Below are 115,343 nucleotides of genomic sequence, written 5' to 3' on the forward strand. Positions count from 1 at the left end.
GGGGGCGGCCTCCGCCAGCGGGCGGCGCGGCCCCGGCCGGCGGCTCGCCGCCGAACGGTCCGCAAGGGGGTGGCGGCGCGGCGTCTTCGACTCGTGCGTCGTCGACACCTCCGCCGCCGCCGTCGTCTGGCGGGGCAGGCGGGCAGGGTGGTCCCCGCGCCGCGAACGCCCCGGCCGGCCGGGGCGATGCGAGCGAGCAACCCGCCTGGGCCCGCGATCTCGAACGCCGCCAATCCATGACCCATGGCGCGGCCATGGCCGTCCACGCCGCCGGCAGCGGCGACGATCACAGCGCCGGCGCGGCGCCCAGCCTTTCGGAGGATAGATCATGACCCTGCTCAAGGGATCGGCGCGCTATGGCGCGACCCCCGCGCCGGAGACCGCCCACCAGCGGGCCGGTCAGGCTTGGGACCAGCGGCTCGGGGCCGCGCGCGTCCAGGCGTTCAACTGGCGGCTGATGGCGCTGGGCCTCCTGACGCTCAGTGGGGGCCTGTCGGCCGGCCTCGTCACGCTCGCCTTGCGCGGCGGCGTCACGCCCTGGGTGATCGAGGTCGACCGCCTGGGTGAGCCGCGCGTCGTCGCCCCGGCCGTTCAGGGCGCACGGCCGACCGACGCCATGATCGCCTGGACCCTGGCGCGGTTCATCACCGACGTGCGCACCCTCTCCACTGACCCGGTGCTGATGCGCCAGGCCTGGCTGCGGGCTTACGACTTCACCTCGACCGACGGCGCGGCGGCCCTGTCCGACCATGCCCGGCGCGCCGACCCCTTCAGCCAGGTCGGCAAGGCCCAGGCGACGGTGGCGGTGACCAGCGTGGTGCGCGCCTCGCCCGACAGCTTCCGTCTGGCCTGGACCGAACAGCGTTTCGAGGGCGGCCAGCTCGTCGCCACCGAGCGCTGGACGGCGATCCTCACTGTGACCATCCGGCCGCCCCGCACCGCCGAGGGCCTTCGGGTCAATCCGCTTGGCGTCTTCGTCACGGCCTTGTCCTGGTCGAAGGAGTTCGGCGCATGATCCGTCTGACCCTGTCCGCGGGTCTCGCCTGCGTCCTGCTGTCGCCTTCTGCCTGGGCTGGGCCGCCAGGCGGCGATCCGCGCCTGGCCACGCCAGCGGGCATGCATCGCTCGGCCTGGGTCGACACCAGCGTATACCCAGTGATCGCCATGCCGGGCCGCATCACCGACATCGTGCTGGAGCCAGGGGAGGCTCTGGTCGAGGCCGGTGGGATCGCGGCGGGCGACACCGCCCGTTGGTTGATCGGCGCCACCAGCAGCGGCGTCGGGCCCGGGCGTCGTGTGCATGTGCTGGTCAAGCCGACCGCGCCGGACCTGGCGACCAATCTCGTGATCAACACCGACCGACGCACCTACTACCTGGAGCTTCGCGCCTCGGCCCGAACCTGGCAGGCGCAGCTGTCGTGGCGCTATCCGACGGCGGAGGCCGTGCTGGTCGAGGCGCCGCTGGCTGTGCCGGAGGTGGACCCGTCACGAGTCGATCGCCGCTACCGGATTGAGGGCGACCATCCCCTCTGGCGGCCCGTGGCGGTATTCGACGATGGACGGCGCGTCTACGTCGAGTTCGGGCCGGATGTCGTTCTGGACGACCTGCCGCCGCTTTACCGTGTGGGCGTCGATAGCAAGTCCGCCGAGATCATCAACTACCGGGTTGAAGGACGGCGGATCGTCGTAGAGCGCCTCTTCGACCGCGCCGAACTGCGTCTCGGGATCAAGCGTCAGGCCCAGCGCGTAAGGCTGATCAGGCTGATGGGCGCCCCGGAGGCGGGCCGATGAGCGAAGACGCCGAGGCTAAGGAAGCTATCGCCAAGACCTTGCGGCTGCGCGGATCGCCCGCGCCGGTGGCCCGCCTGTCGCGCCGAGCCCTGATCATCGCCAGCACCGCCATCGCGCTGGCCCTGTTCAGCGCCGTCGGCTGGTCGATGCTGGAGCATCGGCGTGCGGCGCCTCAGAAGGTGGAGCCGTCCGCGACCGCGACGCCGCCGGAGCGGGTGACGGCCTTGCCGCGCGGCTATGCCGGTCCGGCCGGCGTGCCGGCGCTCGGTCCGCCGCTGCCCGGCGATCTGGGCCGCCCCATCCTGGCCGCCCAGCGGGCGGGCGCCAGGCCCATGGAAAGCGCTGGGCTGCAGCAGGCCGCGGCGGCGGCGGCCCCCGGGCCGAGACAGCCTGCCGTCGACCCCGAGCGCGAGGCCCAGGCCGCCGTGCGCCGCGCGGCCCAGCAGAGCGGCCTCTTCGTGGCCGCGCCGGCCGATAGGCGCGTCGACGCCCCGTCGCCGGCGACGGTCGAGGGGGCTGGGCAGGATCCCCGGACGACCAGCGTGGAGCGTCTTCAGGCGCCGGCTTCGCCCTATGTGCTTCAGGCGGGCGCGGTGATCCCGGCGGCCCTGGTCACGGGCCTGCGCTCGGACGCGCCGGGCTTGGCCATCGCCCAGGTTACCCAGGACGTCTATGACAGCCTGGGCGGCGGTTTCCTGCTGATCCCGGCCGGGGCGCGTCTGATTGGCGACTATGAGGCCGAGATCCAGGTCGGACAGAGCCGCCTGCGCGTGGCCTGGACCCGGCTGATCATGCCGTCGGGCCGCTCCATCGTCCTCGACAAGTTGCCGGCCGCCGATGTGCAGGGCATGGCCGGGCTGCAGGACGGCGTTGATCGCCACAGTGGCCGCGTCCTGGCGGCGGCGGGTCTTTCGACCGTGCTCGCCATCGGCGCCGAGACGGGCTCATCGCGCGAGGCGTCCGATCTTGTCCGAGCCATCCGGCGGGGCGGCGCCGACGCGGTCAGTGACGTGGGCCGGCAGATCGTTGGCCGCAGCCTCGACCGTGCCCCGACCTTGACCATCCGTCCCGGCGCGCTACTGCGCGTCCTGCTGACCAAGGACCTCGTCCTAGAGCCCTACCGCGTGGGAGTGCGCCGATGAACAAGCTGAAGCTGCGTCCGCTGGAGGACGAAGCGAGCGTCAAGATGACCCTCGACGTGCCGCCCAGCACCTATCGCAATCTCGTGGCCTACGCCCAGGCCCATGCGGCCCAGACCGGCGGCAAGGTTGCCGAGCCCGTGCGGTTGGTCGTGCCGATGCTCGACCAGTTCATGGCGACGGATCGGGCGTTCGTGCGGGGGCGTCGTCGGCGCGAGGCGTGAATGGAACGTCCTTGGCGGCCTTTGGTCGTGCGCTGTGCCGGGGCCTGCGACCGCCGCTGACGTTGGCGAACGTCACGATGTCATGCGCCCGTCCCGTGAGGAAAATATGCGAAAGTCTGAAGCCGAACCGGCCATCCGTCATCTATGCCACGCTTGGAGACGCGATGAGGGCCATCTCGAGACGCCGGCAGGGTCTCTGAGCTTTGGCGAATTTTGGAGCTGGCTGCAGGCCAGCTCTCCGAATTATCTGAACTTCCGATCCAGCATCTCGGTGCGCTACGACGTCGAGCTCTGGTTTGACCAGGAATTTGGCCAAGCGGGTCTTCGTTAGCCTGGGCCTTATGCGGCGTCGCGGACCTTGGTGTCCCTACGATCTAAAGCACAGGTCCGTGCTTTCAGAACACGCTAGGCGCGGGGCAGGACCTGGATAAGCGTGAAGACCATGCCGGCGGCCAGCACGGCGAGGGCGGCAAGGCCGGCCCAGCCGGCGGGGGTCAGCAGGCGGGCGGTCGGACGGGAGCGAGCGGGCATGGCGCCATGATATGGCGCCGCTCGTTGCGGCGCTAGGCGCGCTCGAGCTTGGCCCACCAGTCGCCATAGGGTGTGTTGCGGGCCATATGGCGGTTGAGGTCCGGCGCGCCGTCGTCCCACCACACGGGGCCGCGTTCACCCAGGCCGACCTTGGCCGTGTTGACCCTGCTTCGCGCCTTCGCGAGCGCTTGGGGGTCGCCCTTGGCCAGCGCCGTGAGAACCGCGCGGCGGGCGTCCATCAAGGCGTCGACCAGGGTCTGGCGGTGCTCTGGCGACAGATCGGGATTGCTCCGTCGCCAGAGCCGGCCGCGCACCACGAGGTAGCGGCCGTCCGGCGTGATGGGCGGCGGGGCCTTCATCGGGAGAGTTCGATCCAGGCCGGGGCGTGGTCGCTGGCGCCATCCAGACCCCGGACCCAGCGATCGACGCCAGAGTCCGTCAGCTGACTGGCCAGGTCGGGCGAAAGCAACAGATGATCGATCCGCAGGCCTTTGTCCTTGGGCCATCGCTCGTGCAGGTACGACCAATAGGTCCAGGGCGCGGCGTACGGGTGGATGGCGCGCAGGGCGTCGGTCCAGCCCTGGTCCAGAAGGCGCTGGAAGGCCGCGCGACTTTCAGGGCGCAGCAAGGCGTCGCCGCTATACGAGTGGTTGGGATAAATGTCGGCCTCGGTCGGTACGACATTATAGTCGCCGGCCAGGATGACGGGCGCGCCGGTGGCGAGGAGGCCGTGGGCATGGGCCAGCAGCGCCTCGAACCAGGCCAGCTTGTAGTCGAACTTGGGACCCGGGACCGGGTTGCCGTTGGGCAGGTAAAGGCAGCCGATCAGCACGCCGTTCACCGCCGCCTCGATATAGCGCGACTGGGTCAGGTCTGGATCGCCAGGTAGGGCGGTCCGGGTCAGGACCGGGGTCATGCCCTTGGCCAGGATCGCCACGCCGTTCCAGGTCCGCTGGCCTTTCCAGACCGCGCCATAGCCCATCTGCTCCAGCGCCTCGGCGGGAAAGCGGCCCTGTTCGGCCTTCAACTCTTGCAGGCAGACGACGTCGGGCTGGGCGTCGTCCAGCCATTCGATCAGGCTGTCGAAGCGGCTGATCACATTATTGATGTTGAGGGTGGCGATGCGCACGGAGGGAAAGCGCGGCCGTGGAACGCACGTTCCCAGGGCTGTTCTGCTGCCGGCGCCTAGCGCCGTACCGTCCGGAAGGTCACCGAATAGCGCAGCGCTTCGAGGGCGGGGATGCTGTGCTGCCAGTCGCTGCGCGCCGCCCCGGCCATGAGGTAGGCCGAGCGTGGCGCGGCGATGATCGAGGCGCGGTCCCAACGGTCTCCGGTCTTGCGCCGCAGGCGGAAATGACATGGCGACAACAGGGAGACCCCGGCGATCGCCACGGCCGGCGGTCGATCGCGATGCCAGCCGATCCCCGCGCCGGGCGAGTATTCGGTGACAAGGGCGTGGCGGAAGCTCTCCGGCGCCAGGCCGGTGAAGGCCGCGACCCTGTCCAGCAAGGGGAGCAGCAGATCCGGGATCGGCTCGCCGGTCTCGACCATGCGGCCGGCCTCGTCCTGACGCCAGCCAAAGCCGGCGATCCGGCGATTGCCGAAATAGCCCAGATGCTCATAGGCCTTGAACGGCAGGCCCTGAAAGCTGGCGACGAGGTCGCGCTCCTCGGCGGCGCTGATCAGTTCGGCCTGATAGCGGAAGCCATCGGGCAGAGGCTTCTTGGGGGCCAGCGGTAGGTCGAACAGCGAGGGCTGGTTGTCGATCATCGGCGTCTCAACAGAAATTTCGGCCGCGGCGCGTCCAGGACATGTCGCCGTTGTGCGCGTGCGCCCCTGGACCTTTCGCTAGACGAGGAGGGCGGTGTGGTCGGCGGCCTCGGCTGACTTGGTCTCCAGGTTGGAGACCGTGACGCCCAGCAGCCGCACCCCCGCCCGGAGAGGATAGACCGCGCGCACCAGGTCCTGGGCGAGCAGGCGCAAGGTGTCGGCGTCGGCGATGGGGGCCGAGAGCGAGCGGCGGCGCGTGACCTGCTCGAAGTCGGCGTACTTGACCTTGATCGTCGCGGTGCGTCCGAACTTCTGGGCCTTCTCACACCAGCCGAAGACCTGGTCGGCCAGGGCCGCGATCTCGGTCTCGATGCGGGCGGTGTCGAAAAGGTCGGTCTCGAAGGTGGTCTCCGAGCCCGAGGATTTGCGCTCACGGTCTGGGATGACAAGGCGCTCATCGACGCCGCGGGCGATATCGTGGAACCAGGGTCCGGACCGACCGAAGTGATGGATCAGGAACTCCAGCGACTGGCGGTGCAGGTCTTCGCCCGTTTCAATCTTCAGCGCCCTCATCTTGCGCTCGGTCACATCGCCCACGCCGTAGAATCTGCTGATAGGCAGGGTCCGCGCAAAAGCCTCGCCCTGGCCAGGCGCGACCAGGAATTGGCCGTTGGGCTTGTTCTGGTCGCTGGCCATCTTGGCCAGGAACTTGTTGTAGGAGATGCCCGCCGAGGCGGTCAGGCCCGTCTCTTCCTGGATCCGCGCCCGGATCATCCGGGCCGTCTGGGTGGCGGTGTCGATCCCGGCCTTGTTGGCGGTGACGTCGAGAAAGGCCTCGTCCAGCGACAGCGGTTCGACCAGATCGCTGTAGTCGGCGAAGATCGCCTGGATCTGCTGAGAGGCGGCCTTATAGACCTCCATGCGGCGCGGCACGAAAACAAGGCCAGGGCATTTGCGCAGGGCCGTGCTGGACGGCATGGCCGAGCGCACGCCAAACTTTCGGGCCTCGTAGGTCGCCGCCACGATCACCCCGCGCGCGGCCGGCGAGCCGACCACCACCGGCTTGCCCGCGAGGCTGGGATCGTCGCGCAGTTCGATGGACGCGAAGAAGGCGTCCATGTCGATGTGGATGATCTTGCGAGGCGGCGACTCCATGTCCCCAGTTAACTAGCATTCTGTGAACGAAACGGGAACTTTCTCCTTGAGCGGGCGGCCAGGATCGGGTGAAACCGGGGTCTTGCGACGCCGCGTCGCAGCGCGAAGGGCCGTCTGGCTGGTCCATCGTGGGGGCCTTGGGGAGTGTTGTAGCGTGTCGCGTATCGAAGGGGAGTTCCTGACCCTGGCCTTGGAGATCGGCCTGGCGCAAGCCGTCGCCGAGACCCTGAAGGACATAGACCGATCGATCGCCCAATTGCCGGAGACGTTCGGCGCCACGCGCTATCGCCGTCGGCTTGAGGAGCAGCGCACGGCCCTGCGTAACCCGACCTTGCGCAACAGCGCCGCCCTCGTGGTCTCGATGTGCGTCAAGAACCCTGCGCTCACCCCACGTATCCGCCGCGCTTTCGCCGATCTGGTCGAGCGCCACCCCGAGCTGGCGTGGTTCTACGTGCAGCTGCCGGCCGATCCATCGGTCGCGGACCTGCGGCGGGTCGGCTAGGCTTCAACGAACATGCGCCCCTCGCAGCCACTCTTCTGTCGATAACCCTGGGGATCTGCGTGGCCTTAACCGCATCCGGCGGTCGACTCGGCTAAGCGCGGGATCATGAAGCGCGACGAGATCGACCACCTGCTGGATTTCATGGCCGAAGAGGCCAAGGCCAAAGGGGACGATCAGTTCCTGCCTGGCGCCATCACCTTCAATTCCGACACCTGGGTGAAGATGTCGGGCGCGGATCTGCCGACGACCTGCCTCAGCACCATCGTCGGTATCCGCTATCGCGGTATTCGGGTTGTGATCAGCCGCGATCACGAAAACAAGGTCCTCAACCGCGCGGAGGCGGGCGACGAGGGAAAGGCCTTCATGGATCTTGAGCCAAGAGGCTAGAGGTCTGGGTGTTTGCCGGCGTCGGAAAGGCGTGATGGGCGCTCCGTCACCCTCGATCCGAGAAGCGTTCGAATGCGGTGATGCGCCTTGGCGAGAGCCCCGGGTCGTAGCCGTAGATCTCGCGCGCGAGGTAGGCCAGCTCAGCGTCGCGATCCTCCTCAGTGACGTCGGCGTACCAGGCCCTTGGTCCAGCGGCCTCGTCGCCATTCCAGCGGTAACCGCGCTCTTTCAGCCGATCCTTCATCTCGAAGGGGGAGCGGTCGGCGACTATGCGCCAGGTCGGCGCGCGGGCGACTTCCAGGAGATGGGACAGGGCCGTGCGGCCGCTTGTCAGGGGCCGCGCCAGGATCTCCAGACCTGCCAGGCAGTCGTTCTCGGCGCGATGGCCGTCGAAGAAGAAGCCACACTGACTGGCGAGGTAGGAGAGCTTGGTTCCTTCAAAGCCTTCCCCGGCCCAGTCGACCTGGCGCATTGAGCAGGCCCAGCCCTTGAACTTGAAGCTGTCGGAAAGGCGCTCGACGAAGGGGCGGTCGAAGGCGGCGTTGTGGGCCACCACGATCACCGCCGAGGCGATGAAGGCGGCGACCTCGTCCGGATCGATCGCCTGCCCCTCGACCATGGCGTCGGTGATGCCGGTGATCCGGATGATCTCGGCCGGGATGGGATTGGCGGGCTGGCGCAGGGCGACGAACGGTTCGCCGACCGCGCAGAGGCGCCCCTCGGGATCGTAGTCGAACGGCAGCATCGCCAGTTCGATGATCTCGTGCCGGCGCGGATCAACGCCCGTGGTCTCGGTGTCGAGATAGACGCCGCGCTTCAGCGTCGCTGGATCGGCCCCCGTGAACAGGGTGCAGCCCTCGAACCGCCGCAGCAGGCGATAGCGGCCACTGGCGGCAAGCTGGGCGGCCATGGCTTCCAGGGACTCAAGGTCGAGGGCGTCGGTCACAGGCTCTCAGTTGCCGCCTTTGACGAAGATCGCAAGGTCCAGGCGTTGCCGATATTGGACGTCGACACCGGTTCAGGCCCTAAGCTTGGACCAAGTCTGAGCCGCGGCTTTTTGAGGCCGCGGCTCGTCCTATTTGAGGGACGGGGAAGGTCGGGCCACTAATGATGCGCAATGGCGTCGCCGAGGGCGGCGTATCGGCGCAGCGCCGTGGCGGCTAGGTCAGCATGTCCCTGACCAGCGGGATCACCTGCTCGCCATAGAGGCCGATGCTGTCCAGCAGCTTGTCGTGCGCCAGGGCGCCGGCGCTGTACTTCATCTGGAAGCGCGAGGCGCCTAGGGCCCTGACCGTCGCGGCGATCTTGCGGGCGACCGTCTCGGGCGAGCCCACATAGAGCGAGCCATGGGCGGCTTCCTGCTCGAACTCGGCCCGGCTCATGGGCGGCCAGCCGCGTTCGGCCCCGATACGGTCGCGCATGGCCTTGTAGTCGGGCCAAAGGTCCTCACGCGCCTGTTCATCGGTCTTGGCGACATAGCCAGGCGAGTGGACGCCGATCGGCTGGACCGGTTTGTCCAGCTCACCGAAGGCGCGCTTGTAGAGATCCGCGTAGGGGAGGAAGCGCTTGGGATCGCCGCCGATGATCGCCAGCATCATGGGCAATTCGTAGCGCGCCGCGCGCACCACCGATTCCGGGCTGCCGCCGACGCCGATCCAGGTCTTGAAGGGCTGGTCGCCCTGGCGCGGGAAGACTTCCTGATTGACCAGGGGCGGGCGGGTTCGGCCCTGCCAGGTGACGGCCCGTTCGCGGAGCAGGGCCGCGAAGAGGTCGAGCTTCTCTTCGAAAAGCTGATTGTACTGCGACAGCTCAAAGCCAAAGAGCGGGAAGGACTCGGTGAATGAACCGCGGCCCAGGATCACCTCGGCCCGGCCGCTCGAGGCCGCATTGAGTGTCGAATAGCGCTGGAAGACGCGGATGGGATCGTCCGAGCTCAGCACCGTGACGGCCGAGCCGAGCTTGATGCGCGAGGTCTGGCCCGCGATCGTGGCCAGCACCATCTCGGGTGAGGAGACGGCGAAGTCGGCGCGGTGGTGTTCGCCGATCCCGAAGAAGTCGACACCGGCGGCCTCGGCGCGCACACCCTCGGCGACGACGTTTCGGATGACCTGGTCGTGGGGCAGCAGCGTCCCATCCGGCTCGGTCGTCACGTCGCCGAAAGTATCCAGTCCAAGTTCGACAACGCTCATGGGGTGCACTCTGTCCTTTTCGGAGCCGTCGGGCGCGGCTGGACCGTTAGATAGGCGCGCAATTCGCCACCGGAAGAGGTGCAGTTTCTTCTCGGTCTGGCGTCAGCGCCTGCCAGGCGCCTGTGCGTGATGGGCTGCCCGGTTAGGCGGGGAGGGGACCGTCATAGGCCGCGCGAGGGCGGAACAGGGCGTGGTCCTGGTATTGCTCCAGGGCGTGGGCGATCCAGCCGACCATCCGGCCGACGGTCGAGACCGCCAGCTCCTCGCCCTTGAGGCCCAGCACCTTGCCCAGGAAGATCGTCGGCACGATGAAGTCGGGGGCAGCGCCCGTCAGGTCGTCGATGGTCTCGATCACCAGGCGTAGCGGCGCGAACACGGCCTCGGGGATCTGGCGTTCCAGCGCGGCGAGCAGCGCCTGGGCGCGAGGGTCCTTGTCGGCGTAGAGGTGGCCGCCGAAACCGGGCAGGGCTTCGCCGACCCGGAAGCGCGAGAGCACCGCTTCTTTCGGGGCGCCAGTCATGACCTCGTCCAGGAAGCGCGACACCGTCTCCGCGCGACCCAGGTGCAGGCGGCGGCCACGCCCGGCGACGAGGCCCGCCATCGCCGCCCCGTAGGGCGTGACCCCGGTATTGGCGGCGGCCCGCACGGCGTAGGTTGTCGGATCCAGCTCGTGGTCGGCGGCCAGGACGATGCAGCGCCGGATCAGATCCTCATAGCCGGCCGGCGCGTTCAGCGAGCGGGCCAGGACCTCATGAAGCAGGCCCGGTTCCATCGGGTCGCCGTCGCAGGCGATGGCCGCGAAGCAGCGGATCACCCCGGCCCCGGCGCGGGCGTAGCCGGCCGGCGTGAGGTCGTGGGCGCGCGGGTTGGCGTGCTCGATCAGGCCCAGGAGGCCGATGGCGCGAGGGATGCGGGGGAGGACGGCGAACGCTTGTCTCGCCGCCTCGTAGCCATCGGGCAGCGTCAGCGAGATGTCGGCGAAGGCGTCGGGCGCGTTCCACAAGCGGCACGCCACCTCTTCGAGGGTCGCGGTCTCGGCCAGGTCGATCGCCGAGACGCCGCGATAGAACGGCCCCTTAGCGGTCATCAGGGTGACGGAGGTCGACTTGATCAGGCCGGCGGAGGGATCAGCCGGACGGCCGCGACCGCGCGCCTGTTCGATGTCGGCGCGCCAGTAGCGGCGGCTCTTGGAGCCGGGCTGCTTTTCCGAGCGAATGCCCTTGCGGCTGACATAGGCGTACAGGGTCTGCAGGCTGACGCCGAGGGTGTCGGCGGCTTCGTCCGCGGACATGAACAGGTCGTCGCTCTTCATATTGACGAAATCCGTACAGATTGACGCGGCCAATTACAGGTGGCTCGTATGATCTCAAGCGCATCAAGAAAATACGCATTGATGAGAATCGTCAATGTGAAAGCGCAACGGAGGGAATGACCATGAATGCTCGCTACGGCTTGCTGGGATCGGCCTGTGTCCTGGCGCTTTGCTCCGGATCCTTGGCGATGGCTCAGACCGCGTCCCCGGCGTCTTCGGCGGTTCAGCTGGATGAGGTGGTGGTGACCGCCCAGAAGCGTTCGGAGAACCTGCAGGACGTGCCGCTGACCCTGTCGGTGTTTGGCGCCAAGCAGATCGAGGCCGCCCGCATTGTCCAGGTGCAGGATGTGGCCAACCGCACGCCGGGCCTGGCCTTCGACAACTTCCCGTCCAGCCAGCCACGTCCGGTCCTGCGCGGCATCGGCTCGTCCGATCGCGGCGCGGCCGGCGACCCGTCGGTCTCGGTCTTTGTCGACGAGGTCTATTACGGCCGGCCTTCGGCGGTGGCCTTCGACGCCTTCGACGTCGACCGGATCGAGGTCCTGAAAGGACCGCAAGGCACGCTGCTGGGCAAGAACGTGGTCGGCGGCGCGGTCAGCGTCTTCAACAAGCGCCCCGTGCTGGACGCCTTTGACGCCGGCGCGGCGGTCACGGTCGGAAACTATTCGCGGCGGGAAGGGGCGGGCTTCATCAATGCCCCGGTCGGCGACAAGGCGGCCGTGCGTCTGAGCCTCAGCAAGCGCACCCACGACGGCTATACCAAGAACGCCTTCGCTGGCGGCGCGGCTGAGGACCAGGACACCACCAGCGGCCGCGCGCAGCTGCTGCTTAAGCCGACGGAGACCTTCACGGCCCTGCTGGCCATCGACGGCACGCGCGATCGCGGCGCCGGCGACGCCCGCCACAGCTTCGAGCTGGACCCGACCGCCCCGGCCAGCGCCCTGTGGCGCGTCAACCGCCAGCGCGACCAGTTTTACGCCGAGAGCAACGGCCGCAACGATCGCGACACCTGGGGCGCGCGCGCCAACCTGACCTGGGACCTGCCAGTGGCGACGCTGACCTATATCGGCTCGTACCGGCATCTGGCCTACCACTACGCCGAGGACTTCGATGGCGGCAACCCGACGATCTATGCCCTCAACTTCCGCGGCGCCCAGGATGAGAAGAGCCATTTCCAGAGCCAGGAGCTGCGGCTGTCGGCCCTGCCTAGCTCGAAGCTGCGCTGGGTGGTCGGCGGCTACTCCTACAGCGGCGACACCGACCGGATCGACACGCTGTGGGGCGACATCAAGTCCCGCCCGACACCGCCAGCGACCTACGCCGCTCGCGACCGCTTCATCCAGGCCGCGAGGACCAAAAGCTACGCGGTGTTTGGCGACGCCACCTGGCCGCTGACCGACCAGATCAACGTCTTCGGCGGCCTGCGCTACTCCAAGGACGACAAGGACTATGCGCTGAGCAACCAGGACTCCACGGCCCTGCTGCGCGCCTCTGCCAAGTACGCCATCACCGCCAGCCACGACTGGGACAAGCTGACCTGGCGGCTGGGCGGCGACTATTCGCCGAGCGAGAACGTCATGCTGTACGGCGTGATCTCGACCGGCTTCAAGAGCGGCGGCTTCCAAGACACCCCGTCGACGGCGACCTCGGCGGCCACGCCGTTCAATCCGGAGACGGCGAGACTCTACGAACTGGGGGCCAAGACCACGCTGCTGGATCGCCGCCTGACCTGGAACACCTCGATCTACCAGACCGACTACCAGGACCTGCAGGTGCGCAGCACCCGGGGCTTCGACACCATCACCAACAACGCCGGCAAGGCGCGCATCCGGGGCGTGGAGACCTCGTTCGACGCGCGGGTCGACGAGCATCTGCGCCTGTCGGCGACCTACGCCTACACCGACGGCAAGTTCCTCAGCCTGTTCGATCGCGGGGCCGACCGTTCCGGCAATCGCATGACCCGCAGCCCGCGCCACAAGCTGACCCTGTCGCCCAGCTTCACCCAGCCGCTGGCGTCCGGCGCGCGGCTCGAGGCGGCGATCGACGCCACCTTCGAGAGCAAGGTCTATGACGATCTCGACAACAACCAGATCATCACCCGCAAGCCGAGGTCGCTGGTCGATGGGCGCCTCGTCTACGACAGCGCCGAGGGCCACTGGAGCCTGTCGGTCTGGGGCAAGAACCTGACCAACGACATCTACAAGACCCACCAGGTGGTGTTCCAGGGGACCAACCTGGCGATCTACGCACCGCCGCGTACGGTCGGCGCCACGCTGCGCTGGAAGTACTGACGTGACGGCGATCGGTACGGGGAGGGGACGATGACGCTGGCGGTGCTGGGTTTCCTGATGGTGATCAGCTTCATGACGCTGATCATGACCAATCGCCTGTCGGCGATCACGGCCCTGATCGTCGTGCCGATCGCGTTCGGCCTCCTGGCCGGGGCCGGACCGCAGCTCGGCGTGATGATGGTCAAGGGCGTCACCCAGCTGGCGCCCACCGCCCTGATGCTGGCCTTCGCGGTCCTCTACTTCGGGATCATGATCGATGCGGGGCTGTTTGACCCGCTGGTGCGCTGGGTGCTGTCGATGGTCGGCGATGATCCGGCGCGGGTGACCTTGGGCACGGCGCTGCTGGCCATGGTCGTCTCGCTGGACGGCGATGGGGCCACCACGGCCCTGGTGACCATTTCGGCCCTGCTGCCGGTCTATCGGCGGTTGCGCCTCAATCCGCTGATCCTGGCTTTGCTGCTGGGGCTCAGCAACACGATCGTCAATCTGGTGCCCTGGGGCGGACCGACCGCGCGGGCGGCCAGCGCCTTGCACCTGGAGCCGAGCGCGGTGTTCCTGCCGATGATCCCGGCCATGGTCGCGGGCCTAGCCGGCGTCCTGGCCCTGGCCTGGTGGCTGGGCCTGGGCGAGCGCCGGCGTCTGGGGCGCCTGTCCCTGGAACCGCTCGACCCCGTGTCCGCCGACGCGCCGCTGGTCGAGACCGGGGAGGCGCAGGCCAAGCGCCCGAAGCTGATCTGGTTCAACCTCGCCTTGACCCTCGCCCTGGTCGGCGGCCTCGTCACCGGCGCGGCCCCGCTACCGGCCTTGATGATGGGCGCGTTCGCGATCGCGGTGATCGTCAACTATCCCGACATCGCCACCCAGCGCACGCGGGTGGCCGCCCACGCCAAGAACGTGCTGGGCGTGGTGCTGCTGATCTTCGCGGCCGGGGCCTTCACCGGCATCCTGTCGGGAACCGGCATGGTCAAGGCGATGGCCGACGCCACCCTGATGGCGATCCCGCCGCAGCTCGGACCCTATCTGGCGCCGATCACCGCCCTGATCAGCATGCCCATGACCTTCTTCATGTCCAACGACGCCTTCTATTTCGGCGTCCTGCCGGTGATCGCCGAGACCGCCGCCAAGTTCGGCGTGCCGGCCGAGGCCATCGCCCGCGCCTCGATCGTCGGCCAGCCGGTCCACGGTCTCAGCCCGCTGATCGCGGCCATTTACCTCGTCACCGGCCTCCTGAAGGTCGAGGTCGGCGCGGCCCAGCGCTTCTCGCTGAAATGGGCGATCGCCGCTTCCCTGTTGCTGCTGATCGCCGCCCTGGCGACCGGCGCCTTCCCCCTGCGGGCGGCCTGATGACCGCCTCTGTTCCGAAAGAGTCTTCGATGCACGACGGCAAGCTCCCCGACGGTGGGGTCAAGGTCCTGGTGCCCTGCGGGGCCCTGGGTGGGGGCGTGCGACCCGATGAGGTCGAGGCCGGTCTCGCCGCCGGGGCCCACGCCATCGCCCTCGACGCCGGCTCGACCGACAGCGGTCCGGCCTATCTGGGCACCGGCAAGTCCAAGTACAGCCGAGCGGCGGTCAAGCGCGACCTCACCATCCTGATGGACGCCCGCGACCGGGCGGGCATCCCGCTGCTGATCGGCTCGTGCGGCACCTCCGGCTGCGACGAGGCCGTCGACTGGACCCTGGAGATCGTCCAGGAGGTCGCCGAAGAACTGGGCCAGCGGCCGCGTATCGCCTTGCTCTATTCCGAACAGGACAAGGCGACCCTGAAGGCCAAGAACGCCGGGGGGCAAATCCGACCGCTGCCGCCATTGGGTCCGCTGGACGACGCCACGGTCGACGCCTGCGCCCACATCGTCGCCTTACTAGGCCCCGAGCCCTACATCTCGGCTCTGCAGGGCGGGGCCGAGATCGTCCTGGGCGGGCGCACCACCGACACCGCCGTTCTGGCCGCCGTGCCGCTGATGCTGGGCGCGGCCGCAGGGCCCGCCTGGCACGGCGCCAAGGTCGCCGAATGCGGCGGCCAGTGCACGGTCAATCCGATGAACCCCGGCATCATGTTCTGCGTCGACGCCGAGGGCTTCGAGGTCGTACCGCTGTCGCCCGACAATCGCTGCGAGCCGCACACCGTGGCCGCCCATATGCTCTACGAAAACAGCGACCCGTTCCGCCTGATCGAGCCGGGCGGCGTGCTGGATGTGACCGCCTCGGAATATCAGGCGCTGGACGCACGCATCGTGCGCGTCACCGGCTCGCGCTGGGAGCCGGGCCCCTACACCATGAAACTGGAAGGCGCGGGCGGCGGGCCATTCCAGACCATGATGATGGTCGGCATCGAAGACCGCGCGGTGCTGGCCGATCTCGACGGCTTCATGGCCCGCATGGACGAGGCGCTGCGCGAGCGCGTGCGCCGCTCGATCGGCGAGGCCGCCGGCGATTTCGACATCTCGCTGCGGGCCTATGGCTGGAACGCCGTCTCCGGGATCACCCGACCGCCAGGTACGCCGCCACCGCTGGAGGTGGGTCTGCTGTTCGTCGCCACCGCGCAGAACCAAGCCCTGGCCACCCAGATCGCCAAGGCCTGCAACCCATACTTCTTCCATTTCCCTGTGCGCAGGGACATCGAGCTTCCGAGCTACGCCTTCCCGTTCTCGCCGGCCGAGGTCGAGCGCGGCCAAGTCTTCGAGTTCAAGCTCAATCACGTCGTCGAGACGGCCGATCCGTTCGAGCTGGTCCGCATCCGCTGGGTCGACGCCCCTTCGGAAAAATCTGGCGTTCAAGATAAGGAGGTCCGCGATGGTCAAGCTGCATGAGGTCTGCCACCAGGTGCGGTCCAAGAACGCCGGGCCGTTCTGGGTGACGGTCGACCTGTTCTTCGACGGCCCGGAGAACTACGTGCGCTACAAGGACGCGCCGGCGCTATCCCAGGAGGCCATCGGCGAGGCGTTCGACACCGATCCGGCGCTGATCAAGCGCTTCGCGGTCGACAGCTTGGCGGTGGTGAAGATCTCCTATCCCCGCAAGACGCCGCAAGGCGGCGTGGTCGAGCGCGACATGCACAGCGGCCAGCAATATGTTCGGCTGCTGGACACGGTCGTGGGTTGACCAGGCTCTCGTCTGCGTCACGCCGACAAGCCGGAGCGCCTTTCTGCCGTAGCTTGGCCGCTAAGCCGAATGGCCTTCACGTGAACCGATACCCGTCGGTGTCGCTATCTCAGGGAGGCGACGACCGGGCAATGGTCGGAAGGGTGGCCATCGGCCGGAGCGTAGGTCTGCTCCTCGAACCCAGCCAGGTCCCGCGCCGCGCGGACGTCCAGCACGATGTGGTCGATGAATTCCTTGAAGCGCGGGTCGCACTTGGGCGTGGCGGCGCCCTCGGCGAGCGAAAGGTCGGCGTTGGCGGGCTGGCCGTCGTCAAGCTCGGCCCAGAGCGTGTCGTCCTTGCGGGCGAGGCGACGGTTGAAGTCGCCGAGCACGGCGAAGCGGATGGGCTCGGCGGCGCGGGCGTCGATCCATTTTTCGAGAACCGGGATTTGCCGTTGAAGGGTCTCGCAGGCATCGCCCTTTAGCCCGTTGAAACAGCCCGACTTCAGATGGACGGCGAGAAGACGAAGCGGCGCGCGTCCTCGCGCTCGGACGGTGATGTCGACGCCCGAGCGTAGATCCGGATTGCCGAGCGCCAGATCGGCAAGATCAGGCGCGCGCTCGAAGCGCACGCCTTTGCGGATGGCGAAGCCCACGGCCTGGCGTGTCAGCCTGCGATTCGCCTGGCCGCCGCATGGGAAGTGGTTGCCCGCAGGTCGCTCCTCGATAATCAGTTGGTACTTGGCCGGATCGAACACCCGGGCGGCGGCCTTGATCGACTCCACTTCCTCGAAGGCGATGACGTCGGCGTTCATGCGCTCGGCGTAGGCCCGCATCAGCGCGAAGTCCGCGTCCGTACGCGCCTTGCAGCCCTGGGCGCCGTCCTCGGAGAGGTGCTCCATGTTCCAGGTAGCGATGCGAAGGGGAGGCGGCGGCATGGCCGGCGTGGTGGCGCAGGCCCCGAGCGATAGGACAAGGGCGAGGGCGGCGAGCGGCTTGAGCATCCGGAGTTCCAGAACGGAGGAGGCCCGCTTTAGAGCGCAAGTGTTATAGAATAACAATGTGGTCGCCCAAGCCGCTTGTGGGCGACGGCTAAATTCAACTGAGATGCGCCCGGCAACGGGACGAAATGGCGCCAGGTCGCTGGCCGGACCGTGGGTAGGAGCGGGGGTAGAATGCGAAGGGTGGGCGCTTTAAGTGCAGGAAAAATAAAGAAAATTTGTTCGCCTTGGCGGACTCCGTCTCCGCCATCACTTCCGACAACTTGGTTTTAGCGGGCTGTGGTCGCGGATTTGCGCGTTCGCATGGGCGTCTGGATCTATCGGCAACGAAAAGTGGACGCGGGGTCAATGACCGCGCATGGGCGACGGTTCAGAACGGCCCCGACAAGTATTTGGAACGCCGCGCTCACAGATCTGTCGCACTTCGCGCTAAGCGCGAGAGACCTTTGCGCGGAGGAGAAAGGCGTCGGTGTGCATTTAGTTACAGGCCGGACGGGAAACATCGCAGAATTAGTATGAAACCGGCTATCATGGTTCGTGCAGGCGCCTCTCAATAGGGCGCGTGATGTGTCTTGAATGCGCAGGAAACGCTGCGTTGTGAAAAAAGGTTGGTTAACAACCACGACGAGCGGTTGTTTACGGAACGCTGATTTAGTAAAGGCTTCCTAAATCATCGGGCAAAGACCCGGACACATACACTGGTGGGGACCACGTGCTGATTGTATCTAATCCGTCAGCGGAACAGCGAACCTGTGTCGTGAAAGCGTCGCCGGTCGCTGAAAATCCGATGAAGCGAGCGATGGATATTCTGGTGGCGAGCGGCGCACTGCTGTTCTTCGCGCCCCTCCTCGTTCTGGTTGCCGCTCTGATCAAACTGGGATCGCCAGGTCCGGTGCTGTTCCGACAGTCTCGCGGCGGTCTGAATGGTCAGGCGTTCACGATCTTCAAATTTCGATCAATGCGATGTCAGGAGAACGGCTCCAAGGTCGTCCAGGCCAAGCGCGACGATGATCGAATCACCATGATCGGACGCATCATCCGCAAGACCAGCATCGACGAACTGCCCCAGCTCTTGAACGTGCTGCGCGGCGATATGTCGATCATCGGGCCCCGTCCCCACGCCCTGGCCCACGACGAGCAATATGGCGCGCTGATCGCCAACTACCACCTACGCTTCCGTGCGCGCCCCGGCCTGACGGGCCTAGCCCAGATCAAGGGGCTGCGTGGTGGCACTGGTGCGATCGAGGCGATGGCTGCGCGGATAGACGCGGATAATGAATATATCGAGCGTTGGACGTTTGGCGGTGACGTCAAGATTCTGCTGCTGACCGTGCCTCATCTGCTCCTCGCGGAAAATGCATACTAGTTAGTGGTGGAGTTCACGGCCTTGAGCCGCTGAACTCTGCGTCGGGGATATCTATGCAAACCGTTCTGGTAGTCGGTGGGGCCGGATATGTGGGCTCGCACACCTGCTTGGCGTTGGCCGAGGCGGGATTCCGGCCCGTCGTCTTCGATGATCTGTCCAACGGCCATCGCGAACACGTCCAGTGGGGGGCGCTGGAGGTCGGCGACATCCGTGACGCTGCGCGTCTGGACGCTGCCTTCGCCGAGCACTCGCCGGTCGCCGTGCTGCACTTCGCCGCACGTATCGAGGTCGGAGAGTCGGTCAAGGATCCTGGCGCGTTCTTCGAGAACAATGTTGGCGGCACGATCACCTTGATTGAGGCCGCGCGCCGAGCCGGGGTTAACGCCCTGGTGTTCTCGTCGACCTGCGCCACGTTCGGTGACCCTGTAAGCCTGCCTATGGACGAGAGCCATCCGCAGGCGCCGCTGAATCCATATGGTCGCAGTAAGCTGATGGTCGAGCAGGCGTTGGCCGACTACGACCGCTATGTGGGCTTCAAGAGCGCGGTGATGCGCTATTTCAATGCCGCAGGCGCGGATCCGGAAGGCCGTATCGGCGAGTGGCACGAACCCGAGACCCATGCCATCCCGCTGGCCATTCAGGTGGGCATGGGGCAGCGGCCGCATTTCACGATCTTCGGCGACGACTACGACACCCGCGACGGCACGGCCGTGCGCGACTACGTCCACGTACTGGACTTAGCCGACGCCCACGTCTCAGCCCTTCGCCGCCTTCTGGCAGGCGGCTCGTCGGAAACCTACAATCTGGGCACTGGTACGGGCACGACCGTGCGCGAGCTGGTCGACGGTGTAGGCCGGGCGGCCGGTGCGCCGCTGCGGGTCCAGATGGCCGCGCGCAGGCCGGGAGACGCCCCTATCCTCGTTGGCGACAACGCCAAGGCCCGTGAGCAATTGGGCTGGGCGCCGTCGCGGGATCTCGACGCGATCTTGTCGAGCGCCTGGCGCTGGCACCGGACGCAGGCGGGCAAAGTCCAATGACGGCCAGAACTAGAAATTCAGACTTTCACTTCAACAACACGAACAGCAGCGCTTTCGGGCGCTGTCAGCAGATCGGGATGCTTCGATGCGCGTAGCGATGATTGGCACGGGTTATGTGGGCCTGGTGTCGGGGGCGTGTTTCGCCGACTTCGGTCACGTGGTGACGTGCATCGACAAGGACCCGAGCAAGATCGAGCGCCTGGAGCGCGGCGAGATCCCGATCTTCGAGCCGGGCCTGGATGACCTGGTCGCCCGTAACGTCCGTGAAGGCCGCCTGTCCTTCACGCTGGAAGGCGCGCAAGCCATCAAGGACGCCGACGCGGTGTTCATCGCCGTCGGCACGCCGACCCGTCGCGGCGACGGCCACGCGGACCTGTCGTACGTCTACGCCGCCGCCGAGGAAATCGCCGGCCTGATCGACGGCTTCACCGTCGTGGTTACCAAGTCCACCGTGCCGGTCGGCACCGGTGACGAGGTCGAGGCGATCATCAAGAACGTGCGTCCTGACGCTCAGTTCGCCGTCGTCTCCAACCCTGAGTTCCTGCGCGAAGGCGCGGCAATCGAGGATTTCAAGCGTCCCGATCGCGTGGTCGTCGGCACCGACGACGAGCGCGCCCAGGCCGTGATGCGCGACCTCTATCGTCCGTTGTCGCTGAACGAGACCCCGATCGTCTTTACTGGTCGTCGCACCAGCGAGCTGATCAAATATGCCGCCAACGCCTTCCTGGCGATGAAGATCACCTTCATCAACGAGATGGCCGACCTGTGTGAAAAGGTCGGCGCGGACGTCCAGCAGGTCGCCAAGGGCATCGGCCTGGACAAGCGCATCGGTGGCAAGTTCCTCAACGCCGGCCCCGGCTACGGCGGTTCGTGTTTCCCGAAGGACACGATCGCCCTGGTCCGCACGGCCCAGCAGTACGGCGCGCCGACGCGCCTGATCGAGACAACGGTCGAGGTCAATAACTCGCGCAAGAAGGCGATGGCCACCAAGGTCGCCGACGCTATCGGCTCGACCGACCTGTCGGGTAAGACGATCGGCGTGCTGGGCGTGACCTTCAAGCCGAACACCGACGACATGCGCGACGCGCCCAGCCTCGACATCCTGCCGGCCCTGCAAGCCATGGGCGCCAAGGTCCAGGCCTTCGATCCGGAAGGCGCCAAGGAAGCCGCCCACATGCTGGCCGGTGTCGACTTCAAGGCCGGCGCCTATGACGTGGCCGAGGGCGCCGACGCCCTGGTCATCCTGACCGAGTGGGATCAGTTCCGGGCGCTCGACCTGGATCGCGTCAAGGGCCTGCTCAAGGCTCCGATCGTCGTCGACCTGCGCAACGTCTACAAGCCGGCGGAGATGGTCCGCCACGGCTTTACCTACGCCTCGATCGGCCGGGGTTGAGGCATGACGACCCCGATCATTGTAACGGGCGCTGCCGGCTTCATCGGCATGCATGTAGCCCAGCGCCTGCTGGACCGTGGTACGGCGGTGATCGGGGTCGATGTCTTCAACGCGTACTATGATCCGGCCCTCAAGGCCGCCCGGGCCGCGCGGCTGGAAGGCCGCGACGGTTTCCGAATGGTCCGGATGGACATCGCCGAGCACGAAGCCTTCGCCGAGCTGGTGAAGGTCTCGGGCGCCCGGCGAGTGATCCACCTGGCAGCCCAGGCCGGGGTCCGCTACTCGATCGAAAACCCTTTCGCCTATGAGCGCAGCAACCTGGCCGGCCACCTGTCGGTGCTGGAGGCCTGCCGCTACGCTGGCGTCGAACACCTGGTCTATGCCAGCTCGTCGTCTGTCTATGGCGACCGGTCGCTGAATGGTGACGGGTTCAAGGAGAGCGATCCGGCAGAAAGCCCGGTGTCGCTGTACGCCGCCACCAAGCGCTCGTGCGAGCTGTTGAGCCAGAGCTACGCCAAGCTTTACGGCTTTCCGCTGTCTGGCCTGCGGTTCTTCACCGTCTATGGCCCGTGGGGACGGCCGGACATGGCCTACTACGGTTTCACCGAGAAGATGCTGAAGGGGGAGCCGATCGAGGTGTTCGGCGAGGGCAGGATGGCTCGCGACTTCACCTATATCGACGACATCGTCGACGGCGTCCTGGGCGTGCTCGACCACCCGCCGGCCAAGGGAGGGCACGAGGTCTACAACATTGGCGACAACGATCCCGTCGGGTTGATGGACATGATCATCGCGCTCGAGGCGGCGCTGGGCGTGGAGGCCAACAAGATCTTCCGCCCAATGCAGCCCGGCGACGTCACCGCCACCTACGCCAATATCAACAAGCTCCAGGCCCTCTGCGGCTACCAGCCCAAGGTCGAGCTGGCCGAAGGCCTCCGGCGCTTCGTCGAATGGCGTAGCGCCTATACCGGTTAGGTCGCCAGTTGGCCGACTAGCGCTAGGCCATCTCATCAGAAGCAAGGACGCCGGCGTGAAGATCCTGTTCGCGACGACCAACTTCCCGCCTCAGACCGGGGGGCCTTCGCGGCAGTCCCTGGAGATCGTCGAGCAAATGCGGGCGCTCGGGCACGAGGTGGAAATCTGCCTGCCGCGCAACGCGCCCGACGAATCGAAGGTCTATCCTGGGGTTTGGCGGCTCGGCGACGATGCGCCGGGCGGTGGCGGCAAGCTGCTGCGGTGGCGCGACGACTGGCGCAAGGTCAGGCAACGGATCCGCGATTTCCAGCCGGACGTCGTTCACTTCCAGGTCTTCGGCGGAGTGCTCTGCCTGATGTTCGGCGCGGCGGCCAAGCTGGAAGGCGTTCCGAGCATCGTCAAGCTGACCGGAGAGCGCAGTTTCGAGAGCTCGGCCGAGGCGGCCCTTAAGGGCAGCGGCTGGCGCTCGGCCTTGCGATCGCGCCTCACTCTGGTGTTCCACAGCGTGCTGGACGCGCTGATCCTGAAGACGTTCAGCCAGCTCTGGGTGACGTCACCGGAATTCCACCAACGACTCTCCCGCCGTCGGTTCGCGCCGGCCTCGATGGTCATGATCCCAAACTTCATCGACCTCGCGCCGTTCGAGAAGATCGCCGACGCGCGGCAGGCCGAAGAGAACAAGGCCCAGGTCCCGGTGATCCTGACCCTCTGCCGCTTCCGGCCGTGGAAGGGCCTGTCGACGGTGATCCGCGCCGCAGCTTTGCTGAAGGCGAGGGGGATGGAGTTCGACTGGCGGATCCACGGCGACGGGCCGGAGTCCTACTGTCAACAGCTCGTCGCGGAAACCCAGGCGCTGGGCGTGGCCGATCGTATCCACTTCGGCGACGCGATCTCGCCCACGGAGGTCGCTGAAGCCTATCGGCAGGCCGAACTCTTCGTCTTGCTGAGCGACTACGAGCCGTTCGGGATCGTACTCGTCGAGGCGATGGCGAGCGGCGTTCCAATCGTCGCGACCTCGACGGGCGGCATTCCGTTCGTGATGGGCGAGGCGCTGCAGGAAAATCTGGTCGCCCCGGGCGACGCCGAGGCGGCGGCCACACTCATCGGCTGCCTGATCACGGATCGCGAACGTCGGACCCAGGCCGCCCTGGACGGGGCGCGTCGCGGGCGGGACTTCGGCCTCAAGGCGGGCATCGCCGCGCTTGAGGCCGCCTATCGCGATCTAGCTCGCTAGAGCCTTTCCCATCAGGAGCGGGGGACTGTCGCGCAGGCGTTCTGCTGCGACGTGGCCGCGAAGACCGGCGCGAAGGTTGGCGAGACATAGTCCGAGCCGAACAGGCTGAGGTGGTCGTCGTCGAAATAGAGCGGTTGACCACGCACCGACGTCAGGCAGCGACCATCGCGGCACAGCATCCGGGACGGGTAGAGCCGGTTCACGCCGTACTTGGCGGTTTCGGCGTCGAACACGTCCACGACCGACTGAGCGCGGGTCTCGAAGGTGCGCTGGTCGAGGGTAAAGGCAGCCGGATCGCGTCCCGCCCAGGCCATGCGCGCCAGGGTGTCGGGTGTTTTGTAGCCCACCTCGGGGATCGGATAGACCAGGAACACCTTCTTGCCCTGTTGGCACAGGGTCCGGAACGTCCTGTCGAAGGCCTCCTTGGCGAATGCCGTGGCTTCGGCCTCGGAAAGCTGGACGCCCGCTCGGTTTGACAGGGTAGTGGGTTCGTACTCTTCGGCGGGGCCCAGCAGAGGGGTCTTGCCGTGAAGCATGATGTTCCAGCGCGCGATGAGAACCACCCGATCGATCTCGGGGTGGTTACCCAGATACTTGATCACGGCGTTGTTGAAGTCGAAACAGCGCGGCTTCGGTGAACGCGCGTCGTTCGCCCCGAGCATTGGCCGGCAGGCGGGATAGCCGAAGAACACCGCGGACTGATTGTATTTCTTAGCTTGCTCACCGATGCCGGTGACGTAGGCGTTGGCGTGGCTGTCACCCCAGACCGCCACGGTCGGCGGAACGGCTGCGCCAAAGCGACAGGCTTTCTCAGGCTTCACGAACGGCTTTGGGCCATCGAAGCACTTATCCTGCATAGGGTTCTTGGAGTCGCTGAACGCCGCCAGGCGGACGACTTCCGACGGCAGTCGGCTTGCCCAGCCGTGCGAGAGGACCAGAGCGCCCGAAAGACCGAACACGGCCAGGATGCTGCCGCCGGCCGCCGTGAATACGGCCCGGCGGCTGATTGGGGAGGCCGAACCTCGGAAGGGTTGTTCGACATAGCGCCAGGAAAGGTAGGCTGCCGCGACGCTGGCAAGCAGCAGCACGATGCGTTGGAGCGGCGTGACGCGTTCGATCGACCAGTGCTCGAATAACACCAGCAACGGCCAGTGCCACAGATACAGGGAGAACGAGATCAGGCCGAAGAACACAAAGAAGCGGGTGGCCAGGACGCGCGAGACCCAAGGCTGTCCGTTGGCGCCGGCCCAGATGACCAGGCCGGTGCCGACACAGGCGGGCAGAGCCGCCCAGCCCGGAAAGGGTGTCGACTTGTGCAGCAGGGCGATGCTGCCGACGATCAGGGCCAGGCCTATGGTCGAAAAGACTTCGCGCGCTATGCGGCCCGAAATCGGGGGGAACACCTTGAGCGCCAGCAACGAGCCGATCAGCAGCTCCCAGCCGCGCGGCGGCAGCAGGAAGAAGCCCGCAGCGGAACCCCGATCGACCAGATAGACGGCTAGGGCGAAGGAGGCGAGGGCCGCCGCGGTCAGGATGGTCTTCATCCAGCGGCGCGCGAACTTGTTTAGGAGCCAGAGAAGGGGCGGAAAGACGACGTAGTACTGCTCCTCGACAGCCAAGCTCCAGGTGTGCAGCAGCGGCTTGAGGTCGGAAGCTTCGTCGAAGTAGCCAGTCTGTTTCCAGAACATGATGTTGGACACCGAGGCCGTGGCGGCGGCGGCCGACTTGGCGAAGCTGCTCAGTGCATCGGGTGTCAGGATGAAGATCGCGGCGATGAAGCAGCCGATCATCATTGCAAAGAAGGCCGGCAGGATCCGCCGCGCCCGCCGTTCATAGAATTTGATGATGTCGAATTTGCCGGCGTTCATCTCCTCATGAATGAGCGAGGTGATCAGGTATCCGGAGATGACAAAGAATATATCGACCCCGACAAAGCCGCCGTTTACGCCCGCGAGGTGAGCGTGGAACAAGATCACGGGCAAGATCGCCAGAGACCTCAGCCCATCGATGTCAGCACGATATTTCATCTATCCCCCCCTCGGGATAACAGCGGCGCCGGCGTAGTCGGATCAGGTGTTTGGGAGAGACGTAGGGCCAGCGGCCATACGCGACTTGAATTTGGCCCTGGCCCACTCCAGTCCACGCCGCATGCCGAAAACAAGCGTGACGCCCGGACCGCGGCCTGTGAGCCAGGCGATAGCCAGGATCAGCCCGCCGGTCGCGGCGAGCGCGGCGGCGTACACAGCTAGAAACAGGTGAGGGTGATCCGGCGGTAGGCGGACGGATTTCAGGACGAAAAGGTTGAGGCCGAGGATGGCGATCGTGACCACGGTGGTTTCGAGCACCGGGCGGATCGATAGGCCCACCAGCTTTCGCAGACGCCACAGGACCACCGGAGCCGCGGCCAGTTGACCACAGAACACGGCCGCGGCCGCGCCCTCGATCCCCCAGCGGGTAGTGAACGGCCAAAGCAGGCAGGCCATCACACCGACGCTGACCAGTCCGGTCATGAATTCCTGGCGCGACAGGCCCTTGGAGCGGATCACGTTTAGAATGACCAGATTGGTCGATTGCAGGGCGAAGCCCACCATCAGCCATTGCATAAGCGGCGCGGCCGAGAGCCAGCGCGGGCCGAGGACGAGCCCGACGAAGGCCTCGCCGAACGAGAAGACCGCCAGCAGGAGCGGAAGATAGGTGAGCTGGACGACGTTGAGCGAATGCGTCAGCAACCGCTGGGTTTTCTGTTGGTCCTCCTGCACCGAGGAGAACATCGGGAAGAAAATCCGGCTCACGACCAGCATGATCTGGCTGTGAGGCATGGACGAAAGGGCGAAACCCCGGTTGTAAAGGCCCAGGCTGGCCGCGTTAGAGACCATGCCGACGACGGTCGAGTCGAAGTTGCGGCTCATCCACACCAGGATGTTGTTGGCCTGGACCCAACCCGAGAACTTGTAGAGCTCGATGAACTTCTGCCGGTCCCAGTTCAGGCGGACCCGATAGGGGCCGACGAGGTAGGAGACAGTGATCTCGGCGACGACGCCCAGCACGTAGGCGGCGGCCAGGGCCCAGGCATTCTTCAGCCATAGCGCGAAGACGACGGCGCCCAGATAGCGGAAGACCGGGCGCTGGATGAGGATGAGGAACATCCGCCGCATTTCCATCTCGCGCTGGAACACGAGCGACTTGGGGCTGATGGCGCCGGAGAGCAGGATGCTGAGCAGCAGCAGCCAGGTGACGCCGATCGCGTCAGGCTGCTTGAAGAGGTAGATGCAGACGATCGGCGTGGCGAGCCCGAGAAGCAGGGTCGATATCGCGCCGATGGTCAGATTGGCTGTCCAGGCGACGTCCAGGAAGTCTTCGACCGGTCCCTTGCGCTGGATGATCGACGGGCCAAGGCCGAACCGGAAGACGGTCTCACCCAGGCCGACGATCATGAAGCCGATCGCAGTCAGGCCGAAGTCCTCGGGTTTCAGCAGGCGAGCGAGCGCGATGAGGCCGATGAACTGGGCGGCGAACTGGATGCCGTAGGCGCCGTAGGTCCACGCGAAGGCGGAGACGACCTTGTTGCCCAAGTTCTGGGAGTCACCCCTGGACATCGGATTTCCCAGTGGCGCTGGACGAGGGGATGAAGGCGGCGATTTCGCCCTTGGTGATGAATCGCAGGGCTCCACCGGGCGTGCAGTCGATCAGTTCGACGCCCATGTCCTCGAAATAGATCTGCAGGAGCACGAACATCGGCTCCATGGTCATGCGAATGTTCTGAGGAATGTTGCGATGGGCGAAGCGGGGCTCCTTCGAGAGGCCCGCGAAGTACTCCTGGCCGGGTTTGAACGAGGCGTCCACGCCGGTCAGCAGGATGCGCTTGTAGCCTTGGCCGACGGCGTGCTGGATCATGCTGAACACGACCGACCCACCGAAGCGATAGCCGTCCTCGGGATCGAAAGAGACCTCGTCCTTGTTGACGATATGGCCATTCAGCCAGGAGCGGATGCGCAGCTTCTTCAACGCCAACAGGAACTTGGCGCGACGGTTCACCAGCTGGCGCAGTGGCGTGAAATCGCGTCCGACCTGAGCGCGGATCAGCTCGACCGGCGGGTCAATGTACCGGAAGTCGCCGATGAAGAGCTGGCCCCTGTAGTCGCGCAGGTCGGCGCCGATCTCGGCCAGGCGAAACGGATCGGTGATGAAGATCGCCTGGGTCTCGCGGTTCCAGTGCGGGAACTTCATGTAGATCTGGTTCGAGCCCCAGACCGGCATGTGGTCGAACACCACCGGGTCCAGCTTGTCGATGGACGGCCCGTTGCCGAGGATCAGAATGGTCGAGTCGGTCAAGGCTTCAGGTTTCCTGGTGTTCGCGAAGCGCGTCGTGGACGCCTGCGGCCTGGGTGGTTGCCACGGTCCACGGGGCGATGAGTGGATTGAGCCGGAACAGCCTCATCTCATGCGACGGGGGCGGAAGGCGCGGAACGAGACCATTCCGGTCAGCACCAGCAGCGGCATGAGCAAGAACATGTCACGCGTCATGCTGACGACCTCCTTCGAGGTGCCGCCGAACTGGACGATGGCGTAGATGAGCAGGGGCCAGACGAGCGGTATGTCGGCGTTGCGTCTGGCGATCTCCACTAGAAATCGGTGGAATAGCCCAAACAAGCTCGCGACGATCAGTACGCCGAGAATATGGAAGTTCCAGTAGGACTCGACGACGCGGCCGATCGGGATGCCCCAGAAGCCGCGAGCCGGGAAGGGATCGCCGATCTCGTGGCCCGCATAGTTGATCCACATGTTGTAGGTGTCGGCCGCGCGGGGCTTGGTCGGCCAGACCGCGCGAGGAATCCAGGCGGACATGGCGTAGACATAGGTGCGTCCGAGAAGCAGGCCCTTTTGGTTGGCCCCCGCGAACGCCGCGAGATCCGTGTCCTCGGCGTTACGGCGTCCCGCTTCCTGGAGCGTGTTCTCGAACCACTTGCCGGCGTTGGCGGGATTCAGCAGAGACCAGTCGACGCTCTGGCTGGAATAGTCCTGTCGAACGGCCCCGAACCCGCCTAGCACGGCATAGGCCAGGACGGCGGCGCCGAGGGTCGGCAGGATCAGCACCTGGCGGCGCTTGCGCCACCACAGGACGAGCATGCTGACCGCCGGCGCCACGACCGAGCTGCGCGAGCCGGTCGTCAGCAGGGACGACGCGAAGGCTACGACCATGCCGATGATAAAGAGCGGATTGCGGAAGGGCACCTTCTCGTAGGCGAGCCAGACGGTGACCACGAGGGTGGAGAAGCTGGCGACTTCGAGCAGCGCTCCGATGTCAGCGAAGGCCGTGGTTCGGCCCGAACGCATGGCGACGAGATAGTGAGACAAGCCGCCAGCGGACTGGAACAGATACAGCGCCACGAGAGCCGAGACGCCGATCATGAGCGTGGCGATCAGGTTCATGTTGCGTGGCTGGGCGACGGCCAGTCGAGGCACCTTCATACCTCGACTTGCGAAGAACACCCAGTAGTAGACACCCAACGCCAGGCAGTAGGTCAGCGTCAGGCACAGCCTCGTCTGGTCCAGCTCCATCGTGGTGAGCCGAAGGCTCTGGGCGGCGCTCGCCGTGCTGGCGCTCAGATCCACCATGGGCTGCTGCAGGGGCGCGATGAGCGAGAAGGGATTTTTCACCGTCTCCTTGGCGATCGACATGATCGTCGGCAAGAAAAGCGGGTTCAGCCAGCCCGCGTCGCGCTTCACGAACGCGAATGGCAGGATCATGAGGAACGTCTCCAGCGCCTCGGCGAGGAAGCGCAGGACGATCAGCGGGCCCGCGGAACTGTCGATGACGACGACAACGGTCGGGAACAAAAGCCTGTAGAGCAGGAGATAGGCGACAACCAAAATGCGAGTGCCGACTCCAATATCGAGAAAGATATTGAAGGGGCGCGTCGCGACAGGCGATGCGTGACGTTCAGCCGGGACGTATCGTTCAGGATTCAAGGTTGTCACAACGTAACTCCGTTGGGCGTCCAAGCATGGGGCCCTAGGTCTTATGCTTAGTGTTCCTATCGCTAGGAAAGCGCCCGTTCATAACGGTCCGCGATCGGCCCGGTGCTGTACTCAAGTGCGCGTTTCTTCTGCGTCTCTTTTTTGACCGGCTCGTCCAGCGCCTGCATGATCGCGACGCTGAGCGCGGTGGGATCGCCGACCGGGGTCAGATGCCCGAACTGGCCATCCGCCAGAACCTCCGAAGGCCCGTAGGGACAGTCGGTGCTCACGACCGGCAGGCCGCACCATAGGGCCTCGACGAGAACGTTGGCCAAGCCTTCCCAGCGCGACGACAACACGAACAGGTCGGCGCCTGCCAACCAGTCGAGCGGCTTCTGTTGGAAACCGGCGAAATGAATCTTCTGGGTAAGGCCCAAGGTTTCGATCTGGGCGACGAGATCGGCCTTCAGCTCGCCTTCGCCCAGAATGACCAGCCCCAATGAGCGCTGGCGCGAGGCCTCGGCGAAGGCGCTCAGCAGCGTCGGGTAGTCCTTTTGCTTGGTCAAGCGACCACTGGCGATCAGGATCTTGTCGACTGGCGGCGTGAAAAGGCTCCGGAGGTCCTGCGCGACGGGTTCTGGCGCGCGGGGATCCACGATCGGGTTGGGGATCACGTGCAGGCTGTCGCGCCGCAGGCCGAAGAAGGCGGTCGCATCATCGGCGACGCCCTGGGAGATCGCGAAGAAGAGGTCGGCGGATTTGGCGATGCGCTTGTAGAGCGCTAGCTGTACCCGCTCGGCCATGGCGGCGCTTTGTGCGGCCACCACCGAAGGAGTGTTCTGGAAGCAGATCGCGACCTTGGCCTTGCGCCGCCAGAAGGGACGCGAAAGCAGCGCGTAGAGATCCAGGTGGAACAGCGCTGAGAACAGTATGTCGATCTCGTGCTCTTCCACGGCCTTGGACAACACCAGCGGCGTTTTCCAGGCGCTGGCGAGGTTGAGATTGACCAGGTTGACCGCCGGATGGAGCGTCGCCTCGTAGGCGCCGCCGCTGCGCAAGGTCAGGACCGTGACCTTCTGGCCGCGCGCCGCCAGTTCGCTGGCGAGATTCGCCATGGCGCGCTCGGCACCTCCGCCGCCCAGCGTGGTCGTCAAGAAGGCAATGTGCGGTTTAGGCATGGTTCTGATCTTTCAGACTGCGCAGATAGAGCAGGGCGCTCTTCTTCTGCTCCGCCAGCTTCGCCGGGGCGAACCGCTGCGCCTTCTCCCAGTTGGTCGTGGCGTCGCGCGCCATGGCCTCGGCAGGCTGGGTCGCGATCGTGACGATCCGGCGCGCCAGGGTCTCGACGTCGCCAGGCTTGTGCAGCCGTTCGGCGGGAAGCAACTCGGGATTGCCGCCCACGGTGCTGGCGATGGCCGGGCAGCCACGGCTCAGGGCTTCGACCAGGGCCCGCGGAAGGCCTTCCTGATAGCTGGGCTGCAGGTAGACGTCGATTTGGTCGAGCCAGCCGGAGACGGCGGCGCCGTTCGGTAGGACACCGTCGAAATGCACCTTGTCTTCCAGGCCCAGATCGCGGGCGAGGGTCTTGTAGGGCGACGGATCGCCTTCGCCCAGGACACGGTAGACGAACGGCGGCAGGTTCGGGGCGGCTTCCTTCAGCGCTGAGAGCGCGATATGGACGCCCTTCATGCGCGAAACCAGGGAGCCGATCGTGCCGAACACCAGCGGGCGCTGGCCATGGCCCTCGATCCGCCGCAGGCGAGCCTGCAGAACGTCGGGGCCGAAGGGCTGCAGGTTGACGTCCGAGGCCGCGACCGCGTGGCCTTTGGTCGGATAAGAGGTCTGCAGGAAGCGCTCGGTCACGTAGTGCGCGGCCGGGGCCCGTCCGACGGCCGAGGCCGTGCGGCGCTCGAGGACGGGAGCGTATAGCCGTGCGGCCAGGGAGCCGTGGTTCCACAGCCCATCGTGGGCGCTCGCGACGACCTCTGTTAGGTAGGGCTTGCCGTAGGCTCGGGCGGCCGCGCAGGCCGCGAGGCCGATCTCGCTGGGCAGACGGGCGATGACGACATCGGCCTTGGCGACCTCTTCGCGGACCTTCGCAGGCGTGGCGATGACTTCTCCAAGCCTGCGCACGCCGCGGCGATTGCCCATGAGCACGTGTCGCACGTTGGGACCGGCCGACAAGACCAGTTTGCCGTGGTCGGACGTCAGATTGCCGCCCCGGCCGAGCACCACCAGTTCGTCGAAGACTTCCAGGTACTGCTGCCAGAGTGAATAGGGGTACTTCCCGCCGAGCGTGAAGATTTGATCTTCATGGACCTCGAAGCGGTGGTCCATGGCGAAGAGAAGTTTCATCGATCGGCGCCCGCCAGTTCGGGTTTGCGCTCCAGGATCGCGCTGTAGATCTGCTCGAGATGGCGCCCCATCGAGCCGACGCTCCACGCCGAGAGGTCCTGCGCGCTGGCGTTGCGGCTCAGGCGCTCGGCGAGGGCGGCGTCCGTGAGGATGTTGACGATCGGCGCGGTCATGGCTGACAGGTCGTCGAGCGGGACGAGGTAGGCGGTCTGGTCGTGCTTCGCCACGTCTTCCACGCCGGGCAGATGCGTGACCACGATGGGGCGGGCGCAGAGCGCATACTGGACCACAACCCGCGGCAAGCCTTCGCGCTCGGAAGAGAGCGCGCAGACGTCGGCGCGCTTCATCCAGCGCTGAGGATCCTTGCGATAGCCGATCAGGTGAACCTTGTCGCTCAGGCCCAGCTGCTCGGCGCGCCGCGTGATGCGATCGCGATCATGTCCTTCGCCGAGCAGGACGAAGCGAGCGTTCGGGACGCGCTTGGCGACCTCGGCGGCGACATCGAGGAACTCGTATTGCCGCTTGCGCGGCTCCAGCGCCGCGACCATCAGCACGATTTTCATGTCGCGGGCCTGAGCGACCGTGACGCCCAGGGTCGCCGCGACCTCTTCGTCGGGAACCGGATCGGCTTCGGCGAAGAGTTGGGTGTCCATGCCGCTGGGCACCACGTGGTGCCGACCCACGCCCAGGCCGCGCTCGACGCAGGCGGTCTGCATGCCGTGGCTGACATTCACGAAGGCGTCCGTCGAGCTGTCGACCGCTTTCTCCGCACCGAGATAGATGAATTCCTCGAACGGACCGACATTGAGAAAGGGGAGGATGTGAACGCCGTGAACGACGGCCCGCGCCCCGACCATTCTTGCGGCGGCGCGGCCCAGAATGCCCGCCTTGCTGGTGTGGGTGTGAACCACATCCGGCTTTTCCCGACGGATGATCGCGGCCATCTCAAAGAAGGCGCGGATGTCGTTGATCGGGCTGACGCGGCGCACCAGCGACCGCGAGAGAACCGGCTTGGCGTCTGGGTGCAGACGGTCGAGCATCTCCTTGGAGTACTCGGCGCCATAGACCAGGATCACCTCGTGTCCTGCTTCCGCCTGGGCGTTGCACGACAGCAAGGTGTTCTCATCGGCTCCGCCACGAACCAAGCGCGTAATGACGTGTAAGATCTTCATGGTGCTATTCAATCGGTCCGCAGAGAATGTTCTCTATCGTCATACGAGCCGTCTCCTCCCCCTGGAGCCATTCCTTCCAAGTTCTTCGGCGCTGCTTTGCGGATAAGACCTGAAGCAGCGCCGGCTCGGACAGCGATGTAAGATCTATCTACAAGATGGACTTGAAGTATCCGATAGCTTTCGTCAGTCCCTCTTTGAGGGGAATCGTCGGTTCCCAATTCAAGTCGGCCTTCGCGAGGCTGATGTTGGGGCGTCGTTGCTTGGGGTCATCCGACGGAAGCGGCAGGAAGACCAATTCGGACTTGCTGTCCGTGAGCTCGATCACGAGCTGGGCCAGTTGCAACATGGTGAATTCGCCGGGATTGCCCAGGTTGATGGGGCCGGTGACGCCCTTGGGTGTTTCCATCAGGCTGATCAGGCCGTTTACCAGGTCGTCGACATAGCAGAAGGAGCGCGTCTGCGTGCCGGCGCCGAAGATAGTGATCGACTCGCCCTTCAATGCCTGGACGATGAAGTTGGAAACTACGCGCCCGTCATTGGGGTGCATGCGCGGGCCATAGGTATTAAAGATCCGCGCGACCTTGATCTCGATGTCGTGCTGGCGCCAGTAGTCGAAGAACAGCGTCTCGGCGCAGCGCTTGCCTTCATCGTAGCAGGACCGGATGCCGATTGGGTTCACGTTGCCCCAATAGCTTTCCACCTGAGGGTGGATTTCCGGGTCGCCATAGACTTCCGACGTGGAGGCCTGAAGGATCTTCGCCTTGGTCCGGCGCGCGAGACCCAACATATTGATCGCGCCGTGCACGCTCGTCTTGGTCGTCTGGACCGGGTCGAACTGATAGTGAACGGGGGAGGCCGGGCAGGCAAGATTGTAGATCTTGTCCACCTCGACGAAGAGCGGAACCGTCACGTCGTGCCGGAGCAACTCGAACCGAGGATTGCTCAGAAGGTGCGAGATGTTACTTCTGCGACCGGTGAAGAAGTTGTCCACGCACAGCACTTCGCTGCCTCTTGCGAGCAACGTTTCACAGAGATGCGATCCGATGAAACCGGCCCCACCGGTAACCAATACCCGCTCATCCAGGTGCATTAGTAAGGTTCTCCGTTTGCGACCAGGCGTCTATCGTTGGTTCTTGCTTGGTCGCAACAGTGTTGATGTTGTCGTCGTTGATGTTGGTGTCGGACTTCTGGTTAATTCCTCGCGGCCTTCCGACGAAGACGGTCGGCGAGGTTTTGATTGCCTGAGAACTCTGGGTGATCAGGCTGGTTCAGGGACGGCGTTCACGATGTCCTCGAGGTAGACCTGATAGAGCGCTTTCGCGATCCGGTAATCCTCGATGTAATCGATGTCGATGCCGGCGATCTTTGAGAGCTTTTCCTTGAAGGGGTTGGGGCCAAGAAAGTACCCAAGCTCCATGATGTCCTTCTTGTTCATCATGTAGATGCTGTTGGTCACCCGATACAGGTCGGGAAGGTCCTGCGAAATCGTATGGTTTCTATCGGCGCGATAGTTCAGCGGGCCATCCTTGCCCCAAAGATACTCGCGCATTTCATTGACGCCGACGAGCGAGTCGTTGTCGCCCTCGATGACGTGCTGCTTATAGTTGGCGAAGGCCTTGCCGTACTCGGTGGGCGACATCAGCGGGCAGACCACGGTGCACCAGGCCACGTGCTCGTGCGGAATGTCCTTTACGATGCCGGTGATGATTTCGCTGAAGGGCAGGACGTGGTCGCGCGAGAGGATGGGTTCGCGTTCGTGGATCGAAACTCCCAACTGCTGGGCGATCTCGAGGAAATTCGCATCTTCGGAACTGAAGTAAATGTTCTTGGCTGGAACGACCTTTTTGAGCTGATTTAGCTTCCAGGCGATCAGGTTGTCGCTATTTCCGAAAGGTAGCATGCTCTTATTCTTGATCCTGGAGCTTCCCTTGCGGGCCGGGACCACAATTGCCAGGTCATAGTCGAGTTCGAACATTTCCTTGCTCCTGCTGTATTTTGTCTGTTTTTATAGACTTATTTTGATTTCTTATCGGTCGAAATGCGGAGCGAGAGCAGGGCCTGCGAGGCAGGCGCGCCAAAAGCTGTCGGGGCTTCCACGGAGCCTCGATGCTCACACGCCTGGCGTGTGCCGGTTGGTGTATTCATGTTTATAACCTCGCCTTCGCGCTCATGGCGTCAGCGATCCCCACGCTCCGCATCAGGCCCCGTACGTCCGGCCGTTCCTGGGATCAGTACAGCTGATCTCCTAAGAAGCTGTGCCAAAGCGCCCCCGTCATCGATAACGAGGTTGCCCAATGCGTCTTCAAGTGTCCCTTTAGCTCAGGGTTACGCTGCGGGCGATATCTTTATCGCTTTGGAAAGTCGTTTTTGTCCGCTGGTGTGAAATCAGGCACTTGTCCCGTTAAGCGAACAGGGGGCGGCTTGATTACGGGTCGTGGTTAATTATGACGTCACTGGTCAATATATGCGTACTATTTTTGAAGCTCCCTTGACCTAAAGCATCAGAGAGAGCGTCTGGTGTCTTCGGCGCGCTAAGCGCGCTCGTTGCTACAACAATCCCAGGTCCGTCGCGGTTTGCTGCGGGAAGACAGTGTTGAGCGCCGATGGGGAAAGCCCGTACAGGCGCTTGGCGACGCCGCCGATCAGTGCGCGATAATCCGTCAGTACAGGGAGGTCGCGGTCCTGATTGAGCGTGGAAGCGGTCAATGCCACCTGCTGTCCGACCATGCGACCGCCACTGACCGAGCCGCCGAGCACCCAGTAGACGCTGCCATGGCCGTGGTCCGTGCCCTTGTCGCCATTCTCCCGGAAGGTGCGGCCGAACTCGGAGACGACGACGATCGTCGTGTCTGCCCAGGTGTCCGGACCCAATTGATCGATCAGCGCGGTGAGGCCTCGGCCAAATTGCCTGGCGCGATCGGCCAAGGCGCCGGTCGCGCCGCCTTGGTTGACGTGCGTGTCCCAGCCGCCGACGTCCAGGAAGGCCAGGTTGTAGTCTTGCCGAAGCATCTGGCCGACGCGGCGCATGGAGAGTTCGAAGGCGCTGGGCGTCGGGGTGATCATGTTGGCCCCGATCGAGCGGTAGGCCTGGTCTCTCACCTTGAAGCCTTCGCCGATCGGCGCGGCCAGCGCATGATCTTGGTACATCCGCATGATCTCCGCCGTTTGGCGGGCGTCGAGGGCGGGTTTGCCCGCCGTAACGACGGCGACGTTTGGGACCGCCTCCAGGCCTTGGAAGGCCAGGGGGGGCTGAGTGGTGAAGGCGATCGGCCGTGGGCCGTTGAGCTGCTCGGCCAGCCGGGCCAGGAAGCCCGATCGGTAGTTGCGCAGGCCGTTCGCCGGCTGGCCCATCTCGATGGTGTCCTGGGTTTCGAAATGGCTGCGGGTGAGGTCGTCGGAGCCGGCGAAGGGGACGAAGGCGATCTGCCGCTTCTGCCAAAGCGGCAGGAGGCTGTCCTTTAGCGCAGGATGTAGTCCCCATTCGCCGTCGAGTGCGACCGCCGCATTCGGATCCGTGGCGTTGGGCCTGGCGATTGCGATGGTTGGGCGCGCTTCGTAGTAGAAGTCGCTGCCGGTCGGGACGATCAGGCTGAGGGCGTCGTAGCCGCCCCGCAGGAAAATGGTCAGGAAGCGCGGCGCGTCGACGCCGGCGCTCCAGGCGCGCCCGCTCACGAGCGTGGCCGAGGCGGCGAGGCTGGCGGTCAGGAATGCGCGTCGATGCATGGGCGTTACCGGAACAGGAACTCGGGGGACGAAAGGAAGATAGCGTTCCATTCGTCGGGTGTGCGCGCCTGGGTGAGTGCGGCCTTGGTGTTGGCGCTCAGCGGCCGATACTGGTCGCCAAGGATCGACGTTTCGAGCTGTGGCGGTGACGGTCGAGCGCCATCGGGAGTGTTGGACTTCTTGAACAGGCTGGGTGTGTTCGCGCCGATCTGGCGCGCCACATCAAACAGTGTTGCTAACTGACCAGGGCCGGACCAGGCGGTGTTTTCCAGGGCGTAGCCATCGGGAGTGTCGCGCCCGTAAACGCTCTGGCCCAGCGCATCGGTCCAAGTCTTCAACGGCACCGGATCGGTGATGATTCGATCATTACACGTCAAGCGAACGGCGGAGACGACGTAATGGACAGGATCTTTTATCTTTCGGCCGAGGGATGTGTCGAATTCCCTGGAGTGGAAGAGCTCCGCCAGAACCTCGGCGATGTCGCCGTCCGTTCGGAGGAAGGTCGAGGCCATGCGGTCCACCACGCTCTGAGGCGCGGAATCCATAAAGTAGAGCGCCAGCTTCCTCGAGATGTGCCGGGCGGTCGCTGGCTGCGTGGCCAGGATGTCGAGCACCTGGTCGAGCTCGGAGGGGCCCGCGCCGGAAATCCGGTGATTGAGTAAGGTCTTGTCGCCGAAGTCATGGTTGTCGGGATTGAACTCCATCAGATTGGCGCGGACGTAGAGCGCGCGATGATCCGGCTTCAGCGAGGGCGGACCCGGAGCCACGCTGAGGCCGAAGCCGGTAAGTATGCGCGCCATTTCCTCCACGTCCTTTTGGGTGTAGCCGGATCCGACCCCGAGGGTGTGCAGCTCGAGGATTTCCCGCGCGTAGTTCTCGTTGATGCGGCCGACCGCGTTCTTGTCATTGTCGAGGTAGCGAAGCATAGCTGGGTGTAGCGCGACGGCCCGCAGTATATCCCGGAACTTGCCAAGGGCCCGGGGGCGGATAGCCTTGTCCTCGAAATCGCCGACCGTGACGCGGATGTCGCCCTTTTCAGCCTCGACGTTGAAGTGGTTGAACCAGAACCAGGTCATCTGTTCTTGCAACTGGTTCTGCGAATAGACGGCGCGCAGGAGCGATCGGGTGATGGCTTCCTGTTTCAGGTCCGCCATCGCCTTCTGATGCGCGCGCTGGGCGGTCAGGCGCTCGGCCGGGTCTTGAACTTTCTGCGCGGCCTTGCCTTGGGCTCGCGTCGCGATGGCGATCTCGAGCGGCGTTTCGCGTGAAATGCGCATGGCGTCGATCTGCGCCTGGATCGGTGCGGGGAGCGGGGCGGCGGGATCGGGATGGAGCTGCTGCTTGAGCCAGCGGCGCGGACCGAGCCGTTCGACATCTTCCATTGCCCGAGCAGTGCGCCCCCAGGTGATCCTGTCCACCAGCGCTCCGACATCGGCCGGCGCAGCGGCGGCGCGCTCGCCGCCGAGGACGAGCAAGAAGGCGAAGGTAAGCGAGATCCAGAGCTGACGCATACTCAAGCCTCTCCGGGGGGGGGCTCATCAGCTCAAGAGGCTGGGGCGAATTCAAGGCGCACGCGGTGTGCGGAAACGCCTTTGCCACAAGCAAAATCGTAGAGGTGTGCGCTAGGATTGATGTCGGAGATTGGAGGCCCGGCCCGGAATCGAACCGGGGTGCACGGATTTGCAGTCCGCTGCGTCACCACTCCGCCACCGGGCCATCCGGGTGTCGACGCAAATCACGTCGGCGGGGGAGGGCGTTCGATACAGGAGCGTTTGCGGGCTCGCAACTGGCAAATCGCACGCGCCGCCGATCACGTCTCCATTGCACACCTGGGCCTACGATCTGGGAAAGCGGGGATTCTTGCGCTATGCCGGAGCTCGGCTGGGGCATGCCAAGAATAGGATGATGAGGGGAGACTGCCGGAAGTCCTTCATTTCGTAGAAGGTCCTTTCCGCGAGGGCGCTGAGCGCCGCCTTTCCAGAGAAATAATGAGTTTGCAGCTAATCCATATTCTGATCACCGGCGGGGCCGGCCAAGTCGGCCTCGAACTTCAGCGCGCGACCTGGCCTGCCGATGTCGTCCTTCACGCGCCCACGCGCGATCAGCTGGATCTGACCAGCGCGGCGTCGATCCAAGCGCTTTTCGACCAGGTTCCGTTAGCGGCGGTCATCAACAGCGCCGCCTGGACGGCTGTCGACAAGGCCGAGACCGAGGTCGCCGGAGCGTTCGCCGCCAATGCTGGCGGGCCGGCCTTGCTGGCCGACGCCACGCGCGAGCGCGGGATCCCACTGATCCAGGTCTCCACAGACTATGTGTTCGACGGCGACAAGACGCAGCCCTATGTCGAGAGCGACCCGGTCGCGCCGATCGGCATCTATGGCGCCTCGAAGCTGGCCGGCGAGATGGCGGTGCGGCTGGGCAATCCGCGTTCGGTTGTGCTGCGGACGGCCTGGGTGCTGAGCGCTCATCGCGCCAACTTCCTGAAGACCATGTTGCGGCTGGCGGCCGATCGTCCGGCGCTGCGGGTGGTTGATGACCAGCATGGCTGTCCGACCTCGGCGACCGATATCGCGGAGGCGCTGAAGGTTATCGCGCTGCGCATGATCGCCGACGAGGGGGCGCCGACCGGCGTCTATCACTTCGTCAATGCGGGCGAGGCCAGCTGGGCCGACCTGGCGCGGGAGGTGTTCCGCCTCAGCGCGGAGGCCGGCGGTCCGTCTGCCGAGGTCGAAGGCATTCCGTCCGAGCAGTATCCCACGCCGGCGCGCAGGCCGAAGAACTCGCGCCTGTCGACGGCCAAGCTCACCGCCGACTACAGCATTCAGCCCCGCGCCTGGCAGCCCGCCGTGGCCGACATCATCACCGAACTGAACTCTCAAGGAGCCCGCGCATGAAGGGCATCATCCTGGCCGGCGGCTCCGGCACGCGCCTGCATCCCATGACCTTGGTGACGTCCAAGCAGCTGATGCCGGTCTACGACAAGCCGATGATCTACTATCCGCTGTCGACGCTGATGCTGGCTGGCATCCGCGAGGTGCTGATCATCTCGACGCCGCGCGATGTGCCGAGCTTCCAGGCGCTGCTGGGCGACGGCTCGCAGTGGGGTATGGAGATCCAGTACGCGGTCCAGCCCAGCCCGGACGGCCTGGCCCAGGCCTACATCATCGGCGCGGAGTTCGTGGGTAACAGCCCGTCGGCGCTGATCCTGGGCGACAACATTTATTACGGCCACGGCATCACGAGCCTGTTCACCAACGCGATGAAGCGCGAGGGCGGGGCGACCGTGTTCGCCTATCACGTCAACGACCCCGAGCGGTACGGCGTGGTCGAGTTCGACCGGGGCATGAAGGCGGTGTCGATCGAGGAGAAGCCGAAGTCGCCGAAGTCCAACTGGGCGGTGACCGGCCTCTATTTCTACGACGCCGACGTCATCGAGATCGCCAAGAACCTGAAGCCGTCCGCGCGCGGGGAGTTGGAGATCACCGACGTCAATCGCGCCTACCTCGAGCGCGGCGACCTGGCCGTCGAGATCATGGGGCGGGGCTATGCCTGGCTGGACACCGGCACGCCCGACAGCCTGGTCGAGGCCGCTGAGTTCGTGCGGGTGCTGGAGAAGCGTCAGGGCTTCAAGATCGCCTGCCCCGAGGAGATCGCCTTCCAAAAGGGCTTTATCGACGCGGCGCAGCTCGAAAGGCTGGCCGACGCGCTGGGGAAGAGCACCTACGGCGCTTACCTGCGCAACAACGTCCTGAACCGCTCTTCGCAATAGATCTGCGGCTCTTGCCGCTCAGAGTTGAGCCTGGTCCCAAAATTCGGGACTAGGCGCTCTGATCACCCCATTTTTTTGCCAGCGCTGGCACGAACGCGTTGACACCCATCCGGCTTTGCCGAAGCTTTGTCTCGATCGCGTCGGGATACTTCGGCGCGCGGACAAATCGGGCCTGTGGCGTTGCTGCATGACACCGGTATCAATAGGGAAGGGGAGCTGATGACCAGGTTCATCCTCGCGCGCCGTGCCGCCGCGCCGCTCGCGCCTTCCACCACCCTCATCGTCAAGGAACCACGTCCCCCGTGGACTTCGGGAGCCGGTTTCCGCCGGCTCCCGTCTCTTTGGCGCGGCGCTCCGTTGCGGAGGGCCTGAGGTCCCCGTCGGGGACCGATCACCGCGCCTGTTCGTCGACCTCAAAAAAGAACGACGGGCGCTTCCTGGGAGGGAGACACAGAGAATGACTTGCTTGAACTGGATGGCGTCGGCGACCCAAGGGCGCCGCAAGGTCCTGCTGGCCGCCGCTGGGGCGGGGGCGTTGATGTGGAGCCAGGTCGCCGTCGCCCAGACCGCGCCCGCGCCGCAGAGCGACCCGGCCGAGGTCGAGGCGGTGGTCGTGACCGGCTTCCGCAGCAGCCTGGAAAAGGCGCTGGAGGTGAAGCGGGCCAACACCGCCGCCGTGGACTCGATCGTCGCCGAAGACATCGCCAAGTTCCCCGACAACAACCTGGCCGAAGCCATCCAGCGCGTGCCGGGCGTGGCCATCACCCGCGACGGCGGAGAGGGGCGCAATCTTTCGGTCCGCGGTCTCTCCGAAGAGTTCACCCGCGTGCGCATCAATGGCGTCGAGGCCCAGGCGACCACGGGCTCGAACCGCGGTCGTGGCTTCGACTTCAACGTCTTCGCCTCGGAGCTGTTCAGCCAGATCGACGTGCGCAAGACGCCGTCGGCCGATGTCGAGGAAGGTTCGCTGGGCGCGACGGTCGACCTGCGCACCGGCCACCCGTTCGACTATCGCGGCTTCAAGATGGCCGGCTCGGCCAAGATGGGCTGGAACGATCTCTCAAAGTCCTATGACCCACGCATGGCGCTGCTGGTCAGCAACACCTTCAAGGACGACACCTTTGGGGCGCTGTTCTCGGTCGCCTATTCCGAGCGCGGCACGCGTCAGAACGGGGCCAGCACGGGTCTGTGGAACCAGGGCAACGCCGACGGCGGCTGGTGCAGCGTCTCGGCCCGTCCGGCCCTGTGTGCTGGCGCCGATGCGACCGACACGGCCACGGCCAGCCTGGCGACGACCCGCTATCCGCGCTTCCTGCGCTACCAACAATATGAGCTGGAGACCAAGCGCCTGGGCCTGACCGGTTCGCTGCAGTGGCGTCCGACCGACCGCACCGAAATCACCTTCGACATGCTGTATTCGAAGTTCGAGGGCTCGCGGAACGAGCGTCAGCTGGAGGCCATCGGCTTCAGCCGCGCCGCCTCGCAGGGCGGCAAGCCCGAGATCGTGGTCCGCGACCTGGTCCTCGATGACAAGGGCACGATGGTCTACGGCCTGTTCGACAACGTCGACCTGCGCTCGGAAAACTACCTCGACAAGTACGATACCGAGTTCACCCAGTGGACCCTGAACGCCAAGCACAAGCTGACCGACAAGTGGTCTGTGAAGGGGCTGCTGGGCTATGTGGCCAACGATTTCGACAATGCGCTGGACTACATCGCCCAGATGGACCGGCTGAATAGCGACAACTATTCCTTCGATTTCCGGCCCAACGGCCAGTACTTCCCGGCCATCAACTACGGCTTCGACGTTACCGATCCGAACGCCTGGTACATCGGCCCGACGCAGACGGTGGCGGGGGGCACGGGGCCGACTGGTCCCGACATCCGGCTGCGCCCCAACTGGAACGACAACAAGTACAAGGTCGCCCAGTTCGACACCGAATATGAGCTGAACGACCACCTGACCCTCAAGGGCGGCGCGAACTGGAAGAAGTACGCCTTCATCGGCCAGGGCCAGCGCCTGGCCGCGGGCGAGGGCAATATCCCGGCTATCCCGGCCGGCTCGACCATGCAGTCGCTGACCGAGCAGTGGTGCGGCCTGCAGGGCCTGAACCTGCCGACGGGCACGCCCGTCTGCTGGGCCAGCCCGAACCGCGACGCCATAGCCAAGGCCTACGACATCTTCAGCAACAGCGGCCGTTTCGCCCTGTCCAGCACGACCTCCAGCGCCCGCGGCGACAACCGCCGGGTCAATGAGGAGGACAAGGGCGCCTATGTCATGGCGGCCTTCAAGTTCGATGCGCTGGGCATGCCGGTGCGCGGCGATGTCGGCGTGCGCTACGTCAAGACGGAGCAGAGCTCGACCTTCTTCGCCACGGTGCCGACCAGCGTGGATCCGGCCGGCTTCCAGTTGACCACGGTGGGCCGCAGCTACGAGGACACCCTGCCGTCGCTAAACTTGGTGGTCGAGCCACGTGAGGACCTCATCGTCCGTATCGGCGCGGCCAAGGTGATGTCGCGTCCGGGCCTGGGCAGCCTGTCGGCGGCGACCAACGTCTCGGTGGCCGGCGGCTCGCGCACGGTCACGACCGGCAACCCGATGCTGGAGCCTTATCGCGCCAAGACCTTCGACGTGGCGGTGGAGTGGTATCCCAAGCGCGGGGCGATCCTGTCGGCCGCGTTCTTCTACAAGGACATCAGCACCTACATCCAGAACATCACCACCCTGGCGCCGTATTCGACGACGGGCCTGCCGGCGAGCTTGCTGCAGGGGACGGGCGTGACGGTTGACGACCAGTTCACGATCTCGAACGTCATCAACACGCCCGGCGGTCCGCTGAAGGGCATCGAGCTGAACTACCAGCAGCCCCTGACCTTCCTGCCCTGGAAGTTCAAGAACTTCGGCGTGCTGCTGAACTACACCTTCGTCGACTCCAAGATCGACTATTTCCTGACCACGACGGCGGGGGCGGCCACCGTGTCGCGCGACCTGCTGAACCTGTCGAAGAACGCCTACAACGGCACGCTCTACTACGAGGACGGGCCGATCCAGGCTCGCGTTTCGCTGGCGCACCGCGACAAGTACCTGACGGCGGTGCCGTCCTCGTACAATGTCGATGTGTCGGGGCGTAAACCCACGACCTTCGTGGACTTCTCGGCCTCGTATCGGATCAACGACGCGATCACCTTCAGCGTCGAGGGCCTGAACCTGACCAACGAGAAGGACATCACCTACAGCGACTCCACGGCCGAACGGCTGAGCGACTACTTCCAGAGCGGTCGCCAGTACTTCGTCGGCGTGCGTTACAGCTTCTGATCCCGTGGGCGGTCGGCGAGAGCCGGCCGCCCTTCTTTCATTGGGGCGACCAGTATGAAGACCGCTTACGGCGCGGCCGCCGCGCTGCTGCTTTTCTCCGCCGGGCCAGTATTGGCCCAGAGCGCGCCGGCCAATGGTCGTGCGGAACTCACCGCCTATATCGACGGCATCGCCCGCGAGCGCTTGAAGGCGCGCGAGGCGATGGTCGCGGGACTGAAATCTCAGGCGGACGCCGAGGCCCGCAAGGCCGCCAACCGCGCCACCATCCTGAAGCTGATCGGCGGCCTGCCCGAGCGCACGCCGCTGGCGGCCAAGACCTGGGGCGTCGTCCAGGAGGATGGCTTCAAGGTCGAGAAGGTCACCTATGACAGCCTGCCGGGCTATCACGTCACCGCCAACCTCTATGTCCCGGCGGGGAAGGGGCCGTTCCCGGCCATCATCGTCGCGCCCGGTCACGGCCTGGACGGCAAGATCGGCAATCGAAACTTCGCGGTGAACCTGGCTCGCGCCGGCATGATGGTGTTGGCCTACGACATCGTCTCCGAGGGCGAGCGGCTGCAGCACTACGATCCCGAGCTGGGCGCCTCCAAGGTGGGGCGGCCGACGGGCGAGCACAGCCTGGCCGCCTGGCAGACCGCGCCGGTCGGCGACCACGTCTCGCGCTACTTCATCTGGGACGCCATCAGGGGCCTGGACTATCTGGCCGCCCGGCCCGACGTCGACGCCCAGCGCCTGGGCGCGTTCGGCTGCTCGGGCGGCGGCACGCTGACGGCGTTCTTGTCGGCGCTGGACGACCGGGTGAAGGCCACCGGCACGGCGTGTTTCGTCACCGACTTCGACCACCTGCTGTCGACCGTCGGTCCGCAGGACGGCGAGCAGTCGATACCCGGCTTCCTGGCCTCGGGCCTGGATCTTCCCGACTTCGTCGAGATGGCCGCGCCGCGCGCCTATGCGGTGATCTCGACCACCGAGGACATGTTCCCGTTCGAAGGCGCCAAGAAGGCGGTCAAGGAGGCGCAGGGCGTCTACGCCCTGTATGGCGCCGAGGATCGCTTAAGCTTCATCCACGGTCCGGGCGGCCACGGCGCGCTGCAGCCGATCGCCTCGGACATCGTCGCGTTCTTCAGCCGTTGGCTGAAGGACGCGCCGGACAAGCGGCCGTTCACGCCGCCGCCGCGCATCGCGCCCGAGAAGCTGTGGGTTACGCCCACCGGCCAGCTCTCGACCTCGATCGGCGGCGAGACGATCCAGAGCCTGAACGCCAAACGACTGAAGACAGTGATCGCGGCGCGGCCGGTGGTGGCTTCGGCCGCCGACGTCGCGGCTCTGCGCCAGCGGCTAGCGGCGGATATCCGCGCGGTGACCTTCGCGACGGCCCAGCCTGGCGCTGCGCCGCCTGAGGTGTCGGAAGGCGCGAACGGCGCCATCCGGCTCAAAGTCGAGGACGGCCAGTGGGCCGACGCGATCCTCACCAAACCCGACGGTGAAGGCCGCAAGCCCGCCGTGCTGCTGCTGACCAAGGATCCTCAAGCCGTGAAGGCCGAGGCCGCGCGCCTGGCCAAGGCCGGCCACGTCGTCCTGACCCTGGTCGCGCGCGGCGCGGGCGGGACGGAGGAACTGAAGGCCAGTGTCCTGGGCGACTGGAATCTCTTGGCCACCCGCATGCTGCTGGTCGACAAGTCGCCCCTGGGCGTGCGCCTGGACGACGCTGTCCACGTCATGGACTGGCTGGCGGCGCGGCCGGACGTCGACGCCAAGGCGATCAGCGTCTACGGTCTGGGCGCGCTGGGGCCGGTGGCCCTGCACCTGGGCGCGATCGATGACCGGGTCGCGGCGATCTATGCCGACAACAGCCTGACCGCCTTCCGCATGGCCGTGGACCAGCCGATCCAGCGCGAGTTGCCCGAGGTGCTGCCGCCCGGCGTGCTGCGGCGCTACGAGCTGGGCGACCTGGCGCTGGCGGCGTTCCCGCGTCCGGTGACCTTCGTCAATCCGACCGACGCCGTCGGCACGCCCCTGACCCAGGCCGCCTTCGACAAGGAACTGGCCTATGTCCGCGCCGCCGACCGCAAGCTGGGGCAGGGCGATCGTGTCCGCTGGACTTGGAGAGGCGGCCGCGAGCCGCTGGTGCTGCCATGAGCGTTTCTCGCCGCTACCTCCTGGCTTCCGGCGCGGTGCTGGCCGCCGCGCCCGGCCTGGCTCGCGCCGCTGACGACGCCTGGAAGGAAGCCGACGCCATCCTGGCCCGCATCAAGCCCCCGACGATCCCACGCCGTGATTTCCCGATCACCAAGTTCGGCGCCAAGCCGGGCGGCGAGGTCGACTGCACCAAGGCCATCGCCGCCGCGATCGCGGCGGCTGCCAAGGCCGGCGGTGGTCGGGTGGTGGTCCCGGCCGGCGTCTGGCTGACTGGCGCGGTCCATCTGAAGAGCCGCACCGAGCTGCACGTGGCCAAGGGCGCGACCCTGAAGTTCTCGCGCGATCCGGCCGCCTACCTGCCCGCCGTGCTGACCCGGCATGAGGGCGTGGAGCTGATCAACTATTCGCCCTTCATCTACGCCTTGGACCAGCACGACATCGCCTTGACCGGCGAGGGGACCTTGGATGGCCAGGCCGACGCCGACCACTGGTGGAACTGGGTCAAGCGCAAGCCGCCTGGCGTGGTCGACGACCGCAAGCGCCTGACCGAGATGTCCGAGAAAGGCGTACCCGTCGAGCAGCGGGTGTTCGGGGCTGGCACGACGATCCGCCCGATGTTCGTCCAGCCCTATCGCTGCCGGAACGTGCTTATCGAAGGCCTGACCATCGTCGGCTCGCCGATGTGGGAGATCCACCCGGTCGCCTGCGAGAACGTCATCGTGCGCGGGCTGCAGATCCACAGCCACGGCCCCAACAACGACGGCTGCGACCCGGAGTCGTGCCGCGACGTGCTGATCGAAAAGTGCGTGTTCGACACGGGCGACGACTGCATCGCCATCAAGTCGGGCCGCAACGCCGATGGCCGCCGCCTGAACCGGCCGACCGAGAACGTCATCATCCGCGACTGCGAGATGAAGGACGGCCACGGCGGCGTCACCCTGGGCAGCGAGATCACCGGCGGCGTGCGCAACGTCTTCGTCGAACGCTGCAGGATGGACAGCCCGCGCCTGGATATCGCCATCCGCTTCAAGAACAACGCCATGCGCGGCGGCACGCTGGAGAACATCCACGTCCGCGACATCGCCGTGGGCCAGGTGGCCAAGGCGGTGATCACCGTCGACTACAACTACCAGGAGGGCGCGAATGGGTCGTTCACGCCGGTGTTCCGCAACCTGGTGGTCGAGCGCCTGGTCAGCGGCAAGAGCCCGCGCGCCCTGGACCTGCAAGGCTTCCCCGCCGCGCCGATCCGCGGCGTGACGCTGAAGGACTGCGTGTTCGACGGCGTCGCCCAGCCCGACATCATCAAGCACGTCGAGGGCCTGACCTTCGAGAACGTGCGCATCAACGGCCAGCCGGCCACGCCGCCGGCATGAACAAGTTCAGGACGTCCATGACCCAAAGCCCAGTCTCCGCCACCCGTCGCCTGATCGTCGGTGGGATCGGTCTCGCCGCCGCTGCCGCCGCTCTGCCGGCTCAGGCTCAAGCTACGAAGGCCAAGACACCGGCCCGTCCGGTGCTGCCGGCGCGCAAGCTGAAAAACCCGCTGGTGTTGGATCCCCGCGACTTCGGCGCCAAGGCCGATGGCGTGACCAAGGACACGGTCGCCATCCAGACCGCCCTCGACCGCTGCGCCACGCTGGGCGGTGGTGAAGTGGTGCTGAGCGGCGGGACCTTCCTGACCGGCGCCATCCGCATCGGCTCGCGCACGACGTTACGCATCGACAGCGGCGCGACGCTGCAAGGCTCGCCGGATCTCGCCGACTATCCGGTGGTGCAGGTGCGCTGGGAGGGCCGCTTCGTGCCGGGCTATATCGGTCTGGTCTGGGCGCGCGAGGCGCATGATGTCGCGCTGACCGGTAAGGGCCAGATCGTCGCCTCGTCGGCGATCAAGCGGCGGATCGAGACGGCCACCGGCTACCGCCATCCGGCGCTACTGGAGTTCGTCGAGGTGAAGGGCCTCAGCGTCACCGACCTGCGCACCGAGCAGAACGACATGTGGTCGATCCACCCGGTCTATTGCGAGGACGTGGTGTTCCGCGACGTGATCGTGCATGGCGGCGCCGACGGCATCGACGTGGACTCGTGCAGCCGCGTGCTGATCGAGCGTTGCGACTTCGACGTGGCCGACGACTGCATCTCGCTGAAGTCGGGGCGCGGCCTGGAAGGCAACATGATCGCCCGGCCGACCGAGGACGTGACCATCCTGGACTGCGTGTTCCGCGACCGCCGCTGGGCCTGCATCGGCATCGGCAGCGAGACCTCGGCCGGCGTGCGCCGGGTGCTGGTCGAGCGCTGCAAGTGCCTGTCGGCCTACACCTTCGCCATCTACATCAAGAGCCGTCCAGGGCGCGGGGCGTTCATCGAGGACATCGTCATGCGCGACCTGGAGGTGTCGAACACGGGGCAGGGCTTCCTGCGGCTGAACTTCCTGGACAGCGGCAAGCAGGACCAGTTCCCGGTGCCGGGCCTGGCCGGCATCCCGACCGTTCGCAACATCGTCTTCGAGCGCATCAAGGTCACCGACGTCCCGGTGTTGGTCGAGGCGGTGAACGTCCACCCCGACAAGCCGGTCGACGGCCTGGTGCTGAACGGGATCACCGGCACGGCCAAGCGCGGCATCCGCCTGGCCAACCTGCGTAACGTTGACCTGAAGGGGATCAACGTGACGATCGCCGAAGGGCCGAAACTGGCGACCAACAACGTCACCGGGCGGGGTCTGGAAGGCGCGGTGGCCGGGGATCCCACGCCGCGTCCGGCCGACGTGGTGGCGACCGAACCGGCGTACCGTTTCGGCCAGGTCAGCGGCCGGCCCAACTAGGGAGAGACGATCATGCGAGACCTCCACCTGAACCGGCGGGCGCTGACGGGCGCTCTTGCGCTAAGCCTGGTCGCCGGCCGCGCCCTGGCGCAGGCGGCGAAACCGGCCGACGCGACCCTGACCGGCACGCCCGCCGCGCCGGTGATCATCCCCGCGCCGCCGGAGCCCGCGGGCCTGCTGTCGAAGGAGGTGGTCGAGCTGTGGCCCGTCGGGCGCGTGCCAGGTTCGGCCGGCGTCACGGCGACGCGCCAGGTCCTGGAACGCGGCTCGCCCGCCGCGCACGACCGGGCGGTGATGCACGTCTCGCGGCCGATCCTGGAGGTCTTCCGGCCCGAGAAGCCGAACGGCGCGGCCATGGTGATCCTGCCGGGCGGGGGCTACATGCGGCTGGCGGTCGACAAGGAAGGGGCGGGCGGCGCGCGCCGTCTGGTCAAGGCGGGGATCACCTGCTTTGTGCTGAACTACCGCCTGCCGGTCGACGGCTGGGCGGATGGCTATGACGCGGCGCTGCAGGACGTGCAGCGGGCGGTGCGGCTGATCCGGGCGAACGCCAAGACCTGGGCCGTGGATCCGGCCCGCGTCGGCGTCATGGGCTTCTCGGCCGGCGGGCATCTGGCCGCCGCCTCCCTGACCCGCCACGACGCCAAGGTCTATGAGCCGATCGACGCCGCCGACCAGCAGTCAGCCCGGCCGGATGTCGTCATGGTCGGTTACGGCGTCATGACCGCCACCGCGCGGCCGGGCATCGCCACGGTCAGCGCCGAGACCGCCAAGCCGTTGAACGAACGCGTCCGCAAAGGCCTGCCGCCAACCTTCGTCGTCCATGCGGCGGACGACCGGACCGTGCCGGTGCTCAACAGTCTGACCCTGTTCCAGGCGCTGAAGACCGCCGAGGTCCCCGCCGAGCTGCATGTCTACCAGGAGGGCGGCCACGGCTTCGGCTTCAGCCTGCCGGCCGATAACCCGGCCTCGCGCTGGCCCGACGCCTTCGAGGCCTGGCTGCATCGCCTGAAATTCATCTGAGGGAGAGTTCGGGTCGTCGAACCGGCGGGGTTCGACGACCACTCGCGTCGCGCGCCATGCCCCACCGACATTCAGCGCGCTGCTGAGCGCGGTTGTCGCTCAGAGGGAGGGGGCTGTCATTGATCGGAAATCCACGTTTTATTGCCTGCTGGTCCTGAGTCCCGTCCGTAGAGATCTCCTTGTCCGCTTCCGCCTTGCGTAAAGATGTCTGGCTGCTGGACGCCAAGGACCAGGACGACGCCTTCGAGCAGTACCGGAAGGGCTGCGCGCACCTTTTCGACATCACGCTGCAGTCGCCCGAGGCGACCTTCTTCAACAGCCTCGAGGCTTATCACCTGGGTGTGGTCGTCCTGGCCAAGTGCTCGGGTGTGCCGCAGCGGTTCGAGCGCAAGCTGTCGCACATCCTGATCGATGGCGGTGACACGGTGCTGGTGGTGGTCGAGCTGGAGGACAGCGGCTGGCGTGGTGACTATGACGGCCGCGCCGCCGGCGGCCACATGGGGCCGATCCGACTGATCGACATGGCCCGGCCATACGAGATGACGACCGGCGGCTATCGTTCGCTGTATGTGATGGTCCCACGCGCCTTGCTGGACGGACAAGGCAGCCTGGATTTCCACGGCCTGGTCTTGTCCGACGACAGCGTCAGCGGACGTCTGCTGGGGACGCACATCCGGACCCTGGCCGACGTGCTCGACCACATCACCTCGGACGAGGCGGAGGCCGGCGCCAAGGCCACGGCGGCGCTGATCGCCGGCGCCATCGCCACCCACGCCGCGCCCGCCAATGGCGAGCATCGCCCGGTCGAGAAGATGCTGCTGGCCTCGGGGCGCCAGTTCATCGAGCAAAACCTGGACGACGTCGAGCTGTCGCCCGAAGCCGTCCGCCGGCGCCTGGGGGTGTCGCGCAGCCTGCTCTACAAGGTGTTCGAGCCCTTGGGCGGCGTCAGCGCCTTCATCCAGGGGCGGCGCCTGGACCAGGCCTTCGACGCCATCCTGCACGACCGCGCCGAGCAGCATACGCTGGGCGAGATCGCTTACCACCATGGCTTCCGGTCCGACGCCCACTTCAGCCGCGCCTTCCGCGGGCGGTTCGGCGTCACGCCCGGACGTCTGCGCCGTGTTGGCGAGGCGGCGCGGCAGGAGGGGCTTTCGGCGCTGGAGCGGCCGGACGATGTCTGGACCTGGCTGCGCGGCCTTTAGGCCGATCGGCGTCACAGGCGCCTATGGCGAAGCTTCTTATGGTTAAGCTTCACGCATAGAGAGAGTGGGATTGCCTTACGCGGCCTCGGCGACGTAGGGTCCGCGCCCTCTCGTCACCCCACCGACGAGCACCTAGCCGGCGGCGTTCATTGAGTGCTGCCGGCCTTCTCTCCCTCTCCATACCCTTCAAATCTCACGGTAGGCGCAAACAAAACGCGCCGCCTCCGGGAGGAGAGGCGGCGCGAGTCGAACCAGGCGGGGAAGTAAAGAAGGACGCCTGGGAAGTCCGGGGAGGACGTTCGGGTTAGAAGTTGTAGCGGAGGCCGACGATGAACTGGCGGCCGCTGTGGGTGTAGACGTTCAGGCGGTCGGTGTAGCCGACGTACTGGTCGTTGAACTCGTCGGTCAGGTTCACGCCCTCGACCGACAGCTTCAGGTTCTCGCGGATGTTCCAGCTGGCCTGCATGTCGACGTTCAGGGTCGAGTTGGTGCCCGCGATCAGGTTGTTGTCACTGGCCGGGACCTGGGTCAGGTAGCCGCCGCGATAGGCCAGCGAACCGCGGACGCTCCACTTCGGGGTCTCGTAGTAGAGCGTCGCGTTGGCGGCGTGCTTCGACAGGCCGATCAGGTCCTCGATCATGACCGGGCCGCCCGCCGTCGTCGTGGTCGGGTATTCGATCTTGGAGGCGACGTAGGTGTAGTTGGCGATGACGCCGAAGTGGCTCATCCAGCCCGACAGGAAGGTGAAGGGCTGCTGGGCGTTCAGCTCGAAGCCTTTCAGGTTGCCGCCCTTGGTGTTCATGGGCTTGGAGACCTGGAACACCATGTCGGGCGTGGCGGTGGTGCCGGCGATCAGCGAGTCCGGCAGGCCCAGCGTGTTGTAGACGCGCGACTCGCTCAGATTGGCGACGAAGGTGTCGATCTTCTTGTAGAAGAAGCCCGCGGCGAACATCGTGCCCGACGACGGATACCATTCCAGCGACACGTCCAGGTTCTTGGACTGGGTCGGGTTCAGGTACGGGTTGCCCGAGCTGTAGCTGCGGTTCGAACCCTGCACAGACACGTCACCGCCAGGGGCGAGTGAGCCGATGCCCGGGCGGGCGATGGTCTTGGCGGCGCTGACGCGGGCCACGAAGGTGTCGGTGACGTCGGCGGCCAGGTTGAACGACGGCAAGGTCAGGTCGTAGTCGCGCTTGACGTCGACGCGCTGGATCACGCCGGCGACGGCAGCGTAGCCGGCCGACTCCTGCTCGGTGTGGACGCGGCGGATGCCGGCGTCGCCACGGAAGGGCAGGCCCAGCGCCTCGAAGCGGAACTCGGCCTGGACGTAGGCGCCGGTGTCCTGCTCCTCGACCGCGCCGTACTGGCCGCGGGCCGAGGTGTTGTTGGTGCCGGTCAGGGCGTAGATGCCGGTGTTGCTGTAGATGTTCAGCAGGGCGGCGTACTTGTCGATGTCAGGCACCAGCCAGGCGGTGGCGTTTCCGGCCGGCATGTTCAGGCCCTTGCCGAAGCCGCTGAACACCGTGGACACCGAGGCCAGCTCGGCGGGGGTCAGGGTCTGGCTGACGGTCTCGGTGGTCCGGTACAGGCCGTAGCTGTCGTACTCGAACTTGCGCCAGTCGACGCCGGCCTTGAGCTTCAGGTTCTGGTTGGCTTCCCACTCGCCGTAGATCTTGGCGGTCGAGAATTGGTTCTCGACGAAGGTCGGGCGGATGCGGACTTCCGAGGTGCCGTTGATGGCCGACCAGTTGGCCGGATCGGCAGCGTCGAAGTTCAGCAGGATCTGCGGGGCGCGCGCCTTGCGGAAGTCGTAGACATAGTTGGCGCTGTTGGCCCGGTCGAAGGTGACGATCGTCGAGACCGGCTGGGTGAAGGTCGAGTCCGCGTAGCCGGCCAGGGCGCCGATGACCACGCGGTCACCGAAGTTGTGCTTGGCCGACAGGGTGAACTGCTTGAACTCGGTGTTCAGCTCGTCATAGGCCGACTGGGTGCGCAGATCGACATTGTCCATCTTGGCGTAGACCAGGTTGCCGTTCTCGACGACGCCCTCGCGAATGATGGTCTGCGGCTTGCCGGTCGTGGCGCGCGACAGGCCGATGGCTTGCAGCTGGGCTTCTTTCCGCTCGCCGGCCAGATAGGCGTACAGGGCGTCGAAATTGATCTCGGTATTGGCGTCCGGCTTGTACTGCAGCGAACCGGCCAGGCCCGTGCGCTTGTTCTTGATGTCGTAGCTGACGTAGGCCGGGATCCGCGGCGCGAAGATCGCCTTGGTCGTGTCGGTTTCGTTGATCTGGGCGAGCGTGTAGCCGGAGAGCGTCGAGGCGGCGTTGAAGCCGCCGTTGCTGCCGCCGGTGGACCAACGGGTGATGTTGGCGCCTTCTTCCTTCAGGTGGCGCTCTTCGTAGGCGGCCGAGATCAGCACGCCCAGCTTGCCGTCGAAGAAGGTGCGGCTGGCCAGGGCCGAGACGCGCGGTGTGGTCTTCTCGGCGAGGTCGTTGTAGCTGGCGCCGGCCGACAGCACGAGCTGGGGCTTGCGGCTGTCGAAGGCGCGCGAGGTGTTCAGGTCGACAGTCGCGCCCAGCGAACCCTCCTCGACATCGGCCGAGGCGGTCTTGCGCACCGCCAGGCTGCTGAAGAGATCCGAGGCGAAGACGTTGAAGTCGAAACCGCGGCCGCGGTTGGTGCCGCCGCTGTTGGCCGTGCCGCCGGTGGTGGAGATGGCCTCCATGCCGTTGATGCGGACGCGGGTGTATTCCGAGCCGAGGCCCCGTACGGTGATCTGACGGCCTTCGCCGTTAATGCGTGAGATCGAGACGCCGGGGATGCGCTGCAGCGATTCCGCCAGGTTCAGGTCGGGGAACTGGGCGATGTCCTCGGCCTTGATGGCGTCGACGACGCCGCTCGAGTTACGCTTGATGTTGATCGCGCTTTGCAGGCTGGCGCGGAAGCCGGTGACGACGATAGCGTCGACTTCATCGGCGGCGGGGGCGGCCGGAGCGGCGTCTTGTGCGAAGGCGGCGCCCGCCAGGGTCAAGGCCAGAGCGGAAGCGCTGAACGCCAAGGCGGCGCGCGCGGGTTTGCGGTTGATCGACATCATCCCTCCCAGTGCCCGCGTGTCGCGGGTCTCTTTCGATCCGAAGGCGGCCGAACCACCTTCTTTGTTGGCTTCAGGATAGGAACGGGTTTCCGTCGAGGGCCAATCTCAATCAGGTATGGACTGATGCGCGTTCGGCACGGATCGAGGGTGAGGCGGCCTCCGAAAACGCAATTCAGATGCGTTTTTCAGGATTTCGGCCCGAATGACCTCTCGGAAACGGGTGGTCCGGACATGTTTCGATACACGAACCGCCTCGATCCATGTCGCCCGTGGATCGGTCGATAGGCTAATTGACTTAGACCTGGGGAACGGGCGCCTCTAGCGTCACCCTGGACGATGCCGGCGACAGATCGGCTGACAAGGGAAGGGACGTGTATGACCGACACCACCAAGCGGACGCGGGTGCGCTGGCTGATCATCACGGTCCTGTTCATCATCACCACGATCAACTACGCCGACCGCGCGACCTTCTCGATCGCCGGCCAGTCGGCGTCGAAGGAGCTGGGCCTGGACCCGGTGGCGATGGGCTACATCCTGTCGGCCTTCGCCTGGGCCTATGTCCTGGGCCAGATCCCTGGCGGGGCGCTGCTGGACAAGTTCGGCTCCAAGAAGATCTACACCATCGCCCTGATCGTCTGGTCGGGCTTCACCGCCTTGCAGGGTTTCGCGGGCTTCTTCACCGGCCTGATGGCGGCCAGCGTCCTCTTCGCCATGCGCTTCGCGGTGGGGCTCGGAGAGTCGCCGTCGTTCCCGGCCAATGCGCGCATCGTCGCGGCCTGGTTCCCGGGTTCTGAGCGGGGCACAGCCTCGGCGATCTTCAACTCGGCCCAGTACTTCTCGCTGGTCGCCTTCGCGCCGCTGATGGGCTGGCTGGCCCACAGCTTCGGCTGGCGTTCGGTGTTCTGGGTGATGGGCGTGGTCGGCATCCTGGCGGCGCTGGTCTTCGTCAAGCTGATCCACAGTCCGCTGACCCATCCGGCCGTCAACAAGGCCGAGGTCGACTATATCGAGGCCGGCGGCGGCCTGGTGCGGATGGAAGAAAAGAACGCGGCCAACGGCGCGGCCTTCAACTGGGCCAACGTCAAGCAGGTGCTGTCCAGCCGCATGCTGCTGGGCGTGTATCTGGGCCAGTACTGCATCAATGTGCTGACCTATTTCTTCGTCACCTGGTTCCCGATCTACCTGGTCAAGGAGCGCGGCCTGTCGATCCTGCAGGCCGGCTTCACCGCCGCCCTGCCGGCACTGTGCGGCTTCGCCGGTGGCATCCTGGGCGGCATGATCTCGGACGGCCTGCTGAAGAAGACCGGCAATCTGGACATCGCCCGTAAGACGCCGCTGCTGCTGGGTATGGTGCTGGCCACCTGCATCATCGTCTGCAACTACGTCGAGCAGGAGTGGCTGGTCATCGTGATCATGGCCGCGGCCTTCTTCGGCAAGGGCGTGGCGTCGCTGGGCTGGGCGGTGGTGGCCGACACCTCGCCCAAGGAGATGGCCGGCGTCACCGGCGGCATCTTCAACACCTTCGGCAATGTCGCCGGCATCGTGACCCCGATCGTCATCGGCTACATCGTCAAGGCGACCGGCTCGTTCGACGGGGCCCTGATCTTCGTCGGCGCCCACTGCGTGATCTGCATCCTGGCCTATTTCCTGATTGTCGGGAAAATCCAGCGTCTGGAACTGAAGGCGGCCTGAGTAACATGACGACCCGACGTTCCGTCCTGGCCGGCGCCTCGGCCCTGGTCTTCGCCGCCCTGGCGCGTCCTGCCTCTGCCGCGCCGATCCTGTCAGTCTCGACGCCGATGGCGCCGCCCGAATGGGCGCTGCTGCAACGCGAGCTGCTGAAGGCCAACGAGGAGGCCTGCGCGGCCTTCTTCGCCCGCTATTTCGACGATCGCGGCTGGCTGCGGGCCGTCGAGCGCTGGGGCGCCAATGACGGTCCCGACGACGCCATCGAGAACGTCAACGACTGGCCGACCCTGCACGCCCTGGGCGCGGGCGACCAAGTCCTGGCCATGGCCAAGAAGGCCTTCGACGGCAATGTCGCCCAATACACGGCGGCTAAGACCGTCGAGGTGCCGTTCGCTCGCGAGGGCATGTACTTCCGCGAATTCCCGGTCATGACCGACTGGCAGCACCTGTCCGAGGGGCTGTCGGTGTTCAACCTGCTGGGCCTGTCGGACCCCTACGACGCCCGCTATCGCGACCGCGTGAAGCGCTTCTCGGGCTTCTATACGGGCGAGGACAAGGCGGTCCCGAACTACGACCCGAAGCTGAAGATCATCCGCAGCATGATCACGGGCAGCAAGGGGCCGATGCTGCGGCAAGCCACGCCGCTGGACTGGGCCGGCGACCGGTTCGACCCGACCCATTTCTTCATGGAGCACGGCGAGACCACCTACCAGCAGACCCTCGATCACTATGCCGAGTATGGCGACGTGGTCGGCGATGCGCCGCTGAACCTGCAGGCCACCAGCCTGGTGCTGAACGCCTACATGCTGGACCACGAGCCGAAGTACCGCGACTGGATCGTCAGTTACGTCGACGCCTGGATCGATCGCGCCAAGGCCAATGGCGACGTGCTGCCCAGCAAGATCGGCCTGGACGGCAAGATCGGCGGTCCCAAGGGCCAGTGGTGGAGCGGGACCTACGGCTGGGGTTTCAGCCCCGTGGCGCCGCCGACCGGCAAGCGCGAGGACCGCAACCGCGTGCCGCGCGCCGTGGTCGGCTTCCTCAACGCCTACCTGCTGACCGGCGACGACAAGTACCTGGACGTCTGGCGCCGCCAGAACGACGTGATCAACGCCCAGAAGAAGACCGTCGACGGCAAGGTCATGACCCCGCGCATGTACGGCCCCAAGGGCTGGTACGGCTATGCGCCGGGCGAGTACCGGCTGAACGGGCTCGAGATCTGGTACATGTCGCAGAAGGCCAGCGACCGGGCTCGCGCCGCCGACCATCCGTGGGTCTCGTACCTGGAAGGCAAGGACGCCGGCTATCCGGTGAAAGCCTTGCGCGCCGACCTGGAGCGGGTCCGCGCCAAGGCTCAGGCTCAGCGCGAGGATAACACCTCGCCCGATACCCGCTTGGCCGACGCCACCCTGGACATCACCCCGGCCAGCGTCACGGCGCTGATCCACCTGATGGAAGGCGGCATCAACATCGCCCGGCCGGCCTGGTCGGGGACTTCGCCGTCGCAGGGCGGGGCGCTGCGCTATGCGCGCCTGCGCTGGTTCGACCCCGAGCGCCGCCGCGCCGGCATTCCGCCGGACGTTTCGGCCCTGGTCGAGAAGTTGGGCGAGGACGAGACGGTGGTGACCCTGGTCAACACCAACCAGGTTTCCGCGCGCACCGTGACGGTGCAGGGCGGCGCCTATGCCGAGCACCAGATCCTGAGCGCGGCGGTGGGCGAGGGGGCCGCGGTCCCGGTCGACTCTTCGGCATTCACACTAAAGCTGGCCCCCGGCGCCGGGACACGGCTGACCTTCAAGATGAAGCGCTATACGAACGCTCCGACCCTGAGCTTCCCCTGGGACAGGGCCTAGTTTCGTAAGGAGAGACCGATGATCGGCACGTGGGCCATGCTGGCGCTCGCTCTGGCGCAGACGCCTGACCCGAAGCCGATCGCGGCGGTCGCCGCCGGCGGTCCGGCCGCCACCGGGGCTGAGACTACGCTGCTGCTGGTCGACCGCGAGGCCGATGACGAGGCGCAAGGCTCGCTGCGCTGGGCGATCGCGACCAGCAACGCCGAGCCCGGCCGCTACCGCATCGAGATCGCCGCGCCGACCATCGTGCTGAAGTCGGCCCTGCCGGCGATCAAGGGGCCCGTCTCGATCGAGGGCCAAGCCTTCGCCCGCTTGGGCGGCCACAACATTGTCGATGGTTCTGGCTACCTGCCGCGCGACCTGAAGTCCTGCCCCGGCATGGTCCCGGGCCAGTACGGCACGAATGTCCGCACGGCCAGCAATCCCGGCTTCGCGCTGGTCGACACTAAGGGCGTGACCTTGCGCGGCCTGGAGATCCGCAATTTCTGCATCGGCGTGCTGATCCTGCGGACCTCGAACGCGGTGGTGGTCGACAACCGCATCGTCCGCAACATCGGCGGCGCGGGCGTCATGCTCAGCGGCGACGACGGCAAGGGCGGCTCGACCTCCAACACGACCCTGGACAACAAGGTGCTGCGCAACACCTTCCTGGAGAACGGCGACGGCCTGGAGCTGACGCGCGGCGCGGCTTTCAACCTGATCGCTGACAACGTCTTCGACGGCGGGACCGACAATCTGGAGCCCTCGCAGGGCATCGAGATCCTGTGGGGCAATGACAACACCGTCGTGCGCAATCGCTTCCTGCGTTACTCGGACGGCCTGCAATCCAACTGGGGCGCGCGCAACTACATCGGCGCCAACGTCTTCGAGGGCAACGCCTTCGGGATCAGCCTGACGGGCGCCGGCAACATGGTCGTCGGCAACGAGATCCGCGGCAACGGCATCGGCATCGCTGTGCGGCCGGAAGCGAAGGTCGCCGTCAACCGGATCAGCCAGAACAGCATCGCCGGCAACGGCCTGCCGATCATGCGCTGCTCGGCCGGTGGTTCGTGCGATCCCAAGATGGCCCGAGGCGGCATCGTCATCGGCCCACCGGGCTTGGAGCACGGCAGCTTCGTCGGCTCGCGCGGCATGGGTGTGGTGTTCGACAAGGCCGGGGCGGCGACGATCTGTCTGAATCAGGATGACGCGCCGAACTGCCACGCCCAGCCTCAATTTGCCCTGGCGCCGCCGACCCTCTCGGCTGTGCAGCGCGCCGCCGGCAAGCTCTCGGTGAAGGGGACGCTGCAAGCGCCGCCCGCCAGCCTGGTCACGGTCGAGGTCTTTGCGGGCAAGGCCGGGACCGCCGAGGGCGAGCGTTATCTCGGCGCGATCCAGGCCGTCACCGACGGCGTGGGCAACGCGACCTTCGCCGGTGACGTCGAGCGCGCGGCGGCCGGCTCGGCCATCACCGCCACGACCACCACGGCGGCGGGGGCGAGCTCGGCGTTCTCCAAGCCCGCCAGCCTTCGTTAGGTTCCTTCCTTCAGGAACGGCGCGGCCGAGAACAGCTCGCGCTCTTCCTTGCGCGGGTCGTCGACCATCTTCGAGGTCTCGTTGAACAGCAGGGTAGGCCGGCGGGGCAGGGTGTACTGCTCCCAGGCCGGGATTGCCGCGCCGTTCGGATTTCCGATCCGCGCGAAGTTGACGAAGGCCCCGCTCATCTGATCGCGCACCTTCTGGGCGGCTGGCCCGGTGCCCGTCTTCGACTCTTTGGCGTCCAGCGTGCCGAACACCAGCGGGATGTCGTAGGTGTGGTAGGCGCCCATCTTCGGATCGGTCTGGGCCCCGAAGTCCAGTTGGTACATCCAGGCCGGGGCACCGATCTTGGCCCGCTGCTCGGCCTGGATCAGGTGGCCCGGCCACGAGCGCCCGGCCGTGGTGATGGCGAAGAAGCAGTCCGACGGGCTGTAGTTCGGATAGAGCGCCCGGTACTTGGCCACCAGGTATTCGGGCGACATGTCGAGCACCAGCTCGTTATCCAGCTTGCCCGGCAGCTCCTCCCAGGTCAGCTCGAAATTCTTGGGATCGCCGCCCAGGAAGGCTTTGGTCTCGTCGTGGGTGTTGCCGATGATCATCGGGATGTGGCCGCTCTCGCGCGGGGCGTCCGGATAGAACGGGTGGCGGGCCAGGACGCCGTGGTCCAGCACCGACCAGAAGATGATGTTGCCCTTGCGCTCCAGCGGGTCACGCATCTTCAGCGCCGCGACCAGTTGGGCGGCGGGCAGGGTCTTCAGGGCCTCGGTCTGGTCGGGCTTGAGGCCCAGCTTCTCCATGAAAGCCTTGGCGCGGATCGTGGCGTGGATCGGGCCCATGGCCGTGACGTGCTGGCCGCTCATGGTCGCGACCTTGTGGTACAGGCCCGCCGCGCGCGGCATGGCCATCAGGGTCACCACCTTGCCGCCGCCGCCCGACTGGCCGAACGTCATGACGTTGCCGGGGTCTCCGCCGAAGGCCGCGATGTTGTCGCGCACCCACTGCAGGGCCAGGATCAGGTCGAGGTTGCCGACATTGCCGCTGTCGGCCAGCTCCGGCCCGCCCAGCCGCGCCAGATAGGCGTAGCCGAAGCAGTTCAGGCGGTGGTTCAGCGTCACCACCACCACATCATAGGTCTTGGCCAGCCAGGTGCCGTCATACAGCGGACTGGAGCCCGAGCCGTTCGCATGGGCGCCGCCATGGACGTAGAACATCACCGGCCGTTTCTTCCCGTCGGCGACGCCGGGCGTCCAGACATTGAGGAACAGGCAGTCCTCGCTGGTCCCTTCGTCGGCCTTGCTCTGGGGAGACGCTGCGCCGTAGGCCAGAGCGTCGGCGATGCCCTTCCAAGGCTGGGCGGCCAGCGCCGGCTGGAACCGACGCGACGATGTGTCGGCACCGTAGCGGACGCCCTTGAAGACCTTGATCCCGTCGACCTGCGCCCCGCGCACTCGACCCGCCGTGGTGGTCGCGACAGGCGCGGCGACGCCGGCGGCGTTGACCCGCGTGGCGACGGACAGCGCGGCGGCTCCCGCCAGGACGGCGCGGCGATCGAGGGTCATCTTGTCTCTCCCAAACTCTATCGTTGGGCGTTGGCCCGCCGTGGGAGAGACCACGCGCTAGCGCGCGTCGGTTCCCGCCGGCGAGGCCTCGGCCAGGCACAGGTCGATGAAGGTCTGCAGGATCGGGCTCTCGTTGTCCTTGCGCCAGGCCATGTAGAGCTCGACCGGGCGGTCGGGCGTGGTCGCCACGGGGCGGAACTGCACGTCGTCGAAATGCAGGCTCATGGCGGCTTCGGGCACGATCGCCGCGCCCAGGCCCGCATGGACCAGGGCCAGCATCGAGTGGATCTGGGTGACGTGCTGGACGTAGTTGGGGCTCACGCCATTGGCGTCGAACAGCGTCGTCAGCATGTTGTAGAAATAGCCCGCGCCCTCGGGCGAATACATGATCAGCGGCGCGGCGTCGAAGTCGGCCAGGGTCAGGGTGGCCTTGGCCAGGCGCGCGTCGCCGGTGGGCAGGGCCGCGACCAGGGGTTCGGACAGCACGCGGGCGGTGGCGAACTCGGCGCGCTCCATCGGCGGGCGGACCAGGCCGATGTCGATGCGGCCGGTCAGCAGGGCCTCGACCTGCTCGCGGGTGACCATCTCGCGCAGGGTGAGGTCGGCGTTGGGCAGGCGGGCCTTGGACAGGATCACCAGCTGCGGCAGGAAGTTGTAGCCCGAGGCGGCGGTGAAGCCGATGGCGATCTGGCCGGCCTCGCCGCTGGCGATGCGACGGGTGGCCAGGGCGGCGCTCTCGGCCAGGCGCAGGATGCGGCGGGCTTCCAGCAGGAAGGCGCGGCCGGCGGGGGTCAGGCGGACGGAACGGCTGGTGCGGTCCAGCAGGGTGACGCCCAGGATCCGCTCCAGCAGCTGGACCTGCCGGCTCAGCGGCGGCTGGGTCATGTTCAGCCGCTGGGCGGCGCGGCCGAAATGCAGCTCCTCGGCGGTGGCGACGAAGCAGCGCAGCTGGCTCAGTTCGAACATCGGAAACCGCCCATCGACCACACCCTGGAGGCGTGACGCCAGGCGCTCGTTCGGACCGATCGCCAGCGTCTTCTTGCCAGGGAGAGGCGTGAACGCGTTCATGGGATGTGTAAAGCGGGTCGATGCGCCGGACGCATCGACCCGTCTGTCCTCTAGCCGTTGGCGGCGCGGCGCTGGTCGCCGGCGTTGGCGCGGGCGATCAGCCCCTGCAGCTCGCCGAACTCAGCCGGGGTCAGCTCGGTCAGCGGCAGCCGCACCGGACCGGCGTCGCGGCCGATGGCCTTCATGCCGGCCTTCACGATCGAGACCGCGTAGCCTTTGCCGCGATTGCGCAGGGTGATGTAGGGCAGCACGAAATCGCGCAGGCCGGCCATCACCGTGTCGCGGTCACGCGCGCGCACGGCCTTGTAGAAGTCCAGCGCCCATTCCGGCATGAAGTTGAAGATGGCCGACGAATAGGTCGTCACGCCCATCTCCAGATAGGGCAGGGCGAAGGTCTCGGCCGTCGGCAGGCCGCCGATATAGGTCAGGCGGTCGCCCATGCGGGCATAGACCCGCATCATCAGCTCCAGGTCGCCGACGCCGTCCTTGAACCCGACGAGGTTCGGATTGCGATCGCACAGCTTCTCGAGGGTGTCCTCGTTGATGATGGCGTTGTCGCGGTTGTAGACGATGACACCCAGCTTGGTGGCCTTGCAGACCGCCTCGATGTGACCGGCCAGGCCTTCTTGGGTGGCGTTGGTCAGGAAGGGCGGCAGCAGCAGCACGCCGTCAGCGCCGGCCGCCTCGGCGTCACGCGCCAGGTCGGTGGCGATGGCCGTACCGTAGCCGGCCCCGGCGATGACCGGGATCTTGCCGTTGGTCTCGGCGACGGCGGCGCGGACCACCTGGCCGACTTCGGCGGGGCGTAGCGAGAAGAACTCGCCCGTGCCGCCGGCGGCGAACAGGCCGGCCAGCTCGCGTTCCAGCATCCAGCCGCAGTGCTCGCGGTAGGGCGCTTCCAGGAACTGGTGATCGGCGTCGAAATGGGTGACGGGAAAAGACAGCAGGCCGCCGCCGAGCTGGCGGGCCATTTCCGTCGGCGACATTCGGCTCATGAAGTCCTCTCCGAGCGGCGGCCTCGTCTCGGGTCTTTCCGGGAGGCCGCTTGTTGATCGTCACGGTAGAGAGGGCTTTGGTCGCGGTCTAAGCCAAAGGCGCTATGGACCGATACAGAATTTGGCTTGATCGAAGTCGGGCGCTGGCCGGTGCATACGACCAGCGCCCTGATGTCTATCCGAACAGCGGCACGGGGCCTCGGCCGCCGCCATTCCAGTTGGCCCAGTTGGGGAAGATGTAGGGCAGGTCGGCGGCGCTGACGCCGTACCACTGGGCGATGGCGCCGACGTACTCCTCGGTGGCGATGGAGGGGATCCAGCGGCCGTCGTTGGAGGTGTCTTCCGGGCCGCCGAAGGTCATGTCCGGATACCGGCCATGCACCTTGCCGTTGGCCAGGGCGCCGCCGAGGACGAGGTGGTTGGAGCCCCAGGCGTGGTCGGTGCCGCCACTGGCGTTGCCTTTGAACACCCGGCCAAAGTCCGACATCGTGAAGGCGGTGACATTGTCCTGCAGGCCTAGGGCCTTCATGGCGTTGTAGAAACCGGCCAGGGCGTTGGCCAAATCGCCATAAAGGCCGTTGTGGCTGGCCAGCTCGTTGGTGTGGGTGTCGTAACCGCCTTGGCTGACGAAGAAGGTCTGCTTGGCGTGACCCAGCGTGCCGCGCGCCTCGATCATCCGGGCCGCGCGCAGCAACTGGCGGGAGATGTCCGAGGTCAGCGCCGCGCCCGTGGTCGGGTGGACGAAATACTTGTCCACGGCCGAGGTGGTTGAGCTGATGATGGTGTTGGCGGCCACGGCCTGGGCGTAGGCAGAGCTCATGCCCTTGCCGGTCAGGTCAGTGATCGCACCGTACGACGAAGCGTCGGCGAACACGTCCAGCGCCGTCTGACGGGCCTTCACGGCCGCATCCGTCGAGGTTGCGTTGTAACCGTTCCGCACGATCGAACCCGACGACGGCAGGATCAGCGGCGCGGTGCGGTCGCCGATCAGACATAGGTTCGAACCGGCGATCGAGATCAGCGGCGGCAGTGACGCGGCCTGGGCGCGGTCATTGATGCGGCCCATGAAGCCGTCGTTATTGGTGGCGCGGGTGCGCATGCCCTGCCACTGGTTCTGCTGATCCTCGTGGGACATCAGGTTGACCGGGCGCAGGTCCGGGCGGCTGGTGTAGAGCGCCTTGGTCAGCGGGGCGAACAGGGTGCCGGTGTTGAGCACCGCGCTCAGGGCCCCTTCATCCCAGGCTGGCTTCAGGGCGGCCATCGCGCCATGCAAACCAAAGGCGGTGCCGGTCAGCGGCATCAGGCTGCTCTGAGTCAGGGCGATGCCCGAGCCGCGCTGCTTGGCGTAGTCGGCGTATCGGCCGTCATTGGGCACGATCATGTTCCAGGCGTCGTTGCCGCCGAACAGGAAGACGCCAACCATGGCGCGATAGCCGGACGTGTCGGCGGCCAGGGCGCTGGAGATGCCGAGCTGGCCCAGGGCGGCGACGGCCGAGCCGCCGGCGGTCAGGCGCAGGATTTCACGACGAGAGACGGTCATTACGCTTACCGATCGACTTGGAAGAAGGGCGAGGAGGCGGCGATATACAGGGCAGTCCTGGTGCGCGTGATCTTCTGCATCCATGGATCGGCGTACTTGATCGTCCCCATCGTTGTGAGCAGGGCCTGGCGTTGTGCGGGAGACATCGCGCCGTTCAGCATCACCAGATTGATCCGGTCGACGACCTTCTCGTCAGTTCCAAGGGCCTCCCAGCTACTCCAGTCCAGCGTCGTGCCGGTCGAATAGGGTATGATCGTCTGTTTCTGGAACTCGCTGCGTTTGGCCTCGCCTCCGATGGTCCAATCATAGATGAAGTTATGACGGGCGATGGTCGTAGACGTGGTCATCAACTTGCTGACAGGACTGGCTAGGCCATCGCCCTGGGGCAGCGGGAAGTCGTACGGATAGAAGTTGAAAACCGAGGGTGCCCTGAACGGCGCCTGGCCCATAGCAGTGTCACGCATGGTGAAAGCGTAGCCGTCGGACGAGAAGCCGATCGCGCGCGCCAACGAGGTCGCCAGCAACACCGGCTCCTTCACCTTGCCCGGCAGCTGCGAGACAGTGCGGGCTTCGCTGTCCAGATAGATGGCGCGGATCACGGCCCTCATGTCGCCGCGCACGCCCGAACCGTTGTTGGCGAACACCGCCGCCACGCGCTCGACATAGGCTGGCGTCGGATTGGCCAGGGTCAGTTGCTGGATCAGGCGCTTGCTGATGTACGGGCCGGTGTTGGGATGGTTGAACATCGTGTCGACCACGGTGTCGACATTGACCTGCTGGGTGGCGTTGGCCGGGATGGTCTTGCCCAGGAAGGTCTTGGCGCTGGTGTCGAAACGCGTGACGTAGACCACCATGGGCCTCGTCCAGTCGCGCTTGGTGTTGTCGGTCAGCGCGGCGTTGTCCAGACGGGCATAGGTCCAGCCGGTGAGGGCGCGGGCCACTTCCTTGACGTCGGTGTTGCTGTAAGCGGGGATGGTCGCGCCGGTGTTGTCGGTCTGAGGTGTGCCGTCCGGGTTCAACAGCACTGTGCCGACCGAGAACAACTGCATCATCTCGCGGGCGTAGTTCTCGTTGGGCTGGCTCTTGTTGCTGTCAGCCATGTCTAGGTACTCGCCCATGTACGGGTTGAGCGTGACGGCCTGGAGGATGTCGCGGTAGTTGCCGAAGGCGTTGCCGAGCAGGATCTGTTGGAAGGTCGCCAGGCCGGCGGTGTTGCCGACATCGACCGCCGAGGCCACGACGATCTGCGACAGGGCGAAGGCGACACGCTGGCGCAGCTGGTCGTTGTTGCCGATGGCGTTGGCATAGAAACGCATCTGCATCGGCGCGGCCGAGAAGTTCTCGCGGTTGCAGTTGGTCAGGTCCTGGCCGGTCAGCGTCGAGCAGAAGGTGCTGGGCACGGGCTTGGCGGCCAGGTCCGCATAGCTGCTGGACGACAGGGTGAACTGCTCGTCCATCCAGGCGGCGATCGACCGTTTGGTGACAATGGCGTCGATCAGCGCGGGCGTTGGACCGAAGCTGGCCTGCTTGGCGAAGCGTGCGGCCTCGTCCGGCAGGATCTCGTCGGTCGGGGCCACGCCGATCGTGTCCGGGATGGCCGGGCTGGACGCAGGCTTGCTGGCGCCGCCGCCGCCGTCGCTGGACCCTCCGCCACAGGCGGAGAGGAAGATCGACAAGCTCAGCGCCGCGGCCGAGCCAAAGAACTGTTTACGCATGACGATACCCTCGACGCGCAACCGGTGTCGCGCGCCTGAAACTGGAAGCTGAACAAAAGCCGTAGGTTAGCGGTCCTGGAAGGTGACCTCCTTGACCGCTCGGACGCCGCCTTGGCGGTGGAGTTGGACGAAGATGTCGACAACGCGCCGGACGTGATCGACCACATCGGCGCGCCGCAGATTGGCGCCGGCCTGCAAGGCCATCAGCGCCAGCTGGTCTACCGCGCCAGCCGGATCGTCGGCATGGACGGTGGTCATCGAGCCGGGATGGCCGCTGGACACCGCGCGCAGGAACGAGAAGGCCTCTGAGCCGCGCAGTTCGCCCAGGATGATGCGGTCGGGCCGCAGGCGCAGCGAGGCCTGCAGCAGGTCCTCCGCCGTCACGCGGGCTTCGCCCTGGTCGCCGCGCACGGCGACGAGACCGACGGCGTTGGGATGGACCAGGCGGATTTCCGGCGCGTCCTCGATCAGCACCAGCCGCTGGTCGAGGGGGACTTCCTTGAGCAGGGCGTTGAGGAAGGTGGTCTTGCCGGTCGAGGTGCCGCCGCTGACGACGATGTTCTTACCGGCCCGCACGGCGGCGGCCAGGAAGTTGCGGATGTCGCCGGCGTTGAGAAAGGCGCGCAGGATGGCGTCGGAATTGGTCTTCGGCTGCATGACCCCGGCGAAGGCGCCGTTGGCCGCGTAGTCGGTGAGGGACAGATCGCTGACCACGTGCTTGCGGATCGCCAGGGCCAGGCCCTCGCGGGTCGCGGGCGGGGCCACGACCTGCACGCGGGCGCCGTCGGGCAGCACGGCCGAGAGCAGGGGGTGCTCGCGGCTGACGCCCTGGCTGGACAGGCTGGCGACCTGGCGGGCCAGGCGCCACAGGTTGGTCTCGTCCAGGGCCGGGACTTCGACGCGCTCGGCGGCGCCGCCGAGGCGCTCGACCCACAGCTCGCCCGGGCGATTGACGTAAAGGTCCGTCACCGCCGGGTCGGCCAGCCACGGCGCCAGGGGCGCGAGGTAGGCCTCGAGATAGACGCCGAACTTGGGCGCCGGAGTCTTGTGGGCGAGGGCGGTCATTTGCGGACGCCCGAGAAGTCCAGGTCGCGGGCGACGAAGATCGTCACCGGCGCGCCTTGGCTGGTCTGGATGGTCGGCGAGACCTTATTGTCGATCGGCGTGACCGCGCCGGCCAGGGTGGCGGCCTGGGCGGCCGAGCCGATATAGATTTGCGAGGTCGAGCGGGCGTTGCCGACGGCGGCGACACCGGCGTTCAGCACCGACATCAGGATCGACCCGCCGAAGCGGCTGAAGAAATGCCGGTCGACCTTGCCCTCCAGGCCGCCGCGCCCCAGCGGGTCGGCAGCGGGCGAGGCGATCTGGATCGAGACGCCGTCGGGACGGATCACGCGGGTCCAGATCACGAAGACGCGCGAGGCGCCTTGGGCCACGCCCGACTTGTACTGGCCAACGACGCGGCTGCCGCGCGGGATCAGCACGGTGGAGCCATCGAAGCTCTTGATGTCGCGGGTGACCATGGCGCGGGCCAGGCCCGGCAGGTCGGAATTGATCGCCGTCTCCATCACGGCCGGGATCACCGCGCCTTGCGGGATCAGGGCGTCAAGGTCGCGCAGGGCCGTGGCCTTGGCGGGCTCGGCGTCGCTGGTCCCGATGCGATCGGCGAACTTCTCGTCGGGGTTCAGGCTGGTGTCGACGGCCTTGGACGTCGAGGCCGTCGGCATGGTCTCGGCATTGGTCTTGAGCAGCGTCGGGGCGCCGCCGAAGTCGACCACCAGGGTCGGGGCGCGGCGGCGCTGGTCCAGGTCGACGGCCGGCACCGGCGGCAGCGGTTCGGCGGCCATGGCGGTCATCTGGGCCGGGGTCGGCGGTAGGCTGTTGTTCTCGGTGAACTGCGGACCGGGGATGACGGCCGGCGGCGCGGCGGGCGTGGTCAGCGCGGTCGCGGCGACAGCCTCGACCTTGCGCGGCGGACGCGGCTGGGCGTCGGCGCGGTGGCTGGCCATCCACAGGAACACGCCGACACCGAGCACGCCGAAGCCGGCCATGATCACGGGCGTTGGCAGGCCGGCATGGGCGCGGGCCACACGCGGCTGGGCCTGGGCGTCGGCGACGGCGAGGTCTTCCTGCACCTGGGCGGATTGGCGGGGATCGGTCATCGGACGCCTCCCGAGAAGGCGGCGTTGGTGACGGTCAGGGCGGCTTTGCCCGAGCGCAGCACGAACTTCGGCGCCAGTTGGTCGACGACCAGATAGCTGTCGCGGACCACGGCGTTGGCCAGGCCCTCGACGCCGTCGGCATTGACGACGAACACGGCAGGCAGGTCGGCTTGAGCCGGCCAGGCGAAATAGGTGGCCGCGCCGTCGTCAAAGACCTTGGCCGGCTGGATGGCGGCGTCGCCTTTGACGCTGTAGGCGGCGTTACGAGCCACAGGTGCGGTGGGAGGCGGCGGAGGCGCGGCCATCACGACAGCGGGGGCGGGGACCAGAAAGCGAACCACATAGGCCAGGTCCTTGGTCGTGGCCTTGGGGCCGGCGACGACCAGCTCGAACACATAGCGGCGGCGGTCGGTCACCACGGTCATGTTGGTGGCGGCCATGCGGTCCAGGGGTTTCAGGAACAGCAGGTTGGCCTTCTTGTTCGGCGTCACTTGCCAGCCCAGGGCGTCGCCGATCGAGACATTCTCGATGCGCTCGTCCGGGGCGAACTCCAGCATGGTCTGGATGCCGAAATAGCCGGTCAGGCGCACGACCTGGTCGGGATCGTAGGCGACGGTGCGGATGCGCGGATCGACGGCGCCGGGACGCGGGGCGTCGGCGGCCATCACGGGGCCGGCCAGGGCGGCGCCGACAGCCAGGACGGCCAGCAGCGTGCGGGGGTAAGCGAGGGTCACTGGTCTCTCCGGGCGCCCGAGGCGGCGCGGCGGGGGGCGGGGGTACGGCGATAGGTCTGGCCCAGCGGGGCGCTAGGGCCGGCGTAGGCGGGTTGGGCGGCCGGGCCGCGATCCGCGACGATGGTCAGCAAGCGCGGACCGATCGGGTCGGACGAGGTCGGGGCGACATCGCGTCGATCCAAGGCCGCCGCCGCGGCAGCGACGGTGGCGGCGCGGCTCAGCGGCTCGACCTGCGAGGTCGCATAGCGCGGCGCCTCGGGCGCGGCGGCCACGTCGTTCCAAGCAGCGCCGACCAGGCCGCGCGGCAGGCGCAGGCCGGCGGCGATGACGCCCAGGGCGATGACGGCCAACACCATGACCAGGGCGAAGACCAAGCTCAGCACCAACACGGTCACAGCCGGGCCGATGTCGAAGGCGGCGAACTGCTGGGCCGAACGCGCTTCGGCCAGGGCCTTTAGCGACGGGGCCAGCATGGCCAGTTCCAGCGACAGGGTCAGGACGGTGACCATCGGGATCATCGCGAGAGCGATCATCGCCTTCAGCCAGCCCTCGACCAGGCCGCGCGTGGTTTCGAACAACAGCAGGCCGGCGATCAGCGGGGCCAGGGCGAGCAGGATGGCCAGCACGACCTTGGAGGCCAGCAGCACGCCCAGGGTCGACAGCACCAGCGTCATGCCGCCGGTGTTGACCGCGAAGGCGCCGAAGCCAGGTCCGCCCTGGGTCGCAGCGGCGCCGACGCTGGCGCGGCTGGCCATCAGGGTCGCCGACTTCTGCAAGCCGTCGAAGGCGTCCTGCAGGGCCAGGAAGGGGGGGGCGGACTGGCCCAGCAACAGGCCGCCGACCTCGGCCGGAGCCTTGGTCAGGGTGTCGTAGACCAGGGTCTGGAAGAACGGCCAGTTGGTGGCCAGGGCCACGACGATGCCGACCTTCAGGACCGACATGGTGGCGTCGCCGACGCGCAGACCGCCACGGCCCAGCATCAGGCGGTAACCGATAAAGACCACGTACAGGGTCATCAGGCCGGTCAGCAGCAGGGTGACGGGCGAGCTCGGACCGGCCAGGGCGGCATAACCGGTCTGGGCCAGGTCATGGACCCGGCAGTCGACCGAGCCGATCAGGCCTTGGACCATAGGGGCGTCGACGGGGAGTTGCGCGCAGGTCGCCATCACGCGGCCCTCACCAGCTTGGGCATCCAGGCCGAGGGTTCGTCGCCCAGCTGTTCGCGCAGGGCGTCCAGCTTGCGCACGGTGCTCTCGCGGCCCGACAGCACGGTCAGCAGCTCGGGCGCGCCGGCCAGGTTCAGGCGGGCCACGACGCTGTCGGTGCCGTGCTTGATCAGGAAGCAGCGCGAGGTGTCGGGCAGGGTCTTCACCAGCTCGAACTCGTGCTGGGTCAGGCCGAAGCCTTCGCAATAGTCTTTCGCCAGGGCCTTGGGGTTGGCCATGAAGATCTGGGTCGCGGCCTGCTCGATGATGGCGCTGGCGATGCGGCTTTCCAGGGCGTCCTGGGCGCTCTGGGTGGCGAAGCCGACCACGCCGTTGCGCTTGCGCAGGGTCTTTTCCCAGTCGCGGATGCGCGCCACGAAGACGTCGTCGTCCAGCGCCTTCCAGCCCTCGTCGATGACGATCAGGGTCGGGTGGCCGTCCAGGCGCTGCTCCACGCGATGGAACAGGTACATCATGGCCGGGGTCCGCAGAGCCGGATCGTCCAGCAGCTGGGTCATGTCGAAGCCCAGCGTCAGGGCGTCCAGATCCAGGCCGTCGGCCTCGTTGTCGAACAGCCAGGCGTGCTCGCCCGCGCCGTGCCAGGGGGCCAGGCGGGCGGCGAGATCGGCGGCGTCGGGACGGCGCGAGCCTCGGAACAGCTCGGCGAAATAGCGCAGGCGACGCAAAGTGGGAGCCTGGTCGAAGCTGGCGTCGACGGCGTCCTTGATCCGCGCGGCGTCGTCGGCCGACAGGGTCTCGCCCGGGACCGAGACCAACTTGGCGACCCACTCGGTCAGGAAACGACGGTTGGCGGCGGTGTCGGCCAGGGCCAGCGGGTTGAAGCCCGTCGGCTGGCCCGGACGCAGGGTCTCGTAACGACCGCCGATGGCGCGCAGGAAGATCTCCGCGCCGCGGTCCTTGTCGAAGAACACGATGCGCGGGCTGTACTTGCGGGCCTGGGCCAGCAGGAAGTTCAGCACCACGGTCTTGCCCGAGCCCGACGGGCCGATGACCGTGAAGTTACCCAGGTCGCCCTTGTGGAAATTGAAGTGGTACGGGCCGGCCGAGGTGGTCTCCAGCAGGGTCACCGCGGGACCCCAGTGGTTGTTCTGCGCCTGGCCGACCGGGAAGTTGTGGCCGCTGGCGAAGCCGGCGAAATTGGCGGTCGAGATCAGAGCTTTGCGGGCGATGTCCTTGAAGTTGCCCGGGAACTGGGCCCAGAAGGCCGGCTCCAGATTGAGGTCCTCGCGCACGGCGATGGCGCCCATCTCGGTGAAGGCCGACATCACCTCGGCGGTCGAGCGGTCCAGGCCCTCGAGGGTCTCGCCGCGCACCAGCACGGTCAGGTGATGCTCGCCGAAGGCGGCGCGGCCCGAGACGACGTCGTCCTTGGCGCGGGTCAGGTCGGCGCGCAGGGACAGGCCGTCATCGTCGGCGGCCTTCATGCGGCGCAGGGCCAGGTTCATCCGCTCCAGGGTCGGCTGGCGATCGACGAAGCCGAAGCTCTGGGTGACGACCATTTCGCACGGCAGGCGCAGCAGGTCGTCCAGCATCCCCGGCGTGGTCTGGGCGGGGTAGTCCTTGATCGAGACCATGGACCCGAAACCGCGCGCCAGGGCGCCGGCGCGGGAGAGCTCCAGTGTCTCCAGGCCGAAGCTGGCGCGGCGATAGGGCAGGTACTCGCCGGCGTCGCCTTGCGGGACCAGCACGGGGCGCATCTCGCCGTTGTAGAGGCAAGACAGGAATTCCAGCGGCTCGGAGCAGCGGCCAGTCGCGCCTTCGTAGGTTCCAAGCACCCGCGCGCCGTAGGGGGCGAGGGCGGAGATCAGGCTGCCCGTGGCGCTGTCCAGTTCGCGACGGTCGGCTGCCTGGACGGCGGCGGCCTCGGCCTTGCCGGTCCCCTTGAGGGCGCGCAGCAGGCCGTCGATGACGCCGCCATGGCCTTGCAGCGGACGGCGGACGATCGTCAGGAACAGGTCGTTGACGTAGAGCTTGCGGGCGGCCAGGCGCTCACTCCAGGTCGCGTCGAGCTCGGCGCTGAAGGCGTCGGCGAAGACGCCTTGGGTGCGGGCGTCGACCTGGCGGCGGACGATGTGGTGATAGATGGCGAAGCGCGAGGACGACAGGCCGCGCAGCATCACGTCGCGCACGGCCTTGCGGTAGTTCAGCTCCTCGCTGTCGGCCGTCTCGAACGGCAGGCCGGCCAGGTGGATGACTTGCATCAACAGGCCGTCGCGGGTCTCGAGCGTCACGTCGTCGAGATGGCGGGCATAGGGCAGGCGCTTGCCGGCCGTCGCCTCTTTGCGCGGGTTTACGCGCTGTAGCTGTTGCATCGCCAGGCTCGGAAATTGGGTACGCGGGGACAGCGGCTGACCTTGGTCAGCCAGAGATCGAAGATGCGGGGCTCGCGCAGGCAGGCCGCGTAGCCGATCGCGTGGATCACCAGCGCGGCCGCGATGGCCCAGAACGACTTGGTGATCAGGAAGAGTTCGGCGGTGACCACCCCGTTGATCACGAAGTAGCTGTAGGTCACGCCCGCGAACATCTGCGGGCGGGTCAGGGCGCCGAACACCACGTCGCGATCCAGCGGGGCGGCCATAGCCTTAGGCCGCGCCCGAGGCGGCGCGGATGCCGCTGACGATCGTGGTGGCCCCGAACAGGATGAAGCAGCCCAGGATCACGGTGGCGCCATAGCGCCAGTTCAGGCGGCCGGTCAGCATCATGAAGCCGACGGCGGCTACGGCCATGACGGCCACGGCGGTGGCGACATTGCCCATCAGCGTGCCTTGCAGCCAGGTCACGCCGGCCAGCAGGGCGCTGGAGCCCTGCGGATCGGCCTGGACTGCCTGGGCGTGGGCTTGGCTGGCGGCAGCGGAAAGGGAGGCCGCGAGGGCCAGGAAGGACTTACGCATCACTGGGGAGCTCCGAGGGCGGGAACGGCGAAGGTGGCTCCGGTCGCGGCCATGCGGCCGAGGATCGAGGTCACGTAGGCTTGGGTTTCGGCATAGGGCGGTACGCCGCCGTGCTTGCGGACGGCGCCAGGGCCGGCGTTGTAGGCGGCCAAGGCCAGGCGGACGTCGCCGCCGAACTCCGAGAGCATGCGGCGCAGGTACATCGTGCCGCCGCGGATGTTCTGAGCCGGATCGTGCGGATCGACGCCCAGGTCGCGGGCGGTGCCGGGCATCAGCTGCATGACGCCGATGGCGCCCTTGTTCGATAGGGCGCTGGGCCGGAAGCGGCTCTCGCGCCAGGCCACGGCCTCGACCAGCTTGGGATCCAGGGCGTAGGCGGCAGCCGTGGTCGAGATCTCGGCGCGCACGGCCTCGACGTCCGGCGTGGCGGCGGCCAGCGGGGCAGGGGCGGGCGTCAGAGTCTGGACGCCGTCTTGCGTGAACACGGACGGGCCGTCGAAGCGCGTGATGGCGCCGTCAGAGCCGATCTCCAGCACCTGGGCGGCCACCGGGCCGGCCAGCAGGCAGAGCGCCGCGGCGATCGCCGGCAACAGGGCCTGGCGGGCGATATCAAACGTCACTACGCCCCCTCAGGTCCGTGGGTTCAAATCAACGTAGTTAATTGGTATCGGGCGCGCCGTTTCAGTGTAATGCGGCAGGACAGCGCATCTATTTTTGCTGTCATCGTCAAAATTGCTGATGAATAAGAAGAATTTATGCTCAAGCTCGACGTTAAGTCGGATGTCGGACTTATCTAAATTCTTAATTGATGGTTAATTCGATGTGATGTTGACCTGAATACATAACTGCGTTGGGTAAGATTGGGAGGAAGGCCTCAGAATGCTTGCCTGTGGATAGAATCACTCGCCAAGTTGAGTCTCAAGTGCGTTCAGGGGCGTTGCATGTTGGCGTTGAACAAGACTCGCGAATGGCTGATCCGGAACTTCGCCGGCAGCCTGCTCGCCGGATGGCTGGTGATCGCGGTGGTGGGGCTGAGCGCCCTCAACGGCTGATCGAGAACGGCTTCAAGCGATGGGCAAGGCGGCTGCGAACGGCCCGCCTATGGCGCTTATGCAACTTGGTTAAAGAATGTTGCGGAACGCTGTCATCTGAAAGCCCGGTTTTTGCGTTGAAAGCTTGTCTACAACGCCGGAACTGACTTTTGCCGCTCGCTATCGACGACCTGCACCGATTGCTCTTCCAGACCGAACAGGCGCGCCGCCTGTTCGTGGGCGACCAGTTGAGCGAGCACGGCCTCGTCTTTGGCCAATGGCTGGTGCTGGACGCCCTCTACAAGGAGGGCCTCTCGTCGATGACCGCCTTGGCGGCCGTGATCGGCGCGGACCGAACGACCCTGACACGCACGATCGATGGCCTGGTCACGGCCGGATATGTCGAACGCAAGACGCCGGCGGAGGATCGCCGGCTGGTTGTCGTGGACTTATCTGAGACGGGGAGAGCGCTGGCGGAAGCAGTGCTGATAACCTTGACGCCGACCCATGAGAGCGTGTTCGCCGGCTTTTCGCGTCACGACCTGGATGCCTTATCCGTTCTTCTTGCCCGGTCGCTGGCTCAGATAAAGCTGGCCGCCGCTGAAGGTCCAGGACCCAAGACGCTTCCCCGACTGGAGCGGCGGGGGCTGCGTATTGGCGAGACGAAGAGGCGATCGCGCCTGCGGTCCTAGGTCGACCTCGGCCAGCACGTGGCCAGCGTCGTCGAGGATGACCATCTGCCAGGGACCTGGCTTGGCGAAGGCTTCCGGATAGTCGCGGATCAGGGCCGCGCCCAAGCGCCAAGCCTCGCGTTTTGCCTCGTCCAGATTGCGCAACAGCGCGCCTTCTGGATCCGGGAAGTGTTCAGGCGAGACGATCTCGAACCGAAACCTGCGCATCACACCCTGCGGCGACGCTGAATGCGTCGAGTCGATGAACGCGCCTCCGACAAAAAGGCGCCGCATTCGGACAAGGAGGGGTTGAAAAAGCGAGTCTCGCTTCTGCTGTGGCCTAGCGGTGACACCTAGGCTTGGCCCTCGTTTTGTTTCGCTTTTTTTCGATTTCTGCTGCTCAGCCCTTGCTGACAGCGGCTTTTGCCGCCGCCCGCGTCACTAAGCCTCACGAACAGTGGCTTGCAAAAAATGGAAGTCGATCGCAGCATGTGGGCAATTGATACCGGTGTCATAAGAACACCGTTCTGGGAGGGACTAAGGAAATGGCAGCATCACATCTGCGCGCCCGTCTGCTTTGCGGGGCCGCCGCTCTAGCTTCGGTCCTGGCCGCCGGCGCCGCCAACGCTCAGCAAGCCGCGCCGCCCGCGGCCGCCGCTGACGACACCGTCGAAGCCGTCGTCGTCACGGGCTTCCGCAACAGCCTGGCGCAGGCCCTGAACGTCAAACGCCAGTCGGCCGCGGCCGTGGACGCGATCTACGCCGAGGACATGGCCAAGTTCCCGGACCTGAACCTCTCGGAATCCATCCAGCGCATCCCTGGTGTCGCCATCTCGCGCGACGCCGGCGAAGGCCGCCAGATCTCGGTGCGGGGCCTGGGCGCCCAATTCACCCGCGTGCGCATCAACGGCATGGAAGCGCTCACCACCTCGGGCGGCACCGACGCCTCGGGCGGCACCAACCGCAGCCGTTCGTTCGACTTCAACGTCTTCGCCTCGGACCTCTTCAACCGCATCACGGTGCAGAAGACCGCCTCGGCCGAGACGGAAGAGGGCTCGCTGGGCGCGACCGTCGACCTGAACACCGCCCATCCGTTCGACAAACGCGGCTTCAACTTCGCCGTCTCGGGCAAGATGGGCTACAACGACCAGGCCGAGAAAGCCTCGCCCCGCGTGGCGGCCCTGATCTCGAACACCTGGCGCGACGACACGATCGGGGCTCTGTTCTCGGTCGCCTATTCCCAGCGCGACCTGCTGGACGAAGGCACCAGCACGGTGCGCTGGCAGACCGGCACGGCCACCGCTCCGGGCTTCCGCAGCGTGAAGGGCGCGACCTGCGCCACCAACGCCGCCGCCTGCGCCGAAGCCAATGGCGCGGTCCACCCGCGCATCCCGCGCTTCGACTGGTACCGCAACCGGCAGGACCGCCTGGGCATGACCGGCGCGCTGCAGTGGGCGCCGGACGACAAGACCACGGTCTCGTTCGACGTGCTGTACGCCGACTTCAAGGGCAAGCGTAACGAGGACTTCCTCGAGACCTTCACGCCCCAGACGGCCGGCGCCTGTACGGCGACCTCGCCGGCCTCGTGCGGCATCAACCAAGTCGACGTGGTCGACTACACGGTGACCAACCCGCGTTCGGGCTTCCCGGTCATGACCAAGGGCGTCTGGAACAATGTCGACCTGAAGACCGAGCAGCGCTACGACGAGCTGGAGACCGAGTTCCGCCAGTTCACCCTGTCGGGCGAGCATCAGTTCACCGACAAGTTCAAGGCCAAAGGCGTGCTCGGCTTCTCGAAGTCGACCTTCTCCAACCCGGTCCAGAACACGGTCCAGTGGGACCAGTACAACGTCCAGGGCTACAGCTTCGACTACAGCGGCGGCGACACCTATCCGGTGATCAAGTACGGCACCGGCGACACCGTGAACGCCGACGCTTGGACCCTGGCCGAAATCCGCATGGTCCAGGGCTATGTCGACAACAGCTACAAGACCGCCCAGTTCGACCTGCAATATGACTGGAGCGACGCCTTCAAGCTGAAGGGCGGCCTGGCCTACAAGGCCTACAACACCGACAGCACGGCCTTCGCCCGCTCGAACGGCACGACGTCGAACATCAACCCGATCAGCTCGAACGATCTGAAGAACGTCGCGCGCTCGTCCTACGCCCAGACGATCGACTTCTCGAGCCTGAGCATCCCGGCCGGCAACGTGACCTCGTGGGTCACGCCCGACCTGCAGAAGGCCATCGCGGCCCTGCACATGGACGATGTGAACTACGGCAAGACCGTCACGACGACGCCGGGCACCGTCTGGACCAGCCCGTTCGGCAACTCGTGCTTCACCGCGGGCTGCGGCATCTACAACCTGGGTCGCGAGCCCAGCCTGGGCAGCAACTACTCGATCGACGAGTGGGACACGACCGGCTACGTCCAGGGCGACTTCAACTTCGACGTCGGCGGCGTGCCGGTGCGTGGTGACGTCGGCGTGCGTTACGTCAACACCCGCCAGAAAGCCCTCGGCTACGGCGTGGTGCCCTCGACCGTCAGCGGCGTGAACTACCAGACGATCTCGGCCACGACCGCCACGCGGTCTTACACCGACGTGCTGCCGGCCCTGAACGTGGTCGTCGAGCCGACCGAGAGCCTGCTGCTGCGCTTCGGCGCCGCCAAGGTCATGTCGCGTCCGAACCTGGGTTCGCTGACGCCCGGCGTGAACATCGGCACGGGTTCGACCAAGTCGGTGACCTCGGGCAATCCGTTCCTGGATCCGTACCGCGCCAAGACCGTCGACGCCGCGGTCGAGTGGTACTTCCAGCCGGGCGCGCTGCTGTCCTTCGCCTACTTCTACAAGGACATCTCGACCTTCGTTCAGAGCTACACCTCGGCCCTGTCGACCTTCGACAAGAACCCCTTCGGTCTGCCCGATAGCGCGGCGGTCGCCGCCTGCGGCACCACGCCGGGCTGCGCGCCGAACCTGCCGGTCTGGCAGTTCAGCACCTCGGTCAACACGCCTGGCGGTCCGCTGAAGGGCTTCGAGATCAACTACCAGCAGCCCTTCACCTTCCTGCCGGCGCCGTTCGATAAATTCGGTGTCCTGGCCAACTACACCCACGTGACGTCGAACGTGACGTACCTGTCCTCGACCGGGGCCGTGGCGGCCGTTGGCCCGCTGACCAACCTGTCGAAGAACAGCTACAACGCCACGCTCTACTTCGAGAACAAGAAGATCAGCAGCCGCGTCTCGGCGGCCTATCGTTCCAAGTACCTGACCCAGATCCCGGGCCGTAACGGTTCGGACGTGGAAGGCACCAACGCGACGCTGAACTTCGACGCCTCGCTGACCTACACCTGGAACAAGCACCTGGCCTTCACGCTCGAGGCGGTCAACCTGACCAACGAAAAGCAGGACCAGTACTACGACAGCAGCCAGCTGGTGTCGTTCTACCACGAGACGGGCCGCGAGTTCTTCGCCGGCTTCCGCTACACCTTCTAAGCCTCATGCGCGGCGCGGCCCCCCCTCCGCCAAATCTGGGGGCCGCGCCGTTTTGCTTTCCGAGGGTTTCCCGATGTCCATCTGCCTTGATCGCCGGTCGCTGCTGCTGACCGGCGCGGCGGCATTCGCCGCAGCGCCCGTGCTTGCCGCCCCCCGCGCGACCTTCGACGCCGTCGTCTCGACCGATGGCAAGGCCCGTGGCGGCGCCAAGACCTATCGCACCCTGGCCGAAGCGCTGGACGCCGCACCGGCCTCCGGCGACCGCCCGTTCCGCATTCTCGTCACCGCCGGAACCTGGCGCGAGAAGGTGACGGTGACCAAGCCCAACATCTGCCTGATCGGCGAGGGCCAGAAGGCCACCACCATCGTCTATGACGACTATGCCGGCCGCCGTTCGGCCGGATCGAAAGAGATCGCCACCATGGTGGTCACTGCGCCGGGCTTCCGCGCCGAGCGCCTGACGATCGCCAACGACTTCGACTATCCTCACAACATGCCGCCCGAGGTCGACTACGACCGCACCGGCGCCAGCGGGGCCCAGGCCACGGCGCTGAAGCTGGGCGAGGGCAGCGACCGCGCCTATTTCGAGGACGTGGCCCTGACCGGCTGGCAGGACACCCTGTTCACCGACGCCGGCCGCAGCCTGTTCCGCAACTGCTTCATCAGCGGCTGCGTCGACTTCATCTACGGCCGGGGCGTGGCGGTGTTCGACCGCTGCGAGATCCGTTCGCGCACGCGGCCAGGCAAGGACTTCCACGGCTTCATCGCCGCGCCCGACACCGACCGGCGCCAGCCCTATGGCTTGGTGTTCCTGGATTGCCGCCTGACGCGCGACGCCGACATGCCCAGGCATACGATGGCCCTGGGTCGTCCTTGGCGGCACACCATGACCTTCCCGGACGGCCGCTACGGCAATCCGGACGCGGTGGGCCACACGGCCTTCATCCGGTGCTGGATGGACGACCACATCGTCCCTGAGGCCTGGTACCCGATGCACTACAATCTGAAAGGCGGACGCCGGGCCATGTACCAGCCCGAGGACGCCCGCCTGTTCGAATACGCCAGCAAGGGACCCGGGGCCGGCAAGCCGTCCCAGCGGCGTCGCCAGCTGACCGCGAGCCAGGCCAAGGCCTACACGGTCTCCAACCTGCTGAGCGGCTGGAGACCGTAGCGGTCGCTACATCGGGCTTACGCCACCGCCCGGCGCGCCGAAGTCGAAGGCTGGCTCGCGGGCGCGGCGGGGATTGGGCACGCCCTTGCCGCCGAAGCCGTAGGTGATGCCGATGAACACGGCCCGCAGGTCCAGGTCCATGGTCCGGCGGTCCTTCAGGGCGGCGGTGTTGATCACCAGCTTGTCGCCGAAGGTGTTCAGGGCGTCCTGCACCGTCACCACGCCTGAGATGCGGTCGTTGAACTTGTGGCGATAGCCCAGGTTCACCATCCCCGTCGGTTCGCGGTAGCCTTGCGGCGTCAGGCGCTTGCCGATGGCGAAGCCGCTGATCTGGATGAAGTCCTTGGGTGTGGCCTGGACGTTTAGCGCCGCATAGCCCGAGACCGTCCAGGCCGAACGCTTGTCGGCGAAGCCCAGGTCCGTGGCGCCGATCTCGTTCCAGGCCGCGTTGCCGCTGATCGTATAGGAGAGCTTGGGCGACAGCCGGGCGTTGGCGACCAGCTCCAGACCGCCGCTGCGGCTCTTGGCCAGGTTGGCCTTGGTGGTCAGCAGCACGCCGCCGCCCAGGTCGCGGACCACGTCCGTTACCCCGTCGCGGGCCTCGCGCCAGTATAGGGTGCCTAGGTAGTAGTTGAAGCCCTTGCGCAGCTGGTAGGCGACCTCGAACGAGTCCGTCGTCTGGGGTTTGAGGCGCGGGTCGCCCTGACGGTAGCTGTAGGGGTCCTGGTAGATCCGGTAGGGGTTCAGGTCGGTGGCCGACGGGCGCTGGATGCGGCGGCTGTAGCTGGCGTTGACCTGGCGCGTGTCGTCGACCTTGTACTGCACGTGCAGCGAGGGATAGGCGCGCAGGTAGTCGTAGCTGTCCTTCAGGTTCGAGGTGACCTGATTGGTGTCGATCGTGACCTCCTCGACGCGCAGACCGGGCATCACCGTCAGGTCGCCGAACACGCGGCTGTAGGTGACGTAGGCCGCGTGGACGGTCTGGTCGTACTCGAACTGGTTGGTCAGGGCCGGATCGACCACCAGCGCGCCGGTGTTGGGGCCGCGAGCGCCGTAGTTGTCGTAGTCGTTGTCGTCGACCTGCAGCTCGTAGCCGACGTTCAGCTTGGCGCCGCCGGCCAGGGTGCGCTTGTAATCGGCCTTTACGCGGCCCTGGACCAGCTCGTCGCCGACGCGCACGCGTTCGACATAGTTCGAGACCACGGGCAGCTGGTTGAAGGCGTCGGCCAGGGTGGTCTGGCGGTCGCGGGTGCGCTCCAGGCTGGCGTTCAGCGTGAACTCCTCGTCCGGATGCGACAGCTTGCGGCGCAGGTCGCCTGACAGGCCGGCCACCGAGCGCTTCATCTGGCCGTCGGCGCGGCGCTGGAAGCGAGCGTTGGGCGCGCCGTTGACGTCCTTGCCGTCGTAGAACGAGCCGGCGTCGGTGTCGTAGGTCACGTCGTTGTAGCGGGCCTCGGCGCTGAGGCGGGTCTGCTTGTCCAGGTCGTAGTCGACGCCGGCGCGGGCGTTGTACGCGTTGCCCCGGCTGGCGAAGTTGATCTGCTGGTGGCTGGTCGCATACTTGCCGCTGAGGGCGTCGAAGCGCTCGCGGTCGTCGACGATCTCGCCCTTGGCCTTGTCGCGACGCCAGCCGGCGTCGGCCGACAGGGTCAGGTTCTTGGTGTTGCGGGCCAGGGTGACGCTGGCGTTCTTGCGGCCGCCGGTGCCGACATTGGCGCGGACCGAGCCGGTCGTGCCGACGCCGCGCTGCTGCTTGGTGATCAGGTTGATGATGCCAGCCGTGCCCTCGGGGCTGAAGGCGGCCGACGGGTTGGTCATCACCTCGACCCGCTCGAACTGGCTGGCGGGAATCTGCTGCAGGATCTGGCCGCGGTTCTCGCCCCGGAACATGCCCGACGGCTTGCCGTCGATCATGATGGTGACATTGGCGTCGCCGCGCAGGCTGACATTGCCCTGCACGTCGACCTGCACCGAGGGGACGTTGCGCAGCACGTCGGCGACCGAGCCGGTCGTGGCCTGAATGTCCTTGCCCAGGCTGTAGCTGCGGCGGTCGATCGAGGTCTTCATGTCCTGCGCGCCGGGCGCGGTGATGGTCACGCCCTGCACCTGGGTCGATTGCTCCTTCTTGGCCGGAGCAGGCGTCGTCGTCGGGGTCTGGGCGGCGGCGGCGGTGCTGAGCGCGGCCAGGCCCGTGGCGGCCAGCAGAGCGGCGCGGCGGGTCGGGAAGGTCATGGAAAGTCTCCTCTGTTGGCGAGGACACTGACCGATCGACTCGAAGCGTTGCAGTGTCTGGGATCACGCCTTCGGGGTGACGTTTGTCATGTCGCGACCTCCAGTTGCTCCGCCACACCAAGTTTTAACGGCGCCTGGCGCATGAATGCCCTGGATTTCCTGGGGAGCGGACGTCTTGAAACCCGCAGCGCTACATCCTGCCGCCGAGATCGGCGTCGAGCCGCCAGCGTCGAACGGCCTGGGCCGCGCGGCCCTGATCGCCGGCTTCGTGCTGTACGCCGCCGCTGCGGGCGCGGCCTGGTGGCTGTCGCTGCAACTGATCCCGGCCGAGCTGACCCTGACCTTTCTGGGCAAGACCCTGCACACGGACTCGGCCCACGCGCACCTGAACAACATCTTCCTGGTGTTCCTGCTGCTGCCAACGGCGTTGGGCGTCGAGGCCGCCGTGGTCGGCTGGCGCGAGAGCTCGCTGCACCAGCTGCTCTTCGCCCGCACGGCCTCACTGAACACCGACCTGGCCGTCTTCATCCTGGGCCAAGGCCATGTGCTGGATCTCGTCGGCCGGGTGCTGATGCTGGGCGTCTCGATGATCTCGGGCGCGTGGATCCATGACGCCATCGCGGCCTCGACCGGCGTGAACCTGGGCCCGCCGCCGCTGCCGTTCGCGCTGCAGCTGCCGCTGTACTTCGCGATCTACACCTTCTTCGACTACTGGACCCACCGGACGGACCACACGAAGTTCTTCTGGCCGCTGCATCGCTATCACCACTCGGCCGAGGACTTCGGCGTGGTGACCTCGGTGCGTCAGCATCCGGCGACCTTCACGGCCATCTTCCTGGTCAACCTGCCGCTGGCCATCCTGGGCGCGCCGGGCGAGGTGATGATCTATGTCAACGTGCTGGTCGTGGGCATCGGCCTGATCATCCACGGCAAGATCGATGCGAACTGGGGCTGGGTGGGGCGCTGGCTGATCCAGTCGCCCAACCACCATCGGGCGCACCACAAGCTGGACATGACCCACCCGACCGGCCACTTCGGCATCATGCCGATCTGGGACCGGCTGTTTGGCACCTGGTACGAGGATAGGCCCGACCCGAAGCTGGTGATCGGCGTCGACACGCCCTACCAGCACGGCTTCTTTATTCCGCGCGACATGCTGCGCGACTACGCCCACTTCTGGATGGGCTGGTTCGGCGGCCGCAGCGACGGCCCGGAGTCGGACCTCTTCAAGAAGCGCTAGGCGGCCTTCAGCAGCCCGTCGAAATACTCGATCGTCCGCATCAGCCCGACCTTGAGCGGCGCGGTCGGCGTCCAGTCCAGGTGCTGCTTGGCCAGGGTGATGTCAGGCTGGCGCTGGCGCGGATCGTCCGAGGGCAGGGGGCGGTGGACCAGGCCCGACTTGCTGCCGGTCAGCTCCAGCACCAGGTCCGCCAGCTGCTTCATCGTGAACTCGACCGGATTGCCCAGATTGATCGGGCCGGTCACGTCGTCGCCGGTGTTCATCAGGCGCATCAGGCCGTCGACCAGGTCGTCGACATAGCAGAACGAGCGCGTCTGGTTGCCGTCGCCATACAGGGTGATGTCCTCGCCCTTCAGCGCCTGGACGATGAAGTTCGACACCACGCGCCCGTCGTTCGGATGCATGCGCGGGCCGTAGGTGTTGAAGATCCGCGCCACCTTGATGCGCAGCTTGTGCTGGCGCCAATAGTCGAAGAACAGGGTCTCGGCGCAGCGCTTGCCCTCGTCGTAGCACGAGCGGATGCCGATCGGATTGACGTTGCCCCAGTAGGTTTCGACCTGCGGGTGGATGGTCGGGTCGCCGTACACTTCTGACGTCGAGGCCTGCAGGATCTTGGCCTTCACCCGCTTGGCCAGGCCCAGCATGTTGATGGCGCCGTGGACGCTGGTCTTGGTCGTCTGCACGGGATCGAACTGGTAGTGCACGGGGCTGGCCGGGCAGGCCAGATTGTAGATCTGGTCGACCTCGACATACAGCGGCATGGTCACGTCGTGACGCAGCAGCTCGAAGCGCGGATTGGACAGGTTCTGCGCCACGTTCAGGCGCGAGCCGGTGTAATAGTTGTCGACACACAGCACTTCCGCGCCGGTCTCCAGCAGCCGGTCGCAAAGATGCGAGCCGACGAAGCCCGCGCCGCCCGTGACGAGAATTCTCTGCGTATGCATGGACTGAAACAGACCCCTCGGGACTCAGCGTCGAACTGTGTTTGTACCGCGACGCCGAGCCTTGCTCCAAGGTCGTGTTTCTAGGCGGGGGCGCGACCGATTGTCGGCTCGGCGATGACGGCGGTGCGTCGGCGCTTAGACGGAGCCACAGGCGACGGTCCGGTCGACGGGCCGGCCAACTCCTCTGGCGCGAAGTCGTCCACGGCGATGACCTTGGACACCGCCAGGTCGGCGGCGGCCAGGGCGGCGGTCTCGTCCGGCGTCAGCAGGCCCTTGTCCAGGCCGTCCTTCCAGGCGCGCACGCCCTGGTCCTTCAGGCGGTCGTGGATCGGCTGGGTGGCCACCACGCGCTCGAAGGCGTCGATCAGCTGGCCGATCGCCTCGTCCTCGCCGCCGACATAGACGCCCTGGACCAGGCGGTCACGGGTGGAGGAGGGGTGCAGGATCAGGTCGGCGCAGGCGCGGGTGATCCGGTCGGACGGTCCCCGGCGTCGCGCCCCGAACGGCAGCACCGCCGCCCGCAGCAGCCAGGCCGCCAGGCGATTGGGCAGGTTGGCGAAGATCTCGTCGAAGCGCTGCTCGATCGTGGCGAAGGCCGTGTCGGCGCTCCACTGCAGCAGCGGGAAGTCGTCGTCCTGTCGGCCTTCGTCCTCCCAACGCTTCAAGGAGCCGGAGAGGAAGTACATCTCCGACAGGATATCCCCCAAGCGCGCCGACAGCATCTCCTTGCGCTTCAGCTCGCCGCCCAGGGTCAGCAGGGCGATGTCCGAGGTCAGGGCGAAGGCGGCGCTGTAGCGACCCAGCTGGCGATAGAAGCGGCGGGCGCGGCCAGCGTCCGGCGCGGGCGCCAGGGCGCCGTCGGTCCAGGCGCGGGCCGTGGCCTTGATGCCGTTGCGGATGGCGTGGGCCACGTGCTGCCAGAAGGCCTCGTCGAACGCGGCCAGGCCCTTGGCCTCATCCGTTTCGCCCAGGGCCAGGATCTCGCGCAGCATGTAGGGATGCGCTCGGATCGCGCCCTGGCCGAAGACCATCAGGCTGCGGGTCAGGATGTTGGCGCCCTCGACCGTGATGCCGACCGGCACGGCGCGGTACTGGCTGCCCATGTAGTTGCGCGGGCCTTCCATGATGGCCTTGCCGCCGTGGACGTCCATGGCGTCGTTGACGACGATCCGCATTCGCTCGGTGGCGCCCGACTTCAGCAGGGCCGAGATCACCGACGGATGCTTGCCCATGTCCAGCCCGGCGCAGGTCAGCCGCCGCGCGCCGTCGACCAGGTAGGCATTGCCGGCGATGCGGGCCAGGCGCTCCTGCACGCCCTCGAACTTGCCGATGGCGATGCCGAACTGTTGGCGCACGCGGGCATAGGCGCCCGTGGTCAGGGCGCTGTAGGCCGCCGCCGCGCCGGACATGGCCGGCAGCGAGATGCCGCGCCCGGCCGCCAGGGCGGTCATCAGCATCTTCCAGCCCTGGCCCGCGCGCTCGGCGCCGCCGATGATCAGGTCCAGCGGGATGAAGACGTCCTCACCCCAGTTGGGCCCGTTCTGGAAGGTCTGGAAGGCCGGCAGGTGGCGGCGGCCGATGCTGACCCCGGCCGTGTCGGTTGGGACCAGGGCGCAGGTGATGCCGATGTCCTCCTCGCCGCCCAGCAGGCCGTCGGGGTCACGCAGCTTGAAGGCCAGGCCCAGCACCGTGCAGACGGGGCCGAGCGTGATGTAACGCTTGTGCCAGTTCAGACGGACACCCAGGACGGTATCGCCCTTCCACAGGCCGCGACAAACCACGCCCTCGTCGGTCATGGCGCCGGCGTCCGAGCCGGCCTCGGGGCTGGTCAGGCCGAAGGCGGGTATTTCGCGGCCGTCGGCCAGGCGCGGCAGCCAGTATTCCTGCTGCTCCTCGGTGCCAAAGCGCAGGATCAGCTCGCCCGGGCCCAGGGAGTTGGGAACCATCGCCGTCACCGCCGCCGAGGTCGAGCGGGTGGCGATCTTGCGGACGATCTCGGCGTGGCCCAGGTGCGAGAAGCCGAGACCCCCGTGCTCCTTCGGGATGATCATGCCGAAGAACTTCTCGCGCTTGAGGAAGTCCCAGGCCTCGGGCGGCAGGTCGCGCGTCTCCCAGGTCATGCGCCAGTCGTCGAGCATGGCGCACAGGGTCTCGACCGGACCTTCCATGAAGGCCTTTTCGTCTGGGCTCAGCTCGGGCTTGGGGAAGGCGAGCAGTTCGTTCCAGTCTGGATCGCCGGTGAACAGCGCCGCGTCCCACCAGGTGTCGCCGGCTTCGATGGCGTCACGCTCGGTTTCCGACAGGGCGGGCAGAACGCCCTTAGCCCATTGGAAGATCGGCCGGGTGATCGTGTCCCGGCGGAAGGAAGAGCTCGTCATGACGCCACCTCGTTGTTACGCGAGGTGGAAACGCTGTTGGAGCGTCGGGGCTCCGACAATAACGGCGTTCTAGGCGGCCGCCGAGATGCCGCGACCGATCATCACCGAGGCGACGCCGCGCAGCAGGGCGGCCGGGTCCAGGGGCTTGCCCAGCAGGCCGTCGAACAGCCGCTCGTCGATCCGCGCCGTGCCGTCGGCCGAGAAGGCGATCATCGGCGTCGCACGGTTGGGGCCGTCGCCGTCGCGGATGCGGCGGGCGGCCGTCTCGCCATCCATGACCGGCATGCGCTGGTCCATCAGGATCAGATCGAAGGCGCGGGTCTGGGCGATAGCCAGGGCCTCGGCCCCGTTGCCGGCTTCGGTCAGGTCGACCGACAGGCCGCGCAAAACCACCGACACCAGGTCGCGATTGACCGGATTGTCGTCGACCACCAGCACGCGGCACCCGGGGGCGCAGTCCGTTGTGCGTTCCGAAGCGGTCGGCGCCACGGGCGCGCCGATCACGGCGGCAGGCAGGTCGAACCAGAAGCATGAGCCTTCGCCGATCGTGCTCTCGACGCCGATCTCGCCGCCCATGGCCTCGACCAGGCCTTTGCAGATGGCCAGGCCCAGGCCTGTGCCGCCGTGGCGGCGCGTGGAGGAGCCGTCGACCTGCGAGAAGCGGACGAAGAGAGCATTCAGGCGATCAGCGGGAATGCCGGCGCCAGTGTCGCGCACGGCCAGGCGCAGGCGGCCATCGGCGTACGAAGCCTCGACGGCGACCTCGCCCTGGTCGGTGAACTTCACGGCGTTGCCCACGAGGTTCAGCAGGATCTGGCGCACGCGGTCGGCGGCCAGGTCCATGCTGGCGGGCAGGGCGGTCAGGCCCTGGCTGCGCAGCGCCACGCCCTTCTCGCCGGCTTGCAGGGTGAACAGGTCCAAGGTCTCGGCGACCAGGCCGGCCGGCGCGCAGGGCGCGCGGACGATCTCGACCTGGCCGGCTTCCAGCTTGGAGAAGTCCAGGATGTCGTTGACCGTCGACAGCAGGGCCTTGCCGGCGCTGGACACGCGCTCGACATAACGCTGAGTGGCCGGGGTCAGCTCGGGCTGTTCGGCGATCAGGCGCGAGAAGCCCAGCACGGCCGTCAGCGGCGTGCGCAGCTCGTGGCTCATGTTCGACAGGAACTCGGCCTTCACATTGGCCGCGGCCTCGGCCTCGGCGCGGGCGGCCTCCAGGGCCTCTTCCATCGCCTTGCGCGTGCTGATGTCGCGGATCACGTCCTGGATGCCGGTCATCACGCCGGCGTCGTTGAAGAACAGGGTCGGCTGGCCTTCCAGCCACAGCCATTGGCCGTCGCGCTTGCGACCGCGAAACTGCAGCGGCTCGGCCACCGCGCCAGGACCGGTGGCGATCAGGGCGGCATAGTAGGCCAGGACGCCGGGGACATCGTCGGGATGGGTCAGGTCGATGACCCGCCGGCCCATCAGCTCCTCGGGCTTGAAGCCCAGCATCGGCTTGCAGGCCGGCGACATGAAGGTGATCACGCCCTTGGCGTCCAGGCGCGAGATCATGTCGCTGGCGTTGTCGGCCATCAGGCGATAGCGGGCCTCGCTGTCGGCCAGGGCGTCGTCGATCGCCTTGCGGTCGGTGATGTCGCGGATCACGTCCGTCACCGCGTTGGGCTCGCCGGTCATCGGATCGCGGGTCAGCCTGGGCCGCGCCTCGACCCAACGCACCGAGCCGTCCTTGCGCACGATACGGTACTCGATGCTCCAGCCCGGCGGACCATAGAGGGCGCTGTCGAAGATCTCGGCCACGCGGGCGCGGTCCTCGGGGTGGATGAACTCCATGGCCAGGCGGCCGACAGCTTCTTCCGGCGCATAGCCCGAGATGGCGCGAACGGCGGGCGAGACATAGCTGAACCGGCCGTCCAGCCCCATGCGCGTGACCAGGTCGTTGGCGTTCTCGGTCAGCAGGCGATAGCGCTCGCCGGTCGCCTCAACCGCGCGCATGGCGTTGGAATAGTCGGTGACATCTTGCAGCAAGCCGAACAGGGCCGAGACCTCGCCGTGGTCGTCCAGTTCGCACAGGCCGCGCGCCATGACGTCACGGACCTCGCCGCTGGCCCGGATCAGCTGGACCCGCAGGTCAAAGCCGCCCTTCTGGGCGATCGCCCGCTCGATGCCCTGTTCCAGCACAGAGCGATGCGCTGGCGAGTAGTGGGTCAGGGAGCTTTCCACGGTCGGCGTGTAGGTGTCGGGGCTAAGGCCGAAGATCTGGAAAGTCTGGTCCGACCAGGACAGATGATTGGTGGCGATCTCGATGCGCCAGTGGCCGATGGCGGCCACGTTCTCGGCCAGCTCCAGCAGGCGCTGCTTTTCGGCGGTCTCGCGATGGGCCTTGGCCAGCTCGAACTCGTCGACGACGATGCGGGCCAGCAGCTTCAGGCGTTCCAGCTCGGTTTCCGCAGGGCGGGCGCGAGGCTTGTCGTCGATGACGCAGAGGGTGCCGAGGTTGTGGCCGTCCTTCGTCGTCAGCGTCGCGCCGGCATAGAAGCGGATGTCGGGCGCGCCGGTGACCAGCGGATTGTTGGCGAAGCGGGGATCCTGGGTGGCGTCCTCGACCACCATGACCGCCTCGGGGCCCATGGCGATGGCGTGGGCGCAGAAGGCGTCGCTGCGCGGGGTCGAATGGGCGTCCAGACCGACCTTGGCCTTGAACCACTGGCGTTCCTCGTCGACCAGCGAGACCAGCGAAATGGGCGTGTCGAACAGGTTGCCCGCCAGGTCGGTCAGGCGATCGATGGCCGCGTCCGCTGGGGTGTCCAGGACCTTGTAGGCCTTCAAAGCGGCCAAGCGCTGGGCTTCGCGAAGGTCCATGGGGTTAAGACGCGCCTCGATCCTACTAACAGTTGCTGGAGCGTACGAGGCGGGCGCCGTCATCGTCGTTAAAGGCGGGCGCGGCGGATTGGCGCAGGTCGGCGAACGGCGATTTGCAAAGAGGTGACGTTTGTCATGTCGGCCCGGTGACGGCCGGCACTGATGCGCTGGGCGAGGAGACGGCATGTTGGCTTCACTTCGAGGGAGCTGACCATGTCACCCAATCTTCCGCCGCCCATCGCGGCGATCTCCAAGGCGATCAAGCGGCGGGGCGCGACCCTGGCCCTGAACGGCCTGGACCTGATCATCCGCCCCGGCCAGTGCGTGGCCCTTTTGGGTCCCAACGGCGCGGGCAAGAGCACCAGCGTCGCCTTGCTGACCGGCCGCTTGCGCCCGGACACCGGCGAGGCGTTCCTGTTCGGCGGCGATCCGCGCGACGTGGCGGCCCGTGGCCGCATGGGCGTCATGCTGCAGGAGGCCGGCTTGCCGCGCACCTTGAGCGTCCGCGAGCAGATCGACCTGTTCCGGGGCTACTATCGCAAGCCCCGGCCGCTGGACGAGATCATCCGCCTGGCTGGCCTTGAGGGCCTGGAGCGCCGCCGCTGCGGCGCGCTATCGGGCGGCCAGCAGCGCCGCGTGCAGTTCGCCCTGGCCATCGCCGGAAAGCCGGACTTCCTCGTCCTGGACGAGCCGACCACCGGCATGGACATCGACGCCCGCCGTGCGCTGTGGACCGCCGTCAGGGCCGAGATCGCCCGGGGCTGCGCGGTGTTGCTGACCACCCATCACCTGGACGAGGCCGAGGCCCTGGCCGACCGCATCGTGGTCATCGATCATGGCCAGATCATCGCCGACGGTACGCCGGAAGCCATCAAGTCGCGGGTCTCCGGCGTGGCCATTCGCTGCCGCTCGCGCCTGTCGGACGCCGAGCTCTCGGGCCTGGCCCGTGTCACCGGCGTCAGCCGCGATGGCGGCCGCGTCACCCTGCTGACCACGTCGGCTCCCGCCACCCTGCGCGAGCTGCTGGCCCGCGACGAAACCGTCGATGACCTGACCGTCGCCGGCGCCTCGCTGGAGGACGCCGTCACCCGCCTGGTCGGAACCCAACGCCAAACCGAGGCCGCCTGAGATGCACACGCTGTCCGTCTATTTCCGTGAAGCCCGCGCCCAGGTCCTGGCCACCTGGCGCACCCCGCAGTTCCTGATCCCCAGCGTGGCCCTGCCGCTGCTGTTTTACGGGGTCATGGGCCTGGGCCTGAGCAAGGGGCGCGAGGAAGTCGCTCACTTCATGCTGGCCAACTATGTGATCTTCGCCGCCATCGCCCCGGCCATGTTCGGCTTCGGCGCCGCCGTCGCCGCCGAGCGCGAGGCCAAGCTGATCGAACTGAAGCAGATCGCGCCGCTGCCGGCCGGAGGCTATCTGATCGGCCGTCTGGCCGCCGCCTTGGCCCTGGTCGCGGCCTCCGTCGGCCTGTTGGGCGTGCTGGCCTGGTTCGGCGGGGTGAAGATGGAGCCGTGGCGCTGGGGCGCGACCCTGGGTCTGGGCCTGGCCTCGGCCATCCCGTTCGCCCTGATCGGCCTGAACGTCGGCCTGCGTTTCGGCTCGCAAGGCGCGACCGCCATCGCTAACCTGCTGTTCCTGGGTTTCTCGCTGTTTGGCGGCCTGTGGATGCCGCTGAACATGATGCCCGACTGGTTCACCCGCATCGCCAAGGTCATGCCGTCCTATCACCTGGGCCAGCTGTCGCAGATGTTGTCGGGCATGCAGCCGATGGCCGACGTCCAGCAGCACGTCTCGATCCTGGTCGCGATCAGCATCGCGGCCCTGGTCGGCGCCTGGGCGGCCTGGCGGCGGCAGGCGGCTTGACCGTGGAGAGGCCCGCGCGCGACATCGCCCAGATGGAGACCTCGACTCGCACCAGCGCCGCCCCCCTGGCGGATAGCCACAACCGGCGCCGCTGGAGCCTGGTCTTCCTGTCCTACGTGCCGTTCTACTTCATCTCGTGGATTTTCCGGAAACCCGGCGTCCTCGAGATCTCGGCCTCGATCGCGGGCGTCCTGGCCTTCCTGGCGCTGTTCTACGCGATCTGGCTGCGCAAGGGCCGGCCGGCGCTGTGGCAGGTGCTGGCGCTCTACGCCATCGGCCTGTCGCTGTCGGGCTTCAACACCGGTTGGAGTGTCTACACCATCTACGCCATGTCGTTCGCCTCGCGGATGGGCTCGCGGCGGATGGCGGTGCGGACCATGATCGGCATGGAGCTGGTGCTGCTGGCGCTGGGTCCGTTCTTCATGAACTACAACTGGCCGGTCTGGGCCTCGGGCGTATTGTTCGGCGGCATCACCGGTTTCGCCGGTCTGATGCAGGCCGACATCGAGCGCAAGAACGAGGAGCTGGCTTTGGCTCACGAAGAGGTCCGGGCGCTTGCCACCACGGCCGAGCGCGAGCGGATCTCCCGCGACCTGCACGACCTGCTGGGCCACACCCTGACGCTGGTGGCGGTGAAGGCTGAGTTGGCCGCCAAGCTGGTCAGCCGCGACGCCGAGGCCGCCGAGCGCGAGATGCAGTCGGTCGCCGCCGCGGCCCGCGAGGCGCTCGCGGAAGTCCGCACCGCCGTGGTCGGCATGAAGGGCGCCTCGCTGACCACCGAGCTGGAGCGCGCCAAGGTCGCCCTGGCCGCCGCCAACATCCAGGCCGAGGTCTCGGCCGCCGAGATCGACGGCTATCCCGGCCAGGAGGCGGTGCTGGCCATGGCCCTGCGCGAGGCCATCACCAATGTCATCCGCCACTCGGGCGCGACGCTGTGCAAGATCCGCGTGGCGCCGAGTCCCGTGGCCCTGACGCTCAGCATCGTCGATGACGGCAAGGGCGGGGGCCTGGCCGAGGGCTCGGGCCTGAAGGGCATGCGCACGCGGCTATCGGCGATCGGCGGCGACCTGGACATCGTATCGGACAAGAGCGGCACGCGCCTTGTGGCCACCGCACCTGTGGAGGCTTCCCAGTGATCCGCGTCGTCATCGCCGAAGACCAGAAGATGGTGCTGGGCGCCCTCAGCGCGCTGCTCGAGCTGGAGGGCGACATCCAGGTGGTCGGCCGCGCAGCCGACGGCGTTGAGGCGCTGGAGCTGGTGCGGTCCGAGAAGCCCGACGTGCTGATCTCCGACATCGAGATGCCGAACCTGACCGGCATTGATGTCGCCTCAAGGCTCAAGGCCGACGGGGCCAGCACACGGGTCCTGATCGTCACCACCTTCGGCCGGCCGGGCTATTTGCGCCGGGCCATGGAGGCGGGGGTGAAAGGCTACCTCCTGAAGGACGGCCCCAGCAGTGTGCTGGCCGCCGCCGTGCGCACCATTGCCTCGGGTGGCCGGGCCATCGCGCCGGAGCTGTCGGAATCGATCTGGGACGCCGCGCCGGACCCGTTGACCGACCGCGAGCGCGAGATCCTGCGCCTGGCCGAGGAGGGGCGTTCGAACAAGGACATCGCCGAGGTGCTGGACCTCTCGCCCGGCACCGTCCGCAACTACCTGTCCGAAGCGGCCCAGAAGCTGGGCGCGGCCAACCGCGTCGAGGCCGGCCGCATCGCCCGCTCCAACGGCTGGCTCTAGGGACCGCCGATCAGTTCTTTGGGATCGCCGTCCAGGTCGATGCGCTGGCGGACGATCTCCAGATGGTCGCCGGCGTCGCGCATCTCGTAGAGCTTGCCCCGCGCCCGCTTGAACGGCCGGTGGACGATCATCATCAGCTGGCCGTCGAAGCGGCGGAACAGCATGCCGTGGCCGCTGTCGTAGCGGACCAGAGGCTCCAGTTGCTCCCAGGGTCCGGCCAGGGTTCCGCTCTTCGAGCGCGCCTGGGACTGGACGTAGCCCTTGGCGTCATAGCTGGACCACAGCATCAGCAGGGTTCCGGAGCGGGTGCGGAACAGCTCCGGGCCGTCGGTGACATAGGCCTTGTCGCCCTCGGGCTGGGTCTGTCCCTTGGCCCACGGCGCGTCACTGGCTTTGAACAGGGTGATCGGTGGGCCGATAGGGACGAGGTCGGCGGAGACGGGCAGGGCCTCCATGGTCCCGTCGGTCGCCTGCAGCCATTCATGGGCGTAGACGAACCAGGTCTGGCTGCCTTCCTGGTACAGCGTGACATCCAGGGTCATGAGGTCCTTCGGCGCGACCGGCTCGCCTTGGCGGACCAGGGAGAAAGGGCCCTCAGGACGATCAGCGACAGCCAGAACCGTGCCGCGCCGATAGGGCGTGCGGGCGCCCGTCGGCGGCAGCTTAGCGGTCTCGTCATGGAAGGTGGTCAGCAGCGCCCAGCGGCCGTTCCAGGCATGGACCTCCGGCGCCCAGGCGCCGCCCTTGAACCAAGCGTCCTTGGGCGCGACGAACACCGCTTGCGGTTTGTCCCAAGCCTTCAGGTCGCGGCTGACATACATCATCGTCCCGAGGCCGGGCGTGCCGCTGACCGCCGGGACGTTCGAGGTGTAGAGCCGGTAGAGGCCCGCCTTCGTGTCCGCGACGATCCAGGGATCGTGCAGCGGCATCTCCGGCAGGCGCATCTGCGCCCGGACGGGAGAGACCGCCAGAGCGATCAGCAGCGCGAGCGCGAGAGCCCTCACGCGCGGCCCCAGAGACGCTCCCACTTCCAGCCGGTCAGGTCCTCGACGATCTTCTTGGACTCCTCGCTCTCGGCCTCGGTCGCGCCGGCGCGCAGGCGTTCGACCTCGTGGACCAGCACCGCATGGGTGCGGGCGTTGAGGTGGAAGCGCCACGAGATCAGCATGCCGGCGACCATCACCACCAACGGACCGCCGACCATGACCAGCACCAGGGCCTGGATGGCGAGCGGCGTCTGCACGGGCATCGGCTGGCCCTTGGCGGCCGAGACGAAGCCGCCCATGCCGATCAGGGTGGTGGTCACCAGGATCGCGCCGGACTGAGCAATCTTGCGCACGAAGGTCATGACCCCGGCGAAGATGCCCTCGCGACGCTGGCCGGTGACCGCTTCGTCGACGTCGGGCAGGTAGTTGTAGACGCCCCACGGCACGAAGTTCAGCGTGCCGCGGCCCAGGCCCGCCAGGATGATCGGCACGAACAGCCAGAACAGCACAGCCGGGCCGGCCTTGGCGCTGAAGATGTTGCCGCCCAGGCCCGCCACGCCCTCGGCGAAGCCCGCCGGCTTGATCAGGTAGAAGGCCAGGAACAGCAGCAGGGCCGCGCCCACGAAGCTGATGGCCATGCGGTAGGCGGCGGTCGGGCCCGTGCGGATGATGACGCGGATGGCGATCATCACCGAGATCAGCTGCGCCACATACATGGTCGTCATCAGCTGCGAGATCAGCAGGGTCGAGCCCAGCATCACCGTGGCCACGAACAGCGGGAAGGCGGTGTTGAAGATGTCCTGGCTGATGTAGCCGCCCAGATACAGCGACAGGTGCTGGCGGAAGGCCTTGATGCGCAGGGTCGAGAACAGGTCGCGGAACATGTTGACCGGGATCAGCGCCGCCTTGGACCAGTCCATGGGCTCGGGCTGGATCAGCTTTTCGGCCTCGGCGTAGGGGCGCTCCCACGACAGCAGCACGACGATCGTCACCACGATGCTGAACAGCACGCCGAAGATGCCCGCCATGATCAGGAAGGTGTTGGGCGAGTCCTTGCCGCCGAAGTGGCTGATGATCAGGGTCGGCAGGTACGAGGCCAGGATCGCCGAGCTCTGGGCGATCAGCATGCGGGCGCCCGCGAACTTGGCCTTTTCCTTGTAATCCTTGGTCATTTCCGCCGCGAGGGTTTCCCACGGGATCAGGAACATCGTGTACAGGAACTCGAAGAAGACGAAGGCCACCAGGTAGTAGGTGAAGGTCTGGCCCGTGACGAAGATCAGGGCGAAGGCCGGCAGCAGCGGGATGGTGATGATCAGGAAGATCTTCCGCCGTCCGATCTTACGCCCCACCCAGGTGTGGCGCAGGTTGTCGGAGATGTAGCCGATCAGCGGGCAGGTGATGGCTTCCAGCAGGCGCGGCAGGCCCAGGATCAGGCCCGTCTCGACCGGCGACAGCCCGCAGAAGGTGATGAAGAAGTAGGCCAGCCAGCCGGTGATCACGGCCTGAGCGCCGGCCCCCAGCATGTCGCCGGAGCCCCAGCCCCAATAGTTCACCCAGGTGGGTTTGCGGATGTCCGGCGTGGCCATGGTCGTCTCTAGTCCCTTTGAGGTGGGGTCTTGGCGCCCCTTACCGGTCCGACCTTGTGGCCGGACCGGATGATGTGGAGTGAGTTAGATGAAGGCGCGCTGGAACTCGCCCAGGGCCAGCATGGCCAGCGACTGGCCGTAAGGCATCGAGGTCAGCGGGATGTCCTTGTAGCCCTGGATCGTGTCGAACACCGGGGTGCCGAACGAGACCTGCTGCAGCTCGCCCTTGTCGTCGATATTGGCCAGCACGCCCTTGATGGCGCGGACGGCGACGGCTTCGTATTCCTTGCCGATATAGCGCTTACGGACGGCCTTCAGGACGCCGTAGGCGAAGCCGGCCGTGGCCGAGGCTTCCAGGTACGAAGTCTTGTCGTTGATGATCGTGTGCCAGAGGCCGGTGGCCTGGTCCTGATACTCGGTCAGGGCCTTGATCTGAGCCTCCAGGGCGTCGATCAGGAAGGCGCGCAGGCCATCGCCGGGCTTGAGGTCCAAGAGCTCGATGAACTCGGGGATGGCGATGGTCACCCAGCAGTTTCCGCGCGCCCACAGGGCGTCGGCGAAGTTGTGGCGGCCCTCGAAGGTCCAGCCGTGGAACCACAGGCCGGTCTTGCGGTCGGCCAGGTACTTGATGTGGACCATGAACTGGCGCTTGGCCTCCTCGACGAAGTCGGGCCGGTCCAGCAGCAGGCCGATCTTGGCCAGCGGCAGCACGCTCATCATCAGCGTGTCGTCCCACAGCTGCTGCGGGTTCTCGCTGTTGAAGACGATATGCTGGAAGCCGCCTTCCTCGGTGCGCGGGCCCTCGTACATGACGTAGTCGGCCCAGGTCTCCAGATAGGGGATGTAGGTGTGGTCGCCGGTGGCCTCGTAGAGGTAGGCCAGGGTCAGGAACGGCGAGACGGTGTTGATGTTCTTGGTCGGGGTGCCGGCCTCGAAGCGGTCGGCGAACCACTGGGTCATGATGTCGAAGGCGCGCTCGTCGCCGTGCATCTCGTACTGCTTCCACAGGCCGTAGAGGCCGACGCCGTGGGTCCATTCCCAGTCGTTCCAGCCCTTGGTGTCGATCACCCGGCCGTCGTCCAAGCGCAGCAGGAACTCGCCGGTCTCGTCGGTGATGTCGACAAGGTTGCTGATCAGCGAGGCGATCTTGGCCTTGATGTCCTTGGCGTCCAGGCCATGGGCGAGATTGGGCACGGTAGTCTCCAGGAGTTCGGTATCAGGGTTTGAAGTCGGGGGCGGGCACGCGGGCGACGGGGAGGCCGCCGCGCACGGTCCGCAGGTTCACGAGCTTGACGGCTTCCAGCGCGTCGCCGGGGGCGCCGTCGCTGGTCACTGCGAGCGCAATGGTGTTCTTGCCACGCGGATCGACGATGCCGTTGGGCAGGACGAAGGTCCGCTGCGGGCCGACATGGGCGATAAACTGGCCCATGTTCCAGCCATTGACGAAGATCAGCACGCGGTAGCGCTTGTTCGGCGAGCGCGGCTTGTCCGGATCGCCGATGGACAGCCCCAGGGTGGTGTCCTGGTCCTTGGGCAGGGCAAGGTCGAAGCTGGTGCGGTACCAGGTTGTGCCGGCGTAGGGCTTCGTATCGCCCATGTCGGCCTTGGCCCAGTTCGCATCCGGGAAGCCCGGCAGGTGCCAACCTTCACGCTCACCGTACTGGCCGCCGTTGTTGGGATTGCCGCGCACCGGATCCTGGATGTCTTCGCCGCCTTTGTTGCCCTGGATCTTCCAGGCGATCGGGACAGCGAAGCTGTAGGTTCCGGGGCCCGACAGTGAGGCCGAGACCAGGCCGCGGGCTTCCTTGTGGAAGTCGTCGGCGTCGAGGTCCCAGTTGTGGCCGTTGTTGCGGACCATGACCGACAGCACGTGCTCGCCGGTTTCGCGCAGGTCCGCGGGCAGCTTGAAGGTCGCCACGCCCGTGGTGATCGGGCGGGGCAGGCCGCCGTCCAGCTCGTGCTCGCCGAGGAAGCGGCCGTCCAGCCAGACCTGCAGCATCCCCGCGCCGCCGGCGCCGTAGTGCAGGGTCAGGGTGTCGATATCGGCCTGGCCCTGGTAGCGGCCGCGATACCAGACATCGCCCTGGTGGAAGCCGTAGGTGCTCATGTCCAAGGCCGGCTGACCCGTCGGGCCACGCACGGTCGAGCCGCTGCGGCGGCCTTCGGTCTTCATCCAGGCGGCGTCGTCGAACTTTGGATCGGCCTCCGGCGAGCCGGGGGCGGTCTTCCAGGTCAGTTGGGCCAAGTCGGGCAGGGTGATCGCGCCCGGACCCGCCAAGGCCTTGTCGGCCAGCAGGCTGCCCGAGGCGGTGGTCTTGGCTGCGACCTTGGCTCCGTTCCAGCGGATGGACGTCACGGTCTTGGGTGCGAAGACTTCCAGGGGGCTGTCGGTCTCGGTGTCGCCGGTGAGCGAGAGGACGCCGCCTTTGATCGGCGCGCTGCGGACCAGGCCCGGACCGCGCACCAGCACCTCGTCGCGCCGCCAGAAGGTCTGGCCGGTCTCGGCGTCGGCCAGCAGCAGGATCAGGGGCGGACGACCGCCGCCGGTGATCCGCACGCGGGTCAAGCCCTTGTGGGCGTAGGTCAGCTTCAGGTCGCCCTTGGCGGCGCCGAAAGCCGATGTGACCTCACCTTCCAGCACTTCGACCTTGGGCGCGGACGCATAGCGCAGCACGGTTTCGCCCTGCTCGCCGGCGCGGCCGTAAAGCAGGGCGATGTCGCCGCCGTCCTGCTTCAAGTGCGTCTGGATCTCGGAGGTCGAATAGACCAGCCGCTGGCCGCCCAGGTCGTAGCTGGCCATCAGCATCTTGCTGTCCTGGCCCTTGATCCGCGAGGGGACCACGTATTCGCCGTCGCGGGTCTTCAGCTTGAAGGTGAAGGCCTCGTCGCCCGTGGCGCTGCTGGGATTGTGAACCACCACATACAGGTGCCCGCCCGTCTCGGGATTCACATTGTGATAGACGCGGACCTTGTCGTTCGACGGGACGACGGCCTCGCCCTTGTCCATGCGGGTCAGGTCCGGGACGGCGGCGATGAACTCGCCCATCTGCTTCATCACGCGGATCTTGTCGCGCAGGCCCCGGGTCTCGTCGATGGCCGAGCCGTAATCGTACGAGGTGAACACCACCGGGGCCGGCAGCCAGCCCCAGCTGGTTCCGCCATAGGTCATGTAGAAGCTTTGCAGCGTCAGGCCGTTGGCGATGTTGGTCCCGTAGAACACACGCTGATAGCCGACGCCGCGGTGGATGGCGGTGCAGTCGTAGTCGCCGTTGCTGCCCCAGTAGTCGAACCAGCCGCCGCCGAACTCGGCCAGGAAGCCGGGGGTATTCGGGCTGGCGAGAGCGCCGCCCTTCGCGCCGTTCGCGCCATAGATCCCCCAGTCGGGCGCGACGCCCGGACTGGCCGGCTTGCTGTCGACCCGGCAGTTTCCGCCTGGATAGCCGTCGAAGGCGTAGAGATCGTTGGGGCCTTCCACCGTGCCCGGCACGTTCGAGCCCTTGGGCACCCAGTAGCCGTTGCGGCCCTTGTCGTTGTGGAAGATCGGGACGGTGATCCCGTCGGCCTTGGCCTTGTCGTACAGCCACTGCATGTAGCGCTGCTGCGGGGCGCCGACGACGTCCAGCTCGTTCTCGATCTGGTGGGCGATCACCGTGCCCTGGCCGGTGGTCAGTTGGTGGCGAGCGATGACGGCGTTGATGCGGGTCAGCCACTCGTCCGAGGCCTGGATATATTCCGGCGCGTCGGTGCGGGCGCGGGCCGCTTGATTGACCATCCAGCCGGGGAAGCCGCCTCGGGTCAGCTCAGCGTTCACGTAGGGCCCGGCGCGAGTGATGACGTACAGGCCTTCTTCCTTGGCCATGGTCAGCACGCGGTCCATGTCGCGCACGCCGCTGAAGTCGTAGACCCCCTGCTTGGGCGAGTGGTAGCCCCAGTCGAAATAGATCGCGACGGTGTTGTAGCCGCTAGCCTTCATCTTCTGGAGGATGTCGCGCCAGAGATCCGGGCTGGGCACGCGGAAGGGGTGGAACTCGCCGCCCCACGAGAAGATGCGCTGGCCGTCGACCTTCAGGGAGTACTTGTCCCAGGTGATCTTGTGGGCTTCGGCAGGCTTGGCGACGGCGGCTTGGTCACCGCCTTCCTTCAGCACCGTGAAGTGGCGCACCGTGCCGGAAAGCTCAGGCAGTTCAGCCTTTTGGCTCCAGGTCCTGAAGCCGTCCTTGCTGTCGGAGTACCAATAGCGCTTGGCCATGTACTCGTCGAAATAGATCCGCCAGGCGCCGTCGGGCGTGCGGCTCATGGCCGGGCCTTCCAGGTAGCGACCCCAGCCGGCCCAGTCGCCCGTGCCCTTCGGCGCCCACGGCCCGTCCAGCGACGGAGCGGTGTAGAGCTCGATGAACTTGGTCGTCTCGTTCTTGGCGAAGGCCTGGTACTGACCGTCTTGGCGCACCACGAACGTGTCGATGAAGTTCGGACCCAGGCCCGACAGCACCTTGGGCGCGCTCCAGCTGGCCAGCGAGGCGTCGGACGCGGTGATGCGGTAGGGCTGGAACTGGCCGGCGATGCCGGTGGTCGAGACCGACAGGATCAGGCTGATCGACCCGTCCTGGTCGACGAACCACTCCGGCGCCCAGCTGTTGGTCGCGCCGGCGACGTCGATCTTCACGTCGCGCAGGAAGGTCCAGTCGGTCAGGTCCCGGCTGCGGGCCAGGCCGATCGTGTCGCCGGTCCAGCCGGTGGTGTAGGCGACGTAGTACCAGCCGTCCGTATGCTTCATCACGCTGGGATCGCGGATGAGCCCCTTGGGCGGGGTGTAGGCCAGCGGCTTCTTCAGCGTGAAGCGCGTCCCGTCGGCCGAGTCGTACACGCTCATGTTCGACTGGCTGGCGTTGGTGAACGCCGTCATCGTGTAGCGGACGGGCTCAGCCAGCGACGAGGTCGCCAGCAGCGCCGTCACGAGGCCAAGAGCGGGGAGGGCGCGCATACTCAGCCCTCGAAGTAGAAGACGGGCTTCAGCGGCCACTCGACGGGCTTGTTGTCGGGATGGACCTCCATCAGGTCCGCCATGAAGTCCCACCAGCGCTTCATCACCGGCTGCAGCGGCAGGGCGTCCTTCTTGTTGTCCGGCCGCAGGCGCAGCACGGCGAAGAGGCTCATGGTCTCTTCGTCCAGGAAGATCGAATAGTCGTGGATGCCCGCGTCGCGCAGGGCTTCGGCCAAGTCGGGCCAGAGCTCATCGTGGCGGCGCTCGTACTCGGCGGCCACGCCTGGCTTCAGCTGCATGCGGAAGGCGAGGGGGCGGCTTTCCGTCGTCGTGCTCATCGTCTTCCTCCTGATGTCGTTCTTGTTGTTTTTGGTTAGTTGGTCAGGCGGTAGATCCGCCTGGCTGTCCCGGCGAACAGCGCCTCGCGCTCGTCATCACTGAAGCCCGCCGTGATCGCGTCATAGGCGGCGTAGAAGCCGCCGAAGCTGCCGTGCGCCCGCTCGACCGGGAAGTTGCTGGCGAACATGCAGCGCTCGATCCCGAAGGTCTCGATGACCTGCAGGACGAAAGGCTTGAGGCTGGCAGTGGTCCATGACCGGTCGACCATGGCCAGGCCCGAGATCTTGCACGAGACGTTCGGACGCTTGGCCAGCGTCGCGAGACCCTCGCGCCAGGCGGCAAGCCCAGCCTCGTCGCGGTCGGTCGGCATGCCGGCGTGGTTGACGATCAGCGGGATGTCCGGATGGGCGTCGGCCAGCGCGGCCGCTGTCGCCATCTGTGAGGCGTAGAGCTGCAGGTCGAACGACAGGTCGTACTTGGCCAGCAGGGCGAAGCCCTTGCGCCATTGCGGGTCCTGGAGTTTGTCGCTCGGGCTGTAGGTCTTGGTCGGGTCCTCGTGCCAGTTGACGATCTGGCGGATGCCCCGGACGGCCTTACGCGCGGCATGGGCCGCCAGCATCGCCTCGACGTCCGGATCATCCAGGTTGGCCCCGGCGACGATGCCGCCGATCACGCCGCGCTGGTCGGCGATGCTCTGGAGCCAGTCAGTTTCGGACAGCTGGTCCTTGGGCGGTAGGCCGCATTCGACGTGCACGACCTGGACGACGTTCCAGCCCTTCGCATCGGCCAGATAGTCATCCAGGAGGTAGGACTTGTAGGCGATCCCGGACATGTCGCCGGCCGGGTTGTTCGGCAGCGGCGTGTCCTGGAGCCAGGCGTAATAGTGCCGATCGAGGTCCCACAGATGCATGTGGGGATCGACGATGGGGCCCGTGTACGCCATGGCTCCAGTACTCCTAGAACGTGGTCCGGCCGCCGGAGGTGTCGAAGGTCGAAGCAGTGGTGAAGCTGCACTCCTCCGACGCCATGAAGCAGACCATGGCGGCGCTCTCGTGGATCTCGCCCAGGCGGCCCATCGGGATCTTGCCCTTCATGTACTCGACCTGGCTGGCGGGCAGTTGCTCCAGGATCGGGCTCTCGAAGGTGGCAGGGGTCAGGCTGTTGACGATGACGCCTTTGGTGGCCAGTTCCTTGCCCAGCGACTTGGTCAGGCCGATCACCGCCGCCTTCGACGCCGAATAGGCGCCGGCGTTGGGGTTGCCTTCCTTGCCGGCCACCGAGGCGACATTGACGATCCGGCCGTAGCCTTGGGCGATCATCAGCGGCGCGATCGACTTGCAGCAGTAGAAGACGCCGTTGACGTTGATGTCGAAGACACGCTTCCAGCTGTCGGTCGGATACTCGTACACCGGGGCGGTAGCGCCGGTGATGCCGGCCGAGGCGACCAGGATGTCGACGCGGCCCAGGGCGGCATTGGCGGCTTGGCCAGCGGCCAGGACGGCGGCTTCGTCCGAGACGTCCAGCGCGACGGTGTGGGTCGCGCCCACTTCCTCGGCGGCGGCCTTCAGGCCATCGGCGTCAAGGTCCCACAGCGAGACCTGGCCGCCCTCGGCGACGATGCGTGCGGCCACGGCCTTGCCCAGGCCCGAGGCGCCGCCGGTGACGACCGCGACGCGGCCGGCGAAACGATTGGGATAAATCTTGGAAGAGGAGATGGGGCTCACTGGGCGCCGTCCTTCGACCATGCGACGACGATCTGGCGCTGCTCGCCCAGCTTCTCGATGCCCAGGCGGATCTCGTCGCCGGCCTTCAGGTAGACGGGCTCGGGCTTCTGGCCCATGCCGACGCCGGGCGGGGTGCCGGTGGTGATCAGGTCGCCCGGCTCCAGCGTCATGAACTCGCTGATGTACGAGACCAGCTTGCTGATCGGGAAGATCATGGTCTTGGACGAGCCGTCCTGCTTGCGCTGGCCGTTGACGTCCAGCCACATGCCCAGGTTCTGCGGATCGCCGACCTCGTCCGAGGTGACCATCCACGGGCCGACCGGGCCAAAGGTGTCGCAACCCTTGCCCTTGTCCCAGGTGCCGCCGCGCTCGATCTGGAAGGCGCGTTCGGAGACGTCGTTGATCAGGACGTAGCCGGCGACATAGTCGAGGGCTTCGTCTTCCGAGACGTACGAAGCGCGCGAGCCGATCACGACGCCCAGCTCGACTTCCCAGTCGGTCTTTTCCGAACCGCGCGGGATCATGACGTTGTCGTTCGGACCGGTCAGGCAGCTGACGGCCTTGGTGAACAGGACGGGCTCGGCCGGGATCGGCAGGTTCGACTCGGCGGCGTGGTCGGCGAAGTTCAGGCCCACGGCGATGAACTTGCTGACGCCGTTCACCGGCACGCCGTAGCGGGGCGAGCCTTCGACGACGGGCAGGGTGGCCGGGTCGATGGCGGCCAGGGCCTTCAGGCTGGCCGGCGACAGCTGGGCGCCGGTGATGTCGGCCACGTGACCCGACAGGTCACGGATCTTGCCTTCGGCGTCGAGCAGGCCGGGCTTCTCGGCGCCCTTGGGGCCGTAGCGGAGCAGTTTCATGGGTCTACGCTTTCAAATGAATCAGCGGGCGTAAGGACGGTGCAAGCCGACCTCGCGATTGAGTTCGACGCCGAAGCCCGGCGCGTCGGAGAGCTTGAGCTTGCCGTTCACCGGAACGGGTTCGCCGATCAGCTGCGGGTGGAACATCGGCACCACCTCGTCGGCCTTCGGGGCCATCATCAGGAACTCGGCGAACGGGCTGTTATGGCGCGTGATGACGAAGTGGTAGCTGTACACGGACGAGCCGTGCGGGATCATCATCACGCCCTTGCTGTCGGCCAGGTTGGCGATCTTGATCAGCTCGGTGACGCCGCCGCACCAGCCCACGTCCGGCTGGATGATGTCGCAGCATTCCATCTCCAGCAGCATGCGGAAGCCCCAGCGGGTGGCCTCGTGCTCGCCGGTGGTGACCAGCATGCCCTTGGGGGCGTTCTTCTTCAGGTCGCGATAGCCCCAGTAGTCGTCGGGGCTGAGGGCTTCCTCGATCCACTTCAGGCCATACTCGTGGGCCTTGTGGGCCAGCTTGGTGGCGTAGTTCAGGTCCAGCGACATCCAGCAGTCGAACATCAGCCAGAAGTCCTCGCCACAGCGCTCGCGCATGGTGGCCAGTTCCTCGATGTTCTTGCGCAGGCCTTCCTCACCCTCGGCCGGGCCGTGGTGCAGGGGCATCTTGCCGCCGATGAAGCCCATCTGCTTGGCCAGGTCCGGGCGCGCGCCCGTGGCGTAGAAGGTCAGCTCGTCGCGCACCTTGCCGCCCAGCAGGGCGTAGACCGGCTCCTGGCGCAGCTTGCCGAGCAGGTCGTAGAGCGCCAGGTCGACGCCCGAGATGGCGTTCACGACCAGGCCCTTGCGGCCGTAGTACTGGGTGGAGAAGTACATCTGGTCCCAGATCTTCTCGACCTCGGTCGGGTCGCGGCCTTCCAGGAAGCGGGCCAGGTGTTTTTCGACGATATAGGCGGCCGGCTCGCCGCCGGTGGTCACCGCGAAGCCGATCGTGCCGTCGGCGGCCTCGATCTCGACGACCAGCGTGCCCAGCACGTTGATGCCGAACGACTGGCGGCTCTGACGATATTCCGGGTAGCGCGACATCGGCGTGGCGATGTGATCGTCGATCCAGTGGCCTTCGCCTTGGTCATGATAGTCGGCGCCGCCCCCTCGGACCACGAACGCACGCACATGCTTGATGACCGGAAACGCCATGGACGACGAGGCTCCAACCTTGGGGCGGTCGCTTCTAGCGCCGCCTGGGGACAAGGGAGATGCGCTTGCCGGAAGCGTTCCGGCAGGCCCGTGACGCCGCCTTTAGACCGCGCCTACCTCCCCAACATAACCTATGTCACGCTATCGGTTCGCGAGGCCGGCGCGCTCGTACAGAGTCGCCGTCGTTCCGCTTGCCTTGCGTTCCACAATATGAGAGGTAGTGCTACAAAATGAAACCAGCGTCAAGGGGAGCGGAACCGGTGGCGGCGGACGAAAACGCGACGACCAAGTCTCCCAGCGGCAGCCAAACCCTGTTCCGGGGCCTGGATCTGCTGGATGTGGTCGCCGAGTCCGGGACCATCGCGCTGCCAGCCCTGGCCAAGCAATTGGGCCTGACCCGCAGCACGACTCACCGTCTGGCCACGGCCCTGGTCGAGCGCCGTCTGCTCTCGCAGGCGCCGCGCGAAGGCTACAGCCTGGGCAGCAAGCTGCTGGAGCTGGGCTATCTGGCCAGCCAGCAGATGGACCTGCCGCGCATCGCGCGTCCGCACCTGGAAAAGCTGTGGGAAGAGACCGAGGACACCGTGCACCTGGGCGTGCTCGACGATGACCGGGCTCTGTATCTCGACAAGCTGACCGGCCGCCGCCGCATCAACATCAGTTCGCGCGTGGGCGATCGCCAGCCGGTCCGCTCGACCGGCCTCGGCAAGGCGCTGGTGCTGGACGAGACCGAGGACCGCTGGCGCACTCTGTATCGCTCAGAAGGCGCGGCCCTGCCGGGCGCTCCGGACGAGAAGCAGTGGATCGACTGGATGCGCGACTACTCCAAGCGCGGCATCGCCTTCGACCTTGAAGAGAACGAAGACCGCATCCGCTGCGTGGCCGCGCCGATCCGTGGGGCCTCGGGCCAGATCGTCGGCGCGATCAGCGTCTCGGGCGCGGCGCAATACATGGACGACGGCCGCATGACCACGCTGGTCGACGACGTGCGCGACACGGCCAACGCCATCGGTCGTGACCTGGGCTGGAACGGAAAACGGCTGGCCCGCTGATGAGTAATCTAAAGAGGTAGTTATGCTGCTGAAGGACAAGGTGGTGCTGGTGACCGGCGCCTCGCAGGGGATCGGCAAGGCCGCCGCGATCGGTTGCGCCCAGCACGGCGCGGACGTGGCGATCAACTACCACTCCGACGAGGCCGGCGCCGCCGACGCCGTCGCCCAGATCGAGGCGCTGGGTCGTCGCGCCATCGCCATCAAGGGCGATGTGGCGAACGTCGAGACCTCCAAGTCCTTCGTGCAGTCCGCCGTGGATGCGTTCGGCAAGGTCGATGTGTTCGTCAACAACGCTGGCATCTGCCCGTTCCACGCCTTCCTCGACATGCCGCCCGAGGTCATGGAGCGGACGATGAAGGTCAACCTGTTCGGCGCCTACTACATGGTGCAGGCGGCGGCCAACCAGATGGTCAAGCAAGGCAATGGCGGCGCCATCATCGCCGTCAGCTCGATCAGCGCCCTGGTCGGCGGCGGCATGCAGACGCACTACACGCCCACCAAGGCCGGCGTGCACAGCCTGATGCAGTCGACCGCCATCGCCCTGGGCAAGTACGGCATCCGCTGCAATTCGGTGCTGCCGGGCACCATCGAGACGGCGATCAACAAGGAAGACCTGGCCGACGTCGCCAAGCGCGAATACATGGCCGGCCGCATCCCGCTGGGCCGTCTGGGCGAGCCTGACGACCTGGCTGGCCCGATCGTGTTCCTGGCCTCGGACCTGGCCAAGTACGTGACCGGCGCGGCGCTGCTGGTCGACGGCGGCGCCTTCGTGAACCTGCAGTAGTCCCGTGATCGTCTCGTCCACGACGGACTTCCGCGAGGCGGCGCGGCGCAAGCTGCCGCGCTTCCTGTTCGACTATATCGACGGCGGCGCCTATGCCGAGCGGACCCTGGGTCGCAACGTCTCGGACCTGGCCGACATCGCCCTGCGCCAGCGGGTGCTGAAGGACGTCTCGGCCGGCGATCCCTCGACCACGCTGTTCGGGGTCAAGCAAGCCCTGCCGGTGGCCCTGGCCCCGGTCGGCCTGACGGGCATGTACGCTCGTCGGGGCGAGGTGCAGGCGGCGAGGGCAGCGGCCAAGAAGGGCGTGCCGTTCTGCCTGTCGACCGTGTCGGTCTGCGATGTCGACGAGGTCAGCAAGGCCTCGTCCGCGCCGATCTGGTTCCAGCTCTACGTGCTGCGCGACCGGGCCTTCATGCGCGACCTGCTGGCCCGCGCCAGCGCGGCGGGCGCGACGGCTCTGGTCTTCACGGTGGATATGCCCGTGCCCGGCGCTCGCTATCGTGACGCGCACTCGGGCATGAGCGGCCCCAACGCCGCCGCGCGCCGCATGGTGCAGGCGATGTTCAAGCCGCAATGGGCCTGGGATGTCGGGCTGATGGGCCGTCCGCACACCTTGGGCAATGTCGCCCCGGTGCTGGGCGCCAATTCTGGCCTCGAGGACTTCATGGGCTGGCTGGGGGCGAACTTCGACCCGTCCATCCAGTGGAAGGACCTGGAGTGGATCCGCGACCTGTGGAAGGGCCCGCTGATCATCAAGGGCGTGCTCGATCCCGAGGACGCCAAGGCCGCCGCCGACATCGGCGCGGACGGGGTCGTGGTGTCGAACCATGGCGGCCGTCAGCTGGACGGCGTGCTGTCCTCGGCGCGGGCGCTGCCGGCCATCGCCGAGGCGGTCGGTGACCGACTGACCGTGCTCGCCGACAGCGGCGTGCGTTCGGGCCTGGACGTGGTGCGGATGCTGGCCCTGGGCGCAAAGGGCGTGCTGCTGGGCCGGGCCTTCGTCTATGCGCTGGCGTCGCGCGGCGAGGCGGGCGTCACTCAGCTCCTGGACCTGATCGAGAAGGAGATGCGCGTGGCCATGGCCTTGACGGGCGTGCGCGACGTCGCCTCGATCGACCGGTCGATCCTGACCGAGCTAGAGCGGTGATCGCCGCGCTGGCGATGGCCATGGGTGTCACGATCGTGACGCCAGCGCCCCCGCGGGTGGTTATCGCCAGCGACTCCACCGCGGCCAACTACGGCCCGTCCCAGTATCCGCAGATGGGCTGGGGCATGGTGCTGAAGTGCTCGCTGGAGCCGGGCGTCGAGGTCGTGAACCTGGCACGCGGCGGCCGCTCGACCAAGACCTTCATCGAGGAAGGGCTCTGGGACCAACTGCTGGCCCAGCTGAAGCCTGGCGACACGGTGCTGATCCAGTTCGGCCACAACGACGCCGACACCAAGAAGATCGTCCGCTTTACCGACCCGAACGGCGCCTACGACGTCAATCTGCGCCGCTTCGTGGCCGATGTGCGGGCCAAGCAGGGCGTGCCCGTGCTGGTCACCCCGATCGCCCGCTGGCTGTGGGAGAACGGCGCGCCCAAGGACGCCCACGCGGCCTATGCCGCCACGATCCACCGCGTGGCGGCCGACCTGAAGGTCCCGCTGGTTGATCTGGACGGCGACATGATGGCGGCGCTGAAGGCGAGGGGACAGCTGGCCTCGCGCGGGCTCTATCTGCAGTACCAGCCCTATGACGGCGTCGCCCGCTTTCCCGAGGGGATCAAGGACGACACCCACATCAACGAGCAGGGCGCGCGCCTGGGCGCGGCGCTCGTCGCCACGCGCTTCGCAAAGCTGAAGTTGCCGCTTTCGCGCTACGTCCATCCCGCGCCGCTGGACAACCAGGCCCGGCTTGGCGGTCCGAGCTGCCCCTGAAAGAAAAATGGAGCGTCCCGGGAGGGAGACGCTCCATAGGCCGGCACGGGGGATGGCCGGTGAAAAGTGCGCAGCGGCGCCCGAGGAGGCGACAGACCGCTGACAGAGAATATCTCAAAATATGAGATATCATCCGATATAATGAGATTGCTTGACAGCTTGCCGGGTGTCAAGCCAAAGGTGCGAGAGAGCCTAAAGTGGCCTGACCAATGGGAGGTGTCGTATGTCGAGCCCGTTCCGGCCCGTGCCGTTCGCTTGCGCCATCCTGGCCGCTGTCGTCCCGGCCCAAGCCATGGCCCAGCGCGCCGAATACATCTTCAACGACGGCTGGCGGATGGCGACGGGCGAGATCGCCGGCGCCGAGAAGCCCGACTTCGACGACGCCGCCTGGAAGGCCGTCACCCTGCCGCGCGCCTTCAACGAGGACGAGGCGTTCAAGGTCGACATCCACGACCTGAAGGGCGGCATCACCTGGTACCGCAAGCGCTTCGTCCTGCCGGCCGGCTTTGAGAGGGCCTTCCTGGAGTTCGAGGGCGTGCGCCAGGCCGGCGACGTCTATGTCAACGGCGTGCTGGCCGGCGGCCACGAGAACGGCGTCACGGCCTTCGGCGTCGACGCCTCCAAGCTGCTGCGGCCCGCGCCGTTCGAGAACGTCGTGGCCGTGCGCGTCGACAGCGACTGGAAGTACAAGGAGAAGGCCACCGGCAGCGGCTTTCAGTGGAACAACAACAACTTCAATGTGAACTACGGCGGGATCCACCGCGCTGTGCGGCTGCACCTGACCGGCGGCCTGCACCAGACCCTGCCGCTGTACGCGAGCCTGGGCACGACGGGCGTCTACATCTGGGCCGACGACTTCGACATCAAGGGCCGGGCGGCCACCGTCCACGCCGAGTCCGAGGTCCGCAACGAGACCGACCGGCCGCGCACGTTTAGCTATCGCGTCACTGTTCGTGACGTCGACGGCAAGGCGGTCGGTGAGTTCGCCGGGCCGACGGTCACCCTGGCGCCCGGCGAGACCCGCGTCGTCTCGGCCAAGCAGCGCCTGTCAGGCCTGAACTTCTGGAGCTGGGGCTACGGTTATCTCTACGCGATCGGCACGTCCCTGGTGGAGGATGGCAAGGCGGTGGACGAGGTCACGACCCGGACCGGCTTCCGCAAGACCAGCTTCGGTCAGGGCATGGTCCGACTGAACGACCGGGTGATCCAGGTCCACGGCTATGCCCAGCGCACCAGCAACGAGTGGCCGGCCCTGGGCACCGACATTCCGCCGTGGATCAGCGACCTCTCCAACGCCCTGATGGTCGAGAGCGGCGGCAACCTGGTGCGCTGGATGCACATCACGCCCGCCCGCCAGGACGTCACCTCGGCCGACCGCGTGGGCCTGTTGCAGGCCATGCCCGCCGGCGACGCCGAGAGCGACGTCACCGGCCGTCGCTGGGATCAGCGCAAGGAAGTGATGGCCGACGCCATCGTCCGTTTCCGCAACAACCCCTCGATCGTCTTCTACGAGGGCGGCAACGAGAACATCAGCGACGAACACATGGCCGAGCTGAAGGCCATCCGCGACAAGCTGGACCCGCACGGCGGCCGCGCCATCGGCTCGCGCGAGATGCTGTCCAGCAAGGTCGCCGAGTACGGCGGCGAGATGCTCTACATCAACAAGAGCGCCTCCAAGCCGGTGTGGGCCATGGAGTATTCGCGCGACGAGGGCGCGCGGAAGTTCCAGGACGACTTCACCCCGCCGTTCCACAAGGACAGCCCCGACTACAACCGCAACCAGGATAGCCACGCGGCCGAGAACGTCCGTCGCTGGTACGACTACTGGCGCGCCCGGCCGGGCGGTGGCGACCGGGTCAGCTCGGGCGGCGTCAACATCGTCTTCTCCGACAGCAACACCCACTTCCGCGGCGACAACAACTACCGCCGCAGCGGCGAGGTCGACGGCATGCGCCTGCCGAAGGAGGGCTTCTACGCCCACCAGGTGATGTGGGATGGCTGGGTCGATGTCGAACGACCGCGCAGCCACATCATCGGCCACTGGAACTATGCGCCGGGCACGGTGAAGAACGTGCTGGTCGTCTCCAGCGCCGACAAGGTGGCGCTGGTGCTGAACGGCCGGTCGCTGGGCTTCGGCAAGAAGAGCGATGGGTTCCTGTTCACGTTCCCGCAGGTCGCCTGGATGCCGGGCAGGCTGGAAGCGGTCGGCTATGACGCCAAGGGCAGGGTCGTTTCGCGCCACGCCGTCGAGACCACCGGCGAGCCGGCGGCATTGCGCCTGACGCCGCGCACGGGTCCGGGCGGCTGGAAGGCCGACGGCGCGGACCTGGCGCTGGTCGATGTCGAGGTCGTCGACAAGCAGGGCCGCCGGGTGCCGACGGCGCTGAACACGGTCAGCTTCTCGACGACGGGCCCGGTGGAGTGGCGCGGCGGCATCGCCCAGGGCGACAGTTTGGGCCGCAAGCCCGCGCCGCCGGCCTCGACCGAGCCCGAGAAGGCCGCTGGCGCCGACCAGGTGACCAAATTCCCTGGCGCGTCGCGATCGGACGATAACTTCATCCTGTCCAAGACCTTGCCGGTCGAGGCGGGGATCAACCGCGTGTCGCTGCGCTCGACCCGGGAGGCGGGGAAGGTCGTGGTCACGGCCAAGGCTGAAGGACTGCCGGACGCCTCGCTGACCCTCGACGTTGCCGCCTCGCCCAAGGCCGATGGCCGCTGGCCCGTGGGTGACGACGCTCTGCCGGTCAGTCTGGTGCGCGGTCCCACACCGTCGACGCCGTCTTTCAAGCCCTGGCGTGTGAGCGTGCGTCCGGCGCAGACGATCGCCGGGTCCAACGCCGACACGGTCGCCTTGGCGATGGACGACGACGAGATGACCCACTGGGCCAGCGACGGCCAGCTGGCCAACGCCTGGATCGAGTACCGCCTCGATAAGCCCCAGGTGGTCGACGAGCTGGAGCTGAAACTGATCGGCTGGCGCCTGCGCTCATACCCGTTGCGCATCACCATGGACGGGGCGGTGGTCTATGAGGGCACGCCCGCCAAGAGCCTGGGCTACGTGGTCTTGCCGCTGAAGGCGGTGAAGGGCTCGCGCCTGCGCATCGCCCTGACCGAACCGACGGTGGATCGCGACGCGTTCGGTAAGATCGTCGAGATCACCGGCGCGCGCGCCGGCCTCGATACAGGGGCCGAGAAGGTGGCTGCCGGTGGAAGGCTCGGCATCATCGAGGCCGAGCTCCACCGGCGGGTGAAGTAGAGCGCCGAGGCGGGGGCCTTACGGCTGCGCCTTCGCCACCTCGACCGCGTAAACTTGGCTCTGGCCGTGCATGTTCGACCTGAACACCAGCCACTTGTTGTCCGGCGTGAAGTTCACGTTCGGCTCCAGGCGGTAGTCATGCTCGCGCATGTCCACCAGGCGCTCGGAATCCAGCACGCCCGGCGCGATCAGGTGCTCCGCCCCCGGCGCGTGGATGCCCGCGACGTCCGGCACCGTGCGCGGCTTGAGCAGCACGATCCACTTGCCGTCCGGCGCATGGGCGACCATCTCACTGTCGCCGCCGTCGCCGGCGAACAGCTTGCCGTCCGATGATGAGTTGAAGTGCACCGACCAGTCATTGCGCTGGACGTGCATCCAGTTGCGCTTGCCGGTGGCGACCTCGTAGCCGGCGACCCAGAAGTCCTCGCCGCGCGGGGTCTGCAGGTCGTACCAGACGGTCTTGCCGTCGGCGCTGAACCACTCGTGGCCGGCGATCTCCATGTTCATGGTCCGGGTGTGGATCTTGACCGGCTGGTCGCCCGCCTTGTCCGTCCGGATCAGCCACAGGCGGTCGACCTTGTGCCAGGGACCCTCGTGGCAGAACATCAAGAGGCCCGGATCGGTCGGCGAGAACTGCAGGTGGTTCAGCCAGTCGGTGGCCTGGTGGACGATCTTGCGCTCGCCGGTCACCGTGTTGATCGTGAAGATCTCCATCGGGATGCGGCTGTCCAGGCGGGCGTTCAGCTGCACCTCGCGGCCCTCGGCGTAGGAGAGCTCCTTGCCGTCGGCGCTCTTCACGTCGTCGGGATTGCGGGGCAGGGCGTCCATCATGTTGGGCGGGATCGGCACGTCGTTGCGCACCACCACCCCGGCCAGCAGGGTCTCGTCGGCATTGATGGTCTGCAGGGAGCCGCGATCCATCTTGGCGACTTCGCGGACCGCCTTGTTGTAGGGATCCACCGCCATCACGGCCTTGGGGCCGCCGGGGTTATCGGTCAGCGACTTCTCGTAATAGACCGAGCCGGTCTTGCGGCCGACATACAGCAGGCGGACCTTGCCCTCGACGATCTTGGTCAGGGCGCGAGTCTTCAGGTCCATGGCGACGATCCCGGTGGGCGTCGCGAAGACCAGCCGGTCGCCCTTGGGCGTGTAGCCGTTGTAGTTGAAGTACAGGCTGGAGCTGCCCGGTTCGCGCGACAAGCGGACGATCCGGTGGCCGGTGGTCTTGTCCACCCACTCCAGCGGCGGCTCGGGCGCGCCGGGCTTGCCCAGGGTCATGACGTCCTGGGCCGAGGCTCCGCCGACCAGGAGAAGGGCGGCCAGACCGCCAAGAACGAACGACTTCATTGGGACGCCTTACGAGTGACGATGGCCGTGGGCTTGGGCTGTTTCATGCCTTCGCCCAGGTGGAAGCTGGTGTGCGGCGGCTGATTGTAGGCGGTGTTCTGCCAGGCGATCGAGACGCGGTACTGCGGGTCGTGCATCAGCGTCACCAGGCGCCGGTCGGTGGGGTAGGGGGTCGTGTAGATCCGCAGGGAACGGTTGTCCTCGGCCCGCCAGATCACTTCCTCGCGCCAATCGCCCAAGAGGTCGGCCGACAGGGTCGGGGTGGCCTTGGTGCCGTTGTTGCTGGTCATGCCCTCGGCGGTCAGCAGCGGCTCGGTTTGGCCAGTCTTCCAGTCCCATTTGCTGATCTGGTTTTTGTCCAAGAGCTCGCGTAGGGGATCGCCGTCCCACCAGACCGCGAAGTTGGTCTGGCGCGGATGCTTCACGCCGTCGATGGCTTTGCCCTGGGCGGTGTAGAGCGACTCCGAGTTCGTGCCCCAGGCCTCGTCGCCGGGGAAGCGCGGGTCGATGTCGGCCGCCAGGCCCCGGCCGGTGTCCTTGTCAGTGGGCGTGCTCCACAGGACCTTGCCGGTCTTGGCGTCCAGCATGGCCGCGCCGATGCCGCCGTTCATGCGGGGGCTTTCGTGGACGCCGAACTTCTCCAGGCCCGGATGGGTGGGGTCCAGGTCGCCGACATGCATGGCGTCGCCGTGGAACAGGCGCGCGCTCCACAGGCCCTTGCCGTTGTCGTCGACGGTCATCGAGCCGTAGACGATTTCGTCGCGGCCATCGCCGTCGACATCGGCGACGCTGAGCTGGTGATTGCCCTGGCCGCCGAAGGCTTCGTTGCCCGGCGCGGCGCTGTCGAAGAACCAGCGCGGGGTCAGCTTGCCATCCCGGAAGTCCCAGGCCGCCAGGGTCGAGCGGCCGTAGTAGCCGCGAGCCATGACGATGCTGGGTCGCTGGCCGTCCAGATAGGCGGTGCCGGCCAGGAAGCGGTCGGAGCGGTTGGCGTAACCGTCGCCCCAGATCTCGGTCATCTGCTCGACGCTCGGCGCATCGGTGCGAGGATCGCGGGGAGGGGCGTAAGGGGCGCTGGCCAGGGCCTTGCCGGTCGCGCCTTCGAAGACGGTCAGATATTCGGGGCCCTTGAGGATGCGACCCTGGACCTTGGCGACCTTGGTCCCGTCCGGCTGGACGAAGGCGCCAGTGCGGTCGGCCTGGGGGCGCTCGCCGCCGCTTTCGCGCCAGTCGGCATTGGCGTCGCCCAGCACCTTGCCGGTCCCGTCGATCGTACCGTCGCTGGTGCGCACGGCCAGCTCGGCCTTGCCGTCGCCGTCATAGTCGAAGACCTGGAACTGGGTGTAGTGCGCGCCGGCCCGGATGTTGCGGCCCAGGTCGATGCGCCACAGACGCTTGCCCTCCTGGGTGTAGGCGTCGAGATAGGCGTCGCCGGTGTAGCCGCCGAAGGCGTTGTCCTTCGAGTTGGTCGGGTCCCACTTCAGGATGATCTCGTAACGGCCGTCGCCGTCCAGGTCGCCGACGCTGGCGTCGTTGGCGGTGTAAGAATAGGCCTCGCCCGTAGGCGTCACGCCGGCCGGCGGCGGATCCAGCGGGATCGACAGATAGCCGTCGGTCCAGACCTGGGCGGGGCGGCTGGCCGCGCCTTCCTTGCCCTTGGCGATCAGGCGGACCGTGTAGGCGCCCGCGCCGGTGGTCTTGTCGACGAAGTCGGTGCCGCCGCTCAGCGGCTTGGCGTTCAGCTTCTTCCCATCCTTGTAGAGATTGAAGGTCGCGCCGGCCGGGTCGTCGCCCAGCAGGCGCCAACTGACCAGCACCCCGCCGTCCTTGGCGGGGACGGCGACCACGCCGCGATCCAGTGATTCCATCCAGCGCGGCGCGGCATGGGCCGCTCCCGTCGCCAGCAGCGCGACCATGCAGGCGGTCGCCACAAGCGTCTTCTTCCTCGGAGCCATGAACGCGCCCTCCCTGAAAGCCCTGTGCGATCCCAGGCCGCGCGCAGCGGCTTCTTAGAATCCACGCCCGCGAGGGCGTGTTTCAGGATCGCTGAGGTTTACATCACGAAACCTACGTTATGTCTTCCCACAAATTGCGTTGACATCTCAACATATGGCACTACGGTATTTGTACTAATAATGCGCCGTCGAGTCCGGTGCGGTCCCTCGGGGCCGCCTTGGCTCGGGAGGCGTGCGGAGCCGCGTGGGGACGGGGCTCCGGCCATACAGGGAGGGACACCATGCAGCTCACACGGGCTCGCCGCCGCGCGGCCGCCGCCACCGTATCGATCCTGGCCTTGAGCGCCGGCATCGCAATGACCCAGCCAGCCTCGGCGCAATCATCAGCGCCCGCCAAAGCCGCCGGCGCCGAAGATAACACCGTCGAGGTGATCGTCGTCGGCGCTCGCGCCTCGCAGCAGTCGTCGATCCAGCGCAAGAAGCGCAGCAAGACGGCCCAGGACTCGATCGTCGCCGACGACGTCGGCTCGTTCCCGGACAGCAACGTCAACGAAGCCATGTCGCGCATCGCCGGCGTGGCCATCGAGCGTAACGGCTTCGGCGAGGGCGACGGCTTCGCCATTCGCGGCAACGGCGCCGACCTGACCCGCGTCGAGCTGGACGGCCTGGGCGTCGCGGCCTCGGGCTTCAGCCTGGCGGCTGGCGGCGGCGATGGCCGCTCGGCCGACATGCGCGAACTGCCCGCCGAGATGATCAAGAGCCTGGACGTCATCAAGGGCCAGACGGCCGACATGACGCCCGGCGGCCTGGGCGCCACGGTGCAGATCCAGACCC

The 115,343-nt window shown here is 66.8% G+C and carries 89 protein-coding genes, 1 tRNA gene and 2 pseudogenes (1 of these 92 running past the window's edge); 41 read left to right on the forward strand and 51 right to left on the reverse strand.

Annotation, left to right across the window (positions count from 1 at the left end):
* From AC07NF_RS00005 to AC07NF_RS00025, 5 genes and pseudogenes are all read left to right on the forward strand, one after another.
* Positions 1-332: pseudogene (locus AC07NF_RS00005) on the forward strand (P-type conjugative transfer protein TrbL); the annotation flags it as partial.
* Positions 329-1,015, forward strand: a complete 687-nt coding sequence (gene trbF, locus AC07NF_RS00010; protein WP_492811866.1) for a conjugal transfer protein TrbF — start codon at positions 329-331, stop codon at positions 1,013-1,015. The pseudogene AC07NF_RS00005 and the gene trbF, both read left to right, overlap by 4 nt.
* Positions 1,012-1,791 carry a P-type conjugative transfer protein TrbG gene (trbG, locus tag AC07NF_RS00015; RefSeq protein ID WP_494632790.1) on the forward strand — a complete coding sequence of 260 codons (780 nt, stop codon included), beginning with the start codon at positions 1,012-1,014 and terminating at the stop codon, positions 1,789-1,791. The genes trbF and trbG overlap by 4 nt, the downstream gene beginning before the upstream one ends.
* Positions 1,788-2,933, forward strand: coding sequence for a TraB/TrbI/VirB10 family type IV secretion system protein (locus tag AC07NF_RS00020; protein WP_494632789.1), 1,146 nt, complete (start codon positions 1,788-1,790; stop codon positions 2,931-2,933). Before trbG ends, AC07NF_RS00020 begins: the two co-directional genes overlap by 4 nt.
* Positions 2,930-3,154 carry a DUF2274 domain-containing protein gene (locus AC07NF_RS00025; RefSeq protein WP_494632788.1) on the forward strand — a complete coding sequence of 75 codons (225 nt, stop codon included), beginning with the start codon at positions 2,930-2,932 and terminating at the stop codon, positions 3,152-3,154. Before AC07NF_RS00020 ends, AC07NF_RS00025 begins: the two co-directional genes overlap by 4 nt.
* 405 nt (positions 3,155-3,559) lie before the next feature.
* Here AC07NF_RS00025 and AC07NF_RS00030 read toward each other — a convergent pair whose 3' ends face one another.
* The 5 genes from AC07NF_RS00030 to dinB all read right to left on the reverse strand — a co-directional run bounded on the left by AC07NF_RS00030 (position 3,560) and on the right by dinB (position 6,610).
* Complete coding sequence (locus AC07NF_RS00030) at positions 3,560-3,685, reverse strand: hypothetical protein (RefSeq protein ID WP_494632787.1); 126 nt, start codon at positions 3,683-3,685, stop codon at positions 3,560-3,562.
* 32 nt (positions 3,686-3,717) lie between these two features.
* Complete coding sequence (locus AC07NF_RS00035) at positions 3,718-4,044, reverse strand: hypothetical protein (protein WP_494632785.1); 327 nt, start codon at positions 4,042-4,044, stop codon at positions 3,718-3,720.
* Entirely contained in the window at positions 4,041-4,814 is a 774-nt protein-coding gene (locus AC07NF_RS00040; protein ID WP_492811855.1) for an exodeoxyribonuclease III, read from the reverse strand. Before AC07NF_RS00040 ends, AC07NF_RS00035 begins: the two co-directional genes overlap by 4 nt.
* A gap of 56 nt (positions 4,815-4,870) precedes the next feature.
* Positions 4,871-5,455, reverse strand: coding sequence for an alpha-ketoglutarate-dependent dioxygenase AlkB (locus AC07NF_RS00045; protein ID WP_492811854.1), 585 nt, complete (start codon positions 5,453-5,455; stop codon positions 4,871-4,873).
* Positions 5,456-5,533: 78 nt separating this feature from the next.
* Positions 5,534-6,610, reverse strand: coding sequence for a DNA polymerase IV (dinB, locus tag AC07NF_RS00050; RefSeq protein WP_494632783.1), 1,077 nt, complete (start codon positions 6,608-6,610; stop codon positions 5,534-5,536).
* Positions 6,611-6,764: 154 nt separating this feature from the next.
* On the opposite strand from dinB, the gene AC07NF_RS00055 reads away from it, so the two are divergent.
* Positions 6,765-7,112 (forward strand): hypothetical protein, encoded by a 348-nt coding sequence (locus AC07NF_RS00055; protein ID WP_492811850.1) that lies wholly within the window; start codon positions 6,765-6,767, stop codon positions 7,110-7,112.
* A 105-nt stretch (positions 7,113-7,217) separates the two neighbouring features.
* Positions 7,218-7,499, forward strand: a complete 282-nt coding sequence (locus tag AC07NF_RS00060) for a hypothetical protein (protein ID WP_492811849.1) — start codon at positions 7,218-7,220, stop codon at positions 7,497-7,499.
* A gap of 46 nt (positions 7,500-7,545) precedes the next feature.
* Here AC07NF_RS00060 and AC07NF_RS00065 read toward each other — a convergent pair whose 3' ends face one another.
* From AC07NF_RS00065 to AC07NF_RS00075, 3 genes are all read right to left on the reverse strand, one after another.
* Positions 7,546-8,445 carry a 3'-5' exonuclease gene (locus AC07NF_RS00065; protein WP_494632776.1) on the reverse strand — a complete coding sequence of 300 codons (900 nt, stop codon included), beginning with the start codon at positions 8,443-8,445 and terminating at the stop codon, positions 7,546-7,548.
* A gap of 214 nt (positions 8,446-8,659) precedes the next feature.
* Positions 8,660-9,688, reverse strand: coding sequence for an LLM class flavin-dependent oxidoreductase (locus tag AC07NF_RS00070; protein WP_494632774.1), 1,029 nt, complete (start codon positions 9,686-9,688; stop codon positions 8,660-8,662).
* A 142-nt stretch (positions 9,689-9,830) separates the two neighbouring features.
* Positions 9,831-11,000 (reverse strand): citrate synthase family protein, encoded by a 1,170-nt coding sequence (locus AC07NF_RS00075; protein ID WP_494632769.1) that lies wholly within the window; start codon positions 10,998-11,000, stop codon positions 9,831-9,833.
* Positions 11,001-11,188: 188 nt separating this feature from the next.
* Between AC07NF_RS00075 and AC07NF_RS00080 the strand changes: the two genes are divergently transcribed.
* Genes AC07NF_RS00080 through AC07NF_RS00095 form a run of 4 tightly spaced genes read left to right on the forward strand, consistent with a single transcriptional unit; the run spans position 11,189 to position 16,390 of the window.
* A complete protein-coding gene (locus AC07NF_RS00080; protein WP_494632766.1) occupies positions 11,189-13,291 on the forward strand; it encodes a TonB-dependent receptor in 2,103 nt (700 codons plus the stop codon).
* Positions 13,292-13,321: 30 nt separating this feature from the next.
* On the forward strand, positions 13,322-14,635 hold the full coding sequence (locus AC07NF_RS00085) for a CitMHS family transporter (protein WP_494632764.1): 1,314 nt from the start codon (positions 13,322-13,324) through the stop codon (positions 14,633-14,635).
* Entirely contained in the window at positions 14,635-16,098 is a 1,464-nt protein-coding gene (locus AC07NF_RS00090; RefSeq protein ID WP_492811840.1) for an acyclic terpene utilization AtuA family protein, read from the forward strand. Before AC07NF_RS00085 ends, AC07NF_RS00090 begins: the two co-directional genes overlap by 1 nt.
* Positions 16,082-16,390: a DUF4387 domain-containing protein gene (locus AC07NF_RS00095; protein WP_492811838.1), complete on the forward strand. Its 309-nt coding sequence runs from the start codon at positions 16,082-16,084 to the stop codon at positions 16,388-16,390. Before AC07NF_RS00090 ends, AC07NF_RS00095 begins: the two co-directional genes overlap by 17 nt.
* Before the next feature lie 104 nt (positions 16,391-16,494).
* Here the strand turns inward: AC07NF_RS00095 and AC07NF_RS00100 are convergent, their stop codons facing one another.
* Positions 16,495-17,373, reverse strand: coding sequence for an endonuclease/exonuclease/phosphatase family protein (locus tag AC07NF_RS00100; protein ID WP_492811836.1), 879 nt, complete (start codon positions 17,371-17,373; stop codon positions 16,495-16,497).
* A gap of 709 nt (positions 17,374-18,082) precedes the next feature.
* On the opposite strand from AC07NF_RS00100, the gene AC07NF_RS00105 reads away from it, so the two are divergent.
* The 5 genes from AC07NF_RS00105 (at position 18,083) to AC07NF_RS00125 (ending at position 23,375) form a co-directional block, all read left to right on the forward strand.
* Positions 18,083-18,736 carry a sugar transferase gene (locus AC07NF_RS00105; RefSeq protein WP_494632753.1) on the forward strand — a complete coding sequence of 218 codons (654 nt, stop codon included), beginning with the start codon at positions 18,083-18,085 and terminating at the stop codon, positions 18,734-18,736.
* 53 nt (positions 18,737-18,789) lie between these two features.
* A complete protein-coding gene (gene galE, locus AC07NF_RS00110) occupies positions 18,790-19,773 on the forward strand; it encodes a UDP-glucose 4-epimerase GalE (protein ID WP_494632750.1) in 984 nt (327 codons plus the stop codon).
* An 85-nt stretch (positions 19,774-19,858) separates the two neighbouring features.
* On the forward strand, positions 19,859-21,166 hold the full coding sequence (locus AC07NF_RS00115) for a UDP-glucose dehydrogenase family protein (RefSeq protein WP_494632744.1): 1,308 nt from the start codon (positions 19,859-19,861) through the stop codon (positions 21,164-21,166).
* A 3-nt stretch (positions 21,167-21,169) separates the two neighbouring features.
* A complete protein-coding gene (locus tag AC07NF_RS00120) occupies positions 21,170-22,141 on the forward strand; it encodes an NAD-dependent epimerase/dehydratase family protein (RefSeq protein WP_494632742.1) in 972 nt (323 codons plus the stop codon).
* A gap of 55 nt (positions 22,142-22,196) precedes the next feature.
* The gene (locus AC07NF_RS00125; protein ID WP_494632737.1) at positions 22,197-23,375 is read left to right on the forward strand and encodes a glycosyltransferase family 4 protein; all 1,179 of its coding nucleotides are present in this window, start codon (positions 22,197-22,199) and stop codon (positions 23,373-23,375) included.
* Between the two features lie 11 nt (positions 23,376-23,386).
* Here AC07NF_RS00125 and AC07NF_RS00130 read toward each other — a convergent pair whose 3' ends face one another.
* The 12 genes from AC07NF_RS00130 to AC07NF_RS00185 all read right to left on the reverse strand — a co-directional run bounded on the left by AC07NF_RS00130 (position 23,387) and on the right by AC07NF_RS00185 (position 38,299).
* Complete coding sequence (locus tag AC07NF_RS00130; protein WP_494632733.1) at positions 23,387-25,402, reverse strand: acyltransferase family protein; 2,016 nt, start codon at positions 25,400-25,402, stop codon at positions 23,387-23,389.
* A 42-nt stretch (positions 25,403-25,444) separates the two neighbouring features.
* Positions 25,445-26,947, reverse strand: coding sequence for a lipopolysaccharide biosynthesis protein (locus AC07NF_RS00135; RefSeq protein ID WP_494632732.1), 1,503 nt, complete (start codon positions 26,945-26,947; stop codon positions 25,445-25,447).
* Positions 26,948-26,957: 10 nt separating this feature from the next.
* On the reverse strand, positions 26,958-27,707 hold the full coding sequence (locus AC07NF_RS00140; RefSeq protein ID WP_494632731.1) for a hypothetical protein: 750 nt from the start codon (positions 27,705-27,707) through the stop codon (positions 26,958-26,960).
* Positions 27,708-27,809: 102 nt separating this feature from the next.
* Positions 27,810-29,354, reverse strand: a complete 1,545-nt coding sequence (locus AC07NF_RS00145; protein WP_494632730.1) for a hypothetical protein — start codon at positions 29,352-29,354, stop codon at positions 27,810-27,812.
* A gap of 62 nt (positions 29,355-29,416) precedes the next feature.
* Positions 29,417-30,511, reverse strand: coding sequence for a glycosyltransferase (locus AC07NF_RS00150; protein WP_494632729.1), 1,095 nt, complete (start codon positions 30,509-30,511; stop codon positions 29,417-29,419).
* The gene (locus AC07NF_RS00155; RefSeq protein WP_494632726.1) at positions 30,504-31,688 is read right to left on the reverse strand and encodes a glycosyltransferase family 4 protein; all 1,185 of its coding nucleotides are present in this window, start codon (positions 31,686-31,688) and stop codon (positions 30,504-30,506) included. Before AC07NF_RS00155 ends, AC07NF_RS00150 begins: the two co-directional genes overlap by 8 nt.
* The gene (locus AC07NF_RS00160; RefSeq protein ID WP_494632725.1) at positions 31,685-32,860 is read right to left on the reverse strand and encodes a glycosyltransferase; all 1,176 of its coding nucleotides are present in this window, start codon (positions 32,858-32,860) and stop codon (positions 31,685-31,687) included. The genes AC07NF_RS00155 and AC07NF_RS00160 overlap by 4 nt, the downstream gene beginning before the upstream one ends.
* A 148-nt stretch (positions 32,861-33,008) precedes the next feature.
* Positions 33,009-33,950, reverse strand: a complete 942-nt coding sequence (locus tag AC07NF_RS00165) for a UDP-glucuronic acid decarboxylase family protein (RefSeq protein ID WP_494632723.1) — start codon at positions 33,948-33,950, stop codon at positions 33,009-33,011.
* Between the two features lie 168 nt (positions 33,951-34,118).
* Entirely contained in the window at positions 34,119-34,835 is a 717-nt protein-coding gene (locus AC07NF_RS00170; protein ID WP_494632720.1) for an acylneuraminate cytidylyltransferase family protein, read from the reverse strand.
* 572 nt (positions 34,836-35,407) lie between these two features.
* Entirely contained in the window at positions 35,408-36,634 is a 1,227-nt protein-coding gene (locus AC07NF_RS00175) for a DUF1501 domain-containing protein (protein ID WP_494655315.1), read from the reverse strand.
* Complete coding sequence (locus AC07NF_RS00180; RefSeq protein ID WP_494632713.1) at positions 36,589-38,094, reverse strand: DUF1800 domain-containing protein; 1,506 nt, start codon at positions 38,092-38,094, stop codon at positions 36,589-36,591. The genes AC07NF_RS00175 and AC07NF_RS00180 overlap by 46 nt, the downstream gene beginning before the upstream one ends.
* Before the next feature lie 131 nt (positions 38,095-38,225).
* Positions 38,226-38,299 (reverse strand) — tRNA-Cys (locus AC07NF_RS00185).
* A 272-nt stretch (positions 38,300-38,571) separates the two neighbouring features.
* Here AC07NF_RS00185 and rfbD point away from each other — a divergent pair.
* The 8 genes from rfbD to AC07NF_RS00225 all read left to right on the forward strand — a co-directional run bounded on the left by rfbD (position 38,572) and on the right by AC07NF_RS00225 (position 50,850).
* A complete protein-coding gene (rfbD, locus tag AC07NF_RS00190) occupies positions 38,572-39,477 on the forward strand; it encodes a dTDP-4-dehydrorhamnose reductase (RefSeq protein ID WP_494632709.1) in 906 nt (301 codons plus the stop codon).
* On the forward strand, positions 39,474-40,352 hold the full coding sequence (gene rfbA, locus AC07NF_RS00195) for a glucose-1-phosphate thymidylyltransferase RfbA (protein WP_494632707.1): 879 nt from the start codon (positions 39,474-39,476) through the stop codon (positions 40,350-40,352). Before rfbD ends, rfbA begins: the two co-directional genes overlap by 4 nt.
* A gap of 457 nt (positions 40,353-40,809) precedes the next feature.
* A complete protein-coding gene (locus AC07NF_RS00200; RefSeq protein WP_494632705.1) occupies positions 40,810-43,668 on the forward strand; it encodes a TonB-dependent receptor in 2,859 nt (952 codons plus the stop codon).
* A gap of 54 nt (positions 43,669-43,722) precedes the next feature.
* Complete coding sequence (locus AC07NF_RS00205) at positions 43,723-45,807, forward strand: alpha/beta hydrolase family protein (RefSeq protein ID WP_494632703.1); 2,085 nt, start codon at positions 43,723-43,725, stop codon at positions 45,805-45,807.
* Positions 45,804-47,180, forward strand: coding sequence for a glycoside hydrolase family 28 protein (locus AC07NF_RS00210; RefSeq protein WP_494632702.1), 1,377 nt, complete (start codon positions 45,804-45,806; stop codon positions 47,178-47,180). Before AC07NF_RS00205 ends, AC07NF_RS00210 begins: the two co-directional genes overlap by 4 nt.
* A 17-nt stretch (positions 47,181-47,197) precedes the next feature.
* Positions 47,198-48,625: a glycoside hydrolase family 28 protein gene (locus AC07NF_RS00215; protein ID WP_494632701.1), complete on the forward strand. Its 1,428-nt coding sequence runs from the start codon at positions 47,198-47,200 to the stop codon at positions 48,623-48,625.
* 12 nt (positions 48,626-48,637) lie between these two features.
* Positions 48,638-49,648, forward strand: a complete 1,011-nt coding sequence (locus AC07NF_RS00220) for an alpha/beta hydrolase (RefSeq protein WP_494632699.1) — start codon at positions 48,638-48,640, stop codon at positions 49,646-49,648.
* Positions 49,649-49,827: 179 nt separating this feature from the next.
* Entirely contained in the window at positions 49,828-50,850 is a 1,023-nt protein-coding gene (locus AC07NF_RS00225) for a helix-turn-helix domain-containing protein (protein ID WP_494632698.1), read from the forward strand.
* Between the two features lie 304 nt (positions 50,851-51,154).
* On the opposite strand, the gene AC07NF_RS00230 is transcribed toward AC07NF_RS00225, so the two are convergent.
* Positions 51,155-53,947, reverse strand: coding sequence for a TonB-dependent receptor (locus AC07NF_RS00230; protein WP_494632696.1), 2,793 nt, complete (start codon positions 53,945-53,947; stop codon positions 51,155-51,157).
* A gap of 375 nt (positions 53,948-54,322) precedes the next feature.
* Between AC07NF_RS00230 and AC07NF_RS00235 the strand changes: the two genes are divergently transcribed.
* From AC07NF_RS00235 to AC07NF_RS00245, 3 genes are read left to right on the forward strand one after another with little or no spacing between them, the layout of a single operon-like run.
* Positions 54,323-55,639 carry an MFS transporter gene (locus AC07NF_RS00235; protein WP_492817600.1) on the forward strand — a complete coding sequence of 439 codons (1,317 nt, stop codon included), beginning with the start codon at positions 54,323-54,325 and terminating at the stop codon, positions 55,637-55,639.
* A gap of 5 nt (positions 55,640-55,644) precedes the next feature.
* A complete protein-coding gene (locus AC07NF_RS00240; protein ID WP_492817602.1) occupies positions 55,645-57,489 on the forward strand; it encodes a DUF8034 domain-containing protein in 1,845 nt (614 codons plus the stop codon).
* Between the two features lie 18 nt (positions 57,490-57,507).
* On the forward strand, positions 57,508-59,004 hold the full coding sequence (locus AC07NF_RS00245) for a right-handed parallel beta-helix repeat-containing protein (protein ID WP_494632691.1): 1,497 nt from the start codon (positions 57,508-57,510) through the stop codon (positions 59,002-59,004).
* Here AC07NF_RS00245 and AC07NF_RS00250 read toward each other — a convergent pair.
* The 13 genes from AC07NF_RS00250 to AC07NF_RS00310 form a co-directional block, all read right to left on the reverse strand.
* A complete protein-coding gene (locus AC07NF_RS00250) occupies positions 59,001-60,566 on the reverse strand; it encodes a carboxylesterase/lipase family protein (RefSeq protein WP_494632687.1) in 1,566 nt (521 codons plus the stop codon). The genes AC07NF_RS00245 and AC07NF_RS00250 overlap by 4 nt on opposite strands.
* A gap of 57 nt (positions 60,567-60,623) precedes the next feature.
* The gene (locus tag AC07NF_RS00255) at positions 60,624-61,634 is read right to left on the reverse strand and encodes a LysR substrate-binding domain-containing protein (RefSeq protein WP_494632681.1); all 1,011 of its coding nucleotides are present in this window, start codon (positions 61,632-61,634) and stop codon (positions 60,624-60,626) included.
* A gap of 50 nt (positions 61,635-61,684) precedes the next feature.
* On the reverse strand, positions 61,685-62,629 hold the full coding sequence (gene kdgD, locus AC07NF_RS00260) for a 5-dehydro-4-deoxyglucarate dehydratase (RefSeq protein ID WP_494632678.1): 945 nt from the start codon (positions 62,627-62,629) through the stop codon (positions 61,685-61,687).
* 175 nt (positions 62,630-62,804) lie between these two features.
* On the reverse strand, positions 62,805-64,169 hold the full coding sequence (locus AC07NF_RS00265) for a DUF1501 domain-containing protein (protein ID WP_494632673.1): 1,365 nt from the start codon (positions 64,167-64,169) through the stop codon (positions 62,805-62,807).
* A gap of 5 nt (positions 64,170-64,174) precedes the next feature.
* Positions 64,175-65,884, reverse strand: a complete 1,710-nt coding sequence (locus tag AC07NF_RS00270) for a DUF1800 domain-containing protein (protein WP_494632669.1) — start codon at positions 65,882-65,884, stop codon at positions 64,175-64,177.
* Between the two features lie 66 nt (positions 65,885-65,950).
* Positions 65,951-66,949 carry a P-type DNA transfer ATPase VirB11 gene (virB11, locus tag AC07NF_RS00275; protein WP_494632666.1) on the reverse strand — a complete coding sequence of 333 codons (999 nt, stop codon included), beginning with the start codon at positions 66,947-66,949 and terminating at the stop codon, positions 65,951-65,953.
* Positions 66,946-68,046, reverse strand: coding sequence for a TrbI/VirB10 family protein (locus tag AC07NF_RS00280; RefSeq protein ID WP_494632663.1), 1,101 nt, complete (start codon positions 68,044-68,046; stop codon positions 66,946-66,948). The genes virB11 and AC07NF_RS00280 overlap by 4 nt, the downstream gene beginning before the upstream one ends.
* On the reverse strand, positions 68,043-68,780 hold the full coding sequence (locus tag AC07NF_RS00285) for a TrbG/VirB9 family P-type conjugative transfer protein (RefSeq protein ID WP_494632659.1): 738 nt from the start codon (positions 68,778-68,780) through the stop codon (positions 68,043-68,045). The genes AC07NF_RS00280 and AC07NF_RS00285 overlap by 4 nt, the downstream gene beginning before the upstream one ends.
* Entirely contained in the window at positions 68,777-69,946 is a 1,170-nt protein-coding gene (locus tag AC07NF_RS00290) for a TrbL/VirB6 family protein (RefSeq protein WP_494632655.1), read from the reverse strand. The genes AC07NF_RS00285 and AC07NF_RS00290 overlap by 4 nt, the downstream gene beginning before the upstream one ends.
* Positions 69,946-72,318 (reverse strand): VirB4 family type IV secretion/conjugal transfer ATPase, encoded by a 2,373-nt coding sequence (locus AC07NF_RS00295; RefSeq protein ID WP_494632653.1) that lies wholly within the window; start codon positions 72,316-72,318, stop codon positions 69,946-69,948. Before AC07NF_RS00295 ends, AC07NF_RS00290 begins: the two co-directional genes overlap by 1 nt.
* Positions 72,297-72,584 (reverse strand): VirB3 family type IV secretion system protein, encoded by a 288-nt coding sequence (locus AC07NF_RS00300; RefSeq protein ID WP_056045755.1) that lies wholly within the window; start codon positions 72,582-72,584, stop codon positions 72,297-72,299. The genes AC07NF_RS00295 and AC07NF_RS00300 overlap by 22 nt, the downstream gene beginning before the upstream one ends.
* A 4-nt stretch (positions 72,585-72,588) precedes the next feature.
* Complete coding sequence (locus AC07NF_RS00305; protein WP_492811714.1) at positions 72,589-72,897, reverse strand: TrbC/VirB2 family protein; 309 nt, start codon at positions 72,895-72,897, stop codon at positions 72,589-72,591.
* The gene (locus AC07NF_RS00310) at positions 72,897-73,517 is read right to left on the reverse strand and encodes a lytic transglycosylase domain-containing protein (protein WP_494632644.1); all 621 of its coding nucleotides are present in this window, start codon (positions 73,515-73,517) and stop codon (positions 72,897-72,899) included. The genes AC07NF_RS00305 and AC07NF_RS00310 overlap by 1 nt, the downstream gene beginning before the upstream one ends.
* 581 nt (positions 73,518-74,098) lie before the next feature.
* Between AC07NF_RS00310 and AC07NF_RS00315 the strand changes: the two genes are divergently transcribed.
* On the forward strand, positions 74,099-74,620 hold the full coding sequence (locus tag AC07NF_RS00315; RefSeq protein WP_494632642.1) for a MarR family winged helix-turn-helix transcriptional regulator: 522 nt from the start codon (positions 74,099-74,101) through the stop codon (positions 74,618-74,620).
* A 9-nt stretch (positions 74,621-74,629) separates the two neighbouring features.
* On the opposite strand, the pseudogene AC07NF_RS00320 reads toward AC07NF_RS00315, so the two are convergent.
* A pseudogene (locus tag AC07NF_RS00320) lies at positions 74,630-74,893 on the reverse strand (DUF6894 family protein); the annotation flags it as partial.
* 251 nt (positions 74,894-75,144) lie between these two features.
* Here AC07NF_RS00320 and AC07NF_RS00325 point away from each other — a divergent pair.
* Both AC07NF_RS00325 and AC07NF_RS00330 read left to right on the forward strand, forming a co-directional pair.
* Positions 75,145-78,093 carry a TonB-dependent receptor gene (locus AC07NF_RS00325; RefSeq protein ID WP_494632640.1) on the forward strand — a complete coding sequence of 983 codons (2,949 nt, stop codon included), beginning with the start codon at positions 75,145-75,147 and terminating at the stop codon, positions 78,091-78,093.
* Between the two features lie 73 nt (positions 78,094-78,166).
* The gene (locus AC07NF_RS00330) at positions 78,167-79,264 is read left to right on the forward strand and encodes a pectinesterase family protein (RefSeq protein WP_494632637.1); all 1,098 of its coding nucleotides are present in this window, start codon (positions 78,167-78,169) and stop codon (positions 79,262-79,264) included.
* A 6-nt stretch (positions 79,265-79,270) separates the two neighbouring features.
* Here the strand turns inward: AC07NF_RS00330 and AC07NF_RS00335 are convergent, their stop codons facing one another.
* On the reverse strand, positions 79,271-81,496 hold the full coding sequence (locus tag AC07NF_RS00335; protein WP_494632633.1) for a TonB-dependent receptor domain-containing protein: 2,226 nt from the start codon (positions 81,494-81,496) through the stop codon (positions 79,271-79,273).
* A gap of 175 nt (positions 81,497-81,671) precedes the next feature.
* On the opposite strand from AC07NF_RS00335, the gene AC07NF_RS00340 reads away from it, so the two are divergent.
* Entirely contained in the window at positions 81,672-82,736 is a 1,065-nt protein-coding gene (locus AC07NF_RS00340) for a sterol desaturase family protein (protein ID WP_494632632.1), read from the forward strand.
* Here the strand turns inward: AC07NF_RS00340 and AC07NF_RS00345 are convergent.
* From AC07NF_RS00345 to AC07NF_RS00355, 3 genes are all read right to left on the reverse strand, one after another.
* A complete protein-coding gene (locus tag AC07NF_RS00345) occupies positions 82,733-83,680 on the reverse strand; it encodes a UDP-glucuronic acid decarboxylase family protein (RefSeq protein WP_494632628.1) in 948 nt (315 codons plus the stop codon). The genes AC07NF_RS00340 and AC07NF_RS00345 overlap by 4 nt on opposite strands.
* A gap of 80 nt (positions 83,681-83,760) precedes the next feature.
* Positions 83,761-86,058, reverse strand: a complete 2,298-nt coding sequence (locus tag AC07NF_RS00350) for an acyl-CoA dehydrogenase (RefSeq protein WP_494632626.1) — start codon at positions 86,056-86,058, stop codon at positions 83,761-83,763.
* A gap of 69 nt (positions 86,059-86,127) precedes the next feature.
* Entirely contained in the window at positions 86,128-88,917 is a 2,790-nt protein-coding gene (locus AC07NF_RS00355; protein ID WP_494632622.1) for a PAS domain S-box protein, read from the reverse strand.
* A gap of 213 nt (positions 88,918-89,130) precedes the next feature.
* Between AC07NF_RS00355 and AC07NF_RS00360 the strand changes: the two genes are divergently transcribed.
* From AC07NF_RS00360 to AC07NF_RS00375, 4 genes are read left to right on the forward strand one after another with little or no spacing between them, the layout of a single operon-like run.
* Positions 89,131-90,045 carry an ABC transporter ATP-binding protein gene (locus AC07NF_RS00360; protein WP_494632617.1) on the forward strand — a complete coding sequence of 305 codons (915 nt, stop codon included), beginning with the start codon at positions 89,131-89,133 and terminating at the stop codon, positions 90,043-90,045.
* 1 nt (position 90,046) lies between these two features.
* Positions 90,047-90,784: an ABC transporter permease gene (locus AC07NF_RS00365; RefSeq protein WP_494632611.1), complete on the forward strand. Its 738-nt coding sequence runs from the start codon at positions 90,047-90,049 to the stop codon at positions 90,782-90,784.
* 2 nt (positions 90,785-90,786) lie between these two features.
* The gene (locus AC07NF_RS00370) at positions 90,787-91,920 is read left to right on the forward strand and encodes a sensor histidine kinase (protein ID WP_494632607.1); all 1,134 of its coding nucleotides are present in this window, start codon (positions 90,787-90,789) and stop codon (positions 91,918-91,920) included.
* Entirely contained in the window at positions 91,917-92,522 is a 606-nt protein-coding gene (locus AC07NF_RS00375) for a response regulator transcription factor (RefSeq protein ID WP_494632603.1), read from the forward strand. The genes AC07NF_RS00370 and AC07NF_RS00375 overlap by 4 nt, the downstream gene beginning before the upstream one ends.
* On the opposite strand, the gene AC07NF_RS00380 is transcribed toward AC07NF_RS00375, so the two are convergent.
* From AC07NF_RS00380 to rhmD, 9 genes are all read right to left on the reverse strand, one after another.
* Positions 92,519-93,526, reverse strand: coding sequence for a glycoside hydrolase family 43 protein (locus AC07NF_RS00380; RefSeq protein WP_494632597.1), 1,008 nt, complete (start codon positions 93,524-93,526; stop codon positions 92,519-92,521). The two genes, AC07NF_RS00375 and AC07NF_RS00380, sit on opposite strands and share 4 nt — an antisense overlap.
* Entirely contained in the window at positions 93,523-95,094 is a 1,572-nt protein-coding gene (locus AC07NF_RS00385) for an MFS transporter (RefSeq protein ID WP_494632592.1), read from the reverse strand. Before AC07NF_RS00385 ends, AC07NF_RS00380 begins: the two co-directional genes overlap by 4 nt.
* 84 nt (positions 95,095-95,178) lie before the next feature.
* Positions 95,179-96,288 (reverse strand): beta-galactosidase BglB, encoded by a 1,110-nt coding sequence (gene bglB / locus AC07NF_RS00390; RefSeq protein WP_494632589.1) that lies wholly within the window; start codon positions 96,286-96,288, stop codon positions 95,179-95,181.
* Between the two features lie 22 nt (positions 96,289-96,310).
* The gene (locus tag AC07NF_RS00395; protein WP_494632587.1) at positions 96,311-100,075 is read right to left on the reverse strand and encodes a beta-galactosidase; all 3,765 of its coding nucleotides are present in this window, start codon (positions 100,073-100,075) and stop codon (positions 96,311-96,313) included.
* Positions 100,076-100,077: 2 nt separating this feature from the next.
* Positions 100,078-100,413, reverse strand: coding sequence for an L-rhamnose mutarotase (gene rhaM / locus AC07NF_RS00400; protein ID WP_492859724.1), 336 nt, complete (start codon positions 100,411-100,413; stop codon positions 100,078-100,080).
* Between the two features lie 35 nt (positions 100,414-100,448).
* The gene (locus AC07NF_RS00405; RefSeq protein ID WP_494632581.1) at positions 100,449-101,357 is read right to left on the reverse strand and encodes an amidohydrolase family protein; all 909 of its coding nucleotides are present in this window, start codon (positions 101,355-101,357) and stop codon (positions 100,449-100,451) included.
* A 13-nt stretch (positions 101,358-101,370) separates the two neighbouring features.
* Complete coding sequence (locus tag AC07NF_RS00410; protein WP_494655316.1) at positions 101,371-102,138, reverse strand: SDR family NAD(P)-dependent oxidoreductase; 768 nt, start codon at positions 102,136-102,138, stop codon at positions 101,371-101,373.
* Positions 102,135-102,998 (reverse strand): 2,4-didehydro-3-deoxy-L-rhamnonate hydrolase, encoded by an 864-nt coding sequence (locus AC07NF_RS00415; protein WP_494632576.1) that lies wholly within the window; start codon positions 102,996-102,998, stop codon positions 102,135-102,137. Before AC07NF_RS00415 ends, AC07NF_RS00410 begins: the two co-directional genes overlap by 4 nt.
* Before the next feature lie 21 nt (positions 102,999-103,019).
* Complete coding sequence (rhmD, locus tag AC07NF_RS00420) at positions 103,020-104,198, reverse strand: L-rhamnonate dehydratase (protein ID WP_492811682.1); 1,179 nt, start codon at positions 104,196-104,198, stop codon at positions 103,020-103,022.
* A 230-nt stretch (positions 104,199-104,428) separates the two neighbouring features.
* Here rhmD and AC07NF_RS00425 point away from each other — a divergent pair, with 230 nt between their 5' ends.
* The 5 genes from AC07NF_RS00425 (at position 104,429) to AC07NF_RS00445 (ending at position 111,207) form a co-directional block, all read left to right on the forward strand.
* Positions 104,429-105,250 (forward strand): IclR family transcriptional regulator, encoded by an 822-nt coding sequence (locus tag AC07NF_RS00425; protein ID WP_454716866.1) that lies wholly within the window; start codon positions 104,429-104,431, stop codon positions 105,248-105,250.
* 22 nt (positions 105,251-105,272) lie between these two features.
* Complete coding sequence (lra1, locus tag AC07NF_RS00430) at positions 105,273-106,034, forward strand: L-rhamnose 1-dehydrogenase Lra1 (RefSeq protein ID WP_494632571.1); 762 nt, start codon at positions 105,273-105,275, stop codon at positions 106,032-106,034.
* A gap of 4 nt (positions 106,035-106,038) precedes the next feature.
* Positions 106,039-107,181 (forward strand): FMN-dependent L-lactate dehydrogenase LldD, encoded by a 1,143-nt coding sequence (gene lldD / locus AC07NF_RS00435; RefSeq protein ID WP_494632567.1) that lies wholly within the window; start codon positions 106,039-106,041, stop codon positions 107,179-107,181.
* Positions 107,178-107,951: a rhamnogalacturonan acetylesterase gene (locus tag AC07NF_RS00440; RefSeq protein ID WP_494632562.1), complete on the forward strand. Its 774-nt coding sequence runs from the start codon at positions 107,178-107,180 to the stop codon at positions 107,949-107,951. Before lldD ends, AC07NF_RS00440 begins: the two co-directional genes overlap by 4 nt.
* Positions 107,952-108,174: 223 nt before the next feature.
* Positions 108,175-111,207, forward strand: a complete 3,033-nt coding sequence (locus AC07NF_RS00445) for a DUF4982 domain-containing protein (protein WP_494632560.1) — start codon at positions 108,175-108,177, stop codon at positions 111,205-111,207.
* 18 nt (positions 111,208-111,225) lie between these two features.
* Here the strand turns inward: AC07NF_RS00445 and AC07NF_RS00450 are convergent, their stop codons facing one another.
* Both AC07NF_RS00450 and AC07NF_RS00455 read right to left on the reverse strand, forming a co-directional pair.
* Positions 111,226-112,554: an oligogalacturonate lyase family protein gene (locus AC07NF_RS00450; RefSeq protein WP_494632558.1), complete on the reverse strand. Its 1,329-nt coding sequence runs from the start codon at positions 112,552-112,554 to the stop codon at positions 111,226-111,228.
* Positions 112,551-114,509 (reverse strand): rhamnogalacturonan lyase, encoded by a 1,959-nt coding sequence (locus tag AC07NF_RS00455; RefSeq protein WP_494632557.1) that lies wholly within the window; start codon positions 114,507-114,509, stop codon positions 112,551-112,553. The genes AC07NF_RS00450 and AC07NF_RS00455 overlap by 4 nt, the downstream gene beginning before the upstream one ends.
* Before the next feature lie 281 nt (positions 114,510-114,790).
* Between AC07NF_RS00455 and AC07NF_RS00460 the strand changes: the two genes are divergently transcribed.
* On the forward strand, positions 114,791-115,343 hold the start of the coding sequence (locus AC07NF_RS00460) for a TonB-dependent receptor plug domain-containing protein (RefSeq protein ID WP_494632554.1). The gene runs 3,083 nt beyond the window's last position; the window shows 553 of its 3,636 coding nt (coding positions 1-553); it begins with the start codon at positions 114,791-114,793; the stop codon falls past the right edge of the window.

The organism is Caulobacter sp. GW821-FHT10A06 (assembly GCF_059415805.1).

What these genes read in the sequence shown, in the direction of transcription:
- AC07NF_RS00085 (WP_494632764.1), top strand. Translation starts at nt 13,322, where the DNA reads ATGACGCTGGCGGTGCTGGGTTTCCTGATGGTGATCAGCTTCATGACG.
- AC07NF_RS00200 (WP_494632705.1), top strand. Translation starts at nt 40,810, where the DNA reads ATGACTTGCTTGAACTGGATGGCGTCGGCGACCCAAGGGCGCCGCAAG.
- AC07NF_RS00080 (WP_494632766.1), top strand. Translation starts at nt 11,189, where the DNA reads ATGGCTCAGACCGCGTCCCCGGCGTCTTCGGCGGTTCAGCTGGATGAG.
- AC07NF_RS00035 (WP_494632785.1), bottom strand. Translation starts at nt 4,044, where the DNA reads ATGAAGGCCCCGCCGCCCATCACGCCGGACGGCCGCTACCTCGTGGTG.
- AC07NF_RS00385 (WP_494632592.1), bottom strand. Translation starts at nt 95,094, where the DNA reads ATGGCCACGCCGGACATCCGCAAACCCACCTGGGTGAACTATTGGGGC.
- AC07NF_RS00455 (WP_494632557.1), bottom strand. Translation starts at nt 114,509, where the DNA reads ATGGCTCCGAGGAAGAAGACGCTTGTGGCGACCGCCTGCATGGTCGCG.
- AC07NF_RS00230 (WP_494632696.1), bottom strand. Translation starts at nt 53,947, where the DNA reads ATGATGTCGATCAACCGCAAACCCGCGCGCGCCGCCTTGGCGTTCAGC.
- AC07NF_RS00070 (WP_494632774.1), bottom strand. Translation starts at nt 9,688, where the DNA reads ATGAGCGTTGTCGAACTTGGACTGGATACTTTCGGCGACGTGACGACC.
- AC07NF_RS00265 (WP_494632673.1), bottom strand. Translation starts at nt 64,169, where the DNA reads ATGACCGTCTCTCGTCGTGAAATCCTGCGCCTGACCGCCGGCGGCTCG.
- AC07NF_RS00120 (WP_494632742.1), top strand. Translation starts at nt 21,170, where the DNA reads ATGACGACCCCGATCATTGTAACGGGCGCTGCCGGCTTCATCGGCATG.
- rhaM (WP_492859724.1), bottom strand. Translation starts at nt 100,413, where the DNA reads ATGAGCACGACGACGGAAAGCCGCCCCCTCGCCTTCCGCATGCAGCTG.
- AC07NF_RS00300 (WP_056045755.1), bottom strand. Translation starts at nt 72,584, where the DNA reads ATGGCCGCCCCGCTGGATCGCGACGTGGTGTTCGGCGCCCTGACCCGC.
- AC07NF_RS00445 (WP_494632560.1), top strand. Translation starts at nt 108,175, where the DNA reads ATGTCGAGCCCGTTCCGGCCCGTGCCGTTCGCTTGCGCCATCCTGGCC.
- AC07NF_RS00245 (WP_494632691.1), top strand. Translation starts at nt 57,508, where the DNA reads ATGATCGGCACGTGGGCCATGCTGGCGCTCGCTCTGGCGCAGACGCCT.
- AC07NF_RS00395 (WP_494632587.1), bottom strand. Translation starts at nt 100,075, where the DNA reads ATGCGCGCCCTCCCCGCTCTTGGCCTCGTGACGGCGCTGCTGGCGACC.
- AC07NF_RS00330 (WP_494632637.1), top strand. Translation starts at nt 78,167, where the DNA reads ATGTCCATCTGCCTTGATCGCCGGTCGCTGCTGCTGACCGGCGCGGCG.
- AC07NF_RS00160 (WP_494632725.1), bottom strand. Translation starts at nt 32,860, where the DNA reads ATGAAGATCTTACACGTCATTACGCGCTTGGTTCGTGGCGGAGCCGAT.
- AC07NF_RS00205 (WP_494632703.1), top strand. Translation starts at nt 43,723, where the DNA reads ATGAAGACCGCTTACGGCGCGGCCGCCGCGCTGCTGCTTTTCTCCGCC.
- AC07NF_RS00045 (WP_492811854.1), bottom strand. Translation starts at nt 5,455, where the DNA reads ATGATCGACAACCAGCCCTCGCTGTTCGACCTACCGCTGGCCCCCAAG.
- AC07NF_RS00090 (WP_492811840.1), top strand. Translation starts at nt 14,635, where the DNA reads ATGACCGCCTCTGTTCCGAAAGAGTCTTCGATGCACGACGGCAAGCTC.
- AC07NF_RS00130 (WP_494632733.1), bottom strand. Translation starts at nt 25,402, where the DNA reads ATGAAATATCGTGCTGACATCGATGGGCTGAGGTCTCTGGCGATCTTG.
- AC07NF_RS00425 (WP_454716866.1), top strand. Translation starts at nt 104,429, where the DNA reads ATGAAACCAGCGTCAAGGGGAGCGGAACCGGTGGCGGCGGACGAAAAC.
- AC07NF_RS00415 (WP_494632576.1), bottom strand. Translation starts at nt 102,998, where the DNA reads ATGAAACTGCTCCGCTACGGCCCCAAGGGCGCCGAGAAGCCCGGCCTG.
- AC07NF_RS00290 (WP_494632655.1), bottom strand. Translation starts at nt 69,946, where the DNA reads ATGGCGACCTGCGCGCAACTCCCCGTCGACGCCCCTATGGTCCAAGGC.
- AC07NF_RS00270 (WP_494632669.1), bottom strand. Translation starts at nt 65,884, where the DNA reads ATGCGTAAACAGTTCTTTGGCTCGGCCGCGGCGCTGAGCTTGTCGATC.
- AC07NF_RS00210 (WP_494632702.1), top strand. Translation starts at nt 45,804, where the DNA reads ATGAGCGTTTCTCGCCGCTACCTCCTGGCTTCCGGCGCGGTGCTGGCC.
- trbG (WP_494632790.1), top strand. Translation starts at nt 1,012, where the DNA reads ATGATCCGTCTGACCCTGTCCGCGGGTCTCGCCTGCGTCCTGCTGTCG.
- AC07NF_RS00215 (WP_494632701.1), top strand. Translation starts at nt 47,198, where the DNA reads ATGACCCAAAGCCCAGTCTCCGCCACCCGTCGCCTGATCGTCGGTGGG.
- AC07NF_RS00115 (WP_494632744.1), top strand. Translation starts at nt 19,859, where the DNA reads ATGCGCGTAGCGATGATTGGCACGGGTTATGTGGGCCTGGTGTCGGGG.
- kdgD (WP_494632678.1), bottom strand. Translation starts at nt 62,629, where the DNA reads ATGAGCCGAATGTCGCCGACGGAAATGGCCCGCCAGCTCGGCGGCGGC.
- AC07NF_RS00025 (WP_494632788.1), top strand. Translation starts at nt 2,930, where the DNA reads ATGAACAAGCTGAAGCTGCGTCCGCTGGAGGACGAAGCGAGCGTCAAG.
- AC07NF_RS00165 (WP_494632723.1), bottom strand. Translation starts at nt 33,950, where the DNA reads ATGCACCTGGATGAGCGGGTATTGGTTACCGGTGGGGCCGGTTTCATC.
- AC07NF_RS00325 (WP_494632640.1), top strand. Translation starts at nt 75,145, where the DNA reads ATGGCAGCATCACATCTGCGCGCCCGTCTGCTTTGCGGGGCCGCCGCT.
- AC07NF_RS00020 (WP_494632789.1), top strand. Translation starts at nt 1,788, where the DNA reads ATGAGCGAAGACGCCGAGGCTAAGGAAGCTATCGCCAAGACCTTGCGG.
- galE (WP_494632750.1), top strand. Translation starts at nt 18,790, where the DNA reads ATGCAAACCGTTCTGGTAGTCGGTGGGGCCGGATATGTGGGCTCGCAC.
- AC07NF_RS00155 (WP_494632726.1), bottom strand. Translation starts at nt 31,688, where the DNA reads ATGAAACTTCTCTTCGCCATGGACCACCGCTTCGAGGTCCATGAAGAT.
- AC07NF_RS00095 (WP_492811838.1), top strand. Translation starts at nt 16,082, where the DNA reads ATGGTCAAGCTGCATGAGGTCTGCCACCAGGTGCGGTCCAAGAACGCC.
- AC07NF_RS00255 (WP_494632681.1), bottom strand. Translation starts at nt 61,634, where the DNA reads ATGAACGCGTTCACGCCTCTCCCTGGCAAGAAGACGCTGGCGATCGGT.
- dinB (WP_494632783.1), bottom strand. Translation starts at nt 6,610, where the DNA reads ATGGAGTCGCCGCCTCGCAAGATCATCCACATCGACATGGACGCCTTC.
- AC07NF_RS00235 (WP_492817600.1), top strand. Translation starts at nt 54,323, where the DNA reads ATGACCGACACCACCAAGCGGACGCGGGTGCGCTGGCTGATCATCACG.
- AC07NF_RS00350 (WP_494632626.1), bottom strand. Translation starts at nt 86,058, where the DNA reads ATGACGAGCTCTTCCTTCCGCCGGGACACGATCACCCGGCCGATCTTC.
- rfbA (WP_494632707.1), top strand. Translation starts at nt 39,474, where the DNA reads ATGAAGGGCATCATCCTGGCCGGCGGCTCCGGCACGCGCCTGCATCCC.
- AC07NF_RS00100 (WP_492811836.1), bottom strand. Translation starts at nt 17,373, where the DNA reads ATGCTCAAGCCGCTCGCCGCCCTCGCCCTTGTCCTATCGCTCGGGGCC.
- AC07NF_RS00030 (WP_494632787.1), bottom strand. Translation starts at nt 3,685, where the DNA reads ATGCCCGCTCGCTCCCGTCCGACCGCCCGCCTGCTGACCCCCGCCGGC.
- AC07NF_RS00220 (WP_494632699.1), top strand. Translation starts at nt 48,638, where the DNA reads ATGCGAGACCTCCACCTGAACCGGCGGGCGCTGACGGGCGCTCTTGCG.
- AC07NF_RS00335 (WP_494632633.1), bottom strand. Translation starts at nt 81,496, where the DNA reads ATGACCTTCCCGACCCGCCGCGCCGCTCTGCTGGCCGCCACGGGCCTG.
- virB11 (WP_494632666.1), bottom strand. Translation starts at nt 66,949, where the DNA reads ATGACCGCCCTCGCCCACAAGACTCCGGCGCCCAAGTTCGGCGTCTAT.
- AC07NF_RS00175 (WP_494655315.1), bottom strand. Translation starts at nt 36,634, where the DNA reads ATGGAACGCTATCTTCCTTTCGTCCCCCGAGTTCCTGTTCCGGTAACG.
- AC07NF_RS00295 (WP_494632653.1), bottom strand. Translation starts at nt 72,318, where the DNA reads ATGCAACAGCTACAGCGCGTAAACCCGCGCAAAGAGGCGACGGCCGGC.
- trbF (WP_492811866.1), top strand. Translation starts at nt 329, where the DNA reads ATGACCCTGCTCAAGGGATCGGCGCGCTATGGCGCGACCCCCGCGCCG.
- AC07NF_RS00150 (WP_494632729.1), bottom strand. Translation starts at nt 30,511, where the DNA reads ATGCCTAAACCGCACATTGCCTTCTTGACGACCACGCTGGGCGGCGGA.
- AC07NF_RS00355 (WP_494632622.1), bottom strand. Translation starts at nt 88,917, where the DNA reads ATGGACCTTCGCGAAGCCCAGCGCTTGGCCGCTTTGAAGGCCTACAAG.
- AC07NF_RS00075 (WP_494632769.1), bottom strand. Translation starts at nt 11,000, where the DNA reads ATGAAGAGCGACGACCTGTTCATGTCCGCGGACGAAGCCGCCGACACC.
- AC07NF_RS00240 (WP_492817602.1), top strand. Translation starts at nt 55,645, where the DNA reads ATGACGACCCGACGTTCCGTCCTGGCCGGCGCCTCGGCCCTGGTCTTC.
- AC07NF_RS00280 (WP_494632663.1), bottom strand. Translation starts at nt 68,046, where the DNA reads ATGACCGATCCCCGCCAATCCGCCCAGGTGCAGGAAGACCTCGCCGTC.
- AC07NF_RS00305 (WP_492811714.1), bottom strand. Translation starts at nt 72,897, where the DNA reads ATGCGTAAGTCCTTCCTGGCCCTCGCGGCCTCCCTTTCCGCTGCCGCC.
- lra1 (WP_494632571.1), top strand. Translation starts at nt 105,273, where the DNA reads ATGCTGCTGAAGGACAAGGTGGTGCTGGTGACCGGCGCCTCGCAGGGG.
- AC07NF_RS00180 (WP_494632713.1), bottom strand. Translation starts at nt 38,094, where the DNA reads ATGCGTCAGCTCTGGATCTCGCTTACCTTCGCCTTCTTGCTCGTCCTC.
- AC07NF_RS00060 (WP_492811849.1), top strand. Translation starts at nt 7,218, where the DNA reads ATGAAGCGCGACGAGATCGACCACCTGCTGGATTTCATGGCCGAAGAG.
- rfbD (WP_494632709.1), top strand. Translation starts at nt 38,572, where the DNA reads ATGAGTTTGCAGCTAATCCATATTCTGATCACCGGCGGGGCCGGCCAA.
- AC07NF_RS00360 (WP_494632617.1), top strand. Translation starts at nt 89,131, where the DNA reads ATGTCACCCAATCTTCCGCCGCCCATCGCGGCGATCTCCAAGGCGATC.
- AC07NF_RS00450 (WP_494632558.1), bottom strand. Translation starts at nt 112,554, where the DNA reads ATGAAGTCGTTCGTTCTTGGCGGTCTGGCCGCCCTTCTCCTGGTCGGC.
- rhmD (WP_492811682.1), bottom strand. Translation starts at nt 104,198, where the DNA reads ATGGCGTTTCCGGTCATCAAGCATGTGCGTGCGTTCGTGGTCCGAGGG.
- AC07NF_RS00250 (WP_494632687.1), bottom strand. Translation starts at nt 60,566, where the DNA reads ATGACCCTCGATCGCCGCGCCGTCCTGGCGGGAGCCGCCGCGCTGTCC.
- AC07NF_RS00365 (WP_494632611.1), top strand. Translation starts at nt 90,047, where the DNA reads ATGCACACGCTGTCCGTCTATTTCCGTGAAGCCCGCGCCCAGGTCCTG.
- AC07NF_RS00345 (WP_494632628.1), bottom strand. Translation starts at nt 83,680, where the DNA reads ATGCATACGCAGAGAATTCTCGTCACGGGCGGCGCGGGCTTCGTCGGC.
- AC07NF_RS00170 (WP_494632720.1), bottom strand. Translation starts at nt 34,835, where the DNA reads ATGTTCGAACTCGACTATGACCTGGCAATTGTGGTCCCGGCCCGCAAG.
- AC07NF_RS00405 (WP_494632581.1), bottom strand. Translation starts at nt 101,357, where the DNA reads ATGGCGTACACGGGCCCCATCGTCGATCCCCACATGCATCTGTGGGAC.